This window comes from Kribbella sp. NPDC026596, from assembly GCF_040638415.1.
In the GTDB taxonomy this organism is placed as follows: domain Bacteria; phylum Actinomycetota; class Actinomycetes; order Propionibacteriales; family Kribbellaceae; genus Kribbella.
Window position 1 is genome coordinate 67,714 of the sequence record NZ_JBEZYF010000016.1, and the last position, 84,767, is coordinate 152,480.

General features: G+C 67.7%; 77 protein-coding genes, 1 tRNA gene and 1 pseudogene. 43 read left to right on the forward strand and 36 right to left on the reverse strand.

Annotated features, from left to right (window positions below; genetic code table 11):
• The first annotated feature begins 291 nt into the window (after window positions 1–291).
• The gene (locus AB0E63_RS15845) at window positions 292–1,761 is read left to right on the forward strand and encodes an MFS transporter (RefSeq protein WP_360365949.1); all 1,470 of its coding nucleotides are present in this window, start codon (window positions 292–294) and stop codon (window positions 1,759–1,761) included.
• A 57-nt stretch (window positions 1,762–1,818) separates the two neighbouring features.
• Here the strand turns inward: AB0E63_RS15845 and AB0E63_RS15850 are convergent, their stop codons facing one another.
• A complete protein-coding gene (locus AB0E63_RS15850) occupies window positions 1,819–3,129 on the reverse strand; it encodes an AarF/ABC1/UbiB kinase family protein (RefSeq protein ID WP_360365951.1) in 1,311 nt (436 codons plus the stop codon).
• Between the two features lie 149 nt (window positions 3,130–3,278).
• Complete coding sequence (locus tag AB0E63_RS15855; protein ID WP_012922897.1) at window positions 3,279–3,437, reverse strand: DUF5679 domain-containing protein; 159 nt, start codon at window positions 3,435–3,437, stop codon at window positions 3,279–3,281.
• Between the two features lie 524 nt (window positions 3,438–3,961).
• Here AB0E63_RS15855 and AB0E63_RS15860 point away from each other — a divergent pair.
• The 3 genes from AB0E63_RS15860 to AB0E63_RS15870 all read left to right on the forward strand — a co-directional run bounded on the left by AB0E63_RS15860 (window position 3,962) and on the right by AB0E63_RS15870 (window position 7,708).
• Window positions 3,962–4,510 (forward strand): M48 family metallopeptidase, encoded by a 549-nt coding sequence (locus AB0E63_RS15860; RefSeq protein WP_360365953.1) that lies wholly within the window; start codon window positions 3,962–3,964, stop codon window positions 4,508–4,510.
• A 222-nt stretch (window positions 4,511–4,732) separates the two neighbouring features.
• The gene (locus AB0E63_RS15865) at window positions 4,733–6,922 is read left to right on the forward strand and encodes an MMPL family transporter (RefSeq protein ID WP_360365955.1); all 2,190 of its coding nucleotides are present in this window, start codon (window positions 4,733–4,735) and stop codon (window positions 6,920–6,922) included.
• Window positions 6,923–7,015: 93 nt separating this feature from the next.
• Complete coding sequence (locus tag AB0E63_RS15870; RefSeq protein ID WP_360365957.1) at window positions 7,016–7,708, forward strand: uridine kinase; 693 nt, start codon at window positions 7,016–7,018, stop codon at window positions 7,706–7,708.
• Here the strand turns inward: AB0E63_RS15870 and AB0E63_RS15875 are convergent.
• Window positions 7,671–8,246, reverse strand: coding sequence for a CGNR zinc finger domain-containing protein (locus AB0E63_RS15875; RefSeq protein ID WP_360365959.1), 576 nt, complete (start codon window positions 8,244–8,246; stop codon window positions 7,671–7,673). The genes AB0E63_RS15870 and AB0E63_RS15875 overlap by 38 nt on opposite strands.
• Window positions 8,247–8,313: 67 nt before the next feature.
• Between AB0E63_RS15875 and AB0E63_RS15880 the strand changes: the two genes are divergently transcribed.
• Entirely contained in the window at window positions 8,314–9,489 is a 1,176-nt protein-coding gene (locus tag AB0E63_RS15880; RefSeq protein ID WP_360365961.1) for an MFS transporter, read from the forward strand.
• On the opposite strand, the gene AB0E63_RS15885 is transcribed toward AB0E63_RS15880, so the two are convergent.
• Complete coding sequence (locus AB0E63_RS15885; RefSeq protein ID WP_360365963.1) at window positions 9,464–11,725, reverse strand: FdhF/YdeP family oxidoreductase; 2,262 nt, start codon at window positions 11,723–11,725, stop codon at window positions 9,464–9,466. The two genes, AB0E63_RS15880 and AB0E63_RS15885, sit on opposite strands and share 26 nt — an antisense overlap.
• Window positions 11,726–11,871: 146 nt before the next feature.
• Here AB0E63_RS15885 and AB0E63_RS15890 point away from each other — a divergent pair, with 146 nt between their 5' ends.
• The 5 genes from AB0E63_RS15890 to AB0E63_RS15910 all read left to right on the forward strand — a co-directional run bounded on the left by AB0E63_RS15890 (window position 11,872) and on the right by AB0E63_RS15910 (window position 16,879).
• Window positions 11,872–12,600, forward strand: a complete 729-nt coding sequence (locus AB0E63_RS15890; RefSeq protein ID WP_360365965.1) for a 3-hydroxybutyrate dehydrogenase — start codon at window positions 11,872–11,874, stop codon at window positions 12,598–12,600.
• Between the two features lie 16 nt (window positions 12,601–12,616).
• The gene (locus AB0E63_RS15895; RefSeq protein ID WP_360365967.1) at window positions 12,617–13,918 is read left to right on the forward strand and encodes an MFS transporter; all 1,302 of its coding nucleotides are present in this window, start codon (window positions 12,617–12,619) and stop codon (window positions 13,916–13,918) included.
• 17 nt (window positions 13,919–13,935) lie between these two features.
• Entirely contained in the window at window positions 13,936–15,702 is a 1,767-nt protein-coding gene (locus AB0E63_RS15900; RefSeq protein WP_360365969.1) for a helix-turn-helix domain-containing protein, read from the forward strand.
• Between the two features lie 125 nt (window positions 15,703–15,827).
• Complete coding sequence (locus tag AB0E63_RS15905) at window positions 15,828–16,232, forward strand: helix-turn-helix domain-containing protein (protein WP_360365971.1); 405 nt, start codon at window positions 15,828–15,830, stop codon at window positions 16,230–16,232.
• Window positions 16,229–16,879, forward strand: coding sequence for a DUF2064 domain-containing protein (locus AB0E63_RS15910; RefSeq protein WP_360365973.1), 651 nt, complete (start codon window positions 16,229–16,231; stop codon window positions 16,877–16,879). Before AB0E63_RS15905 ends, AB0E63_RS15910 begins: the two co-directional genes overlap by 4 nt.
• A 916-nt stretch (window positions 16,880–17,795) precedes the next feature.
• On the opposite strand, the gene AB0E63_RS15915 is transcribed toward AB0E63_RS15910, so the two are convergent.
• Entirely contained in the window at window positions 17,796–18,356 is a 561-nt protein-coding gene (locus AB0E63_RS15915) for an NUDIX domain-containing protein (RefSeq protein ID WP_360365975.1), read from the reverse strand.
• A 74-nt stretch (window positions 18,357–18,430) separates the two neighbouring features.
• A complete protein-coding gene (locus tag AB0E63_RS15920) occupies window positions 18,431–19,708 on the reverse strand; it encodes a zinc-dependent metalloprotease (RefSeq protein ID WP_360365977.1) in 1,278 nt (425 codons plus the stop codon).
• Window positions 19,709–20,052: 344 nt separating this feature from the next.
• Here AB0E63_RS15920 and AB0E63_RS15925 point away from each other — a divergent pair, with 344 nt between their 5' ends.
• From AB0E63_RS15925 to AB0E63_RS15945, 5 genes are read left to right on the forward strand one after another with little or no spacing between them, the layout of a single operon-like run.
• Window positions 20,053–20,478, forward strand: coding sequence for a molybdenum cofactor biosynthesis protein MoaE (locus AB0E63_RS15925; protein ID WP_360365979.1), 426 nt, complete (start codon window positions 20,053–20,055; stop codon window positions 20,476–20,478).
• Window positions 20,479–20,508: 30 nt separating this feature from the next.
• Window positions 20,509–20,895, forward strand: a complete 387-nt coding sequence (locus tag AB0E63_RS15930; RefSeq protein WP_360365980.1) for a hypothetical protein — start codon at window positions 20,509–20,511, stop codon at window positions 20,893–20,895.
• Window positions 20,892–21,929, forward strand: a complete 1,038-nt coding sequence (locus tag AB0E63_RS15935; RefSeq protein WP_360365982.1) for a PDZ domain-containing protein — start codon at window positions 20,892–20,894, stop codon at window positions 21,927–21,929. Before AB0E63_RS15930 ends, AB0E63_RS15935 begins: the two co-directional genes overlap by 4 nt.
• 43 nt (window positions 21,930–21,972) lie before the next feature.
• The gene (locus tag AB0E63_RS15940) at window positions 21,973–22,593 is read left to right on the forward strand and encodes a PPA1309 family protein (protein ID WP_360365983.1); all 621 of its coding nucleotides are present in this window, start codon (window positions 21,973–21,975) and stop codon (window positions 22,591–22,593) included.
• Window positions 22,586–25,570: a UPF0182 family protein gene (locus tag AB0E63_RS15945; protein WP_360365985.1), complete on the forward strand. Its 2,985-nt coding sequence runs from the start codon at window positions 22,586–22,588 to the stop codon at window positions 25,568–25,570. The genes AB0E63_RS15940 and AB0E63_RS15945 overlap by 8 nt, the downstream gene beginning before the upstream one ends.
• Before the next feature lie 99 nt (window positions 25,571–25,669).
• On the opposite strand, the gene AB0E63_RS15950 is transcribed toward AB0E63_RS15945, so the two are convergent.
• Window positions 25,670–26,254 (reverse strand): hypothetical protein, encoded by a 585-nt coding sequence (locus AB0E63_RS15950; RefSeq protein WP_360365986.1) that lies wholly within the window; start codon window positions 26,252–26,254, stop codon window positions 25,670–25,672.
• Between the two features lie 118 nt (window positions 26,255–26,372).
• On the reverse strand, window positions 26,373–27,338 hold the full coding sequence (locus AB0E63_RS15955; protein ID WP_360365988.1) for a GNAT family N-acetyltransferase: 966 nt from the start codon (window positions 27,336–27,338) through the stop codon (window positions 26,373–26,375).
• A gap of 148 nt (window positions 27,339–27,486) precedes the next feature.
• Between AB0E63_RS15955 and AB0E63_RS15960 the strand changes: the two genes are divergently transcribed.
• A tRNA-Met gene (locus tag AB0E63_RS15960) sits at window positions 27,487–27,560 on the forward strand.
• 244 nt (window positions 27,561–27,804) lie between these two features.
• On the opposite strand, the gene AB0E63_RS15965 is transcribed toward AB0E63_RS15960, so the two are convergent.
• On the reverse strand, window positions 27,805–28,260 hold the full coding sequence (locus tag AB0E63_RS15965) for a hypothetical protein (protein WP_360365990.1): 456 nt from the start codon (window positions 28,258–28,260) through the stop codon (window positions 27,805–27,807).
• Window positions 28,261–28,583: 323 nt separating this feature from the next.
• Window positions 28,584–29,942: a tyrosine-type recombinase/integrase gene (locus AB0E63_RS15970; RefSeq protein WP_360365992.1), complete on the reverse strand. Its 1,359-nt coding sequence runs from the start codon at window positions 29,940–29,942 to the stop codon at window positions 28,584–28,586.
• A gap of 720 nt (window positions 29,943–30,662) precedes the next feature.
• On the opposite strand from AB0E63_RS15970, the gene AB0E63_RS15975 reads away from it, so the two are divergent.
• The 3 genes from AB0E63_RS15975 to AB0E63_RS15985 all read left to right on the forward strand — a co-directional run bounded on the left by AB0E63_RS15975 (window position 30,663) and on the right by AB0E63_RS15985 (window position 34,280).
• Window positions 30,663–30,821 (forward strand): hypothetical protein, encoded by a 159-nt coding sequence (locus AB0E63_RS15975; protein ID WP_360365994.1) that lies wholly within the window; start codon window positions 30,663–30,665, stop codon window positions 30,819–30,821.
• A 72-nt stretch (window positions 30,822–30,893) separates the two neighbouring features.
• Entirely contained in the window at window positions 30,894–32,477 is a 1,584-nt protein-coding gene (locus tag AB0E63_RS15980; RefSeq protein ID WP_360365996.1) for a hypothetical protein, read from the forward strand.
• Between the two features lie 600 nt (window positions 32,478–33,077).
• Window positions 33,078–34,280, forward strand: a complete 1,203-nt coding sequence (locus AB0E63_RS15985; protein WP_360365998.1) for an epoxide hydrolase family protein — start codon at window positions 33,078–33,080, stop codon at window positions 34,278–34,280.
• A gap of 108 nt (window positions 34,281–34,388) precedes the next feature.
• Here AB0E63_RS15985 and AB0E63_RS15990 read toward each other — a convergent pair whose 3' ends face one another.
• On the reverse strand, window positions 34,389–35,018 hold the full coding sequence (locus tag AB0E63_RS15990) for a hypothetical protein (RefSeq protein ID WP_360366000.1): 630 nt from the start codon (window positions 35,016–35,018) through the stop codon (window positions 34,389–34,391).
• Between the two features lie 311 nt (window positions 35,019–35,329).
• Here AB0E63_RS15990 and AB0E63_RS15995 point away from each other — a divergent pair, with 311 nt between their 5' ends.
• Together AB0E63_RS15995 and AB0E63_RS16000 are read left to right on the forward strand one after the other, a co-directional pair.
• The gene (locus AB0E63_RS15995; protein WP_360366002.1) at window positions 35,330–35,986 is read left to right on the forward strand and encodes a sensor histidine kinase; all 657 of its coding nucleotides are present in this window, start codon (window positions 35,330–35,332) and stop codon (window positions 35,984–35,986) included.
• On the forward strand, window positions 35,983–36,621 hold the full coding sequence (locus AB0E63_RS16000; protein ID WP_360366004.1) for a response regulator transcription factor: 639 nt from the start codon (window positions 35,983–35,985) through the stop codon (window positions 36,619–36,621). The genes AB0E63_RS15995 and AB0E63_RS16000 overlap by 4 nt, the downstream gene beginning before the upstream one ends.
• 3 nt (window positions 36,622–36,624) lie before the next feature.
• Here AB0E63_RS16000 and AB0E63_RS16005 read toward each other — a convergent pair whose 3' ends face one another.
• Window positions 36,625–37,281, reverse strand: a complete 657-nt coding sequence (locus AB0E63_RS16005; protein WP_360366006.1) for a hypothetical protein — start codon at window positions 37,279–37,281, stop codon at window positions 36,625–36,627.
• A gap of 134 nt (window positions 37,282–37,415) precedes the next feature.
• On the opposite strand from AB0E63_RS16005, the gene AB0E63_RS16010 reads away from it, so the two are divergent.
• The 4 genes from AB0E63_RS16010 to AB0E63_RS16025 all read left to right on the forward strand — a co-directional run bounded on the left by AB0E63_RS16010 (window position 37,416) and on the right by AB0E63_RS16025 (window position 41,235).
• Complete coding sequence (locus AB0E63_RS16010) at window positions 37,416–38,609, forward strand: HupE/UreJ family protein (RefSeq protein WP_360366008.1); 1,194 nt, start codon at window positions 37,416–37,418, stop codon at window positions 38,607–38,609.
• Window positions 38,610–38,711: 102 nt separating this feature from the next.
• Complete coding sequence (locus AB0E63_RS16015) at window positions 38,712–40,256, forward strand: metallophosphoesterase family protein (protein WP_360366009.1); 1,545 nt, start codon at window positions 38,712–38,714, stop codon at window positions 40,254–40,256.
• A gap of 50 nt (window positions 40,257–40,306) precedes the next feature.
• Entirely contained in the window at window positions 40,307–40,438 is a 132-nt protein-coding gene (locus AB0E63_RS16020; RefSeq protein ID WP_360366011.1) for a hypothetical protein, read from the forward strand.
• On the forward strand, window positions 40,435–41,235 hold the full coding sequence (locus AB0E63_RS16025; RefSeq protein WP_360366013.1) for a DUF916 domain-containing protein: 801 nt from the start codon (window positions 40,435–40,437) through the stop codon (window positions 41,233–41,235). The genes AB0E63_RS16020 and AB0E63_RS16025 overlap by 4 nt, the downstream gene beginning before the upstream one ends.
• Here AB0E63_RS16025 and AB0E63_RS16030 read toward each other — a convergent pair.
• Window positions 41,222–41,833, reverse strand: a complete 612-nt coding sequence (locus AB0E63_RS16030; RefSeq protein WP_360366014.1) for a M23 family metallopeptidase — start codon at window positions 41,831–41,833, stop codon at window positions 41,222–41,224. The two genes, AB0E63_RS16025 and AB0E63_RS16030, sit on opposite strands and share 14 nt — an antisense overlap.
• Window positions 41,834–41,960: 127 nt before the next feature.
• Here AB0E63_RS16030 and AB0E63_RS16035 point away from each other — a divergent pair, with 127 nt between their 5' ends.
• Window positions 41,961–43,520, forward strand: a complete 1,560-nt coding sequence (locus AB0E63_RS16035) for a LuxR C-terminal-related transcriptional regulator (protein ID WP_360366016.1) — start codon at window positions 41,961–41,963, stop codon at window positions 43,518–43,520.
• 94 nt (window positions 43,521–43,614) lie between these two features.
• On the forward strand, window positions 43,615–44,700 hold the full coding sequence (locus AB0E63_RS16040; RefSeq protein WP_360366018.1) for an NAD(P)-binding domain-containing protein: 1,086 nt from the start codon (window positions 43,615–43,617) through the stop codon (window positions 44,698–44,700).
• A gap of 1 nt (window position 44,701) precedes the next feature.
• On the opposite strand, the gene AB0E63_RS16045 is transcribed toward AB0E63_RS16040, so the two are convergent.
• From AB0E63_RS16045 to AB0E63_RS16055, 3 genes are all read right to left on the reverse strand, one after another.
• The gene (locus tag AB0E63_RS16045) at window positions 44,702–45,025 is read right to left on the reverse strand and encodes a putative quinol monooxygenase (protein ID WP_360366020.1); all 324 of its coding nucleotides are present in this window, start codon (window positions 45,023–45,025) and stop codon (window positions 44,702–44,704) included.
• 79 nt (window positions 45,026–45,104) lie between these two features.
• Window positions 45,105–46,091 carry a proline racemase family protein gene (locus tag AB0E63_RS16050; protein ID WP_360366022.1) on the reverse strand — a complete coding sequence of 329 codons (987 nt, stop codon included), beginning with the start codon at window positions 46,089–46,091 and terminating at the stop codon, window positions 45,105–45,107.
• Between the two features lie 2 nt (window positions 46,092–46,093).
• Entirely contained in the window at window positions 46,094–46,984 is an 891-nt protein-coding gene (locus AB0E63_RS16055) for a MurR/RpiR family transcriptional regulator (RefSeq protein ID WP_360366024.1), read from the reverse strand.
• A 124-nt stretch (window positions 46,985–47,108) separates the two neighbouring features.
• On the opposite strand from AB0E63_RS16055, the gene AB0E63_RS16060 reads away from it, so the two are divergent.
• Complete coding sequence (locus AB0E63_RS16060; protein WP_360366026.1) at window positions 47,109–47,921, forward strand: PHB depolymerase family esterase; 813 nt, start codon at window positions 47,109–47,111, stop codon at window positions 47,919–47,921.
• Between the two features lie 30 nt (window positions 47,922–47,951).
• Here AB0E63_RS16060 and AB0E63_RS16065 read toward each other — a convergent pair whose 3' ends face one another.
• The 3 genes from AB0E63_RS16065 to AB0E63_RS16075 form a co-directional block, all read right to left on the reverse strand.
• A complete protein-coding gene (locus AB0E63_RS16065; RefSeq protein WP_360366028.1) occupies window positions 47,952–48,602 on the reverse strand; it encodes a response regulator transcription factor in 651 nt (216 codons plus the stop codon).
• Complete coding sequence (locus AB0E63_RS16070) at window positions 48,587–49,819, reverse strand: histidine kinase (protein ID WP_360366030.1); 1,233 nt, start codon at window positions 49,817–49,819, stop codon at window positions 48,587–48,589. The genes AB0E63_RS16065 and AB0E63_RS16070 overlap by 16 nt, the downstream gene beginning before the upstream one ends.
• A 204-nt stretch (window positions 49,820–50,023) precedes the next feature.
• Window positions 50,024–50,227 carry a hypothetical protein gene (locus AB0E63_RS16075; protein ID WP_360366032.1) on the reverse strand — a complete coding sequence of 68 codons (204 nt, stop codon included), beginning with the start codon at window positions 50,225–50,227 and terminating at the stop codon, window positions 50,024–50,026.
• A 95-nt stretch (window positions 50,228–50,322) separates the two neighbouring features.
• Here AB0E63_RS16075 and AB0E63_RS16080 point away from each other — a divergent pair, with 95 nt between their 5' ends.
• Window positions 50,323–51,501, forward strand: a complete 1,179-nt coding sequence (locus AB0E63_RS16080; protein ID WP_360366034.1) for a cytochrome P450 — start codon at window positions 50,323–50,325, stop codon at window positions 51,499–51,501.
• Between the two features lie 125 nt (window positions 51,502–51,626).
• On the opposite strand, the gene AB0E63_RS16085 is transcribed toward AB0E63_RS16080, so the two are convergent.
• Together AB0E63_RS16085 and AB0E63_RS16090 are read right to left on the reverse strand one after the other, a co-directional pair.
• Window positions 51,627–52,388 (reverse strand): ABC transporter permease, encoded by a 762-nt coding sequence (locus AB0E63_RS16085; RefSeq protein ID WP_360366036.1) that lies wholly within the window; start codon window positions 52,386–52,388, stop codon window positions 51,627–51,629.
• An 8-nt stretch (window positions 52,389–52,396) separates the two neighbouring features.
• Entirely contained in the window at window positions 52,397–53,296 is a 900-nt protein-coding gene (locus tag AB0E63_RS16090) for an ATP-binding cassette domain-containing protein (RefSeq protein ID WP_360366038.1), read from the reverse strand.
• Between the two features lie 82 nt (window positions 53,297–53,378).
• On the opposite strand from AB0E63_RS16090, the gene AB0E63_RS16095 reads away from it, so the two are divergent.
• On the forward strand, window positions 53,379–54,146 hold the full coding sequence (locus tag AB0E63_RS16095) for a TetR/AcrR family transcriptional regulator (RefSeq protein WP_360366040.1): 768 nt from the start codon (window positions 53,379–53,381) through the stop codon (window positions 54,144–54,146).
• Here the strand turns inward: AB0E63_RS16095 and AB0E63_RS16100 are convergent.
• Both AB0E63_RS16100 and AB0E63_RS16105 read right to left on the reverse strand, forming a co-directional pair.
• Complete coding sequence (locus AB0E63_RS16100; RefSeq protein WP_360366042.1) at window positions 54,095–54,766, reverse strand: nucleoside/nucleotide kinase family protein; 672 nt, start codon at window positions 54,764–54,766, stop codon at window positions 54,095–54,097. The genes AB0E63_RS16095 and AB0E63_RS16100 overlap by 52 nt on opposite strands.
• Window positions 54,767–54,804: 38 nt before the next feature.
• Window positions 54,805–56,163, reverse strand: coding sequence for an FAD-dependent monooxygenase (locus tag AB0E63_RS16105; RefSeq protein ID WP_360366044.1), 1,359 nt, complete (start codon window positions 56,161–56,163; stop codon window positions 54,805–54,807).
• Window positions 56,164–56,247: 84 nt separating this feature from the next.
• On the opposite strand from AB0E63_RS16105, the gene AB0E63_RS16110 reads away from it, so the two are divergent.
• On the forward strand, window positions 56,248–56,859 hold the full coding sequence (locus AB0E63_RS16110; protein WP_360366046.1) for a TetR/AcrR family transcriptional regulator: 612 nt from the start codon (window positions 56,248–56,250) through the stop codon (window positions 56,857–56,859).
• A gap of 50 nt (window positions 56,860–56,909) precedes the next feature.
• Window positions 56,910–57,602, forward strand: coding sequence for a CHASE3 domain-containing protein (locus tag AB0E63_RS16115; RefSeq protein WP_360366048.1), 693 nt, complete (start codon window positions 56,910–56,912; stop codon window positions 57,600–57,602).
• A 6-nt stretch (window positions 57,603–57,608) separates the two neighbouring features.
• Here the strand turns inward: AB0E63_RS16115 and ligD are convergent, their stop codons facing one another.
• The 3 genes from ligD to AB0E63_RS16130 form a co-directional block, all read right to left on the reverse strand.
• Window positions 57,609–58,586 (reverse strand): non-homologous end-joining DNA ligase, encoded by a 978-nt coding sequence (gene ligD / locus AB0E63_RS16120; protein ID WP_360366050.1) that lies wholly within the window; start codon window positions 58,584–58,586, stop codon window positions 57,609–57,611.
• 102 nt (window positions 58,587–58,688) lie between these two features.
• Complete coding sequence (locus AB0E63_RS16125; RefSeq protein ID WP_360366051.1) at window positions 58,689–59,816, reverse strand: branched-chain amino acid aminotransferase; 1,128 nt, start codon at window positions 59,814–59,816, stop codon at window positions 58,689–58,691.
• Window positions 59,817–59,835: 19 nt separating this feature from the next.
• Window positions 59,836–61,062: a helix-turn-helix transcriptional regulator gene (locus AB0E63_RS16130; protein ID WP_360366053.1), complete on the reverse strand. Its 1,227-nt coding sequence runs from the start codon at window positions 61,060–61,062 to the stop codon at window positions 59,836–59,838.
• Window positions 61,063–61,223: 161 nt separating this feature from the next.
• Here AB0E63_RS16130 and AB0E63_RS16135 point away from each other — a divergent pair, with 161 nt between their 5' ends.
• Both AB0E63_RS16135 and AB0E63_RS16140 read left to right on the forward strand, forming a co-directional pair.
• The gene (locus AB0E63_RS16135) at window positions 61,224–61,586 is read left to right on the forward strand and encodes a hypothetical protein (RefSeq protein ID WP_360366055.1); all 363 of its coding nucleotides are present in this window, start codon (window positions 61,224–61,226) and stop codon (window positions 61,584–61,586) included.
• 97 nt (window positions 61,587–61,683) lie between these two features.
• Window positions 61,684–62,439, forward strand: a complete 756-nt coding sequence (locus tag AB0E63_RS16140) for a helix-turn-helix transcriptional regulator (protein ID WP_360366057.1) — start codon at window positions 61,684–61,686, stop codon at window positions 62,437–62,439.
• Here the strand turns inward: AB0E63_RS16140 and AB0E63_RS16145 are convergent.
• Complete coding sequence (locus AB0E63_RS16145) at window positions 62,436–65,432, reverse strand: S8 family serine peptidase (protein ID WP_360366059.1); 2,997 nt, start codon at window positions 65,430–65,432, stop codon at window positions 62,436–62,438. The two genes, AB0E63_RS16140 and AB0E63_RS16145, sit on opposite strands and share 4 nt — an antisense overlap.
• Before the next feature lie 193 nt (window positions 65,433–65,625).
• Here AB0E63_RS16145 and AB0E63_RS16150 point away from each other — a divergent pair, with 193 nt between their 5' ends.
• The 3 genes from AB0E63_RS16150 to AB0E63_RS16160 all read left to right on the forward strand — a co-directional run bounded on the left by AB0E63_RS16150 (window position 65,626) and on the right by AB0E63_RS16160 (window position 70,640).
• Window positions 65,626–67,374: a glycosyl hydrolase family 18 protein gene (locus AB0E63_RS16150; RefSeq protein ID WP_360366061.1), complete on the forward strand. Its 1,749-nt coding sequence runs from the start codon at window positions 65,626–65,628 to the stop codon at window positions 67,372–67,374.
• Window positions 67,375–67,512: 138 nt separating this feature from the next.
• The gene (locus AB0E63_RS16155) at window positions 67,513–69,174 is read left to right on the forward strand and encodes an FAD-dependent oxidoreductase (RefSeq protein WP_360366063.1); all 1,662 of its coding nucleotides are present in this window, start codon (window positions 67,513–67,515) and stop codon (window positions 69,172–69,174) included.
• Window positions 69,174–70,640, forward strand: coding sequence for an ATP-binding protein (locus tag AB0E63_RS16160; protein WP_360366065.1), 1,467 nt, complete (start codon window positions 69,174–69,176; stop codon window positions 70,638–70,640). Before AB0E63_RS16155 ends, AB0E63_RS16160 begins: the two co-directional genes overlap by 1 nt.
• Window positions 70,641–70,832: 192 nt before the next feature.
• Here AB0E63_RS16160 and AB0E63_RS16165 read toward each other — a convergent pair.
• A pseudogene (locus AB0E63_RS16165) lies at window positions 70,833–71,336 on the reverse strand (alpha/beta fold hydrolase); the annotation flags it as partial.
• Between AB0E63_RS16165 and AB0E63_RS16170 the strand changes: the two are divergent.
• Window positions 71,232–71,837, forward strand: a complete 606-nt coding sequence (locus AB0E63_RS16170) for a helix-turn-helix domain-containing protein (RefSeq protein WP_360366092.1) — start codon at window positions 71,232–71,234, stop codon at window positions 71,835–71,837. The pseudogene AB0E63_RS16165 and the gene AB0E63_RS16170 sit on opposite strands and share 105 nt — an antisense overlap.
• 59 nt (window positions 71,838–71,896) lie before the next feature.
• Complete coding sequence (locus AB0E63_RS16175) at window positions 71,897–72,190, forward strand: antibiotic biosynthesis monooxygenase (RefSeq protein WP_360366066.1); 294 nt, start codon at window positions 71,897–71,899, stop codon at window positions 72,188–72,190.
• Window positions 72,191–72,233: 43 nt separating this feature from the next.
• Here AB0E63_RS16175 and AB0E63_RS16180 read toward each other — a convergent pair whose 3' ends face one another.
• The 4 genes from AB0E63_RS16180 to AB0E63_RS16195 all read right to left on the reverse strand — a co-directional run bounded on the left by AB0E63_RS16180 (window position 72,234) and on the right by AB0E63_RS16195 (window position 76,221).
• On the reverse strand, window positions 72,234–72,974 hold the full coding sequence (locus tag AB0E63_RS16180) for a poly-gamma-glutamate hydrolase family protein (protein ID WP_360366068.1): 741 nt from the start codon (window positions 72,972–72,974) through the stop codon (window positions 72,234–72,236).
• A gap of 78 nt (window positions 72,975–73,052) precedes the next feature.
• Window positions 73,053–74,288, reverse strand: coding sequence for an IS110 family transposase (locus AB0E63_RS16185; protein ID WP_360366070.1), 1,236 nt, complete (start codon window positions 74,286–74,288; stop codon window positions 73,053–73,055).
• A 342-nt stretch (window positions 74,289–74,630) separates the two neighbouring features.
• Window positions 74,631–75,569: a sugar kinase gene (locus AB0E63_RS16190; RefSeq protein WP_360366072.1), complete on the reverse strand. Its 939-nt coding sequence runs from the start codon at window positions 75,567–75,569 to the stop codon at window positions 74,631–74,633.
• Window positions 75,570–75,600: 31 nt separating this feature from the next.
• Entirely contained in the window at window positions 75,601–76,221 is a 621-nt protein-coding gene (locus AB0E63_RS16195) for a bifunctional 4-hydroxy-2-oxoglutarate aldolase/2-dehydro-3-deoxy-phosphogluconate aldolase (RefSeq protein ID WP_360366074.1), read from the reverse strand.
• Window positions 76,222–76,304: 83 nt separating this feature from the next.
• On the opposite strand from AB0E63_RS16195, the gene AB0E63_RS16200 reads away from it, so the two are divergent.
• The gene (locus AB0E63_RS16200; protein ID WP_360366094.1) at window positions 76,305–77,753 is read left to right on the forward strand and encodes a sialidase family protein; all 1,449 of its coding nucleotides are present in this window, start codon (window positions 76,305–76,307) and stop codon (window positions 77,751–77,753) included.
• Window positions 77,754–77,755: 2 nt separating this feature from the next.
• On the opposite strand, the gene AB0E63_RS16205 is transcribed toward AB0E63_RS16200, so the two are convergent.
• From AB0E63_RS16205 to AB0E63_RS16220, 4 genes are all read right to left on the reverse strand, one after another.
• Window positions 77,756–78,451, reverse strand: a complete 696-nt coding sequence (locus AB0E63_RS16205; RefSeq protein WP_360366076.1) for a hypothetical protein — start codon at window positions 78,449–78,451, stop codon at window positions 77,756–77,758.
• Between the two features lie 107 nt (window positions 78,452–78,558).
• Complete coding sequence (gene dgoD, locus AB0E63_RS16210) at window positions 78,559–79,704, reverse strand: galactonate dehydratase (RefSeq protein ID WP_360366078.1); 1,146 nt, start codon at window positions 79,702–79,704, stop codon at window positions 78,559–78,561.
• Window positions 79,701–80,441, reverse strand: coding sequence for an FCD domain-containing protein (locus tag AB0E63_RS16215; RefSeq protein WP_360366080.1), 741 nt, complete (start codon window positions 80,439–80,441; stop codon window positions 79,701–79,703). The genes dgoD and AB0E63_RS16215 overlap by 4 nt, the downstream gene beginning before the upstream one ends.
• Entirely contained in the window at window positions 80,438–81,160 is a 723-nt protein-coding gene (locus tag AB0E63_RS16220) for an SDR family NAD(P)-dependent oxidoreductase (protein ID WP_360366082.1), read from the reverse strand. Before AB0E63_RS16220 ends, AB0E63_RS16215 begins: the two co-directional genes overlap by 4 nt.
• Before the next feature lie 220 nt (window positions 81,161–81,380).
• Between AB0E63_RS16220 and AB0E63_RS16225 the strand changes: the two genes are divergently transcribed.
• The 3 genes from AB0E63_RS16225 to AB0E63_RS16235 are packed head-to-tail and all read left to right on the forward strand — an operon-like array spanning window position 81,381 to window position 84,429.
• Complete coding sequence (locus AB0E63_RS16225; RefSeq protein WP_360366084.1) at window positions 81,381–82,664, forward strand: ABC transporter substrate-binding protein; 1,284 nt, start codon at window positions 81,381–81,383, stop codon at window positions 82,662–82,664.
• Window positions 82,661–83,611 (forward strand): sugar ABC transporter permease, encoded by a 951-nt coding sequence (locus tag AB0E63_RS16230; protein WP_360366086.1) that lies wholly within the window; start codon window positions 82,661–82,663, stop codon window positions 83,609–83,611. The genes AB0E63_RS16225 and AB0E63_RS16230 overlap by 4 nt, the downstream gene beginning before the upstream one ends.
• Window positions 83,608–84,429 carry a carbohydrate ABC transporter permease gene (locus AB0E63_RS16235; protein WP_360366088.1) on the forward strand — a complete coding sequence of 274 codons (822 nt, stop codon included), beginning with the start codon at window positions 83,608–83,610 and terminating at the stop codon, window positions 84,427–84,429. The genes AB0E63_RS16230 and AB0E63_RS16235 overlap by 4 nt, the downstream gene beginning before the upstream one ends.
• Window positions 84,430–84,767 lie beyond the last annotated feature (338 nt).

Genomic DNA, 84,767 nt, shown 5'->3' on the forward strand with positions numbered 1-84,767 from the left:
GGGCGGCGGGGTTCGCGGCTGGGGTGGTCTGTGGCGACGAGGGCCCGGCTGAGGTGGTCTGTGGGCGGGCGGACGTCGCGGCTGGGGTGGTCTGTGGGCGGCGGGGTTCGCGGCTGGGGTGGTCTGTGGCGACGAGGGCCCGGCTGGGGTGGTCTGTGGGCGGGCGGACGTCGCGGCTGGGGTGGTCTGTCGGCGGGCGGGGCGCGGCGGGTGGTTTGGGGGTGGGTGTCGAGATTGGGGGGATTCGGTCGACGTAGGGGTGATGGCACTCCTGCGGAAGGACACCGGATCATGACAGTCGGTACTGAGGGCGGGGCCGTGGGGACGGGGCGGCGGCAGTGGGTTGCGCTGGGGGTTTTGTGCCTTGCCACGTTGTTGGTGTCGTTGGATCTGTTCGTGATGTTGCTGGCCGTGCCGGCGGTGACCGAGGCGCTTGGTGCGACGAGCAGTCAGCAGTTGTGGATCTTGGATGTGTACGGGTTCATGGTCGCCGGGCTGATGATCACGATGGGGAACCTCGGTGACCGGATCGGCCGGCGTCGGCTGCTGTTGACCGCGGCTGCCGTCTTCGGTGTGGCTTCGATCGTCGCGGCGTACTCGGTTAGTCCCGGCATGCTGATCGGCGCGCGGGCAGTGCTGGGGATCGCCGGTGCTGCGATCGCGCCGTGCACGTTGTCGCTGATCTCGACGCTGTTCCCGGATGCGCGGCAGCGGGCGACCGCGCTGGGTGTCTGGGGCGGTTGCTTCACGGTCGGCGCCACCGTCGGGCCGATTGTCGGCGGCGTGCTGCTCAACCATTTCTGGTGGGGCTCGGCCTTCTTGATCGGCGTACCGGCGATGGTCGTGCTGCTCGTGGTCGGTCCGGTGCTGCTGCCGGAGTACCGCAACGAGCGGGCCGGGCGGATCGACGTACCGAGCGTCGTGCTGTCGCTGGCCGCGATCCTGCCCGCGATCCACGGGCTGAAGCACCTGGCCGCGCACGGCCCCGGCGCACAGTCCGTCGCTGCGCTGCTGATCGGCGGCGTGTTCGGCTGGATCTTCGTACGGCGTCAGCGTCGCCTGGCTGACCCGTTGGTCGACGTACGGCTGTTCACCCGGCGGACGTTCAGCGTGACGCTCGGCAGCATGATGTCGTACTCGATGCTCTCCGGCGGCGTCATGGTGTTCGTGGCGCAGTACTTCCAGCTGGTGCAGGGCATGACCCCGCTGGCCGCCGGGATCGCGCTGGTCCCGGGCATGATCACGTCGACCATCGCCTTCCAGTTGGCGCCGCGGCTGGCGCAGCGGATCCGGCCGGGCGTGCTGATCCCGGCCGGCATCGCGTTCACGATCGTCGGGATGGCCGTGATGACGCAGGCGACATCGACCACCGTCCTGGTGATCGCGTTCGCGGTCGAGTGCATCGGTGCCGCGCCACTGGTCACGCTCGGGACGAACCTGGTCATCGGCTCGGTCCCGCCCGAGAAGGCCGGGTCCGCCGGCGCGCTGACGCAGACCGGCAACGAGTTCGGCTACGCGCTGGGCATCGCGATCCTGGGCAGCGTGGTCACCGCGGTGTACCGCAGCCAGATGGGCGGCCGCGGCGGTAACTCCCTCGGCGAGGCGATCACCCAGGGCGTCCCCGACGACGTCCTCACCCAGGCCCGCGAAGCGTTCACCAGCGGCTTCCACCTCGCGGCCGGTATCACCGCCGTCGCCCTGACCGCCATCGCGATCCTGCTCGCGATCACCCTCCGCGCGACGCCGCCCCTCAGCCGGTGAAGCCGCTCAGTCGGTGAAGCGAGTCAGTCGGTAAGGCGAGTCAGTCGATGAAGCGAGTCAGTCGGTGAACCCGGGCAGGAACTCCTCCAGGACGGACCGGAACGGCGCTTCCGCCTCGAGTTGCGAGAGTACGGCGATGCCGCCGATCCACACGCGGTGGATCAGCAGGTACGACGGCGGCAGGTTGATCTTGAGCGCCATCGACGCGCTGGGGGAGCGGAAGTCGCCCGTCCGGTTCGCCTGGGCACGCATCCAGGCCCGGCTGAACTGGAACGTCTCGGCCCGGGCCGGCTCGGCGAACGGCGCCAGGTAATCCATCAGCTGGTCGGGGTCGATCTCCATCCGCGGCTTGATGAAGCCCTCGTCGCGCAGTCCGGCCAGGACGGCCGTAGCGTCGCCTTGCAGGGAGATCCGCAGCAGCCGCCCGATCGCTGGCGGTAGGCCGTCCGGCAGCCTGGCGCACAGGCCGAAGTCGACCACGCCGAGCCGGCCGTCGGCCATCACCCGGAAGTTCCCCGGATGGGGGTCCGAGTGCAGCAGACCGGCGTACTTCGGTCCGCTGAACATGAACCGGACGTACTTCAGCCCGATCTCGTCGCGCTCCTGCTTCGTGCCGTCGGTGATGAACGACGACAGCGGCCGGCCCTCGATCCACTCCGAGACGATGACCGTGGGGGAGTGCTTGATGACGCGGGGAACGACGAACTCCGGGTGGTCCTTGAAGGCGTCGGCGTACTGCTGCTGGGCCTGGGACTCGCGGTCGTAGTCGAGCTCCTCGCCGATCCGCTCCTGCAGTTCGGCGACGAGCGGCTTGATGTCCAGGCCGGGGATGAACGTCCCGAAGGTCCGGGCGAACCGGCCGAGCTGGCGCAGGTCCGCGCGGAGCGCGTCGGCGGCACCCGGGTACTGCAGCTTCACGGCTACCTCGCGGCCGTCCATGAGGACGCCGCGGTGCACCTGGCCGATCGACGCGGCCGCTGCCGGCAGGTCGTCGAACTCCGAGAACCGGTCCCGCCAGCGCTTGCCCAGCTCGCGCGACAAGATCGTGTGCACGGTCGAGGCCGGCATCGGCGGGGCGGAGTCCTGCAGCTTGGTCAGGGTGGCCCGGTACGGCGCCGCGAACTCCTCAGGCATCGCGGACTCCATCAGGCTGAGCATCTGCCCGAACTTCATCGCGCCGCCCTTGAGCTCGCCGAGGACGGCGAACAATTGGTCGGCGGTCCGGCGCTGGAACTCGGCGAGCACGGTCTCGGCCGGGGCGCCACCGATGCGCTTGCCCAGGCCGACCGTCGCCCGCCCGGCGGCACCGAGGGGCAGGCTGGCAAGTTTCGCGGTCCGGCTCAGCGCCTTACGAGGAAGGTCCGACACGTTCCCATTCTGTCCGGTCACCCAAGTGACCCTCCGGCCGGGTCACCGGCATGTCGCGTACGGCGTACGCCGCAGGCCGGCTGCGGACGACGGAGGGGCGGCGTCCGGCACGCGCAACGTGCCGGCCACCGCCCCTACGACTTGGTGCGTCAGGCCTTGCCGAGGATCCGGTTCAGGTTCGTACCGCACTCGGGGCACTTGGCCTTGGCCATGCGCGTGCCCTTGTCGTTGACCTTGACCTCGCCGTCGGCGGTGCGCTTGGCCTTGCACTTGACGCAGTAGAACTCGCCGCTCCAGGTCTCTGCCATGAGGGCCCTCTCCTTGCTCTGAATACCAGCCTCGGGGTTCCGACCCCGCGGCCGTCGTGGATGCTAACGGCAGACCGTCCTGCCGTAGGCCGTTCGGCCCAGTCGGGATTCACCCTACGGCAGGCTGGCGCACGCTCAAGCGCACCTCCCAGCCCGCGTGCCGCTGGAATCCCCCGAGGAAAGCCCTTTCCGGACCTCTCGGCAGCACGGGACAGGCTCCCGGGGATCCGCCTTCGGAACCGCTCGGCTTCCCCTCCGAGCGGCCCCGGAGGCGGTCCGGGAGCCTGTTGGACCTGACGCTAAGTGGCGGCGGTGGAGGTGGCAAGCCCGCGTTGTCCACGCCTGTGGATAACTCTGTGGGCAACCTGTGGGACGCGCCGCGCGGCGCTGTGGACACCCAGGGGAACACGGTGTGAACAACCGGGATCGGCCGGCCCAAGATCTGGCGTCTGACCTGCGAAAACGTTGATGCACAGGATGTGGACGGAAGAAAGTTGTCAGATTCTGGGGGTACGTTTTGACGCATGGCCGACTCTCCACCGCGTTCGACCCCGGGCCCGATCCCGCCGTTCGTGGACATCCGTCGCAGCAAGCGGCGCAAGCGGACCGTCAGCGCGTACCGGGACGGCGAGCGGGTCGTCGTGCTGATGCCCGACCGGTTGTCGGCCGTGGAGGAGGCGCGCTGGGTCGAGACCATGTTGGCGCGGCTGGACAAGCAGCGCAGCAGATCCCGCGTGTCGGACGAAAAATTGTTGGCCAGAGCACACGAACTCGCGTGTCGCCATCTCCCCGAAGTGCCCGAACCTGCGTCTGTGAGGTGGGTTTCGAACCAAAACAGACGGTGGGGATCCTGCACTCCGGCGGACAGATCGATCCGTTTGAGCACCCGTCTGCAGTCGATGCCGGGCTGGGTGGTCGACTATGTGCTCATCCACGAACTCGCCCATCTGGTCGAGCCGGCCCACAACGCGGCCTTCTGGGCGCTGGTCCACCGCTACCCCAAGGCCGAGCGTGCCGAGGGGTATCTGGAGGGGATTTCGGCCGCCTCCTCGCTGGATCTCGAGGACTTCTGAGCCCCGCTCACGGGCGCTGCCAGACGTCCGAAACCTCCGATCACCCCGGCGCCGTACGGCGTACGAGAAAGGGTGGGGTGGGGTTAGCCCCAGGGTGAACTGGGTGGCTTCCTGCATGGTCGTGGCCCGGCTCCGCAAGCCAGGGTTGAGCCGTAGCCAGCGCCACGCCAGGTGCGCTGGGTGGGGCGCCGCCAGGTGGCGGGGCAGAGGGGCAGGGAACGTATGGCCAGGGGACAGATCACCGTCCGGGCGGCACGCTGGAGTGCCACCCATCCGTGGCGGGCGATCGCGATGTGGGTGGTCGTCGTGATCGCGTGTTTCGCGATCGGCTCGGTGACCGGGACCAAGGAGTCGGAGAACGAGGGCGACATCGGTGAGGTGACCCGGGCGGACAACATCGTCAAGTCCGGCAACTTCGCCGACCCGGATGTGGAGAGCGTGCTGATCACGGCTCCGTCCGGGACGCTCGACCAGGCGGCGGCCAACCAGGCGGCCGGCGTGGTGATCCAGCGGATGCGCGCCCTCGGTGGGGTCGCGGAGGTCGCTCAGCCGATGCCGTCGCCGAACAAGGACGCGGTGATCGTCAGGGTCACCCTGAAGGACGGCGACGGTGACAACCGGGTCCAGCCGCTCCTCGACACCACAGCCAAGATCCAGCAGGAGTATCCGAAGCTCCGGATCGAAGAGGTCGGTGGTCTGTCGATCGACAAGGCGCTGAACGAGACGCTCGGCAAGGACTTCAAGCGCGCCGAGATGTTCAGCCTGCCGGTGACGCTTGCGATCCTCTTGATCGCGTTCGGCGCGCTGATCGCCGCCTCCGTGCCGCTGGTACTCGCGTTGTCCGCCGTCGCAGCCGCGATCGGCCTATCGGCAGCCGCGTCCCAGCTCATCCCCGCGGTCGACGCGGTGAACAGCGTGATCCTGCTGATCGGTATGGCAGTCGGCGTCGACTATTCACTGTTCTACCTACGCCGCGAACGCGAGGAACGTGCCAAGGGTCGCGGTCACGTCGACGCGGTCGAGATCGCCGCCGCCACATCCGGCCACGCGGTCGTCGTCTCCGGTACTGCGGTGATCATCTCGATGGCCGGGTTGTTCCTGGCCCGGGACGCGGTGTTCTCGTCGTTCGCGGTCGGCTCGATCCTGGTCGTCGCGGTGGCCGTCGTCGGCTCGCTGACCGTGCTCCCCGCCGTACTGGCGAAGCTCGGTCGCTGGGTGGACCGCCCACGGATCCCGCTGGTCTGGCGGCTGACCGCGAGCAAGGGCAAGCCGCGGTTCTGGCCGGCAGTGCTGAAGCCGGCCCTGAAGCACCCGGTCGCCACTCTGCTGGTTTCCGTCACCGCATTGCTCGCGGTCGCGTCGCCGGCGCTCGGGATGACGCTGAAGTTCCCGGGCACCGAGGACCTGCCGCGCACCACGTCGGTGATGAAGGCGTACGACCGGCTGACCGCGGCCTTCCCGAGCACGGGCACCAGCCACGAGGTCGCCGTACGGGCTCCGGCCAACCAGGCGCCTGCGGTCAAGGCAGCTCTGGCTGAACTCATGCAGCGCACGGAGAAGGACAAGCTGTTCGCTCAGGACGGTCTCGAGGAGCCGCGGGTCTCCAAGGACGGCACGGTCACGACGCTCGAGGTCGCCACGCCGTACGAGGGTGGCAGCCAGGAGGCGCGGGACTCGCTGACCAAGCTGCGTAAGGAACTGATGCCGGAGACGGTCGGCAAGGTGCCGGGAGTCGAGTACGCCGTCGGTGGGTTCGTGGCCGCGGATGTCGACTATGCGGCGCACACGCGGGAGAAGCTGCCGCTGGTGATCGGGTTCGTGCTGCTGCTGACGCTGATCGTGATGATGGTGACGTTCCGGTCGGTGGTCGTCGCGTTCACTGCGATCGTGCTGAACCTGCTGAGTGCCGGAGCGGCGTACGGCGTCGTCACGGCGGTGTTCCAGAACACCTGGGCCGAGGGGATCCTCGGCTTCCGGTCGAACGGTGCGGTGGTCAGTTGGTTGCCGCTGTTCCTCTTCGTGGTGCTGTTCGGTCTGTCGATGGACTACCACGTGTTCGTGGTCAGCCGGATCCGCGAGGCGGTGCTGCGCGGTGTGCCGACCAAGCAGGCTGTGGCCGACGGCATCACCGGCTCGGCCGGCGTGGTCACCAGCGCGGCGGCCGTGATGATCGGGGTGTTCGCGGTGTTCGCCACGCTGAGCACGCTGGACATGAAGCAGCTCGGTGTCGGCTTGGCGGTCGCCATCCTGATCGACGCGACCATCATCCGGGCGGTCGTCCTGCCCAGCGCGATGATCCTGCTCGGCGAGGCCAACTGGTGGGCTCCCAAGTGGCTCCGCGGTACGCCGTCGAAGCACGCGATCCAGCCGCCCGCCCCGGAGGAGGAGCGCGAGCTCACCCCGGTCGGCTGACGGTTGCGGTACGACGCGAGCGCCCCACCCGCCGGTGGGGCGCTCGCCCGTGGTCGGGCTGCTAGCGTCGCTCCTCCTGGGGAAGGAGAAGCTGTGGATCAGCGGGCCGAGACGTTGGTGCAGTTGGCGGAGTTGGTGCTCGCGGTGGAACGGCCGCACCCGGTGCGGGTAGCGATCGATGGGTGTTCGGCGGCCGGGAAGACCACGCTGGCGGATGAGCTCGTGCAGGTACTGCGTGATCGCACCGAGCGTGAGGTGATCCGGGCGGAGATCGACCACTTCAAGCGTGCGGTCGAGCTACGTACGACGTACCCGGTGGACTCGCCGGAGAGCTACTACCTAGAGACGTGGGACAACGAGGCCATTCGCGACCGACTGTTGGTGCCGCTCGGACCAGACGGCGATCGCCGGTACACCGCCGGGATCAGGGACTCGTCCGCCAAGACTGTCCTCGACACGCCCGTCGCGGTGGCAGCAGACGATGCCGTGCTGCTGGCTGACGGCGCATTCCTCCAACGGCCTGAGCTCGACGACTACTGGGATCTCCGCGTCTACGTGGACATCACCTTCGAGGAAGTACTCCGCCGCGGCACCATTCGCGACCAGCAGTGGATGGACTCCGCCGAGGCCGCCGAGCACCGCTACCGCACCAGGTACATCCCCGGCGAGCGCCTGTACGTCGATCAGGTTCATCCGAAGGACCGTGCACAGGTTGTCGTGGGCAACCAGGACCCGGCGAACCCGACACTCACGTGGTTTGCCGAGCGCGATGTGCCGCGGCTTTGACCCGGCTCTGACATTGGGGTGAGCAGAAGCGGCGCTGGCCGTTGCGGGAGACGTCGACGAAGACGCGGTCGCAGTGCGGCGCCGCGCAGACTCCCAGGCGGCCGGCCAGGCCCGTGCCCAGCGCGAGGGCGAGACCGGCCGCGCAGCCGGCGGCCCAGCCGTTGACGAGACCATCGTCCGGGCCGTGGAAGTGCAGACTCCAGCCGTCGTTGCGCCGGTCCAACTGCGGTCGCGCGTTGGTGTCCAGGAGCAGCGAGTTCACCTCGTCGGCGGCCCGATCGAGGTCGCCACTGTGCGCCGCCTCGAAAACGATCCGCATCCGTCCCGCGAGCATGGCCAGCCGCCGCGCGTCCTCCGACCGGACCGATGGCTGCGGATAGCCGATGGCGACCAAAGCGTCGGCCACGGCCTGCGCCTTGTCGTCCGGTACGGCGTACGCGGCGCCGCCGGACTCACCGGGCGTCAGCCGGTTCACGTACTCGACGGAGGCCGCCAGCACGTTCCGGGCATGACTATCAAAAGACACTTGACCAGTCACAAGATCTCTCCGTAGGCTCGAACTCGCGTGACCGATCATAACCACTTAGACAGTCATGGAGTCGGACATGAGTGCTGCCGCGACCCTGACCGCGCCCTGGCGTGGGTTGTCCCCGGCGGTGTGGATCCTGGTCGTGGCTCGCGCGGTCAACAAGATCGGCGCGTTCACGCTGCCGTTCCTCGGGGTGGTGCTCACCGTCGAGTTCGGCGCCTCGCTCGGCCAGACCGGCGTGATCCTGGCGCTCTTCGGCGCGGCCACGATCCCGTCCCGGCTGCTCGGCGGTCACCTGGCCGACCGCCTCGGCCGCCGCCGGACGATCGTCCTCGGCCTGACCGGCTGCGCGATCGCCCAGACCTGGATAGCGCTCAGCCACGTGCTCTGGTCCGCAGTCGTCGCCACCCTGCTGCTCGGCCTTGTCTTCGAGATCTATGAGCCGCCGAGCCAGGCGATGATCGCTGACGTCACGGAGCCTGCGCAGCGCCCGGCGGCGTACGGTCTCTACAGCGCGGCGCTGGCCGCGGCCGGGGTCCTGGCCGGTCTGCTCGCAGCGGCGATCAGCCATGTGGACCTGCGCTGGCTCTTCGTCGCCGATGCGATCACCTGCCTGGCCTGCGCCGTGCTGGTCGCGCTCGCACTGCCAGCCGACGTACGACGACAACGTGAGGTCGCGCCCGCGATCGCAACAGCCGTCTGGAGCGACCGCCGACTACTGCTGTTGCTTGCCGGCGGCACTGTCTTCGCCATCCTCTACATGCAGTTGATCATCGGCATGCCACTCACGCTGCTCGAGCAAGGCCTCCCGAAATCAGGCACCGGCATCATCCTCGCCGTCTCCGCAGTCACCCTCATCCTCGCCCAGCGCGTGCTGCGCATCCAGCACCTCGACGACTTCCGGGCGATGAGCATCGGCTACGTCCTGCTCGGCGCCGGCCTGGCCCTCAGCGCGTTTGCGCACAGCCTCCCGATCTTCCTGCTCGCCACGGTCCTGTGGAGCCTAGGCGACCTGTTCCTCCTGACCCGCTACCTGACGCAGGCATCCGGCCTCGCGCCGGATCACGCCCGCGGCCGCTACCTCGCTGTTTTCGGCCTCAGCTGGGGCATCGCGACGACGATCGCGCCACTGACCGTCACTCAACTCCTCGACGCAGCAGGTCCCAAGGGTCTGTGGCTCACCAGTGCCGCGGTGGCCGCGGCACTGGCGATCCTCCAGTCGTGGTTCAGGAAGCGACTGGCTCCAGCCTGACCGTCAGACCCTTCGCGACCGGTGTGTTGCTGCCCTTGGCAACGTCGTCGGCGGCCATCAGCACGTTGGTTTCCGGGTAGTACGCCGCCACACAGCCGCGCGCGGTCGGATAGGAGACCAACCGGAACCGGGAGGCACGCCGCTCGACGCCCGCGAACTCGCTCACGATGTCGACGTACCCACCGTCCTTCAATCCCAGCTCGGCCAGGTCGTCCGGGTGCACGAAGACGACCTCGCGCGTCCCGTGCACGCCGCGGTAGCGGTCCTCGAGCCCGTAGATCGTGGTGTTGAACTGGTCGTGGCTGCGCATGGTCTGCAGCAGCAGCCGACCGGGCGCCGTCGGCAACCAGGTCAGGTCGTTCGCCGTGAACTGCGCCCGCGCGTCGGACGTCCGGAACTCACGCTTGTCCCGGGCCGCGTGCGCCAGCAGGAACCCACCCTCGTTGGCTCGCAGGCGGTCCTCGAAGTTCTCGTACCCGTCCGCCACGCGCCCGATCCGCTGCCGGATCAGGCTGTAGTCATCGGCGAAGTCAGCCCACGGGATCTCCCCGACATCCGGTACGACGGCCTGCGCCAGCCCGCAGATGATGCCGATCTCCGACTTCATCTCCGGACCCGGTGGGATCAGGTTGCCGGTGGACAGATGGACCGCGCCTTGCGAGTCCTCGACTGTCACCGACTGCGGACCCGCGGCCGTGTGGTCGTGGTCGGTCCGCCCGAGCGTCGGCAGGATCAGCGCCTCGCGACCGGTGATGGTGTGCGAGCGGTTGAGCTTCGTCGACACGTGCACGGTCAGATCGCACTCGCGCAGACCGCGATGCACGACCTCGGTATCGGGTGTCGCGGACGCGAAGTTCCCACCCATCGCGATGAAGACCCGTACGGCGTTGTCCCGCAACCGCTGCACCGTCGCGGCCGCGTCGATGCCGTGCTCGCGGGGTGCGGTGAAGGCGAACTCGTGGTCCAGCTTGTCCAGGAAGGCGTCCGGCATCTTCTCCCAGATCCCCATGCTGCGGTCGCCCTGCACGTTCGAGTGGCCGCGCACCGGACACGGTCCGGCGCCACGCTTGCCGATATTGCCCTGCAGGAGCAGCACGTTGACGATCTCGCTGATCGTCGCGACGGCCTCGCGGTGCTGGGTCAGCCCCATCGCCCAGCAGATCACTGTTGCCTTGGACTTGATGAACCGCTGGGTGAACTCCTCGATCTCCCTGCGGTGCAGCCCGGTCGCGAGCTCGACCGCCGCCCAGTCGATCTCCCTGTTGTGCTTGGCGTAGAGGTCGTACCCGCTGGTGTGGTCGTCGATGAAGGACTTGTCCAGCACAGTCCCCGGGCTGGCCGCCTCGGCGTCGAGCAGAAGGTGGCCGACGGCAAGGAACAACGCCTGGTCGCCGCCGATCCGGATCTGCAGATGCTGGTCGGCGAGCGTCGTACCCTTGCCGATCCAGCCGGACGGGCGCTGGGGGTTCTTGAAGTTCATCAGGCCGGGCTCGGGCAGCGGATTCACCGAGACGATGTCGGCGCCGTTCTTCTTCGCGATCTCGAGGTGGCTGAGCATCCGGGGTGCGTTGGTGCCCGGATTCTGGCCGACGACGACGATCAGCTCGGCCTCTTCCAGCATCTCCAGCGTGACGGCGCCCTTCCCGCTGCCGATCACCCGGGACAGCGCCGTACCGGACGACTCGTGGCACATGTTCGAGCAGTCGGGCAGGTTGTTGGTGCCGTAGGCGCGGACGAACAGCTGGTAGAGGAACGCGGCCTCGTTGCTGGTCCGGCCGGAGGTGTAGAAGACGGCGTCGTTCGGGTCGACCAGCGCCTTCAGGTGTCGCGCGACGACCTGGAACGCCTCCTCCCAGCCGACCGGCTCGTAGTGCGTCGCCCCGGCCCGCAGCAGCATCGGCTCGGTGATCCGGCCGAGCTTGCCGAGCTCGAACTCGGAGATCTCGTTCATCGCCTCGACCGGGTGCTCGGCGAAGAAGGCGCGCGGCACCCGCTTGCGGGTCGCCTCCCAGGCCACCGCCTTGGCGCCGTTCTCGCAGAACTCGGCCGCGTGCTTGCGCTTGTGGTCGGGGTCCGGCCAGGCACAGGACGGGCAGTCGAACCCGCCGTCCTGGTTCATCTTCAAGAAGACCTTGCCGGTCCGCGCCAGGCCCATCTCCCGAAAACCGAACTTGAACGACGAGAGCACCGCGGGGACGCCGGCCGCCTTCTTCTTCGGCTGTTCGATATCGACCATGATTCAACAATAGGTCCACCTATCATCACGCGCTGCTTTGATAGGCGAAGTTGTGGACAAGTGGCGCACAACGCCACTGACCAGGGCCTGGATGTGTGCTCGCATCCCATAGTGCGCCGGGGCGGGGATTTCTACAGTCGTCGCCCATGGAGACCCGTCGAGCCCTCGTCACCGGAGCTGCGTCCGGCATCGGCGCCGCGTGTGCCCGGCGCCTCGCGGCGGACGGCGTACATGTCGTCGCAGTCGACTTCGACCCGGCCGGACTCGAGGCGCTCGAGGGTGTGGAGACGGTGGTGGCCGATCTGTCGGACCTGGACCGCCTGTCCGAGCTGCCGACAGACGTGGACATCCTGGTGAACAACGCCGGGGTCCAGCAGGTCGCACCGCTCGAACAGTTCCCGCCGGAGCGCTTCAGCTACATCCTGCGGCTCATGCTCGAGTCACCGTTCCGGCTCATCCGGCAGTCGCTGCCCCACATGTACGGCGCCGGCTGGGGCCGCGTGGTCAACATCAGCTCGGTGCACGGACTCCGGGCCAGCCCGTTCAAAGCGGCGTACGTCGCTGCCAAGCACGGACTCGAAGGACTCAGCAAGGTCGTCGCCCTGGAGGGCGCGGCGCACGGCGTGACCAGCAACTGTGTGAACCCGGCGTACGTCCGTACGCCGCTCGTCACCGCCCAGCTCGCGGACCAGGCGGCCACGCACGGCCTGTCCGAGGCAGAGGTGCTGGACAAGGTTCTGCTCGAACCGGTCGCGGTGAAGCGGCTGATCGAGCCGGCCGAAGTGGCGGAGCTGGTCGCGCTGCTGTGCGGCCCGGCGTCCGCTTCCATCACGGGGAGCTCGTTCGTACTCGACGGCGGCTGGACCGCCCACTAGCAACTGGAGCCCGCCCATGACAGCAACAGAACCGGTTCGCACCCGGACATCGATCGTCCGCGTGGTCGGCGCGAGTCTCGTCGGTACGACGGTCGAGTGGTACGACTTCTTCCTCTACGGCGTCGCCGCGTCGGTCGTGTTCGGTGATCTCTTCTTCCCGAAGGGCGAAGAGCTGACAGGGACGCTCCTGAGCTTCGCCACCTTCGCAGTGGGCTTCTTCGCCCGTCCGATCGGCGGAGTGGTGTTCGGCCACTTCGGAGACCGGTTGGGGCGCAAGCAACTGCTGGTGCTGTCGCTGCTGATGATGGGCGTGGCTACGTTCGCCATCGGCCTGCTGCCGACGTACGCACAGGTCGGTGCGCTCGCTCCGGTCCTGCTGACCGTGCTGCGACTCATCCAGGGCTTCGCCCTCGGTGGTGAGTGGGGTGGCGCCGTACTGATCGTGTCCGAGCACGGTGACCCCGCACGGCGTGGCTTCTGGGCATCCTGGCCACAGGCCGGCGCTCCGGCCGGCCAGCTGATCGCGAACGGCGTACTGGCCGGCCTGGCGGCATTCCAGTCGGACGAGGCGTTCAACTCCTGGGGCTGGCGCATTCCGTTCCTACTGTCGGCCGTACTCGTGCTGGTGGGGCTGTGGGTGCGGCTGCGGATCGAGGAGTCGCCGGTGTTCCAGGAAGCGCGGGCGAAGCAGCAGCCGGTGGACAAGCTGCCGATCCTCGAGGTGATCACACGCTATCCGCGGGAGATCCTGACCGCGATGGGCGCCCGGATGGCGGAGAACGTCAGCTACTACATCTTCACCATCGTCATCGCGACGTACGCGAAGGAACACCTTGGCATGGGCAAGTCCTTCGCGCTGAACGCCGTACTGATCGGTGCGGCCATCCACTTCTTCGCGATCCCGTTGTGGGGTGCGCTGTCGGACCGCATCGGCCGGAAGCCGGTGTATCTGATCGGTGCGGTCGGAGTCGGCGTGTGGGCCTTCGTCTTCATCGCCCTGGTGAACACGAAGAACTTCGCCCTCGCCACACTGGCCGTCACTGTCGGACTGGTGCTGCATGGCGCGATGTACGGGCCGCAGGCAGCGTTCTTCACCGAGCTCTTCGGCACGCGGGTCCGCTACTCCGGTGTGTCGGTGGGCTACCAGCTCGCGTCGATCATCGCGGGCGGTCTGGCCCCGTTCATCGCGGTAGCCCTGCTCAAGGCGTACGACTCCGGCTATGCGATCTCGGTGTACGTCGCAGCCTGCGCAGTGATCTCGGTGGTCGCAGTGACGTCGTACTCCGAAACCCGTCGCCGGGACCTCACCGCTCTGTAGGTGGCATCATCGCCAAGATGGAGGAGCTGCTCCGGCTGCTGGCCGAGGACGCGCCCGGGAGCGAGTTGGCCCGGGCGGCGGGCGAGGACGCGGTGGCACGCGACCTCGCCCTGCGGATCCGGGCCGGCATCGACGCCAGCAAGAAGCGTGAGGCCGAGCTGTCCACGCTGGTCGATGTGGCGCGCGAACTCGCCTCCGCCCGGGACCCAGGCGGCGTACTCGACACCATCGTCCATCGCGCCCGCACCCTGCTCGGCGCGGATGTCGCCTACCTGACCTTGTACGACGAGGCACGCGGCGACACGTACATGCGGGCTACCGATGGGTCCGTGTCGGCGGCCTTCCAGCAGGTCAGGCTTCCGCTGGGCGCGGGACTCGGCGGTCTGGTCGCGGAGACCTACAAGCCGTACTGGACTGCGGACTATCCGGCCGACCATCGCTTCCGGCACACCACATCGATCGACCACGCGGTTGGTGAGGAGGGTCTGGTAGCCATCTGCGGTACGCCGCTCATCGTCGACGGAGCCTTCGTCGGCGTGCTGTTCGCCTCCAACCGGACTCGCCGACCGTTCAGCCGCGAGGAGGTGTCGCTCCTCGGTTCATTGGCAGCTCTGGCGGCCGTGACGATCGTCCAGGTCCGTGCTGCGGCCGAGACAGCGGCCGCACTCGACCAGCTCTCCGCTGCGCACGCGGGTGTCGAGCACGCGGCTGCAGCCCATGACCGCTTCGCCGGGATCGTGTTGTCCGGTGGTGATGTGGACGCGATCGCAGCCGCACTGGCCGAGCTCCTCGACGTGTGGGTCGTCTTGGTCGACGCTGTCGGCAACGAGCTCGCGGTGGCCGGCGGCGTACCTGGAACGACGGTGCCCTGGCAGGACTCCGAGTCCGGTCGATTGACTCGCATCGGTGACTGCTGGGTGGTCGCAGCGACCGCGAAAGGCGAGCGACTCGGCGCACTGGTGATCGGTGGCGTCGACGACCTGTCCGGCGCGGACCAGCGCATCGTCGAACGCGCCGCCGTTGTCACCGCACTGGTGCTGCTGTTCCGCCGGCAAGCCGCACAGCAGACCCAACGGGCGCAGGCGGATCTGCTGGCAGATGTGTTGAGTGGCAGCGCAGATCCGAGGACACTGACCGACCGGCTCCGGCTGGTCGCACCGAACCGCCGTCATGATCGCCTGGTGGTAGCGGTCTGCCGCGGCGACCACACCGGCGTACTGGCCAGGCTCACCGCACCGCTGGAAGACAAGCTCACCCTCAGCGGCCCGTACGCCGGGGACCTCGTGCTCCTGTTCACGTCGTCCGACCCGGCGAAGGTGGCCCACGGACTGGCCGCAGTAGCCCGCCAGGCCGGTGTGACGATCGCAGTCACCGGCCCAGCGGCCTGGGGGAGCGACCTGATCGCAGTGCATCGCCAAGCGGCCCGACTGGTAACCACCATGCTGCGACTCGGCCGGACCGCCCAGGCCGCAACACCGGACGACCTGGGCCTCGCAGGGCTCGTCGGCGCGGCGCGCGCAGACATTGCCGCGCACGTCGGTCACGTGCTCGGTCCAGTGATCGAGTACGACGCTCAGCGCGGGACCGACCTGATCGGAACCCTGCGGGCGTACTTCGCGGCCGGACAGAGCCCAACCCGTGCAGCTGATGCCCTGCACGTCCATCCGAACACGGTCCAGCAGCGTTTGGACCGCATTACCGTGCTGCTCGGTCAAGGCTGGCTGCACCCCGACCACGCCCTCGACGTACAGGTCGCACTCCGCCTACAGCTGACCCTGGACTAGGCGGGGCCGCTGTGACAGCGGGCTATCTCCTTAGCTCGACGCCTGTTGGCGACACCAATTTCGGAGAGTTACTCTCTGGCGGGAAGTACGCACCCGGAAGTGCGTATCGCACGACGAGGAGAGCCATGGCCACCCGCACGGCCGCCCAACTCCGGGAAGACGCAGCCCGCGAGTACGACGCGTTCCTGGCGACCTGTCCGGCCAGGCAACTGCTGGACCGCATCAGCGACAAATGGGTGACCCTCATCCTCACCGCCCTAGCCGACGGCCCCCAGCGATACTCCGACCTGTCCCGCCGAATCGCAGGCGTCAGCCAGAAGATGCTCACCCAAACCCTGCGCTCCCTCGAACGCGACGGCCTCCTCATGCGCTCGGTAACGCCCTCAGTCCCAGTCCGCGTCGACTACGAACTAACGCCGCTAGGCCGGACCCTCATGCCCCTCATCGCCGCCATCAAGTCCTGGGCCGAAACCCACATGACCGAAGTAAACACAGCCCGAACCACCTACGACGTAAGCACACCAGCGTGAGCTCGTCGGACCAGGACGAGCGCGCGGCTGTGACGGCGTCGGATCGGCGGGTGGTGGTGCTCGTCGTACCTGCTCTGGGGACGTGGGCACCGCCGGGGCGTGACCCGGAGGCGTGGCGGCTGGCGTTGGCCGAGGACACGTATGAGGTGCTGGCGGCTCTGGACCGGGTCGACGTGGCGGTTGCCGTTGTCGGTGGCTCGGAGTCCACGGTGTCTGAGGTCGGTGACCTGACCTGGCCGGGTACTCCCGTCTACGCCGTCGACCCCAATCGACCAGTACTCGACGCAGTAGAACTCGCCGGCCCGGCCGCAGCAGTAGTCGCCGTCTCCCATGACGTACCCGATCTGCCAGGACTCCTCATCGGCAAACTCTTCCGCGCACTCAGCACCGCGGACATCGCCGTCACCCCCGCCGAGGACGGTTCGCTGGCGGCGATCGGCGTCAATCGCCCAACCGCCGATTGGGTGGCAGCGGTCGCCCCCACCTTCGACACCGCGCTGTCCGAGCTGGAGTCCCGCAAACCCCGCCGGCATGCGGTCGCGATCGGCCCAGGTTGGCACCGTCTGCGATCGGCGGGTGACATAGCGCGATTGGATCCCGGCCTTGAGGGTTGGGACGCAACAAGATCCATACTTCGTCGCTCCTGAGCCGTCACCTTCCCGCTCGCCGCTCGTTCACCAAGCAGCGGGAAACTCCTGGGGGGAGTTCGGACTGACCGTCGATGCCGTTCAGGGGCGGTACCCGGCCCAGCCCACCCCCGCCAGGGGTCGCCCCGCGGACAACACCCGGGGGACGGCCAGCCCAACCCCACCCTGACCGGGGTCACGGGCACCAGCAAGCGGCACCACACGGGGATACGTAGTTCCACGGGGAAACAGCAAGGAATGCAGGAGACAGCCGTACCGCACGGGGGATGAACAGTACGACGGGGATCAGCAGTAATGCCGGGTTACACGGGGTGGGCAACGCAGCGGGGTTCCACGGGGATAGCTAGTACGACGGGGCTTCACGGGGGATCGGTAGTGCAGCGGGGATTGCGCGGGGGATCGGTAGTGCAGCGGGGGGCTTCACGGGGATCGCGTGTACGACGGGGGTTCCACGGGGATCAGCAGTACGACGGGCGCCCACGGGGGATCGGCAGTGCAACGGGGATTGCACGGGGGATCGGTAATACAGCGTGGATTGCACGGGGTTCGGCAGCACAGCGGGGGCTTCACGGGGATCGCCCGTACGACGGGGTTCCACGGGGATGGGCAGTGCGAGGGGATCGGCTGTGCGGCTGGTCATGTGGGGATGGCAGTGCGGCGGGGGATTGTGGGTAGAGCGGGGGAGTACGGGGGTCTTAGAGGCACGTGGGCCGGCTGAATCAGTCGGCCCACAGCTCGGCCTCGACTGGCGACACCGGGTTGATGATCAGCCCTCGACCGCGGTTCCCGCGACCCCGGTCCACACGGCTGGCGCGCCGCATCCCGCCACGCGGCCTCGGTACTTCACGCACAACGTGGTCGCGTGCTCCGTTGGCTACCCGGCCGGGGAGTGGACATGACGTGGTGGGGTGCTCCGTCAGTTGCCTAGGCGAGGAGTGGTGGTGAGGTGATGGCGGGCTCTGTTCGCCAATTGCTGGACGGTGGTGTCTGTGTCGGGTGGTAGGGCGTCGATTGGATACCAAGCGAGGTCGTGGGATTCCTCGCTGACGGTGTACTCCGTGTCTGCCGTGGCGGTGACCAGGAACTGGACGTCCAGGTGGAAGGTGCCCGCGCAGCCGCCGGCGAGGATTTGGTGGCGGGAGAGTAGAAGCGGCGTTGGGTCGATCGTCAGGTGGTCGAGGCCCGACTCCTCGGTGGATTCGCGAAGGGCGGCGCCGGCGAGGGTGGTGTCGCCGGGCTCGCAGTGGCCGCCGAGTTGGAGCCAGGAGCCGACTGTTTTGTGCAGAGTGAGTAGTGCTCGGGTGCCCGTCGCGTCTACGAGCAGCGCGCTCGCGGTGATGTGCTCGGGCCGGCTGCTTCGCCACATACCGTCCGCGTGCTGTGCCAGATGCCGCAAGTAGTGCTCGCGCAGCTTCTCTTGCTCAGCATCGGGCGCAGCCCAGCCCTCCAATGTCGCTACCGCATCGCCATGAAGCATCCGCCAAGTCTCCACCATGCGACGCGTCCCACAGCCCGCCCCGCAGTTTGGCTGGGCGGGCGTGGGTGGCGGAGTTACTTGGTGGGGTTGTCGGGGCCTTCGTCGGGGAGGAAGTCGGTGATGTCGATGTCGGCAAGTTCGCCGGCGTGTTGGGCGAAGCCGATCGGGTCGTCCAGGTCGGAGGCGCTGGGGAGGAGGTCGGGGTGCGACCACAGCTCGTCGCGGCCCTCCACGCCTCGGGCGTCGCGGACTGCGGCCCACAGGTTCGCCGCGTCGCGGAGTCGGCGCGGTCGCAGTTGGAGTCCGACCAGCGTGGCGAACGTCTGCTCCGCCGGACCGCCGGCCGCACGGCGCCGTCGTACCGTCTCGGAAAGCTGGACGGCGGACGGCATCCGGTCCTTGGTGGCTTGCCGTACGACGTCGTCCACCCAGCCCTCGACCAGCGCAAGGGCGGTCTCGAGCCGGACCAGCGCTGCCTTCTGCTGCTCCGAGTCCTCGGGCTCGAACAGGCCGCCCGCGAGTGCCTCTTGCATCGCCTCCGGGTTCTGCGGATCGATGTCGGCCATCGCACGCTCGATCTTGCCGGTGTCCACCTCGATCCCCGCGGCGTAGTCGGCGATCGCGGCCAGCACGTGCTGCTTCAGCCACGGCACGCCCGCGTACAGGCGCTGGTGGGCCACCTCACGCAGGGCCAGGTAGAGCCGCACGTCCTCGTCGGTCACGCCAAGACCCTCGGCGAACTTGGCGACATTGTCCGGGAGCAGGATCGCCTGACCCGTCGGTCCGAGCGGCAGTCCGATGTCGGACGAGCTCACGACCTCACCAGCGAGCTCACCGAGCGCCTGACCGACCTGCGCACCGAAGACGGACCCGCCCAGCTGCCGCAGCATGCCGGCCATGGGACCGGCGAACTGCTGAGCCTCGGCTGGGAGGGCATTGCCCATCGCGCCGGCGACGTGCTCGGCGACCGGGTCGACGATCGTCTGCCACACGGGCAGCGTGTTCTCGACCCATTCGGCCCGGCTCCAGGCCGCGGAGGTGGCGGACACCTCGGGCAGCGTGGTCGACTCGTCGAGCCAGTGCTCGGCCAGCCGGACGGCGTCCGATACCCGATCGGTGTCGGCAGACGTGATGGAGCGGTCTCCGGCGGCGGAGACCGTCTTGCGGGCGATGTCCTTGGCCAGGTCCCAGTTCACCGGCTTGCCGTCGGTGGAACCGCTGAGCAGCTGCTGGACCTGGGCGAAGATCGCGTTCAGGTCCGGGGTGCCGCCCGCGCCGGCCGCACCGGAGAACTGCTGGAACATGGCCTCGAACGGAGTTCCCTTGAACGGGTTGTCCGGTTCGTCGCTCATCGGAGTGGGCCTTCCTGTGCGGTGGGGCGTACAACTCCAACGTACTGGTTCCACCCACCGGTTCCTCCCCGGGCGAACGCTTTACCGTTCCAGTTCGCCCCGGGCAGAGCCGCCGCCCGCTCACAGGCGGCGCAGATCGCGGGGTAGGTGAGCGAGGCAACAGTCTCGCGGGGTGCGCAACACGCCACGCAAAGCAGCTTCGGGCACGCCGCAATCCACGGTCGAATCGGACGGAAAGAGGAGGGGATGTGCGGTTTGAGGGGGATCGGAGGGAGAATCGAGTGGATGGGGGACGGTTCGAGGCAGGTGGACGAGAGTCGGCGCGTGCTGGGAATGAGGGACGGATGAGCGACACGATCAGGCTCCTGGAGATCCGGGAGGACGTGCTGTCCAGCGATGAGGTGCTGGCTGCTGTCGCCGACCCGACCGCCGGTGGGACCGCTCTCTTCATTGGCACGGTGCGCAACCACGACCAGGCCAAGCCGGTTGATCGGCTCAGTTACGAGGCGCACCCGGACGCGCTGGAGCACCTGCGGAAGGTGGCGCAGCGCATCTGCGACGATCCCGCGGTGACCGCGCTGGCCGCCGTCCACCGGACCGGAGACCTGAAGATCGGGGATGCCGCCGTGATCGTGGCGGTGGCCGCCTCGCACCGTGACGTCGCGTTCGCCGCCTGCCGCCGGCTGATCGACGATCTCAAGGCCGAGGTCCCGATTTGGAAACACCAGCACTTCACCGACGGTGCCAGCGAGTGGGTCGGCGCTCACTGACCCGTACGCTGGGCGCATGAAGGTGGCCGGATGAGGGTTTTGGCGTGGCTGGCGTTCCCGCTGGTCGCCACGCTGCTGGCGATGTGCTGGGCGGCGTGGCGCGGGCGGAGCCGTGGTCCGCGCCGATCCGGTGGTGCCTTCGCCTCGGTCGAGGACTTCCGTCGTTTCAATGAAGCGCTCGCCGCACCCGGCCCCAGCGCCACTCGGGAACGCCGCCGCGGCTTCGGTCGCCGCACCACCGCGATCGTTTCGAGTGCGGCTGGCATCCACAAGTCCGCCGACGAGGCCGCTCCGGCCGCCGACGGATCGGGGACGGATCCGGGTGCTGGGACGTTGGACCCGGCACAGGCACTCGCCAGGAAGCTCGGTCCGGCCGAGATGTTCGGTTCCACCAAGATCGCAGGGCAGGGTTCGTGACACGTCGTACCGCCACATTGGTCACTTCGATCGTCGTGCTGGTCATCTCGCTCGGCCTGCTCACCGCCTTCCCGGTGCCGTTCGTCTCGTTCAGCCCCGGGCCGGTCAAGGACACCCTGGGCACGACGAAGAACAAGCCGGTCATCGAGATCACCGGTCACGAGACCTTCCCGACGACCGGTCAGCTCGACCTGACCACCGTGTCGGTCACCTCGCCGGACCGTGAACTGACGCTCCCGCAGGCGATGCGGAACTGGCTCGACCCGCACCACGACCTGTTCCCGCGCGACATCATCTATCCGCCGGACCAGAGTGCCGACGAGGTCGAGCAGCAGAACACCGCCGAGATGACCGGTTCGCAGGACAGCGCGATCGCGGCCGCTCTGCAGGCGGCGAAGGTCCCGTTCCACGCGAAGGTCTCGACGGTGGCGAAGGACACTCCGGCGGACGGCAAGCTGAAGGCCGGCGACATCGTGCTGGCCGTCGACGGACAGGCGGTTACGCAGGTCCCACAGGTCGGCGACCTCGTTCGGGAGCACAAGGTCGGCGAGAACGTCACCTTCCTGATCCGGCGCGGCGGCACCGAGCAGACCGTGCAACTGAAGACCGCGGCGACACCCGGCGAGGCCACCCGCCCGATGGTCGGTATCAGCATCGGAGTCGACTCGCCGGTCAAGGTGACGGTCAACCTCGGCCAGGACATCGGCGGCCCGAGCGCTGGTACGGCGTTCGCGCTGGCCATCTACGACAAGCTGACACCGGGCCCGCTGCTCGACGGCAAGCACGTCGCCGGCACCGGAACGATCGACGCGCTCGGCCAGGTCGGAGCGATCGGCGGCATCCAGCAGAAGATCGCCGGCGCCAAGAACGACGGGGCCACGGTGTTCCTGGTCCCGGGCCCGAACTGCGCGGCGGCGTTGCACGCCGGCGTGAAGGACATCCGGTTGGTGAAGATCACCACCCTGAGCGAGGCGATCAGCGCCCTGACGGCGCTCGCCAGCGGAAAGGGAGATGTCCCGGCATGCACACCGTGAACCACCCATACGCATCGGCCAGCCAAAGGGGAGATCTGCCGGCATGGACTCCGTAGGCACTCTGCCTCCTGACGCGCTCAGTCGCGCGGTGATCGAGATCGAGAAGCACGTGAGCGGCGCGGGCTGGGACCAGCCCGCGCAGCTGTTCGCGCTGGTCCCCACCGACGAGCTGCTCCGCGCCGAGCCGCAGCTGGCTGCGCAACTCGGCGCCGACGACGCCTCCCAGCCGCTGACTCCGGTTGCCCAGGGCGAGCTGCCCGGCGGCCTCGAGGACGAACATCTGGCCGATGCGCTGGCGCAGATCGAATGGCCCGACGGCGTCACCGGATGTGCACTCGCGATCGAACGGATCGTGCTGCCCGCATCGACCGAGGCGGGTCTGTCGAGCGTAGAATCAGACGCCGAACTCGCCCGGATGGCCGGCAGCGACCCGCGCCGCCACGAGGTCCGGATGGTCGCCGCAGTGCTCCGCGAAGGCGATCGGTTCGGTGCCGTCCGGCTGCGTTCCCATGACGAGGACAGCGCCGTACTGACCGGCACCGACTTGGTCCCCACGCTGTGCGAAGTACTGTCTTTGACATTCGAACCTTCTCTCGGCAGCCGGCCGGGCGGCGGTCCTGGGGTCGACGGCATGAGCGACGACGAGGAGAACGACCATGAGTGACGGCGTCTACGACATGCCGGAGGAGCCGCGGCGCCCGCGGCGAACATCCGGCGGACGTCCCCGGGCCTTGCTGCCGACGATCGCCACCCTGATCGTCCTGCTGATCCTGTTCAGCGTCTTCACCGATGTCTGGACTCAGCGGCTCTGGTACCGCTCGGTGGACCTCGGTTCCGTGTTCAGGACCGTGCTCGGGACCCGGGTGCTGCTGTTCCTGGTGGTCGGCCTGCTGATGGCGGCCGCGGTCGTCGCGAACATCGTGATCGCCTTCCGCACCCGCCCGCGGGTCGCTCTCGCGCCGTCGCCCAGCCCGGGCTTCGAGCGGTACGGCGACCTGCTCCAGCAGCGCGGCAAGATCGCCATCGGCGTGGTCGCGACGCTGATGCTGGTGTTCGGCGGCTCGGCCGCGTCGGGGGAGTGGAAGGTCTTCCTGGCCTGGCGGAACCGGACACCGTTCGGTGTCACCGACAAGCACTTCAACAAGGACATCTCGTTCTTCGTCTTCGACTACCCGTGGCTGCGCGTGCTGCTCGGCTTCGGCTACTCGATCGTGCTGCTCTCGCTGGTCGCCGCGATCATCACCCACTATCTGTACGGCGGCTTCCGCCCGTCCGCGAAGGGGCAGAAGGCCTCCGGCGCGGCGCAGGTGCAGTTCTCGGTGCTGCTCGGTCTGCTCGTCCTGCTCAAGGCCTTCAGCTACTGGCTGGACCGCTTCGGCCTGACGACGTCGGACGGCAGGCTGTTCACCGGTATCTCTTATACCGGTGACAACGCCGTCCTGCCGAGCAAGGAGATCCTTGCTGTCATCGCGGTGCTGTGTGCCGCCCTCTTCTTCGCCAACGTGGTCCGCCGGACCTGGTTGCTGCCCGGTGTCGGCACGGTCGTGCTGATCCTGTCGGCGATCCTGCTCGGCGCGCTGTGGCCGGCCGCGCTGCAGCAGTTGCGCGTCCGTCCGAGCGAGCCGGTGCGCGAGGCGCCGTACATCACCAAGAACATCGAGGCGACGCGGCAGGCCTACGGCCTGGAGAAGACCCAGGTCATCAACTACGCGGCGACCACGACGGCCAAGCCGTCGGAGCTGCTCGCGGACACCGAGGTGCTGCCGGGTATCCGGCTGATCGACCCGACCGTGGTCGGCCCGACCTTCGAGCAGTTGCAGCAGGTCCGTGGTTTCTACTCCTTCCCGACCGATCTCGATGTCGACCGGTACAAGATCGGCGACAAGACCAACGACACCGTGATCGCGGTCCGCGAGGTGCAGATCGACCGGCTGCCGGCCGGTCAGCGCAACTGGAACAACGACCACACCGTCTACACCCACGGCTATGGCGTCGTCGCGGCCAACGGCAACCAGCGCGCCGCCGACGGTACGCCGGTGTGGTCGGAGAAGGATCTGCCTCCCACCGGCCAGCTGGGTGACTATGAACCGCGCATCTACTTCGGCGAGCAGTCTCCGGATTATTCGATCGTCGGCGGCCCGAAGGGTGGCCAGGCGGTCGAGCTCGACACCCCGGAAGGCAAGAGCGGCGGCGACCCGACGCTGAACACCTACCAGGGCACCGGCGGTGTCCCGGTCGGGAACTTCTTCAACCGGTTGCTCTACGGAACCAAGTTCCGGGACGCGAACATCCTGCTGTCCAGCCGGGTGAACACCGACTCGAAGATCCTTTACGACCGCAGCCCGCGCGAGCGGGTCGAGAAGGCCGCGCCGTGGCTGACGCCGGACGGCGACCCGTACCCGGCGATCGTCGACGGCCAGGTCGTCTGGATCGTCGACGGCTACACCACCTCGGCGAACTACCCGTACTCCGAGAAGGTCGCCCTGGACGACAGCACCCGGGACACCACCACCGGCCGCGGGACCATCGCGCAGCAGCCGAGTGAGCAGATCAACTACATCCGCAACTCGGTCAAGGCCGTCGTCAACGCGTACGACGGATCGGTCGAGCTGTACGCCTGGGACGAGAGCGACCCGGTGCTGAAGACCTGGATGAAGGCGTTCCCCAACACGGTGAAGCCGCGCGCGGACATCTCGCCGGCGCTGATGTCCCACCTGCGCTACCCGGAGGACATGTTCAAGGTCCAGCGCGACCTGCTGGCCAAGTACCACGTGACGGATGCCGGCACCTGGTACCAGAACAGCGACCTGTGGCGCGTTCCGGCCGACCCCACCGCGGTGTCGTCCGGCAGTGACTCGTCGACTCAAATCAAACAACCTCCCTTCTATCTCTCGTTGCGGATGCCCGGTCAGACCGATCCGAAGTTCTCCCTGACGTCGGTGTACGTGCCGAACGCCGAACGCGAGAACCTCACTGCGTTCATGGCCGTCGATTCCGAGGCCTCGTCGCCGGACTACGGCCAGTTCCGGATCCTCCGATTGCCGGGGAACCTGCAGATACCCGGTCCAGGCCAGGTCTTCAACAAGTTCCAGACCGACGACGGCATCAGAACGGCGCTGTTGCCGATCAACCAGCCGACCAGCGGCGCAAGAGCCCAGTTCGGCAACCTGCTGACGCTGCCACTCGGCGGTGGTCTGCTCTACGTCCAGCCGGTGTATTCGGTCCGGACCAGTGGGCCCGGTAGTTATCCGGTCCTCCGGTATGTGCTGGTCTCCTTCGGTGATCGGGTCGCCTTCGGCTCCACGCTGACCGAAGCGTTGAACAAGGTGTTCAACACCAGCGTCGACACCGGTGAGCAGCCGGGCGGTACGAAGCCGCCGACCACCCCGGTGAACCAGACGGTCAAGCAGGCGCTCGCCGAGGCACAAGCTGCATACACGGCGGCCCAGGCGGCCCTGAAGGCGGGCAACTTGGCCGAGTACCAGACCCAGGTCAACAACATGAAGGCGGCGATCGATAGGGCGGTGTCCGCCGGAGCCACGCCGACGCCGACCACGCCGACTCCGTCGGGGACACCGACAACGACGCCGTCCGGCACGCCGGCACCGCCGTCAACGCCGCCGACTTCACCGTCAGGCTGATCCGCAGGCCGGATCCCGGGGCGGCGACACCGACATCAGTCGGCGTCGCCGCCCCGTTCCGTTGCCCCCAGCACCGGGGACGACTGGTTGCCTACGGCATCAGGTGGTGGTCTCCGGGCGGAAGCCGGCGGCGGTGTCGAGGACGTCCTCGTCGGTGAAGCGGTCGTGGTCGATGGTCACCTCGGCCGCCACCCCTGGCGAGACGAAGTAGAACACCTCGTCCCCCGTGAACAGCCCGTCGTACCCGCCGACCTTGACCGGGGTCAGCTCCCAGCTGTCCGGGTCCTTCTCCTCGTACTCGATCAGGAACGTCTTCAGTGCCTCGAGGTCGGTCAGCTTCTCGCCGCGGAGCGTCTTGACGGTCAGATCGACCCTGTACGCCCCCTCCGGATCCGGGCCGGTCTCCCAGACCCGGCTGTGGAAGCTCACGTCCTCCCACTCGTATTCGAAGTCGCTCGGCACACCGATGCCCTCGGGGAGATGGTCGATCACGAAGCCGTCCAAGGTGCATGCCCTTTGCTCGGTCGATGGAGATGCCACGGACAACCCCGAGCCCGGCCCGGGCTCGCTGGCCGCGGCCGAGGTGGTCGTCAAGGCGCCGAGTGAGGCGAGGACGACCGTGCTCCCGATCACGATACGACGGGTCGACGGCACGACTCGGGAACGAAGGGACGAACGCGACATGGCTGCCTCCTGGGAACCGTGACGCCTCGCCTGCTGCGAGACGCCTTCTTGCCCAAGAAGATGCAGCGATCACCCCGTCCCCTGGCCCACGAATTCGAACCTGTGGACAACCGCTCGCTCAGTACCCGATCAGCCGGTGCAACCGATGGAAGGTCTGCTGGAACCCGAGCTTCGGCCACGCCCGCGACGACAGCAGGTTCGTCACCCGCCAGTCCGTCACCACGGACGTGTACCCGGTGTCCGCCGACCACTGCAGAACGGCCTCACCCAGCGCCCGTCCAGCCCCTCGCCCCCGAGCCGACGGCAGTACGGCGGCAAACCCGAGGAAGCCGGCGTTGTCCGGTCGGGCCAAGCCACTGTGCGAGCTCGACTTCTCCAGCGAGCACCCGATCGACGACCCGATCACCTGACCGTTGTACTCGGCAACGAACGTCGCATAGTCCTGGTCGTCGATCGACTCGTTCCAGTCGGCGAGTGCCTCCTCCAGACTGGGGATCTCCCCGGCAGAGAACACCGGTGACAGCCCTTGGTGCTGCGGCAGTGCCAGGTCCAGTTCCGCGAGTACGGCGATGTCGTCGCGGACCGCACGGCGTACGACGAGATCGGATGGCGGAGAGACCGGCGCACTCGGCGCAGGCCGGATCGCGTGAGCATGCTGCGAGCCGAACCCCAGCCGGAACCACGCGTCGATCAGCTCGGCGTCGTCTGGCACCAGCACGTAGTGTGCAATACGGCCGTCGTCGACCCATTTGGTGGCTGCGGCGGCGTAGAGGTCGCGGATGTGTTCAGGCTCACTTACGGCGTGGCCGGCGGACTCCACCCAGATGTTCGGACCCCACACGGGCGACGGCTTGGGTGCGGCCAGCAGATAGCCGGTCACCGCACCGCCCTCGGTCAGCACCGCACCGGAGGCGCTCTCGCTCTCCCACACGGCGGTCACCTCGACCAGGGCGAGCTGATCGTCCTCATAGTCGGCCGGAAGCAGAGGGTGGCGCTTGCGGTGCTCCTTGTGTCGCTGCGCAAGCAGACTGGCGGCCGCGGGCAGATCCGCCTCCTCGAACGGCCGGATGACGTGTCTGGACATACTCGGACGGTACGCCGCTCGCCCCGCCGGTGACACGGATTTTCACCGTCCCGGAGCCGTCGCGGAGTCCTCCCCGGGCCGTCCCGGAGCCACACCGGGAGCCGATTTGGTTGCACAGCCCAGATCCTCTAAACTAAAGACACAACGACGCGGGGTGGAGCAGCTCGGTAGCTCGCTGGGCTCATAACCCAGAGGTCGCAGGTTCAAATCCTGCCCCCGCTACGGAAGAAGGCCCGGACCATCAGGTCCGGGCCTTCGTTTTGCTGTCTGGCTTCTGACCTGGGGGTTTGTCCTCCCTGAGACCTCCGTTATGGAGCGCTCGGGAGCCACCCAGCATCTGCTCGCCGGGCGGGGCCTACCCGGATTGATGTGATTTGTACCCCGATTCGTACCCAGAGCCGCTGTGTCGAGGTGTCGCGGATCGACCTCGGGATCGATGGGAGCTCTGTGCGCCGGCTTCGTGCGCTCAGGCTTCGAGGGTGCCGGTGTAGGTGGAGCTGAGGTGGGCGCCCGCGAAGTGGCGGGTCAGGTCCCCTGTACCGGTCATCCCCGCGAACTGTCCGGTTGCGTCTTGCACTTCCCAGCTGCCGCTAGCGCGGCGTGGGGCTCCGTAGCCGTTCCCCTTGATGAATGTTTTGCCGGTGCCGCACCCCACGCCGGCCTCGATCAGGGTAAGCGTGCTGCCATCAGCGAGCGTGAACCTGGCTGTCGCCGTGTAGTCCTTGCACGGCTCCGTCGTGGGCAGGGGCAAATCAATGAAGAAGCGGTACTGCGCTGCACCGAAACCGTCGATGCTCGCGTCGCCGCACAACTGGGCACCATCTGGACACCCGACGGGCAACTGTGCGTGGCCCTTGATCTCGGCGCTGAAGTCGGTGGTCTGGGCTGCGGCCGGGCGAGCCACGAGCACGCTGACGGTCAACGAAACAAGTAGCGCAAGGTAGACCGCGCCGCGGTGGGAAGGTTGGGGAACGCGCCGCTGCATAATGCCCCCTCTAATGGTCGCCTTCTAGGAGCCTGCACCGTCAGGGCGAGCGACTCCACGCACAGCGTGCGTATCGTCGCGTTGTCACCGCGTTGTCACCGCATTGTCGTCAGGTCATGGCCGCTTCCGGCAGTGGCCAGACCCGACAGACCGCAGCGATCAGTTGCCGATTGCGACCAGTCTGTCACCGGCTCTCACGAACGCGAATCGAAACATGCGACGAAGAAGGCCCGGACCAGCGGGTCCGGACCTTCGTAAAGTTAATCGAGTTGCCCGCCCTTGGCTGCCAGCTCGATCAGCTCGCCCATCGCCTGTGCCATGTCGCGGTCCGTACCCCGCGACTTGTGGGTGTAGATCTTCGCCGTCACTGACACGTCCGCGTGGCCGATGCGCTCGCTGAGGGTCTTCACGTTGTGCCCTGCGTCCTGGGAGATCGTGGCGTAGGTGTGCCGCACGTCGTGCAGCCGAATCCGTGGCACCCCCGCTTTGTCGACCAGGCGGTTGAACCGAGCGGTGATGGTGTCCGGGTGGAGCGGCCGGCCTTCTGGTCCGGTCATCAGGTAGTCGTGGTTCGGGTAGCTCTTGCCGTGCGCCTCTCGCTCTTCGTCTATGCGGGTGATGTAGCTGCTGAGGTGGCGGACCGTGAAGGTGTCGAGCGAGATCTCCCGCCGTCCCGCTTCCGACTTGCCATCTGACGCCTGAGCCTTGCCAGCGACGACAACTCGGGTGTCTTCGATGGTGAGGGTTCCGTTGTCCAGGTCGATCATTGCTCGCTCGACACCGGCCAGCTCGGAGCGCCGCATCCCGGTGGTTGCCGCGAGTACCCACATTCCGCTGTAGCGGTCCTGGAATGCGACCCGGAGAAAGGCTCCGAGCTGTTCGGGTGTCCAGATCGCGCGCTTGCGTTGCGAGGCCCTCCTGCCACGCTCTCGTGGCAGGACCGCGTGCTTGGCTGGGTTGGTGTGGAGGTAGTCCCACAGGACGGCGTCCCGCAGTGCGAGCTGTACAACGACATGCACATTCCGGACCGACTTGACGCTGAGGCCCGGTGAGTAGTCCACGGGGACTCTGCCCCTCTTGTACCGGCGGACTGCCTCGCGTGCTGCGTCCAACTTGGTCCCGCACGCCGTGGCGATGTCTCGTGGGAGTGGGCCGGCGCCGTCCCTCTCGCTCCTGTGGGCGAGCCAGTACGCGTTCATCCGGTAGTTTGCGTCGCCCTTCTTGCGGCCGTTCTCGCGGAGGTGCTTGTAGAACGCGTTGAGGGTCGGAACGGTGATGTCTGCGAGCCATCGCGAGCCGAGCAGAGGATTGATGTAGGCGTCGATGTTGTCGCGGTAGTTCTGCGTCGTTGTGTCCTTGAAGTGGTCCTCGTTCGTCGTTAGCCACTGGCTGAAGAAGTCGCGGACTCGGATTCTCTTTGCCGTGGCTGAGCGACCGGTCTCCACCCGCTTTTTGGCTTCGATTGCTGCTCGCCAGGCCTCTTCTTCGGTGTCGAATCCGCCCTGGAAGGCGCGCTGCCGTTCACCGGTGACTGGGTGGCGTTCAAGCTCGATCCGGTACGCCCACTTGGTGCCGCGTTGGTCAACGGTGATGCCGGGGATCTTGCGACGCTTGCTCATGCCGCACGCTCCAAGGCGGCCACCTACAGCGGGCCGGCCAATTAGCCAAGGCATTTATGGACCTTCTCACGCTGGCAAGCGGTGAGGCACCCCGCCGCCACGGGGTCCAGATTCACCCGCCGTTGACAGAGCGGTCCGCTAGCGGGAGGCAACGACTACGCGCTGGGGTGGAGCAGAGTGGACGTCAGTGGATACAGATGACGGGCGAGTGACCTGACCTCGGTATCCGGCGAATCCATGGCATGGACGCAGTCGTACGTGCGCTCTGATCTGCCGATGTAGCCGCTGAATCGCCGAACTGAGCTTCCTGTGTCGATTGCCTGTCAATTGCGCCAACCGAACCCTGACCTTGCACGTCACGGCGGGTCTTGGCCCAGTCTGTAAATCTGTCGGCCTATGCCTACGCAGGTTCGTACCCCGCACATAGGCCAGAAGCCCGGCTTCCGTCTATCAGTCGACAGGAACGACGGCCTGACGTCGCGCGTCCAATGTGGTCGAAGGCTCTCGCTAAGGACCTTCTCGGCACGTACGTTCGTTCGGGATCAAGGAGGTCGGCTCAGCATGACGGCGGTAGGGGTGCGGTCGCGGACGGCGGTTGGCGCATTGACCAGGTCGAAGACGCGACGAAGTGTCAGTCAGGTAGCGGGTCGCCGGCGCCATGTAGCAGTCCATGCAGAACTCTCCGAGCAGAGTCAGAGCTCTGCCTATGAGGACTGGCGGTTGGTAGAGGGCATCGCCTTCGTCGCCGCGGGCCGCGTCCTGCAGAGCTATCCGCGCGACCTCTGGTTCATCGGTCGCGCCGAGCTCGAGGACGGGGCGCTGCGGTTCGAGCGCGACGGCGTCGGAATCGAGCGGACGCCGGCCGCTGCAGTTGCGTAGTCGCGGTCGTTGTATCTAGAGTTACCGGGCAGCGTGTGTCGTGCCTGTTCGACGGGCGCTGCGGGGGAATTGGTGAGCATTCGTCGCATACTCCTCGCGATCGCCGCGATGCTCGTCATCACGGGGCTGATCTACACCGGCGTCTGGCACTTGTTCTCGCTCTTCGTCTGGCAGCACCCGATGCTCTCCTGGCTGCCGCTGCTCGCTGTGCTGGTGGTCGGGACATTGATCGGCACCGTCCGCGCGCTGACGGGCGTCGGCGGCCCGGCGCTCGCCGCGTCGCCGCCCGGGGACGGGGAAGGCCAGCAGCCTCAGCGCCCCGCTCGGGACGCGGTCGTCGACGCTGAGACCAGATCCGGGTCCCGCGCCGGAGGTGCCAGACGACGTCGAGTACAGGATGCCGTCGCACCCGGAGTCGACGTCGCCGCCTCGGAGCCGGGCGAGACCGAGGCGCCTGCACCCACTCCTCCGGTCCGGCGCTCGGGCTTCGATTTCGCGTTCGGCTGGGGCCTCCTCGCCGGGCTCGTCGTGCTCGCGTGTGGCCTCTGGTTCACGCTTATCTCGCCGCCGACGATCGACCTCGACGACATCGATTACGTCGTCGTCGATCGACTTCCGCAGCAGACCCAGCCGCGGCTGCTGCCCCGATCGGGGATCGACGACAACCCCGCCTTTCGCGAGGCGAAGGAGGTCCACCTCGTCCGCGACCCCGAGACCGGTGAGCTGCTGTGGACCGGCGAGTGGCATTCGAGCTGGCTCGGGGGCCAGTCGGACGGAATCGCCGTCAAGAGCCTCGACGAAATGATCGCGCCGGCGGAGATCGTCCACGCCGGGTTCGACGAGGCGGTGGCTGGGATCCAACCGAGCACGCTCAAGGGGAAGGCGTACGCCAAGCACCCGTTCAGCCGGGTCCAGTATCCAGTCCTCCTGCCGACCGGCGACCGCGAGGCGATCGCCATCGCTCCCTACATCGGATACAAGGGCTTCCCCTTCAAGACCCCCTACATGAAGGGCGTCCTCGTGTACCACCAGGACGGAACGCTTGAGGACCTGACCCCCGAGGAGGCGGCGGCGCGTCCCGACCTGGTTCGAACCGGCAGGCTGTTTCCCGAGGCGGTTGCGCGCGCGCAGGCAGAGGCGCTAGCACGCTCGGACGAGTTCGAGGGCGACATCCACGACGGCAAGAACAATCGTCAGCCGTATCTGACGGCAATCGACCGTAACCTGACCGTCTGGGTGACGATCATCGACGACGAATCGCGTGCCGGTGGCGTCAAGGCGATCGTCCTGACCGACTCATCGACGGGCGAGACCCAGGCTTGGAGGCCGTCACCGGGTCATGAGCTGATCTCCAGCGAGGACGTGCTCAACACCGCCCGTGCGCTGCCGCTGAAGTGGAAGGAGGAGCGATGCTGCGACTCAGACGGCCACAGCTATACCGTCACGCTACGCGAGGTCGTCGAGGCCCGGCTCGCGTTCAAGTACGGCAAGCCGTACTACATGGTGAGCGTGGTCCCCACCGACGACCTCGCGCTCCCGCGGGAGATCGAGTACACGCTCATTCTCGACGCCGAAACGGGTAAGGAGCTCGCCAAGTTCGACCACGTCAACGGCGGCGTCGACGCGGACACCCGACTACAGCGGTTCTTCCGCTAGCCACGCCCCGCCAGCTGCTCGTGATGGCAGCGAGCCACCAGAACAAGGAAGCGCGCCAATTCGCAAACGCCCCCCGCCGTGGTTTCCGAAGTCCGTCGAGTAGCCCGAACCTCCGAGCTGGGTGCTGCCACTCGCGCGGCCGGGCTCTCTGGCTGTGGTGTCCGTACCCAGATACGTACCCAGGACAGTTCAATCGCGGTTGGACACACGGGGAGCCATGAGACGGGTTGGACGCTAGCCAGGGTCGTATCGGTCGGTCGATGAGATTACTGACGTGCCGTGAGACACCATCAGGGCTACTCATAACCCAGAGGTCGCAGGTTCAAATCCTGCCCCCGCAACACTGCCCCCGCTACGGAAGAAGGCCCGGACCATTAGGTCCGGGCCTTCGTTTTGGTTCAGGGGCCACGCACTTGCGGCCGGGGATGATCCGCGGCGGGGAGACCCGGGAGCAAACCAGGGGAATCGACGGGCGCGACCTGTGGGTGGGAAGAGAAGAGTCGGTGGTGTCACCCACCGCATCAGGTCTCGCGAACGAGATCCCCCAACACTTTGCGGCCTGGATCCGTGCTGTCCGGGTCGCCGCGCCAAGGAGGCGTCATGAGCACCACCATCGACACCACGACCCTGATTCCGTCGTTCCAGATCGAGATTCCGCAGGAGCAGCTCGACGACTTGCGCCGGCGGGTAACGGCGACGCGCTGGCCCACCAAAGAGCTCGCCCCGGACCGATCGCAGGGCGTGCAGCTGGCGACGCTGCAGGAGCTCGCCCGCTACTGGACCAGCGAGTACGACTGGCGCAAGTGCGAGGCGAGACTGAACGCGTTACCTCAGTTCACCACTGAGATCGACGGGGTCGACATCCACTTCATCCACGTCAGGTCGCGGCATGAGAACGCAATGCCGCTGATCATGACCCATGGCTGGCCCGGTTCTGTCGTCGAACTGCTCGACACTGTCGGCCCGCTGACCGACCCGACAGCTCACGGCGGCAACGAAGAGGACGCATTCCACCTGGTGCTGCCGTCGTTGCCCGGCTACGGCTTCTCCGGCCAGCCGACCGAGCTCGGCTGGGAGAACGGCCGGATCGCCCAAGCGTGGGCGGAGCTGATGAACCGCCTCGGCTACACGCGCTACGTCGCCCAGGGCGGCGACGTGGGTGCGGCCGTCACGGACGCGATGGGCCGTCAGGCGCCCGAAGGGCTGGTCGGGATCCACGTCAACCTGCTCGCGACGGCGTTGGGCATCGTCGATCTACTGCCCAAGGAATCCAAGGAGGAGCGCGCGGCGCACGAGGCGCTCGCGACGTTCACCCACGATGGCTTCGGCTACTTCCTGGAGCAGTCCACCCGACCGCAGACTATTGGGTACTCCCTGCTGGACTCACCCGTCGGGCTGGCGGCCTGGATGCTCGACCATGACACGGACAGCTACTACAAGATCTCCCGCGCGTTCGTCGACGGCGAACCCGTCGGCAATCTCACCCGGGATAGCATCGTCGACAACATCACGCTGTATTGGCTGACGGGCACCGGCGCCTCGGCCGCTCGGTGGTACTGGGAGTTCGGACGGTTCCTGGCCGCGGCCGGTGCGTCCGGCGAGGCTCCTCCGCCGGTCCGGGTCCCCGTCGGCTTCTCGACGTTCCCCGGCGAGATCTGGGCCGCCCCGCGCAGCTGGGCCGAGACGGTCTACCCCGGCCTCGCCTACTTCAACGAGGTCGACCGGGGCGGCCACTTCGCCGCCTGGGAGGAGCCAGAGATCTTCGCCGCCGAGGTGCGAGCCGCATTCAGGCCACTGCGCTAAACGACGCAACGTCGGAGCCGCACGACGGATCTCCCCGACACAAAGAAGGCCCGGACCATCAGTTCCGGGCCTTCGTCTCGTCTCTGGGATGCGATGTCTGTCGGTTGCTCAGGAGACTCTGCCCTCGACCGTCATGATGATCTCCTCGTTGGCCAGCCGCCGGGAGCATCCGACCTTGACGAGGATGGCACCTGGCACGCCCCACCCGAGGAACGTCTTGATGATGGTGGAGGTCAGAGCGTCTCCCTGTGCATCGGTTGTCACTGCCCAGATGCCGACCGCGAGGTGGATCGACTCGCTCATCGCAATGCCGATCAGCACGTAGCCGGCGATGATGAGGACCCGTCCAGCCCGATCGCGGAGGCCACTCCGTCTCCCTGCGCGCCACAGATACGCGCCCACTGTGAGAATGACCGCACCCCAGCTAACGGTGCTGGCAGCGTCGGCAGTGGCCTCCGGGCCAGTTCCCTCGAATTGATTCGGCAACTCCATGGAGTCGAGGACGCGGCCGACGCCCCGCACGATGGTGAAGACGCCAACGGCGATTGTCCCCGATCCCATGCCCCAGAACAGGGTGTGGGGCTCAGCTGCCGGGCGCGAGTGATTCACCGTCATCTCGGTCTGCTTGCTCTCCACGATGCCTCCGACCCCTTCACTTGGAGGAGTGGCAAACGCGCCGCCGTGATACAAGGCGGGTCGGTCGGCGGGGACTGTGATGATTCGCGTGCTGACAGTCATATGGCGCAACGTGTTCAGGCGAAATGATGCCCTGTGTGGTTCGTGAACACGCTTGCTACGCCCCGCGCGGGTGAGATACGGGAGCTCGCGTGATTGACGGGTCCGAGAGGAGCAGGACGTCGATGTGTTGGGACGCCTTGCCGAGCTCGAGGTATGCAATGTGGAAGGTCGGGCAGTCCTTGCCGAAAGCGTCGTACAGATCGGGCGTTGCGGATGAGTCGCGAGCGCGTGGTGATCTTTGGTCGCGATCCGATCGCCGATTGCTCGAGGCTTTCGCCCGCCAAGCCGGCGTCGCGGCGCACGGAGTCCGGGTGACGAGGGAGTTACGCCGGTCCCGCGAGCGCATCGTGTCGTCGCGGGAGGAGGAGCGACGCCGGATCCGGCGGGATCTGCACGACGGTGTCGGACCGGCACTGGCCGGCATCACCCTCGGTCTCGAGACGGCCGGCCGGGTGGCCCGTCGCGACCCGGGCGGGGCGTCGTCCCTGCTGCAGGAACTGCGCAGCGATGCCGCGGACTGCATCGACGAGGTACGCCGGATCGTCGCGGACCTCCGTCCGCCCGCACTGGACGCCGGACTGACCGGCGCCCTCCGTCACCGGGCCGATCTGCTCACCGAACGGTCCGGTGGCCGCCTCGTAGTCACTGTCGCCGACGATGACGGAGCAGCCGAGCTCCCGTCGGCACTCGAGGTCGCGGCGTACCGGATCGCGACCGAGGCGATGACCAACACGCTCAGGCATGCGCACGCGACCACCTGCGAGGTCGACGTACGGTACGACGGCCAACTGCTGGTGCTCCGGATCACCGACGACGGCAGCGGCGAACCACCGCGCTCAGTCGGGACCGGCCTGATCTCGATGCGGGAACGCGCCGAGGAGCTTGGCGGTGTCTGCACGGTGACCTTCCGCCCCGGCGCCGGCACGGAGGTAGGAGTATCTCTGCCGTACCACGCGAGTACGTCGTGATCCGCGTACTGGTCGCCGACGACCACCCGGTGTTCCGTCGCGGTCTGGTCGGCGTACTGACCGAGGAGCCGGGCATCGATGTCGTTGCCGAAGCTCCCGATGGGGACACCACGATCGCACTGGCCGCGGAACTGCGACCCGACGTCGTCCTGATGGACCTGCACATGGCTGGCACTGGCGGCATCGCTGCGACCCGGCGTCTCACCGCCGAGGTACCGGACGTCGCCGTACTCGTGCTCACCATGCTCGACGACGAGGAGTCGGTGCAGTCGGCCCTGCACGCGGGTGCTCGCGGCTACCTGGTGAAAGGTGCGTCCGGCGATCGCATCCTGGACGCCGTACGCGCGGTGGCCGACGGCGAAATCGTCTTCGGTGCGGACGTGGCCGGGCTGGTGCTCGGCCGGCTCACCGCGGATCGCAAGACCACGCGGACCGGGCCGTTCCCGATGCTCACCGACCGGGAGGTCGAAGTGCTGACGCTGATCGGGCTCGGCCGCTCCAACACCGAGATCGCGCGCCGCCTGGTGGTGTCGGACAAGACCGTCCGCAACCACATCACGAACATCTTCGCCAAGCTCGGCGTGGCAGATCGAGCCCAAGCCATCGTCCGCGCCCGCGACGCCGGCCTGTGCTGACGGCTAGTGCAACCAGACCACGATCCCGGTGTGTCCACTCAGCACGCTCGCGGCTCCGGCGCGCAGCGCGGCTGCAGCTCGAGCCAGGGTAAAGGAGTTGGGGTCGTAGGCGGTGGAGGTGCCTAGGCCTTCGCCGCGGTAGGAGGCGCCGGGCCAGGTGGCCGCGGTGACGTTGGTGGTGGGCTCGGCCAGTTCGGCGCCGATGACAAGGAAGTGCTGGTCCAAGTGGCTGGCGGTCACCAGGGACAACGGGTCGACCAGGGCATTGCCGGCGCTGATGATCAGATCGGGCTTGAGATTGATGGCCTCGGCGATCTTGGCGAGGTAATCGCTTGGTGCCTCAACGGTCTTGAGGCTCACCTTCTCCGTGGACGCCCAGTCCCGCACCGCGGTCACCAAGGTCTTCGTCTGCGGGTCGTCTCCGGCAGTCAGCAAGACAACCCGGTAGCCCTTGGCTGGGTGGACTCCGTCCCAGGAGCCGGGGCTCGGCGTGATGGTCGCCTCGGGGGTGGGTGGCGCGGCGGGGTCGACGAAACCCGGCCCGAGGGTGCCGACGGGGGTTGGCTCCGCGCGGGGGCGGGACCAGTCGTCGGTCGAGTCGCAGCCGGCGAGCGCGAGGACGATCGCGAGAACGCAGGCCGACCGAAGTCGCACGAGCAAGGGAGGTGATCCTTCGGCGAAGGTGGGCAGGTCGTCCCCTTCATACCTGATGCGTCACGGTCCACAGCGCCGGTACGCCCAGCGTTCGCCCGCGATCCCACAGGTGTTCACCGACTGGGTGAAGCGTGCGCAGCATGCAAGACCTCGTGCGCCGTTGCGCATACCTTTTCGCAGCGGCGACAGCACTCCTCCTGAGCGCCGTACCTGCGCAAGCTCACGGATTCAGCTCCACTGTGTACGTCGACCTGACCGCGCCGGCGAAGGGACACGTGCGAGCCGACCTCGGACTGGAGTACGACCTGCTGGTCGTATCCGCGGCGGATTACGAGAAGGACGACGCACTGTTCAAAGTGGGCACGGCCGCGTTCGACTCCGGAGACTCGGCAAAGCAGTCCGCTGCTCTGGCGGCCCACTCCGACTCGGTCATGAAGTACGTGACCCAACGGTTCGTGATCGCCGCCGGCAGCAATGCCTGTACGGCGACGCAGCAAGGCGACATCACCATCCAGCAGCGTGAAGGTGTCCCATACGCGTTCCTCGTGCTCGACTACCAATGCCCGGCAGCGGATGTCCATGAGGTCCGCAGTGGTCTGTTCCCGGACAGCGAGACCTACGTGCGTGGGACGAAGACGATCGTCACCTACGACCTCGACCTGCAGAAGGGCAGTAGTGCCCTCGACTCCGAGCACCCGTCGTTCTCCACGCACCAGTCGTTCGCCGAGCGGTTCTGGGAGTTCTTCCGGCTCGGAGCCGAGCATCTGCTCACCGGTCTCGACCACATCCTGTTCCTGCTCGCGCTCATCGCGGGGTCGCGCCGGCTGCGCGAGATAGTGCTGGCGGCAACGACCTTCACCCTCGCCCACTCGGTCACCTTCATCCTTGCGGCGCTTGGCGTCGTGCACGTGTCACCGTCGTTCATCGAGCCGGTCATCGCGCTCTCGATCGCGGTCGTCGCCTGCTGGCACCTGTGGCGGATCTGGCGGCGCGGACGGCTCGCAACGGACCTCGCGACGAGCAGTCGAAGTCATGTGAGCCTGGACCGGGCCGGCTGGACCCGACTGGGGGTCGTGTTCTGTTTCGGCCTCGTGCACGGTGTCGGCTTCGCCGGTGCGCTCGGGATCCAGCAGGCCTGGTCGTGGACCCTGCTGTGGTCTCTGCTCGTGTTCAACGTGGGCATCGAGACCGTGCAGCTCACTCTCATCGCGATCACCTTCCCACTGCTCATGCTGCTCAGGCGGAAAGCACCGTCCGTAGCGCTGTGGGTCACCGGGGTGATCGCCGCCGGAGTGACGGTCGCCGGACTGGTGTGGTTCGTACAGCGGCTCTAGCGCGATCGGTAAACCGGCGTTCACTTCTACTCCACCACGCGGGTGGAGATTCTCCGATGGGCCTGCAGGCCCAACTCGTCACCATTAACGGACGGACACTTGATGAAGCTCATCAACTGGGCACGGACCAGTCTGGCCGCGTGCGTCACCGTGGCGGTTGTCGGTACCGCCACCGCGTTCGGAGGCGTGGGCGTCGCCCAGGCCGCCGCCAGCGCAACCCCTACCGGCATCGTTCTCGGAGTCGGCGCGAAGGAGTCGCAGCGCGTCGTCAGCTGGTACGCCCCGGCCGGCTCTGCACAGGTGGTGCAGGTCGCTCCCACCAACCGGCTGAGCCACGGCAACTTCCCGTGGAACGCGACCACCTTCCCGGCCACGGTCGCGGCGAACAGCGTGAACGGCGGTTTCAACGGCCACGCGACGATCGACGGTCTGCGTGAGCACACGTCGTACTCTTACCGCGTCGGTACGGCGGGCAGTTGGTCGCCGACGTACTCGTTCAAGACGCAGGACTTCGACGGCAACTTCAACTTCCTGTTCTTCGGCGACCCGCAGATCGGTTCGTCCGGCGACGTCGCGAAGGACGGTGCCGGCTGGCTGGACACCCTGAACGTCGCGCTCGCCGCGAACCCGAAGGCCGAACTGCTGGTCTCGGGTGGTGACCAGGTCGAGTCCGCGAACACCGAGGCGCAGTGGGACGCGTTCCTGGCGCCCGACAAGCTCCGGCAGTACCCGTGGGCCGCGACCATCGGTAACCACGACGTCGGCGGCAAGGCCTACGAACAGCACTTCTGGACCCCGAACACCGACCGCTCGGCCGGCTTCTACCGCGGCAACCCGAGCACGGAGTCCGGCGGCGACTACTGGTACCTCTACAAGGACGTGCTGTTCATCGACCTGAACAGCAACGCCTACGCCAACAACGCGGACGCGGCGCACATCGACTACGTGTCCAAGGTGATCAAGGCGCACGGTGCCAAGGCGAAGTACACCGTGCTCGTGTACCACCACTCGATCTACTCGCCGGCCGACCACGCCAACGACGCCGACAACCAGCAGCGCCGGCAGGACTTCCCGACCGCGTTCTCGAAGCTCGGTGTCGACCTGGTGCTGCAGGGTCACGACCACAGCTACTCGCGCAGCTACGTGATCAAGAACGGCAAGAAGGCGAACCCGGCCGAGGAGCCGGGTGCGGCTCAGGTGGTGCAGGGGCCGGGCGGCGTCATCTACGTGACGGCCGACTCCGCGTCCGGTTCGAAGTACTACGACCTGACCGCTCCGGACACCACCAAGGACCCGAACTACGGTCCGGACCCGCTGAACCCGAAGAACCACTGGGCCAACTCGGTCGAGAACCAGGAGCACGTCCGTACCTACGTCAAGGTCGAGGTACGCAACGACAAGCTTGTGGTCGAGAACGTCCGCAGTGGCACGTGTGCCGCTCCGAACGCGGCGGTCGAGCGCGGCAACGTGTCCTGGTGCGGCCCGAACAGCGGCGCCAGCCCGGCCAAGCCGGTCGGCTCGCTGGTCGACAAGGTCACCATCCGTCCGTACAACGCCCACGGTCACGGGGACTCGAACCCGGGTCACCACGACTGGTCGGTCAGCAAGAACGAGAAGGGTGTCACGACGCTCACCGATGTGAGCTGATCACCTGATCAAGGGGGTGGGCGTCAGGAGGCGCCCGCCCCCTGCCTTGCATGAGAGAACTTGCACGAGAGAAGGGAACGTACGACGACATGCGCGGAGTACTCGCGGCATTGTTGGTAGCGCTCACCGTGGTCGCCAGTGGCGGCACCCCAGAGCTGACGACGACGTTCCCTGGACGGTGAGCACCGCGGCCAACAGCTTCGGCGCGGACCGGCCGAACTACAGCTACACCGTGAACCCTGGCGGCCAGGTCGAGGACGGTCTCGTCGTCGCCAACAGTGGCAAGACGCCGCTCACCTTGGCCGTGTACGCCGCGGATGGGTTCACCACCGATGCCGGCAAGCTCGACCTCCTCACCAACGACGACAAGTCGACAAGTGTGGGGACCTGGGTTCGCACTGCGCAGGGTCAAGTGACTGTCCCACCGGGGAAGTCCATCCAAGTGCCGTTCACTCTCACCGTTCCAGCGGATGCGACGCCGGGCGACCACATGGGCGGCATCATCACCTCGCTGACGAACCACAGGCTCGCCATTCGCATCCGTATCCAAGTGAGTGGTGAGCTCAAGCCGAGCATGTCGGTCGACGACGCGCACCTGCGCTACTCCGGCAAGGGTGACGCCACCCTGACCTACACAGTCCGCAACACCGGCAACACCATCCTCGCGGCCAGGCCGACGACCGCCGTGTCAGCCCTCTTCAAGGCTGCCGACGCGAACACGGCCGCTGACACACCTCAGCTGCTGCCGGGGGAGACCTGGAAAGTCAGTACGACGGTCCACGGCGTCACCCCGATACTCCGGCTGACCGGCAAGGTCACTCTTCTCCCACTGCTCATGGACGCGGCCGGCTCGACCGGAACGCTGGACACCATCACGACCACCACACACACCTGGACATTTCCCTGGATGCTGCTAGTGCTCCTGGTCGTTCTTGCTGTGCTCGTCTTTGGTGCGTATCGATTGGTCAAGCGGACCTGAAGTGGTCTCCTCTGCGGAGAGCGGTCTGCGGGTGGAACTGGTTGTTGACGCTGGTGTTCCGGAGGAGGACCGCGGACGTGGTCAGGCCCGGGTCGAACTCGCTGGCGTCGAGCTGGGGCCGGTTCTGGATCTGCAGGTGCAGGTGTGGTTCGTCGGTGTTGCCTGAGTTGCCGACCTGAGCGATGGGCTGACCAGCGCGCACCCGGTCGCCGACCGAGACCTGCAAGCTGTTCTGCCGCAGATGGGCGAGTACGACGTACCTGCCGTCGCCGATGTCGACGACCAGCTGGTTGCCCTCCGGGTGGTCGAGGTCAACGGTTCCGACGGGCTCGTCCCGGAGCGTGCCGGTGGCTGCCGTGATCACGCCGTCGCCAGGGGCCAGCACCGTCAGGATCGCAGCTGCCGGTAGCACGATCATGCCGGCGACGAAGATCGGATAGGCGTTGCCGAAGTCCGCACGCAGTACGTCGTACGTACCCGGCAGGACGGTCAGTGCGACGAGAGTCCAGAACACCAGGTGGATGACGGACAGCCGACGGCCGGAGCCGGTCCGTCGCTGCCGCAAGGCGTCGGCGATCGCTGTGTACCTCTCGCCCACAGTCGTGACCCGACCAGCGGGATGCCCCGTGTGTTGAGCGAGGCAAGGGTTAGTCGCTGAGTCATGCCCAAAGTCTTACCGGACCCAGATCGAGCATGGCGGTCGAAACGGGGCTGATACTGGTCGGATGGGGGTTGTTGAAGCTAGAGAGGCTTATGAGGCGCGGGCCTGGGGGCGGGCATATGAGTTGTTCAGCGCTGCCGATGGTCTGACTGCCGACGACCTCGACCGGTACGCCGTCGTCGCCATGTTGTTGGGGCGGATGGAGGACTATCACGCCATCCGGGAGCGGGCGTACGACGAGCTGCTCCAGCGAGGTGATCTGCTCGGTGCGGCCGCGGCGGCGCAGTGGACCGGGATGCAGCGGATGTTCGTCGGCGAGGTGGCGATTGCCGGTGGCTGGCTGGCCCGGGCGGCCCGGCTGGTCGAGGAGGACGGGACGGACTCGGTGCCGGCCGCCTTCTTGCGGATGGGTCAGGCCTTCGCCGCGGCCAGCCCGGAGCAGTCGGTAGCGATCAGTGCTGAGGCGGTGGCAGCCGGACATCGGCTCGGCAGCAAGGATCTGGTCGGGCTGGCGCTGCACCAGCAGGGGCTGTTCCTTCTCGAGGCCGGACTGGTGCCCGAGGGCTTGGCGAAGCTCGACGAGGCCATGGTCGAGCTGTCGTCGGGTTCGCTCTCGCCGATGGTGACCGGGATCGTGTACTGCGGCGCGATCCTCGGCTGCTGGACGGCGTACGAGATGCGGCGCGCCGAGGAGTGGACCGCCGCGATGGCGCGTTGGTGCGACTCCCAGCCGGACCTGGGCAACTTCACCGGCGAGTGCAAGGTACGGCGGGCAGAGCTCAAGCAACTGCGTGGCGCCTGGACCGACGCCCGGGCCGACCTGGCCGCGGTCAGCCCAGCGGATGTCGACGCGTGGGCATCGGGATGTGCGGCGTACGTGCGCGGGGAGCTCGACCGGCTGCAGGGACGGTTCGACTCGGCCGAAGAGAGCTTCGCCGAGGCGAGCGAACTCGGGTACGACCCGCAGCCCGGGCTGGCCATGTTGCGGCTTGCGCAAGGCAGCACTCAGGCAGCTGCGGCGATGATCAAGCGTCGGCTGGCCGAAGCACAGGACGACGCGAAACGCGTGGAGCTGCACCTGGCCGCGACGGAGATCCTGCTGGCGGTGGGTGACACCGAGTCGGCCGACGACGCAGCCTCGGGGCTGCGCGCCCTCGCGGACAAGTGCCGGACCACGCTGGTACAGGCGTCGAGTGCGCAGGCGCAGGCCATGGTCCTGCTCGCCGATCACCGGCCGGATGCCGCGTTGACACCCGCGCGGTCGGCGCTCCGGAAGTGGGTTGAGCTGCGAGCGCCGTACCAGGAGGGGCGCACCCGGCTGCTGATCGCGGACGCGTGCCGTGCGCTCGGCGACGACGAATCCGCGGACCGGGAAACCACCACCGCGCGGGTGATCTTCGAGAAGCTGGGTGCGTACACCGAGCCCACGGACCGGCTGCTCTCACCCCGCGAGATCGAAGTACTACGGCTCGTCGCCACCGGGGCCACGAACCGAGCGATCGCGGCCCAGTTGGTGCTGAGTGAACGGACGGTCGACCGGCACGTGAGCAACATCTTCACCAAGCTGGGCGTCTCGTCCCGGTCCGCGGCGACGGCGTACGGCTTCGAGCACAAGCTGGTCTGACGTACCCATTCACCCAGCGCCCGCGGTTGGGTGATTTCCCCGACGCGGCACCAGGGCCGGAATTCCTACCTTCGAAACAACCGAAGGAGGAACCATGCAGTACGAAACAGTAGTCATCGGGGCCGGCCAGGCCGGTCTGTCGGCCGGGTACCACCTCGCGCAGCGGGGTCAGCCGTTCGTGATCCTGGATGCCGCCGATCGCGTCGGCGGGTCGTGGCTCGAGCGCTGGGACTCGCTCGCGCTGTTCACGCCGGCCGGTCACGACGGGCTACCAGGAGTCAAGTTCGGGAGCGACTATCGGTTCCCGTCGCGGGACGAGATGGTGGCCTATCTGGAGCGGTACGCCGAGCAGTTCAAGCTCCCGATCCGCCTGGGGACCCACGTGGACGGGTTGTTCCGCGAAGGCGACGGCTTCCGGGTCACCGCCGGGCCGGAGTCGTTCCTCACCCGGAACGTGATCCTGGCGACCGGGTACCACCGGGTGCCGAAGACCCCTGCCTTCGCGAGTGAGTTGTCGGCCGACATCGTGCAAATGCACTCCGCCGACTACCGCAACCCAGGGCAGTTGCAGCCGGGCACTGTGCTGATCGTCGGCGCCGGGAACTCGGGAGCCGAGATCGGGATCGACGTCGCCACCGACCACAAGGTGCTGCTGTCCGGCCGCAACGTCGGCTATATCCCGATCGACACCCGCACCTGGCAGGGCAAGGTCTTCTTCCCGGTGATCTGGTGGGTGTGGGAGCACATCCTGACCGAGGAGAAGAAGCCCGGCCGCAAGATCCAGGCGGAGTCACTCGCCGGCCACAGCGAGTTCCTGATCCGGCAGAAGGAGAAGGATCTGCTTGCCGTCGGCATCGAACGGGTCGCCCGCATCGAGGCTGTGGTGGACGGACGTCCGCAGACCGAGGACGGCGTACGGCTCGATGTCGCCAGCATCATCTGGTGCACCGGGTTCACCCCCGGCTTCAGCTGGATCGATCTGCCGGGTCTGGACTCGACCGGACGCCTCGCCAGCGAGCGCGGCGCCGTGACCGGGCAACCCGGTCTCTACGTCCTCGGCCAGCAGTTCGAGTACATGTTCAACTCGCACACCGTCGGCGGAGTCGGCAAGGACGCGGCGTACGTCGTCCGCCACCTCGCCCAGCGGACGACGCGAACCGAGGCGCCCAGCGGGCTCTGAGCTACTTCACTTCGAGCTCGCCCAGTTCGGACCAGTCGTTCTGGGGGAGCTTGAAGTTGACGATGCGCGGGGTCTCGACCAGGTGCGGGGGGAGGTGCGCCTGGGCGGCCTTGAAGTGGGCCGAGGTGACGTGGGCGCTGGCGGCGTCGTCGTCGGCGAAGGCCTCGACGAGCACGTACTCGTTCGCATCGTCCAGGGAGCGGGACCAGTCGAACCAGAGGCAGCCGGACTCGCCGCGGGTGGCCGCGGTGAAGTCGGCGGTGATCGAGGCCCAGTTGTCGGCGTGTTCGGGCTTCACGCGGAACTTGGCGGTAATGAAGATCATGAGGCTAACCTCCGCTGAATCGATCGGACCGGATCGATGCTATCGGTCACCGCCCCGGTGCCGTCGTCGCAATCTGAGATCAGCGCAGGGTGAAGCCGGTCCCCACCGGGTCCCGGGGGTCGAGGGTGAAGGTGGCGGTGCCGGTGCGGTAGGCGGCGCCTTCCACCTCGGTGATGACCCCCGCGGCGGTCTCCTCGACCACGCGGCCCAGGAATGTGGTGCCGACGATGGAGTCGTGGTGCAACACCTGCCCGGGACCCAGCAGGCCCTCATCGTGGAGCAGCGCGAGCCGGGCCGACGTACCGGAGCCGCAGGGGGAGCGGTCGGCCTCGCCGTCGGCGAAGATGGTGAGGTTGCGCTGGTGCGGATTGCCGTCCACGGAGCCTAGGTCGTCGTACAGGATCGTTCCGTAGAGGCCGCTCAGCCGGGGATCCGTGGGGTGGACGGCCACCGAGTTGAGCGCCCATTTGATCTCGCGCCCGATCGCGACGAGCTCGGAGTACGACGAGGGCTGCACCGCGAGCCCGACCGACGACGCCGGGACCGAGGCGTAGAAGGCTCCGCCGAAGCTGATGTCCGCCACCACCTCACCCCGTGAGGTGGACACCGGCACCGCACGATCCACGACGTACGACGGAACGTTGCGAAAGGCAACGCCCGTGACGGCGCCGCCGGAACAGGTGACCCGGGCAACGACCCTGCCGGACGGCACGTCGATCACCACGTCGGTGGCGCCGTCGGCCGCGGCCGGAACGAGCCCGGTCTCCACGGCCCAGGTCCCGAGCGCGATCGTCCCGTGCCCGCACGCGGTCGAGTAGCCGTCCTTGTGCCAGAACAGTACGCCGAAGTCCGCGCCGTCATCGTTGCCCGGGACAACGAAGCAGCCGTACATGTCCGCATGGCCACGCGGTTCGTTCACCAGCAGACGACGAACCGCGTCGATCGAGCCGGACGACTGGGCCGCGACCCGGCGGTCGGGCACCGACGCACCAGGGACGTCCACGGAGGTCACGATCCGGAAGGGTTCACCGGCCGTGTGGTAGTCGACGACGCTCACCGCGTCCATGGTCAGAACCCCAGTTGCTGTCGGAGCGACTCGAGCGTGTGCGCGGACTCCAGCGTCCGCTCGGTGTCCGCCGCCGCGACCGCCTGGGCCAAGGCGTCGGTGGTCACGATGGTGGTCAGCACCTCGGCGGTGATCCCGGTGACCGTGTTCGGGACGTGGATCGCCACCGTCACGTCGTCCGCCAGCCGCTCGGCGATGAGTTGCTCGCTGAGCAGGATGATGCCGGCGCCGACCGCGCGGGCCCGGTCGATCACGATCTCCGCGTCGATCACGAGCCGCCCGGGGGCGATCACGATCACCACGTCGTCGGAGCCGACGGCGAGCAGGTCGTCGGCCAGGCGGAACCCGGCCGTCTGGATGCAGCGGCTGCGGAGTCCGAACCGGCGCAGCTTCAGCGTCAGGTGCTCCGCGGCGACGTAGTTGGCGCCGAACCCGTACGTCGCCACCTCCCGCGCGTCGAGCACCAGCCGGACCGCTTCCCGGAACCCGTCCATCGACATGTGCTGATTGAGGTACTCGATCCGCTCGATCGCCTCGGTGATCACCTGGTCCCACACGTGCTTGGGGTCTCCGCCGGTGGCTTCCATCCGGCTTCGCAGGCGTTCCTCCCGACGGCTCTGGTGCTGGAACGGCGTTGCGACCAGATCCTTCAGCTCGGCCAGGCCGGCGTACCCGAGGGACTGCAGCGTCCGGATCACGGTCGCGTTGCTGGTCTTGCTCGCCTGACCGAGTTCCTGGGCGGACAGGTAGAGCAGTCGCTCCGGCGAGATCTCCGACAGCGACCGGCAGACCGCGCGGGACGCGGGCGTGAACTCGTCCCAGTGCTCCCGGATCCGGCGGCGGAGCTCAGCGAGCGCAGGATTCTTCGTAACCCCTGTTACCTCATCGGCCATATGTGTATCATCCGTTCCCATCGCCCTGTAACAAATCATCCAGCGCAACCCTGATCTGTAACACATCGTAAGGGAAGCGGATCTGCGCTGAGAGCCGCCGTTCACCATCACCCGAAGGACGTTCATGACGGATACCTCGACCTTCTACCAGCGTGGCGCGACGCCGATCTTCGCGTCCCAGGCGGATCAGCGGCTGCACTACTGCCTGTACGTACCGCAGCGGCTGACCGACGACGACCAGGCGCCGCTGGTGGTGGTGCAGCACGGCACGGCCCGGTCGGCGACGAACTACCGCAACCAGCTGAAGGACTTCGCCGAGGACCAGGGCGTGGTGATCCTGACGCCGATCTTCCCCGCGGGGCTGGTGGATCCGACGGACCTGCACAACTTCAAGTTCATCGAGTACCAGGGGATCAGGTTCGACCGGATGCTGCTGGCGATCGTGGACGAGGTCGCTTCCCGGTACCCGGTGGCGGCCGAGCAGTTCTACCTGCACGGGTTCTCCGGCGGCGGGCAGTTCACGCACCGCTTCCTCTACCTGCATCCGGAGCGCCTGGCCGCTGTATCGATCGGCGCGCCCGGGCGGATCACCCAGCTGGACGACACGTTGCCGTGGTGGCTGGGGACGAAGGGGTTCGAGGAGAAGTTCGGGCAATCGATCGACTTCGACGCGCTCCGCAAGGTGCCGATCCAGCTCGTCGTCGGCACTGAGGACGTGGAGAGTTGGGAGATCATGAACCCCGGTGAGTCCAACTGGATGGATGGCGCCGAGCTCACCGGCAGCACGCGGATCGAGCGGCTTCGCACTTTGGAGAAGAACTACCGGTCGCACGGGCTGGACATCACGTTCGACCTGGTCGAGGGTGCCGCTCACTCGGGCCGCAAGATCCTGCCGACGGTGGAACGCTTCCTCACGGACCAGCTCAAGAACCGGTAAAGAAAGAAATGAAAGGGCGGGGTTGAGGAGTCAGCCGGTAAGGCCCAAGTAGGTGAGTACGGCGAGGACTCGGCGGTTGCTCGTGTCGTCGTCGGTGAGGCCGAGCTTGGTGAACAGCGAGGTGGTGTGCTTGCCGATGGCGCTCTCGCTGAGGAACAGCCGTTGCCGGATGGCCTGGTTGGACAGGCCTTCGGCCATCAGGCCGAGGACGTCGTGCTCGCGCTCGGTGAGGCGGTCGAGCCGCTTGTTCGCCGTACCGTTGGAGAGCAGTTTGGAGATGACGGCCGGATCCATCGCGGTACCGCCGGCGGCGACCCGTTCCAGCGCGTCGATGAACTGATCGGCCTCGAAGACGCTCTCCTTGAGCAGGTAGCCGACGCCACTGGCGCCGTCGGTCAGGAGCTCGCGGGCGTACAGCTGCTCGACGTGCTGGGACAGGATCAGAACCGGCAGGCCGGGCACCTCGCGGCGTGCGGCGAGGGCGGCCCGCAGCCCCTCGTCCGACTGCGTCGGTGGCATCCGGACGTCGATGATCGACACGTCCGGCCGCCACTTCAGCAGCGCGTCAAGGGTCTCGGGCCCGGTGGTCGCCGTCGCCACGACCTCGTGTCCGTAGGCCTCGATCAGGCGAACCATCCCGTCCCGCAGCAGGTAGAGGTCTTCGGCTACAAGGATTCGCATGGCATCGTCATCCTCGCACGCGTCGGCCCACCGAGCGGGCTGGTGATCTCCAGCGACCCGTCGAAGGCCGCGAGCCGCCGGCGCAGCCCGCCGAGCCCGCCCGCCGGATTCACCTCGGCCCCACCCCGGCCGTTGTCCTCGACCGTGGCCACGATGCCGGTGCTGTCGGCAACGATCGTGATCTGCGCCTGGGACGCCTCGGCGTGCTTGACCGCGTTGGTGAGCAGCTCGGCGATCCCGAAGTACAGCGCGGACTCGATCGGCGGATCCAGGCGCGGCTCGCCCTCGGCGCTGACCGCCGTCTCGAGCGGACTGTCCAGGGCGAACGCTCGTACGGCGTCCACGAGCCCGCGCTCGTTCAGCACCGGTGGGTTGATCCCGCGGACCAGTTCGCGCAGCTCGGACAGCGAGGTGGCCGCGCCGACCCGGGCTTCCTTCAACAGGGCTTTGGCTTGGGCCGGGTTGGTCTCCATCAGTTTCTCCGCCGTCGCCAGCGACAGACCGAGAGCGACCAGCCGGGCCTGGGCTCCGTCATGCAGATCTCGCTCGATCCGGCGGATCTCGGCAGCCTGCGCGATCGTCGCGTCCGCACGCTGCGCGGTGAGCTCCTCGACCCGGTCCGACAGGGCCATCGCCGGCGTCGGGCGCAGGAACCGTACGGCGATCGGCCCCAAGGCTCGCCACGCGTACGGCGCACTCGCAACCGCCACCACCAAGCCGACGACTCCGAGCAATGGCATCGACTGTGCGAACCCAAGGACCGCCGCGACAACGCCGGCCGGTGGAATCGCGGCGGCCAGTCCGGCCGTGACCAGCAGGATCGCGGCGAACCGCAGGTCCCGCCAGTTCGCCGGATCCGTCCAGCGCACCCGCATCGCCAGATCCTTCTCGGAATCCCGGCGACTGCGCTCGTACGAGTGACCGTTCCACCAGTAACCCGTCGACAGTTGCACCACTGTCCCGAGCTCCCGGTAGTCGGCCGGGATCACCGTGCCGGTCCATCGAGCGACGAGAGTACGGACCATCCGGCAGACCGGCCGGAGGAGCAGGAGAGTGCCGATGCCGGCCCACACAACCGGCGCGATCCAGGTCCACGGGTTCCGCCACCAGATCGCCACCACCACGGCGGAAGCCCACACGGCCGGCACCAGCACGCTGATCGCCAAGACGATGCACGCCCGGACGAACCCCACACCGGCCTTCGCTACCCACGCCATCGGAACCTCTTCCTCGCTACGGTTGGTGATTTCACTGTGCACCATTCGCGCAGCCATTTCGGCCAGATCAGCACTGAAGTAGGGCTACCCCCACCCCACTGTGTATCCAGCCGCAACCCGGCCTCCAAAACAGACGTCAGCCGCTGTGCCCGGTGGGGGCAGCAGCGGCTGGCGTTTGCTGTAGAGCGACCTGGACAAGGGGTGTCAGGCAGCTTGCGGCACGCGGTTGCGGTTCTTCGCGGCCCAGACGGCCCGGCGCAGCTTCGCCTTGTCGGGGTAGCCGGCCGCTCGGCCGATCTCGTAAACGTCGTGGCTGCGCATGTTGACCATGCCGGCGACGAACCAGACCGGGCTGCCCTCGGCCAGCATCGTGATGATCAGGTTCTCGGTGGTAGCGGTGGTGTTCATTCTGACCCTCTCCTTTTGGTCGCTCTTACTGATACGTCGGATCAGGCCGGCCGGAATCGACACCACCTCGACAAGTTTTTGGCTAGTTTGGCGCGGTGACGATCACTCCGAGCGATCCGTACGCCGCCTACTCCGCCCTCCGCCTCTCCGGACCGGTCCACCGCATCGCCGGACCCGACGGAAGTCCCTCCTGGCTCGTCACCCGGTACGGCGATGTCCGCCGAGCCCTCGCCGACCCACGGCTGTCCGTCGACAAGCGGAACGCACTGCCCGGGAACTACCGCGGCCTGAGCCTCCCGCCCGCCCTCGACGCCAACCTGCTCAACCTGGATCCGCCCGACCACACCCGCATCCGGACCCTGGTCACCCGAGCCTTCACACCGGCTCGCGTCGTCGCGCTGGCCGATCCGATCCGTCGTACGGCGCGCGCTCTGCTGGAACCCGTCGTACGAGAGGGCCGGGCCGACCTGGTCGCGGAGTATGCGGCACCACTGCCGATCACCGTGATCTGCGATCTGCTCGGCGTACCGGAGGAGATTCGGACCGACTTTCGGGCCTGGACCGACACCATCCTCGCGCCGCCCGGTCCGGACGAGGCGCGGGCCGCGATCGGCGCGATGCTGCAGTTCTTCGGCGACTTGATCAAGAGCAAGCGGTCGACGCCCGGCGACGATCTGGTCAGTGATCTGATCGCCGCGCGGGACGACGCCGACCGGCTGACCAACGACGAGCTGACGTCACTCGTCTTCCTGATCCTCTTCGCCGGCTACGAGAACGTCGTACACCTCATCGGCAACGCGACACTCGCACTGCTCGACGACCCGGCACTGTGGGAGCAGTTGCTGCGGGACCGGTCGCTGCTGCCGGGCGCCGTCGAGGAGCTGATGCGGTACGACGGACCCGCGCCGCTCGCGATCAGGCGGTTTCCGGTCGAGGACGTGGAGATCGGTGGTGTGGTGATCCCGGCGGGGGAGACCGTGCTGCTCGGGCTGTCGTCGGCGAACCGTGACGCGGAGCGGTTCGCCGATCCGGACCGAGTGGACTTCGATCGCGTGGCCGGCGGCCATCTCGCGCTCGGTCACGGCATCCACTATTGCGTCGGTGCGCCGCTGGCCCGCCTCGAGGTCGCCATCGCGCTGGAGGCGCTGCTCGACCACACTCCCTCGTTGTCGCTCGCCGTACCGCGGTCCGAGCTGCGCTGGCGCGACACGATCCGTACGCGCGGTCTGCTCGAGCTCCCGGTGATGACGAAAACAGAGCGCCCCGATCAATGATCGGGGCGCTTGTCCGTGTGGGTCCCGGGGGGAGTGGGACCACCACACGTTGGGGGGGACTTTGACGTTAACAAGGCCAGGGGGTCATCGGCGAACTCATCCGTCGAACGGTGCCAACTCTGCGCTCAGCGGCTGGTTCGCTTCCGGTACAACGAAGTAGCGAGAGTGACCGAGAACAGGAGTAGACCACAACACCACGCGAGCGCGATCCAGCCGTTGTTTCCCAGCGGCGTTCCGATCAGCAGGCTGCGCACGGTCTCGATCACCGGCGTGATCGGCTGGTGCTCACTGATCGGCCGCAACCACGACGGCATCGTCTCGGGCCGGACGAACGCGCTGCTCAGGTACGGCAGGAACAGCATGAAGAAACTCAGTGTGCTGGCCGACTCGACCGACTTCGCGATGACGCCGAGACCCGCCGCGAGCCAGGAGAGCGCGAGGACGTAGAGCAGTAGCAGCCCGATCGTGGCGAGCCAGTCGACGACGGACCCGGCCGGCCGGAATCCCATCGCCAGCGAGGCGAGGATGACGATCGCCGTCGACGCCGCGTTCCGCGCGACGCTCCCGGTGACATGCCCGGTCAGTACGGCGAAGCTGCGGATCGGCAGCGAGCGCAGCCGGTCGATCATCCCGCTGGTCATGTCGTCCGCGACCACCATCGCCGTCGACGCGGCGCCGTATCCGGTGGTGAGCAGCAGGATCCCGGGGACGACGTAGTTGATGTACTCAGTGCCGGTGTTGATCGCGCCACCGAACACGTACACGAACAGCGCCATCATCAGCAGTGGCATCAGGATCGACGCGAACAACGTGTCGACGTTCCGCCGCGCGAGCCGGACGCTGCGATCCATCATCGTCACCGCGTCCAAGATTCCTTGAAGTGACATGTCTGCTCCTAAGCGGTCAGCGCGAGGAAGACGTCGTCGAGCGTCGGCCGGTGTGACGACACGCGCTCCGGCTGCAGCCCGTTGTCCCGGAGGACATCGAGTACGTGATGCAGGTGTGCCGCCGTACCGTCCGACGGAAGGCTCAGCACGTCCTGGCCGGCGATCCCGTCCAGTACGCCGGTTGCCTTGAGCAACTCGGGTTCGGTGCGGAAGCGGAGCTCGATCCGTTCGCCGCCGATCTGTGCTTTCAACGCGTCAGCGGTGCCGGTGGCAACGACCCGGCCGTGGTCGAGCAGCACGATCCGGTCGGCCAACCGGTCCGCCTCCTCCAGGTACTGCGTGGTCAGCAGGATCGTGGTGCCGTCGCGGACCAGGTCGCCGATCGCGTCCCACATCGTCGACCGGCTGGCCGGGTCCAGCCCGGTGGTCGGTTCGTCCAGGAAGATCACCCGCGGTCGCGCGATCAGGCTCATCGCCAGATCGAGTCGTCTCCGCATCCCGCCGGAGTACGTCTTCACTCGCCGGTTCATCGCGTCGGTCAGTCCGAACTGCTCCAGCAGTTCACCGGTCCGGCGCCGGGCCGCGGGTTTGCCCAGATGCATCAGGCGTCCGACCATCACGAGGTTCTCCCGGCCGGTCTGGTTCTCGTCGACCGCGGCGTACTGCCCGGTCAGGCTGATCACTCCGCGGACCTTGGCCGGCTCGCGGAGTACGTCGTACCCGGCGATGGTGGCGTCGCCGGCATCCGGCCTGGTCAGGGTGGTCAGGATCCGCACGGTGGTGGTCTTGCCGGCGCCGTTCGGACCGAGCAGGGCGAGCACGGAACCCGCACGGACCTGCAGGTCGACGCCGGCCAGCACCTCGGTCGCGCCGAACGACTTCCGCAGTCCGGCTGCCTCGACGATCATTGTGCCCTCCTTACTGCGTATTAGATACGCTAAATAGCGTAGCAGGTACGCAATACAGCTTGACAACCCCTAAACTGATCTGGTGGACCCGGGAGAGAAGGCCGAGTTGCCGGAGTTGCCGGCCGACGTGGCGTTGATGTGGCGCCTGCGGGAGACGCCCCGGCGCGGGCCGAAGCCGTCACTGACCCTCGACGACATCGTCCGGGCCGCGATCGAGATCGCCGACGAGGAGAACGACCTGGCCGCGGTCTCGATGGCCCGGGTCGCCGAGCGGCTGGGCAACTCGACGATGGCGCTCTACCGGCATGTGAAGAGCAAGGACGACCTGCTCGTGCTGATGTCGGACGCCGCGATCGAGCGCCCCGACCCGACGCCGGCCGGGATCGACTGGCGGACCGGTCTGACGTTCTGGGCGGACAACGTGCTGACCGCGATCCGCAGACACCCGTGGTATGCGCGGATCCCGATCTCCGGCCCGCCGGCCGGCCCGAACAACCTCGCCTGGTTCGACTCCGCCCTCGCCGCGCTGCAGGACACCGGTCTGCCGGAGGAGGCGAAAGTCGGCATCGTGATGGGCCTGATCACCTACGTCCAGGGCGAGGTCCGGATGGCCTTCGATCTGGCCCGCGGGTACGCCGACAACCCGGCGGCCTTCCAGCAGTTCGGCGCCACCCTGGCGCGGGTCGCGGACCCCCGGGTCTACCCGGCGGTCGCCCGCACCGTCGAAGCCGGCGTCTTCGACGAGGTCGGCAGCTTCGAGGAAGACAACGAGGCCGACTTCGACTTCGGCCTCCAGCTCTACCTGGACGGCGTCGCCGCCTTCATCGACCGGGTGTGCCAGTCCAGCTGAATGATCGCGTCCGCTGCCGGCGCGGTGGCGGCGATCAGGCGGGCGTTGCGCTCGTCGGAACCGAAGGCTCGTTCATGGGCTTCCTCGGGTGATCGACCGTACCGGCGGTGGCGGGCCTCCAGTCGTTCGTGCCGCAGTTGTTCGGGCACTTCGACGTACCAGCACTGGTCGAGCAGCGTGCGGATGGTTGCCCAGGGCATCTCGTCGAGCAGCAGGTAGTTGCCCTCGGTCACGACCAGCGTGACCTCCGGTGCGATCCCGATACTCGCGGCGATCGAATCCTCCAGCCCACGATCGAATCGCGGCGCCCAGATCAGCTCGTCCGGGGCCTCCTTCAACCTTCTGAGCAAGGCGACGAACCCATACCCGTCGAACGTGTGCGGCGCCCCCTTCACCGCCGCCAGCCCCAACTCCTCCAACACCGACTGCGCCAGGTGATACCCATCCATCGGCACGAGCGCCACCGTGTGCCCGTCCGCAGTCAGCTTCGCCGCGAGCTGCTCGGCGTACGTCGACTTTCCCGCCGCCGGCGCCCCGGTAATCCCCAGGAGCGATCGCGAGCTGCGGGTGGCGAGGCCGACGGCACGGTCGTAGGCGGCGGCCGGATCCAGTGTGAGCACCCACCGATCCTAGGGCCGCGCGCCGCACCGGCCGCTTGTCAGGCGAGGTAGCCGTCGGGGCGGATCAGGATCTCGTCGCCGGCGGTTGCGTGGTAGTGGGCGAACGCTTCCGGGGAGCTGTACGTCGTTCCGATGTCCACGGTGTGGGGGTGGGTGGCCGGGGTGGTGGGGGAGAAGCGCAGGAGCGTCTCGTGGGGGCCGTGGAGGAGGTCGAACAAGCGGAGGTTGTTGCCTGCGGCATCGACTAGCGGAGCGTCGGGGGCGCGGTCGCCGGATGCGATCGGGCGGGTGTCCGACAGGTCGCGGTAGGAGACGTCGAGCTGGCGAGTGTTCTCGCCGCGCTCCATCGCGGACTCGTCGCCGTCGACATGCTTCTGCAGCAGGTCCTCGCTGATCCCGAGCACGCGCTTGGCGTTCGTCCGGCGCTCGGTCTCGTACGTCGCGAGTACCTCTTCACGACCGTCCGCGAGCTTCCAGCCGAGGTTGTACGCATCCTGGACGCCGGTGTTCAGGCCCTGACCTCCGGTCGGCGGGTGCACGTGCGCCGCGTCGCCGGCGATGAAGACGCGGCCGACCCGGAACCGCTCGGCCAGGCGTACGTTCGGGCGCCACACCGTCGACCAGGTCAGGTCGCGGAGCTTCGCCGTACCGGGACCGGCGTACCGATCGACCAGCTCCTGCAGGGCTTCGATCGAGGTGTCGGCGTCGTCGGTGTCGAGGGGAGCGCCGAACTGGAACTGGTCCCCACCGGAGAGCGGAGTCATCGCGATTCCGGCCATCGGGTTCTCCTTGGTCGCGAACCAGTAGCCGACCTCGTGGTCGAGCCCATCGGCCGTGACATCGCCGAGCAGCGTCCGGATCGACTCATCCGTCGTCCCCTCGAACGCGATCCCGAGGTGCTTGCGAACGAAGCTCCGGCCGCCGTCCGCGCCGACCAGGTAGTCCGCCGCGACGGTCTCGCCGGTGGAGAGCTCGGCGGTCACCGAGTCGTCGTCCTGGGCGAACCCGACGACCGCGGTGTCCAGCTCGACGGCAACGCCGTACTCGGACAGCTTGTCGCGGAGGATCTTCTCGGTGCGCGACTGGCCGAGCATCCGGGCGTTCGGGTACGGGATGTCCGGGGTGGGCTCGACAGGCTCGGCCATCCGGCGCTGGTCGACCATCGTGCTGTCGAGGTAGATCTTCATCAGCGGGATCGCGATGCTCTGCTGCAAGACCTTCTCGAGTACGCCGAGGTCCTCGAACACCTCCAGCGTCCGCGGCTGCAGTCCGTCGCCCCGCGATCCGTTGAAGAACTCGGTCGCCTTGTCGATCACGCGAACGGCGATGCCCCGCCGCGCGAGGTCGATCGCCAGCGTCAGGCCGGTCGGCCCGGCACCTGCAATCAGGACGTTCATACTGGTCTCCTTTACTGAATCATGATTCACTGAATTCGGATTCAGTGTGAACCTGGCTAGGGTTCGCTGTCAAGGAGGTTCCTGGTGACGGACGCGGTGAGCCGCCGGCAGCGGGCGGCCGGGACCGAGGTGGCGCTGAAGCAGGCCGCCCGGGAGGTGTTCGCCGAGCGCGGATACCTGAACACGAAGATCACCGACATCACCGCGGCCGCGGGCCGGGCGACGGGGTCGTTCTACAACCACTTCGCGAGCAAGGAGGAGCTGCTCGAGGCGCTCCTGAACGACATGCTCGCGGAGGCGGACGAGGCGGTGCACGACGATGCCGGCCACGACGCGGACTTCAGCAAGTTGTCAGCGGTTCGCTGGCACGTGGCGGCGTTCTGGCGGTTCTACCAGGCGCATCTGCCGGAGATGATCGCGGTGAAACAGGCCGCGATGGCCGACCCTGAGCTCGGTCGTCGGCTGCAGCAGATCATGGCCGACGACGACCAGCACATGATCGAGCACTTCTCCCACCTGCCGAACCCGCCGGCCGATCCGCTGGTCCAGATCTCCGCGATGAACGCCCTGATGGAGGGCTTCGCCTACACCTGGCTCGTGGTCAACCCACCCAACGGCCAAACAATCACCGACGAAGCCGCGATCGAAACCCTCACCAACCTCCTCCACCACGGGCTGACCGGCGGTGCACGCTAGCTCGTCATGTGCACAATGGGAGGATCTGTGGGCCCTGTTGGGGAGGCATCGTGGCCGACATCGAATCCGTGCAGCCTAAGATCCCGCTCGGTCACAAGGTGCGGGCCGCACTCGGCGCTCTGCTCGCGCTCCTGGTGATCCTGACCGGAGTCGCGATCGTCCTCGTCGTCAGTCTGAGCCGGGACGAGTCCCGGGTGAAGGACGACGTTCCGTTCGCGACGGCGATCGCCTCGGCGTCCCTGGACGCGAAGAGCGTCGCCAACGACCAGCGCGGCTTCCTGCTGACCGGCGACTCGATGTACCTGCGCGAGGCCGACCAGAGCGCGACCGCCGTACGCCGGGAGCTCGCGACCGCGGTGCGAGTAGCGACCACGGACGAGCAGCGCCGGGCGGCGAGTGCATCCAGTGCTGGATTCGAGCGCTGGTGGACCGCCACCCGCGCCGAGTTCGCGCGCTATCAGGCCGGTGACAAGCAAGCAGCCATCGCGGCGTCGGTCGGACCGGATCGAGCGTTGCGTAAGCAGTACGAGGAATCGCTGCAGCAGACCCGGAGTCTTGGCCAGACCACACTGCAGTCCGCTACCAGTTGGCTGCCCAGCTCGGCGACGAGAGCAGTCGTCATCCTGGTTGGCTGCCTGGTGGTGGCGTTGCTGGCCGGCTCTGTCATCGCGTACTGGCTGGTGCGGCAGATCTCGATGCCGCTCTTCAAGCTCGCGGCGATCCTGACGGCCGACCCACTCTGATCCGGGCTACTCGTCGGGTGGCGGGGGCTCTTCGGCGCCTTCGCGTTCGTCGCGGGCGGCCCACTCCATCAGGGTGTCGAGGGAGTAGATGTTGTCGTCGATGGTCTCGTGCAGGTCGCCCAGCTCGGCGAAGCGGGCCGGGACTGTTTCGATCGTGAAGTCCTTCGGATTGACGTCATCGATCTCGTCCCAGCGGATCGGTGTCGAGACGGTGCCTTCCGGATTCCCGCGGACCGAGTACGCGGCGGCGATCGTGTGGTCCCGTGCGTTCTGATTGAAATCGACGAACAGCTTCTTCGGATCCCGGTCCTTGCGCCACCAGGTCGTGGTCACGTCATCCGGTGCGCGCCGCTCGACTTCCCGCGCGAAGGCGAGTGCGGCCCGGCGTACGTCGGAGAATCCGTACGCCGGCTCGACGCGGACGTAGATGTGGATCCCTGAACCGCCCGACGTCTTCGGATACCCGACCGCACCCAGCTCCTCCAGAACTTCCTGCGCGGCGTGGGCGACCCGGCGGACCCGATCGAACGGGCAGTCCGGCATTGGGTCGAGGTCGATCCGCCACTCGTCCGGCTTCTCGGTGTCGGCGCGGCGCGAGTTCCACGGGTGGAACTCGACCGTCGACATCTGCACCGCCCAGGCGACGTGCGCGATCTCGGTGACGCACAGCTCGTCGGCGGTCCGGTTGTACCGCGGGAACTTCACCCGCACGGTTTCCATCCACGGTGGTGCCCCATGCGGCAGCCGCTTCTGATGCACCTTCTCGCCGGACACGCCCTCGGGGAACCGGTGCAACATGCACGGCCGCTCCCGCAACGCCCGCACGATCCCGTCGCCGACGGACAGGTAGTACTTCACCAGGTCCAGCTTCGTCTCACCCCGAGCAGGGAAGTAGACCCGATCCGGATTCGAGATCCGCACCGTGCGTTCCCCAACCTCCAGCTCGATCGCCGGAGACTTCGCCTTCCCCTTGGACTCAGCCATGACCTCAACCTAACCGCGCCCAGGGACAAACCGCACTAAGGCACGTCTCCCGATCCCACGCCGCCGAGTGCCGCGCAGTAGGCGTGGGATCGGGAGACGTGCCTACGCCAGTCTGGTGAGCCAGGCTCGGGTGTCGGGGGTGCGGCCGTACTGGAGGTCGAGCAGGCTGCTGCGGATCGACCGGGTGACCGGGCCGACGCCGTAGTCGATGGAGTGATCGCCGATGGTGAGGTCGCCCTCGGGCCAGGCGACCCGGCCGATCGGGGTGATGACCGCGGCCGTGCCGGACGCGAACACCTCGGTGATCTCACCGGTACGAACGCCGTCCTTCCACTCGTCCGCGGAGATCAGGCGCTCCTCAACGGTGTGCCCGAGGTCCTTCGCGAGCTCGACGACCGAGGCCCGGGTGACGCCTTCCAGGATCGAACCGTTCAACGCAGGCGTCGCGATGCGGCCGTCGGCGTACACGAAGAACATGTTCATGCTGCCGATCTCCTCGAGCCACTTGTGCTCGACCGCGTCGACGAAGGCGACCTGCTCGCAGCCGTTGGCGACCGCCTCGGCCAGTCCGGCGAGGCTGGCCGCGTAGTTTCCGCCGCACTTCGCCGCACCGGTCCCGCCGGGGGTTGCGCGGATGGTCGAGGTCGTCAGCCAGATGGAGACCGGCTTGGGGCCGGTGTCGAAGTACGGACCCGCGGGCGATGCGATGACCCCGAAGAGCACCTCCCGAGCCGGCCGCACGCTCAGCGCGGCCTCGGTGGCGATCATGTACGGGCGCAAGTACAGACTGGTCTCGCCGTCCTCGGCCGATGGCACCCATGGCTCGTCCACGGTCACCAATGCACGGAGCGCCGCGATGAACGCGTCCTCCGGAACGTGTGGCAGCGCAAGCCGCTGAGCACTCGCAGTGAATCGGGCAGCGTTGCGATCCGGCCGGAACGCCCACACGGATCCATCCGCATGCCGGTACGCCTTGAGGCCTTCGAAGATCTCCTGCGAGTAGTGCAGTACGGCGGCGGCCGGGCTGACCGTGAGTGGTGCGTACGCCGTCACCCGCGCGTCTTGCCATCCGCCCTCGGTCGTCCAGTTGGCCACGACCATGTGGTCCGTGAACGCCTGCCCGAACCTCGGCTTGGCCAGCACCTGCGCCCGAGCCTCCGCACTGGCCGGATCACTCCGCAACTCAACCGCGAAATCCCAAGCGCCTGTCACCGTCGTCTCAGCTGTCACCCTCCGCACGCTACTCCCGTCACTGTCCCGGCCACGACCCGCTGCCCACACTCCGGCCGCTCAGGTACGCCCGTCGCTCCAGAAGCACCTGCAGATCCCGTACGCCGAGCAGCCCGGGCTCACGCTGTCGTGCAGCGGACAGCACCCGGTCGGCGTCGTCGTACAAGTAATAGGTGTGCCACTCGTCCGGAAGCTCGACCAGCACCCGCATGGCCAGTGCCAGCGCGGCAGCGACCTCTCCTTCCAGCGCTAGGCACTCTGCCTGCGCCACCTGCAGCCTGGCCCGCTCGCCCAGGTTGTCGTCGGGACACAGCTCCAGCGCGCGTCCCAGCAGCAGACATCCGGCCGTCCCGTAGCCCAGGCTCGTGCACACTCGGCCTTCCAGACCATGCACCTGGTACGGCGGTAGGTCGTGCGTGCTTGCCGAGGGCAACGCATCGGAACAGCTGAGCACCTCCTGCAGAGCTCGGTGCGCCTCGACTGCCTCGCCCAGCGCGGCGAGCACCCGTGCACGCACCGCATGAGCCTGGAGAACGGCGCTCGGCCGAACCAGTCCGTGCTGCGCAAGCGCCAACGCGTCGTCGGCCAGCTCCAGCAGTTGCGGCAGGGGCCTCCGCTCCGCCAACCCGCTGACCGCTTCGGCGGCCCGCAGCTCACTCCGGAGCCAGCCCTCGCCCGAGTCGTCCGCGATCGCTCGGCCGGCCCACCACCAACGCCGCGCACCGCGCGACTCCCCGAGCCCGGTCAGTGTCTCGGCGATCAGCACACACAGTCGCGTGGCCCGGACCGCTTGGGAGGCCACGTGCTCCGGCCCACGAGCCTGCAGCAGCTGCAGCTCACTCACGAGCTCCGGCAACAGCCGACCCGGCGGAACACTGTGGGGGTCTCCGCATTCGTCGACCGCGTCCTCTCCGCCGTACCCACTGGTCAGCTGATGCCACGCCGCGCCCAACGGATCCAGGGGGAGCGGCTCGACTGGGGTGGCTCTGCGGTGTTTCTCCGCGTAGGTGTCGGTCAGCTGGTGGCCGGTGCCGAGCTCGCGGTCGCAGAGGCGCGCCAGGTCGGCGGATCCCGGGCGTTGGCCGCGCTCCACCTGCGACAGGTAGCTGTAGTCGTACCCGACGCGACCTGCCAGTTGCCGCAGGCTCAAGCCGACCGCCTGCCTGCACTGCCTCAACTGCGTGCCGAACCTTGCTCCGATAGCTGTCCCAGAACTCGTTTCAGCCACAGGATCACCCCCGCTCACTGGTCCGCCTGGTGGTTGCGGTGCGTGTCGATGACGTTACGAGCCCCCACCGACAAAACCAGCCCAAGCGGGGCAGTCAGGGGTGTGGGCTGTTCTCACAGCCCACAGACCACACCTGTTGTGCACAGCGCGCGCTGGGCGATTGTTCAGAGGTGAACACGATGCAGCGACAGGCTCGCCTCTTCCGTCTGGTCCGCCACACCGACCCCTCCGGCGTCCACGGGATCGGCACGCTCGCAGAGGGCGTGGAGTGGTCGGACGGCACCGTTGCGCTGAGGTGGCGCGGTCCGTGGCCGAGCACGTCGACCTGGGACGGCGGGGTCGACTCTGTGCTGTCAGTCCACGGCGCCGGCGGCCGCACCCAGATCCACTGGCTCCCCACTGCACCCGAGCTCGTGAGCAGGACGTCCGCACCGCCGAGACCAGCAGAACGCGTGCACACCGTCTGGCTGCCGGGGCCCGGCCTGGACGGCCTGTGCTCCCGCTGCGGTCAGCCCTGGCCGTGTCTCAGCTGCGGACCGTAGCCACCCGGGCCGAGTGAGGTGAGACACCGCTGCCAGGCGCGTGCTGATCCGGTTTAGTCTGAGGAGATTTGGTCGGGTGCGGAAGGGGTGGTGCCGAGTGGCGGACGGTACGGTTGTGGATCCGCTGGACGAGCTGGATGCGCAGTTGGCACGGCTGCGGAATGTCGCCGACGAGCTGCGCGGGGCGCGGGGGCGGCCGGTGCTCGAGGGCAACCAGATCGAGCTGATCGAGGACGGGCCGACCCTGCTGCGCGCGTACGAGGAGTTGCAGAAGAACTCCCGGTACGAGGTGCGCGTGCTGGATCGGCCGCCGTACGTGACGCCGCCCTCGACCCAGCAGAAGCTGGAGCTGGACCGGCTCGGGGACGGCGTCGAGTACCGGGCGATCTATGGGACGGAGATCTTCGAGTCCGAGGACATCATGGGGGTGCTGCCGGAGCTGCAGGCGGCCGGCGAGGTGGGCCGGGTGCTGGCGCAGGTGCCGATGAAGATGGCGGTGGGGGATGACCACACCGCGCTGATCGGATTGACGAAGCGGGCGCCGGCCGAGTCCAACCTCCTGATCAGATCGTCCGGATTGCTCGACGGGTTGATCGCGACGTTCGAGATGTTGTGGGCGTTGGCCATCCCGATGCCCGCACTGCTGGCCAACGGAGAGGTCCCGGCGCTGCGGGCGCCGGACCGGGACATCCTGCTCTTGCTCGCCGGTGGCGCGACGGACGACATGATCAGCCGGCGGTTGCGGATCAGCCCTCGGACGACCCAACGCCGGGTCCGCGCGCTGATGGAATCGCTCGGCGCGCAGACCCGGTTCCAGGCGGGTGTTCAGGCCGCCCGGCGTCGCTGGATCTAGTTCAGCGTCACCACCGTCCCGGCCCGGTTCGGGAACTCGACGAAGCCGGTGGAGCGCTTGTCAGTCGGCAGACCCGACCAGGACGCGGTGACCTGGAAGGGCTTGAACGCCGCTGGTGCGACCGGCGGGCTGACCTGCAGCGCACGACCCGACGTGGACGCCACCACGTTGGTCTGCATCGTGTACTGCGTGGTGTCGGCGCCCGGCGGGTTGGTCAGCGTGATCGCGAGGACACCCCACACGCCAAGGGTCGGTGCCGGGACAGTCGCCGACGCCTGGTTGGAGCCGTCGCCCACGAAGGACAGCAGCTGCATCTGACCGTTCACGACCTTGTAGAGCACCAGCCAGATGCTGCCGGCCGGGTCCACGGTCTTGATGTTCCACTGCACGGCCTTGGTCTGCGCGGTCACCGTGACCGGGTAGTTCGGCAGATCCGCATCCGCAGCACCAGCGGCTACGGCGCCTGGCACGAGCGGAGCCGAGACCACGCCGTACGAACGGATCGGAGCGCCTGCAGCACCCGAGGTCGCCTCGAAGGAGACACTGCCGGAGGCGCCGGAGCCGGTGACGTTGGCCGGTGCCAGCACCGACGTCGGGACCACGGCGATGGGACTACGGACAGTCTTGCCCGCGCCCTGCCAGTTCAGCCAGCCGCTGGTCGTGTCACCGGAGGCTCCGGTGTCCAGCGTGAGCTTCACCTTGAACGTCTTGGTCTGACCCGCTGCAGTGAAGTTCAGGATGGACGGTGTCACCTCGGCCTTCATGCCCGGCACCGAGACGGTCGCTCGGTACAGCCCCGGCGTCACAGCAGTCACGCGGCGGGTGATTGTCTGCGTGCCCAGCAGTTGGCCGACCGCGATGGACGGAGCGTTGTAGTCACTCGGGTCGATCGCCGGTGCGCCGGTGCCGGTGTCGACACCGCTGCCTTCCAAGTAGCCCAGCCAGTCCGCATCACCCGAGTCGTAGATCAGTCCGGGATCCAGCATCTTCGACGGCTGCACCTCGCCGGCACCTCGGTCGAAGGGGTTGCTGTTGACGGCGCCAGTAGAGGTCAGTACGTCGCCGGCAGTCGTCATCAGCGCGGACTTGACCGCCATCGGCGACCAGTCCGGGTGCGCTGACAAGTACAGCGCGGCCAGGCCGGCCACATGCGGCGCGGCCATCGACGTACCCGAGTAGAACGCGTAGCTCTGGCCGGCGTTCGTCGGCGGTGCGACCGCGGCGAGCACGTTGACACCCGGTGCCGCGAGGTCCGGCTTCAACAGATCGCCATGGCTCGAGGTCGACGGTCCACGCGACGAGAAGTCGGCCATCTGCGGGTAAGGGTCGCCGGTGCCGCTGGTGTTCCCCGGCACAAGCTCAGCGGTCGCGTTACCGCCGGCCGCGTACGCCTTGACGGTCAGCGCGGCCGGCACGTTGAGGTGCACAGTCGGTACGACGTGGGAGTCGCCGAGCGCGTCCTGGTCGAACAGGTTGAGCAGCACCATCCCCACACCGCCGGCCCGCTTCACCTCGGCGGACTTGTCCACGCGGGCGCCCACGCCGCGCTCACACACGACGATCTTGCCCGCGGTCTTGGCCGGGTCGAGCGTGCCGGGCAGACACCCCAGTGCGTCGGAGTCGCTGGCCGTTGCGGTCTTCACAGCCGGACCGCCGACCAGGGGGTGTACACGGGTGTTGGCAGCGATGCTCGTGCTGATTCCGGCGTACTTCTGCCCGTTGCCCAGCACAACAGTCCCCGCGTACGGCGCTACCGTGCTCGCGCCGACCGTGGTCACCCACGGCGAGGTGTTGTCGAGCGTGGACGCGTCAGGACCGGAGTTGCCACCGGCCGCGGACACGAAGATGCCGGCCGAGGCCGCGGACAGGAAGGCGAGCTGGACCGGGTCGGTGTGCGCGGACTCGAAGATCGAGCCGACCGAGTAGTTGATGACGTCGACTCCGTCGGCCACCGCCTGGTCGATCGCGGCCAGGATGTCCGACGTGAAGCCACCGGAGTTCTGGCCGTCCTTGCCTTCCCAGAGCGCCTTGTACACGGCGATCTTGGCGGCCGGGGCGACGCCGGAGACGGTGCCATAGTTGATACCGCCCACTGCGACGTCGACGCCCGGGTTGCCTGCGGCGGTCGAGGCAGTGTGGGTGCCATGGCCCTGTCCATCACGCGGTGAGACGTAGTCCGCCCGTGCTTCCGGTGGGACGAAGCTGAGCCAGCCGTCACCGAAGTACTTGGCGCTGATCAGCTTGGTGTTGCACAGATCGGCGGTGAACTCCTCACCAGCCTCGCAACTGCCGGTGAACGTATCGCCGTCGGCCTTCTGCATGACGGTGGTGTCGCCAGAGCGGTACGGCTGGTAGGGGTTCGCTGCGGTCGGGGGTGTCGTGCCGAGCGCGGGTCCGGCGAAGGACGCGCTCTCCGGCCAGACGCCGGTGTCGACTACGCCGACTACGACTCCCTTGCCGGCTGACGACGTACCGCCGAGTGCGTTCCAGACTCCGGTCTTGCCGGACAGTTTGAGGAAGTCAGTCGACTTGCGGTCGTCCAGGGCGACGCGTAGCTGGTCGGGGACGACCGAAACCACGCCTGCTGTCTTGCTGAGCTCGTTGACCTGCTTGGAGGTCAGCGAGGCGGTAAAGGCGTTCAGTGCGGTCGAGTAGTCGCGAGAGACCTTGGCGCCGACGTGCGCCGCGACCTCTGCGTGCTTGGAGCCCAGGAAAGCGCGGTAGCGCTTGGCGTCGGTGCTGTTGACCTCCACCTTGCGACCGGCCGCAGGCTTGGTCGCCTTGAGACCGCTCACGCCACCTTGGTACGTCGCCACCGGCTTGTCGGTCAGTGTGACGACGTACCGGCCCGGTGCGAACGTCGGCAGCCCCAGTGAGGTGGCTGCCGATTCGGCCGGTGGTTGTGCGGAGCCTGGTGGAGCCACCAGGGCGGTGGTGATCAGCACGGCGCCGGCCAGCAGAGCAGCGCGGCGGCGCAGGTTCGGATGGTTCACGTGATGCCTCCACGAAAGGCGCGGGCGGGACGCCGAAGAGCCTGCCAATCTGCCGCTGCCCGCACACTGTTTTGGCTTCAAGTAGCCGCTGGCGAAAACCTGCCATTCCCGTCGTCGGGATCCGGACAGGGTCGGGTATCCGACGGCTGCGACGCATTGACCTGTAGTTATGGAGCGTCTCTACTTAATCGCTATGCGATGGCTTGCGGTTGTCTTCGGGGTCCTCCTGGCCGGCATCACGGTGCCCGCGCAGGCCGCCAACATCCTGACCAATCCCGGGTTCGAGTCGGGGTCACTGAGCGGCTGGAGCTGCTCCGGCGGCTCGGTCGTCACCACTCCGGTCCGAACCGGTGGCTATGCACTCAACGGTGGGGTTACGAGTTCCGACTTCGCGCAGTGCAGTCAGACGGTGTCCGTGCAGCCCAGTACGTCGTACACGCTGTCGGCCTGGGTGCGTGGCACCTATGTCTATCTGGGTGTCACCGGCGGCACGTCCACCTGGACGCCATCCGCTGCGAACTTCTCCCAGCTGAGCCTCTCCTTTACTACCGGGGCAAGTCAGACGTCCGCACAGATCTATGTGCACGGCTGGTACGGCCAACCGGCGTACCAGGCCGATGACTTCAGCCTTGACGGCCCTGGCGGCACTCCGGGTGCTCCGAGCGCTCCTGGTACGCCGACAGTCACCGGTACGACGAACTCCGCCATCTCCCTGAGTTGGCCGGCAGCAACAGGCACAGTCACCGGCTACCGCGTGTATGAGGGCGCGAGCGTCGTACAGACCGTCACTGGTACGACGGCAACCGTCAGCGGACTCGTGGCGTGCAGCAGTCACACCTACTCGGTAGCGGCGTACAACAGCGTGGGTGAGTCGGCCAAGTCGGCGGCAACAACAGGTACGACGGGAGGCTGCACCAGCACGGGATTGCCGAAGCACGCGCTGATCGGCTACCTGCATGCGAGCTTCGCGAACGGATCCGGGTACGTGCGGATGGCCGACGTACCGGCCGAGTGGAACATCATCAATCTGGCCTTCGGAGAGCCCACGTCGGTCACCTCCGGCGACATCCGCTTCAACCGGTGCCCGGCGACAGAGTGCCCGAACGTGGAGAGCGATGCGGACTTCAGTGCCGCGATCCGGGCCAAGCAGGCGGCCGGGAAGAAGGTGCTGATCTCGATCGGCGGTGCGAACGGGCAGGTGCAGCTCACCACCACGGCGGCCCGGGACGCGTTCGTCAGCTCGGTCAGCGCGATCATCGACCGGTACGGGCTGGACGGGCTGGACATCGACTTCGAGGGACACTCGCTGTACCTGAACGCCGGTGACACCGACTTCCGCAACCCGACCACACCGGTGATCGTCAACCTGATCTCGGCGCTGAAGACGCTCAAGGCGAAGTACGGCGCGAAGTTCGTGCTGACGATGGCGCCGGAGACGTTCTTCGTACAGGTCGGGTACCAGTTCTACGGCGGTGCGGGCGGTGGCGACAACCGGACCGGGTCGTACCTGCCGGTGATTCACGCGATGCGGGACGCCCTGAGCGTGCTGCACGTCCAGGACTACAACTCGGGGCCTGTGATGGGGCTGGACAACCAGTACCACACCATGGGCGGCGCGGATTTCCACATCGCGATGACCGACATGGTCAAGGCCGGATTCCCGGTAGCGAACACCGGTCAGACGTTCCCTGGTCTACGGGACGACCAGATCGGGTTCGGCCTACCGGCTGCGGTCAGCGCCGGCAACGGCTACACCGCCCCGGCAGCCGTACATCAGGCGCTCGACTGCTTGGTGGAGGGGCAGAACTGCGGTGGCTACACGCTTCGCGGCGGCACGTCGTCGGCGTTCCGCGGGCTGATGACGTGGTCGATCAACTGGGACCGCTACTACAACTGGGAGTTCCAGAACAGCCACGCGCCGTACCTCGCGGCCCTGCCCTGAGACCGTCGATCCGCGGTGCCACAGCCCCGCGGATCACGGGCCTCGGCGGCCCGGTCCGTGCCCCAGCCCCCGCGGACCGGGCCGAAGCCTGTGGATTACCGATCCCGCTTTATGGGTTTGCGCTGGTATGAAGGAGGCATGACAGCGTCAACGACCCGCCCGGTGATCCTCACCGTGGACGACGACCCCGGCGTTTCCCGGTCGATCGCCCGTGACCTCCGCCGCCGATACGGCGAGGAGCACCGCATCGTCCGGGCGGAGAACCCGGCCCAGGCGCTGGACGCCCTGAAGGAGCTGAAGCTCCGCGGCGAACCGGTCGCCCTGCTGCTGGCCGACTACCGGATGCCCCAGATGTCCGGCATCGAGTTCCTCGAGGCCGCGATGGACCTGTTCCCGCTCGCCCGCCGCGTGCTGCTGACGGCGTACGCCGACACCGACGCGGCGATCCAGGCGATCAACGTGGTCGACCTCGACCACTACCTGCTCAAGCCGTGGAACCCGCCGGAGGAGAAGCTCTACCCGGTGGTCGACGCGATGCTCGACCTGTGGAAGGAGACCCCGGAGCCGTCCACGGACGAGACGAAGGTGATCGGCCACCGCTGGTCCGCGCCGTCGTTCGCGGCCCGTGACTTCCTGGCGCGGAACGCGGTGCCGTACCGCTGGTTCAGCGTCGACGACGACGAGAGCCAGCGGCTGCTCGCCGCGGCCGGCATCGACGGGTCCACCCTGCCGGTGGTGATCACCGCGGACGGGACGGTGATGGTCGCGCCGAGCGAGGCGGAGCTGGCCGACAAGGTCGGGCTGTTGACCGCTCCCACCCAGGATTTCTACGACCTCGTCGTGGTCGGCGGAGGCCCGGCCGGGCTCGGCGCTGCGGTGTACGGCGCCAGCGAGGGACTGCGGACCGTCCTGGTCGAGCAGTTGGCGACCGGCGGCCAGGCCGGTCAGTCGAGCCGGATCGAGAACTACCTGGGCTTCCCGGACGGGGTGTCCGGGGCGCAGCTGACGGACCGGGCCCGGCGGCAGGCGGTGCGGTTCGGGGCCGAGCTGCTGACCGCTCGTCAGGTGGTGGGGCTGGAGACGCTCGGCAACGCGCGGCGGCTGATGTTCTCCGACGGCAGCGAGATCTCGTCGCACTCGGTGATCCTGGCGACCGGGGTGTCCTACCGGACCCTCGAGGCTCCGGGCGTCGACGACCTGTGCGGTCGCGGGATCTACTACGGCTCGGCGACGACCGAGGGTCCGGCCTGCGCCGGCCAGGAGGTCTACATCATCGGCGGGGCGAACTCCGCCGGCCAGGCCGCGGTCTATTTCTCCAGGCATGCCAAACGCGTGCATATGCTGGTCAGAGGACCATCGCTCACGGCGACGATGTCGTCGTACCTGATCGACCAGATCGACGGCATCGACAACATCGAGGTGCACACCTGCACGCAGGTCGTTTCCTGTAAGGGCTCGGAGCACCTCGAGGTGTTGACCCTGCTGGACAGCCAGACCGGCGAGAGCCGCGAGGTGAGCACGGAGTGGATGTTCGTGTTCATCGGAGCGGCGCCCCGCACGGACTGGCTGCCGACGGATCTGCACCGCGACGAGCGCGGCTTCGTGCTCACCGGACCGGACCTGCACGGCAAACCGCCGGGCTGGCCCCTGGACCGGGAGCCGTACCACCTGGAGACGAGCATGCCGGGCGTGTTCGCCGCCGGCGACGTCCGGGCCGAGTCGGTGAAGCGGGTCGCCTCCGCGGTCGGCGACGGAGCGATGGCCGTGACACTGGTGCACCGATACCTGGAGATGCTCTGATGACTGACCAAACCGTGGAGCCGCGGCGGCTGACTCCGGACGAGCTGCGCACGCTGTTTCTCTTCGAGAGCCTGACGGACGAGCAGTTGCAGTGGCTCGCCGGGGTCGGGTACGTCGAGTCCTGGCATGACGGGATCGTGTTCAACGAGGGAGACGAGGCGACCTGCTGCTACGTCCTGCTGTCCGGGGAGATCCGGCTCTGCAAGCTGTCGCACGGTGAGCTGGTCGAGATCAACCGGACCGGCCAGCGCGGGGTCTACTCCGGTGCGTTCAACGCCTTCTTCGGTGCCGCCGACCACAAGTCGTACACGGCGACGATGCAGGTGATCCAGCCGTCGGAGTTCTTCGTCATCGGCGCCGAGACCATGGCGACGATGATGAACACCTGGTTCCCGATGGCGGTGCACCTGATCGAGGGCTTCGTGATGGGCATGCGGCGGACCAACGAGACGCTCGGCGAGCGCGAGCGGTTGCTTGCCCTCGGCTCCTTGTCGGCCGGTCTCACGCACGAGCTGAACAACCCGGCCGCGGCGGCGGTTCGGGCGGCGGCGACCTTGCGGCAGCGGGTCTCCGGGATGCGGTCCAAGCTGGCGATGCTCGCCGACGGCACGCTGGACGCGACGAAGCTGCACCAGATCGTCGCGCTGCAGGACGACGCGGTCGAGCGGCTGGAGAAGAACAAGGACAAAGACGTCTCGCCGATGGAGTTGTCCGACGCCGAGGACACGTTGACCGATTGGCTCGACGACCACGACGTCCAGGCCAGCTGGGACGTCGCGCCGGTGCTGGCCGCGGCCGGCCTGGACGTGCCGTGGATGGAGGCGGTGCTGACCGCGGTCGGCCCGAAGTACCTCGAAGGTGCCGTGCGGTGGCTGATGTACACGATCGACACCGAGTCACTGATGAACGAGATCGACGACTCGGTCACGCGGATCTCGACGCTTGTCGGTGCCGCGAAGCAGTACTCCCAGATCGACAGAGCGCCGTACCAGACCGTCGATCTGCGCGAGCTGCTGAAGTCCACGCTGGTGATGATGTCGGGCAAACTGCAGGGCCTCGAAGTCGTGAAGGACTTCGATCCCGAGCTGCCGCCGATCCCGGCGTACGCCGCCGAGCTCAACCAGGTGTGGACGAACATCATCGACAACGCGGTCAGCGCGATGGGCGGCTCCGGCACGCTCACGATCCGGACCCAGAAGGACGGCGCGTACGCGGTCGTCGAGATCGGCGACACCGGTCCGGGCATCCCGGCGGAAATCCGGCGCCGCATCTTCGAGCCGTTCTTCACCACCAAGCCGATCGGCGAAGGCACGGGCCTGGGTCTCGACATCTCCTGGCGCATCGTGGTCAAGAAGCACCACGGCGACCTCCGCGTCGAATCCGAACCCGGCAACACCCGCTTCAAGGTCGTCCTCCCCCTGGACCCGGAGAAGGAACTGGAGTCCGACCCGGCGCTCCTTTCGTAGCTCAGCGCAACCAGTTGAGGATGGCGGTGAGAGCCTCGGGGTCGACGTGCTGCGCGGTTTGGTAGTCGGCCAGCGTCGAGGGCTCGGTGCCGGGGAAGAACAGGTGGTTGTCGGCCGCAGGATCTTGATGGTTGCGGTCGGGAGGGCTTCCCGCCAGGCGGGGAGGTCGTCGGCGACCGTCACCTGGTAGTCGCGGCCGCCCTGGAGGACGAGGATCGGTACGTCGAGCTTCGCGGCTGTGGCGACGGCGTCGTACTCGCGGAGGTCGAGCCAGTACGACCCCGGCATGCCGAATGGGAGGTCCGCGGGTGGGGTGTCCGGTGAGAGGTCCGGGCTGTCGACGACGGCGGCCTGGCGTTCGAACAGCTCGATCGTCCCCGGTGGAACGGCTTCCGGGTTCGTGGTGCTGAGGTAGGTCATCACGCGGACGGCGGCGTGGTGCATGGGCTGGGTGTCGCCGGCCATGATGACGAGTCCTGCTACCAGCGGTTCCTCGGCCGCGATCTTCGGTGCGACCTTGCCGCCCATGCTGTGGCCGATCAGGAAGACCTGATCGACGTACTGCTTCAGCGTGTGTACGGCGGCGATCGCATGCGGGACGTACTCCGCCGTCATGGTGAAGCCCGGTTCGGCCATCGCCTCGGGCCGGTTGGCGGTGAGCTTGTCGAAGCGCAGCCGTTGGAGCTGCTCGGGCATCCGGTCCGGTTGCGCGTCGTGCATGCGCTGCGCGGCGGGCGTGAGCTGACGACGAGCGAGCTGGGTGAGCGGATCCAGGATGTCTCGAAGGCGACGCTGTACCGGCATGTCGAACTGCTGGCCGAGGGCGGGATCCTCGAGGTCGCCGAGGAGCGGCGGGTGCGCGGTGCGGTCGAGCGGCGGTTCCGGCTGCGGCAGGAGCGGGCGTCGATCAGTGCTGAGCAGGTGGAGCAGCTCACCGTGGATGATCACCGGCGTGGGTTCGCTGCCGCGATGGCTGCGCTGGTGGCCGAGTTCAACGCGTATCTGGATCACGAGGATGCTGACCCGGTCGGCGATCTCGTCGGGTATCGGCAGCACGGAGTTTGGTTGAGCCGGGACGAGCTGGAGCAGCTGATCGAGGGGATGCGAGCGGCGATCCTCCCGGTCCTCACCAACGAGGCCACGCCTGAGCGGAAGCGTTATCTGCTCAGTCCGATCCTGTTCCCCGTCGAGGACTAGTCACATTTCCTCGCGTGGATCCGTCAACTGGACGTACCCGAAACGACGAGGAGACGATCATGCAGTCGAGTGTCGTGCGGTTTCACACCTACGTCGTGGAGCCCAAGAATCTCGAAGAGTTTCTCACCCGCCGTGCCGCGGTGATCGACCTGATCCGCGCCGCTCACCCGGGCCTGATCGCGACCAGGCTGGTTCGGCTCGAGGATGACAGCTACACGGACACGTGGCAGTGGGAGTCGATGGCGGCGATGGCCGCGGCGTTCCCGATGGCGAAGAGCCCCGAGGCGGCCGCAGCCTGGTCCCTGACCTCCGACTCCTCAGCCGTGAACGGCGAGGTCGTCGCCGACCGCTGACACCAGGGCGCAGGTCGCGGGTGGAAGTGGCGGGCGATGGAGATCAGGGGATTGGCTGGGTGGCTTCCAGGTCGGCGATGGCTGCTCGGGCTGCGGTGGTGAAAGACCAGAAGAGTCGCAGGGTGGTGTTCTTGCGGTCCGCCCGGGTGTTGATGCGGAACATCGCCCGACGCAGCGGGGTCGTGAGCTCGAGTTGGGCGCCGACGCCGAGGAGTGTGCGGTTGGCGATGTTGAGGGGCTCGTCGCCGTTGAGGTCAGGGACGGAGTCGGCGTCGATGGCGCGGATGCGGGCTGCGGTGAGTCTGGTCAGGAGATGGGACTTGAAGGTGGTGTTGAGGCCGCCGACGAGGACCGCTTGGGTGCCGTTCGGTAGTTCGGCCTCGGACGTCGTGCAGCCGTGGAGGCCGACAGCGTTGAGGGAACCCGCGGCGAGGGCTCGTGCGACATGGTCGTCGCAGCCGGTGGACGTGACGTGGAGTTCGCTGTTGCCGGAGTCACGCAGGCCCTCGAACATCCAGTAGTCGTGGAGCGGCCCGTCAGCCGGGGTCGGGATGAGGTCGGCCGGGTGGTAGCCGGCGATCGCCAGGCACAGCTCCGACGTACCGGCCTCGATGCCACCGCCATGCGGGGCCAGGATCGTGGTGCGCTGGACGGCAGACTGCTCGGTCAGGTCATCGTCGAACCACTCGTGCCGCCGAAACCTCCGCGCGTAGTCGACGCCCTCGGTCAGCCCGGGGTCGGCGTACAAGTCGGTGTTGGACGCAAACTTTCGCGATGTCCCCACGCCGATCTCCCTCCCGCCCACTCTGAACTTAGCGCGGCGATGCGTACCTAAGAACAGACATCCCTGGTGTTAGGTGTGTCAAGCGGCGGTGGTTGTGGTGCGGTGGGCCCAGGCGGTGTCGGGGTTGTAGAGGGTTCGGGTTTTGAGGCAGCCGTGGAGGATGCCGACGAGTCGGTTGGCGATTTGGCGTAGGGCGGCGTGGTGGCCGAGGCCGCGGCTGCGGAGTTGGTCGTAGTAGGCGCGGACGTGGGGGTCGTGCAGGGTGGCGGCGGAGGCTTGTAGGTCGAGGGCGTTGACGAGCCGGTTGTTGTGGATGAACCGGGCGTGGACTGTTTTGGTTTTGCCGGATTGGCGGGTGATGGGTGCGGTGCCGGCGTAGTTCTTGCGGGCTTTGGAGTCGTGGTAGCGGCCGGGGGCGTCGCCGAATTCTGCGAGTGCCCGGGCGCCGAGGATCTTCCCGAGGCCGGGCTGGCTGCGGTAGATCTCAACGTCCGGGTGCCGGCCAAAATAGGCCTCCACTCCGTCCTGCAGGGCTGGTATCTGGGTGTTCAGGGTCTGCAGGATGGCGATCGTGGAGCGCACCGTGGCGGCGTAGGCGTCGGTGACCAGATCGGGCAGCCCCAACTGTTCGGTGCGCAACGCGGCCTGGATCGCGGCCGCCCGGGCCGGAACATCACCGCGCCGGGCGGCGGTCTTCAACGCCGCCGTGATCTGGGCGATGGTGAGCCTCCTGGCGGCCGCCGGGGTGGGCGCCTTGGCCAGCAGCGCCAGCACGTCGGGGCTGGTCAACGTCAACGTGCCCAGCTGGTATGCGGCCAGCGCGGCCGGGAAGTAGTCCCGCAGCGCCGACCGCAACCGCAGCATGTGCCGGGTCCGTTCCTGGACCAGTCCCTGATGCGCCCGGGTCAGCACCTTGACGCCGTCCGCGACCTGCGAGTCGGGCTCGATCACGCGGAGCTGGTGGCGCCGGGTGCGGACCATGTCGGCGAGGGTGTGCGCGTCGGTCTTGTCGTCCTTGGCGCCCGAGATCGAGATGACCTCCCGATGCCGCGCGGCCTGCTTCGGGTTCACCCCGAACACCTGATACCCGGCCGCGATCAACGCACCAACCCAGGGCCCCCGATCGGTCTCAATCCCGACCACGACCTGCTCCGGACCCTCAGCATCTCCCAGGAATTCCGCCACCAACTCGTGGAGTTTCACCATCCCGGCGATCCCGTCACCAACCCGTGCACGCGCCAGGACCCGGCCCTGGTCGTCCTCGACCTCGAGGTCATGATGGCCTTCGGCCCAGTCATCACCAACGAACAACACGATCCACTTGTCCCCTCACGCACTCGATGAGTGTCAGCAGCAGCCGGCAGGAGACCCCGGCGCCCTAATGGATCAGTGCTCACACCAACCAGCAGTGGGCACGACATCCCATCAGCCATTCACGTCTCCCGACCACCGGCAAGGGCACGCTCTGTCCACAGGGCTCCAAGCCCAGGAGGTAGGAGTGCTCACTTGCCAGCGGCTACCAGACACCGAGTCTGCCAGCGACCGACCCGATAACACCCATTAGGAGGTGGTCCGGTTTCTGGACGCAGGGCTGGGGGACTCACGCTCAGCCGGGGGCATACGTAGACGACTACGTCCTGTTCTTAGGTACGGCGATCAGCGGAGAGCGGTGCCGTGGGTGTGGGACAGGAGGTGGAGGTCGTCGCGGGTGGGGAGGGATTCCCAGTCGCCGAGGGCGGTGACGCAGAAGGCGCCGGAGGTGGTGGCGCGGTCGAGGCGGGCTTCGGGGGCGAGGTTGTCGAGGGTGGCGGAGAGGTAGCCGGAGACGAAGGCGTCGCCGGCGCCGATGCTGTCGACGACGGTGACCGGGAGGGCGGGGCGGTGGATGGTGCCGTCGGACGAGTGGGCCCAGGCGCCCTTGCCGCCGGCGGTGACGACGACCTGGTCGACGGTGCTGTGGGCCAGGAGGTCGGCAACCGGGTCGGCGGCATCGGTCAGGAGGTCGAGCTCGTCGTCGGAGGCGAAGACGGTCTGGACATGGAGGAGGAGCTCGCGGAGAGCGGCCGCGGCGTCGGGGCGGGACCACAGTCGAGCGCGGTAGTTGACGTCGAGGGAGACCTGCACGCCTGCGGCGAAAGCTGTGCGTACGGCGGACAGCGTCGCGGCGCGGGCGGTGTCCGAGAGAGCCGGGGTGATGCCGGTGACGTGGAGCAGGCGTGGTTGCGTTGCGTCGATCGCGGCGACGCACTCGTCCACGGTGAGGGTCGATCCGGCCGAACCGCGGCGGTGGTAGCTGACCCGGGTGATGTCGTGTGACGGTTGGTCGAACGCGATGAACCCGGTGAACGACTCGTCCGAGAACCGCAGCCGGCTGGTGTCGACGCCCTCGGCGCGCAACGTTCGCTGGATCAGGCGGCCGGGCTCATCGTTGCCCACGGCACCTACCCAGGTGGCCTGGTGTCCGAGCCTGGACAGGCCGATGGCGACGTTGGTCTCCGAGCCGGCGATCGACAGGTGTGCGTCACCGCCGAGCCGCATCGGGCGGGCGGTGCGCAACGAGACCATGGTCTCGCCGAGGGTGAGCAGGTCGGTCATCGAGGAGCTCCGGGAGGTGATGATTCGGGAGTTAGACGCCAAGCGTGGTGCGGAAGGTGGCGGCTCGGGCGGCCAGGTCGGACTGCGATCCGCCGGTGCCCGCATCGCCCTGAAGCGGAGAGCCGACGCCGACAGCGAGAGCCCCCGCGGCCAGGTACTCCGGGGCGGTCGCCGCATCGACACCGCCGACGGCGATGAGGGGTGCGTCGGGAAGCGGAGCGCGCAGCTCGCGGAAGTAGCCCGGGCCATAGACCTTCGCCGGGAAGATCTTCACCGCGGTCGCGCCCAGGTCGAGGGCAGCGACGACCTCGGTTGGGGTGAGGGCACCGCACAGCAGCGGGAGCCCGAGCTCGACGCTGCGCCGGGCGCCCCGGGTGATGGCAGGGGTGACGACGAAGCCGGCGCGGGCGGCGGCGACCTCGTCGGCCTGGGCGGCGGTGATGACGGTGCCGGCGCCGATCAGGATGCTCGGGTCGTACTCCGAGCGGGCCTTGGCGATCGCGTCCACCGCGCCGGGCGTGGTGAGGGACACCTCGAGAGCGGTGATCCCGGCCTCGACCAGGGTGTGGATGCACTCCAGAGCGCGATCGGCTCCGTCGGCGCGGATGATGGCGAGCATCTTGCGGTCGCGGAGTTCGGCAAGCAGATCCATGGTTCCCAACCTATTTGATCGACTAGACATAGGACGTCCGATGAGCTCTGGCTCAAGACGCCGGATTGTGGCTAAATTACTAACTGAACAACCGCCCCGTTGTTTACTTTCAGGAGGCATCCGCCCATGCCCAAACGACTCGCCCGCGGACGCCGTACGTGCAGTTCAGTGAGGACGACGGGAAGACCTGGAGCAAAGCCAACAACATCGGTGACCAGATCGACGATCCGGCCTGGGGCTGGTACGCGACCGGGCCGGTGCACGGCATCCAGCTGACCCGCGGTACGCACGCCGGCCGGTTGGTGGCGGGGACCAACTACGACAACGGAGCCGGTCTGAACGCGGGCCAGCTCGTCTACAGCGACGACCACGGCGAGACCTGGCACAAGGGTGCGACCGATCTGCGCTCGGACGCAACGCCTCAGGAGATCAGCGTGGTCGAGAAGGTTGACGGCGGCATCTATGCCGGTGCCCGCAACAACGCCGGCAGCGCTGGAGACAGCCGGATGTTTGCGGTCAGCAACGACGGCGGTCAGACGTACGTGGCGCCCTACGCAACGATCGCCGGTCTGACCACACCGACGGTGCAGGGATCGTTCCAACGGCTGCGGGCGGTCGATCAAGGCGACAAGTACAACCGGATCCTGTTCGCTGCCCCCGCCGATCCGGAACGGCGCCGGTACATGACGATCCGGTCCAGCTTCGACGAAGGCAAGACCTGGCAGTCCGTTGCCGATGGCACCCGGATCACCAGCGACTGGTCCGGCTACTCCGACATGGCCATCCTCGACACCGGCGAGATCGGGCTGCTGTACGAAGGTGGCTCGGTCGACGCCCGGGATCAGATCCGCTTCGCTCGCTTCACCGAGACCGACATCGGCCACCCCGACGCACCTCTCGGTACGACGACGCCCGACGTCTCCGGCTACGGCAACAACAGCTACCTCCGCGGCGGGACGACGTCGGTCGCCGGGAAGTTCGGCCAGGCGCGCGACCTCGACGGAACCGATGACGCGATCCAGTTGCCGTTCGCCGAGTCGCTCGCGGTCGGCGCGGGTGACTTCACCGCGATGGCGTGGATCAAGTACGGCGCGAGTACGGCGAACCAGGCGATCTTCTGGGGTTACGGGATCAACGAGTTCTCGCAGTTCTGGCTGCGCGCCGAGCCGGGTGACAGCCGGATCCGCGGTCTGATCACGACCGGCGGAAGCACTGCCGCCGTCGCGACGACCAAGGCCTACAACGACAACGCCTGGCACCACGTCGCCCTGCAGCGTAAGGCCGGCACGCTGTCGATCTGGGTCGACGGAATCCAGGCGGCCGGCGTCACCGCGCCGGCCGGATCGGTGAGCCCGGGCCGTCCGTTCAAGATGTACGTCGGCCAACGGTTGGACGGCGCGCATCACTTCGACGGGTCGATGGACGAGGTCCGCCTCTACAAGCGGGCGCTCACGTCGACCGAGCTCAACAGCATCCGCACCACGAACAGCACGACGGTGCCGAACGTCGTACTCGACCTGCCGCTCGGGTGACATCACACTGACCTGGCGGAGAAGGTCAGCCGCCAGGTCAGTTCACCGTTGGCGGGAACCACCGCGGCATCGTCCGGACCCGCCTCGGCAAGGTCGAACACCCGGCCGAGCATCGGCTCCACCCCGAGACTCCGGTACGGCGCTTCGTCCGGGAAGCCACCCAGATTGCGCCAGAACGCCGTGGATACTGGTTGCCCAGGGCAACTCAACGTCAAGGTGAGCTCGGCCCCACGGTCCCGGACCGAAACGGTCGGGCAGTCGACCAAGACCCCGCCGACCGCGGTCCCGTCGGACGGCCCGTAGGTGGTCAGGTCGAGTGGGGTCGGCCACGGGGTGGCGACCCAAGGTGCGTCGTCAGGCCAGGTCCAGGGCAACAACGGAGCGGCCTCCGGGTAGAGCCGGCAGACGGTCCCACCAGGCACCGAGAGGGTGGTGCCGACAGCGCAGTCGAGAAGAGCGTGCGCGGCCCAGATGAAACGGAAACCGGCCGGAGCCTGCAGCCGATAGTCGACGGTGACGGTGTCCGTGCCGGGGGTGAAGGCCCGAGTCAGGATCGCGTCGTCGTAGGTGACCGTGGTATCCCAGGGCTGGTTCCACAGGCCGCCGTGGTCAGGTGTGCCACGCACTGTGGGGAAGCACTCGTCGAGACCGCCGGCGTCGATGAAGGTCGCGAGGCCGGCACGTGGTCCGGCGAGCAAGCCAGGTCCGGCCCATAGCCATTCACGGCCGGCCAGCCACAGGGACGTCCATCGACCCCCGTCAATCGGGTCGATGGTCACTACACGGCCGGCTGCGGCTTGCTCGGTCACCATTCGGCGAAGGAGCCGTCTTCGTGGGTCCAGACCGGGTTGCGCCAGGCATGACCAGTCTTGTCGGCGGCGCGGACGGCGGCCTCGTCGACCGTGATTCCCAAGCCAGGCAGGGGATTCCACTCGGCATGGCCGTCGACCCAGGCGAACGGCGCCGGGTCTGCGACGTACGACGTGAGGTCGCTGGTCAGGTTGTAATGGATGCCCCGGCTCTGCTCCTGGATCAGGAAGTTCGGCGTCGCGAACGACACCTGCAGACTCGCCGCCAGCGAGATCGGCCCGAGCGGACAGTGCGGCGCCAGCATCGCGCCGTGCGTGTCAGCCAGTACGGCGATCCGCCGCAGCTCGGAGATCCCGCCCGCATGGGACACGTCGGGCTGGACGACCGCGACGCCGGCGTCGAGCGGCGCCACGAATTCGGTGCGGTGGTAGAGCCGCTCGCCGAGCGCGACCGGAACCGTCGAGGTGCTGACGACTTCCGCCAGGTGGGTCATGTGCTCGGGCAGCACCGGCTCTTCGACGAAGAACGGCTGCAGGTCCTCGACGGCGTGCAGGATCCGGCGTGCGCCGGCTACTCCGACCCGGCCATGCAGGTCGATGGCCACGTCGCGGTCGTTGCCGAGGGCCTCCCGGGCGGCGGCCAGCCGGGCGACGATGTCGTTGATCTCGGCAAGAGACGGCGACGGCTGGATCCGGCCGCTGCCGTTCATCTTCACCGCGGTCATCCCGGCGGCGACCTGTTCCGCGACGGCGTCCCCGACCTCGGACGGCTCGTCGCCACCCACCCACGAGTACACGCGCACCCGGTCGCGGACCCGTCCACCGAGCAGTGCCGCGACGGGAGCGCCGTACACCTTGCCGGCGATGTCCCACAGCGCGTGGTCCAGCCCGGCGACGGCACTACTCAGCACCGGACCGCCGCGGTAGAAGCCGCCCTTGGTCAGGACCTGCCAGTGCCGCTCGATCTGCAACGGATCCTGGCCGATCAGGTACTCCGACAGGACGTCGATCGCGGTCCGGACGAGCTCGGCCCGTCCTTCGACCACGGGCTCGCCCCAGCCGACGACGCCGTCGCTCGTCTCGATCCGGCAGAACAGCCAGCGCGGTGGGACCAGGAATGTCTCGATCCGCTCGATCTTCACCGGCGCCGTCCACGGGAGGAACCGCGCACCTCGGTGAGGTCCTCCGCGGCCTTGGCCAGCAGCTCCCGCATCGCCTGCTCGGCAGCGACGGAGTCGTGCGCCCGGATGGCGTCGAGCACGCGGCGGTGGCTCGGTATCGGGTCGTCCGACGGCTTCACCTTGTGCACCAGCCGGTCGCGATCGGCGAGCCCGGTCTCCATGATCACTTCCATCTTCGTCAGCAGTTCGTTGCCCGTTGCCGCCAGCAACGCCCGGTGGAACGCGAGGTCCGCGGCCGCCGCGGCGAGGTTGTCACCGGCGGACTCCATCGCTGCGAGCGCCTCGTCGAGTGCCGCGAGGTCTGCGTCGTCGGATCGCAGCGCGGCCAGCCGGGCGGCGGCCGGTTCGACGATCCCGCGCACCTCGTGCAGCTCCTCGAGCAACTCGGGCCGGGCGTCGGCGTCCTTGAAGTGCCAGCGGATCATGTCCGCGTCGAGCAGGTTCCAGTCCGAGCGCGGGCGGACGAACGTGCCGCGCTTCTGTCGCGCGTCGACCAGGCCTTTCGCGGTCAGGACCTTCAACGCCTCCCGGACCGCGGTCAGGCTGACCCCGAGGTCGGACTGCAGCTCGGTCACGTTGATGGTCGCGCCTTCTGGGATCTGCCCGGACAAGATGCGCTCGGCCATCACCTCCACGATCTGCCCGTGCAGCCCTCGCGACACCCCGCGCTGAATCCCCGTCACACCGTTCTCCCTCATGCAGAGTCCTTCGCCGCGGACCATCCGCCGTCGACCACCAGGCTGGCGGCGGTCACGTACGACGCCTCCGCCGACAACAAGAACGCGACCACCTGAGCCACCTCGTCCGGCTGCCCGAGTCGCCCGATCGCCGTCGCCCGTGCACTCTGCTCCCGGCCCTCGGCGTCGACGCGGTCCCACATCGCGGTCTCGATCGGACCCGGAAGCACGGTGTTCACCCGGATCGAGCCGCCGTACTCGACGGCCAGCTGGCGGCCGAGGGCGACCAGCGCGCCCTTCGTCGCCGCGTACGCCGGATGCCCGGGCAGGCCCGCGAGAGCGTGCACCGACGACATCAGTACGACGGATCCCGCGGCGGCCGCCAGGTCGTCGTACAGCGCCTGGAACCCGAGGAACGCGGCGGTCAGGTTGACGTCGAGCTGTCGTTGCCAGGACAGCGGCGACAGCTCGTGGGCGGGCTTCACGTCGGCGAAGCCCGCGTTGCTGACGAGTCCGTCGATCGGGCCGAGCTCGTCGCGACCGCGGGACCGCACCTCGGCCCAGGTGTCCGGTGCCGAGACATCACCCAGTACGGCGATCGCCCGGCCGGGGACCTCCTTGGACGGCTGGACGTCGACCTGCACCACCGAGGCGCCCTCGGTCAGGAACCGCTCCACACAGGCAGCACCGATTCCCGACGCCGCGCCGGTCACCACGATCACCCGCCCACCCAGCCGCACCCGCCACTCCTCCCACGCCGACTCCCACCCAAGCACGTGCGGCGGAGCGTTCCAACGATGAACGAGGCACCAGTTGACCGTGACGTCGCTGTCGCGTCAAGCTATTTGCTCGTAATTTACGAATTAATATTGACACCTGGGGCCGCTCGCCGCAAGATCGTCGGCAACAAGGACCACTCACTCGACTGGCATGACCGTCGAGGCGATCTCAGGAGTTGGCATGACGGGTCTGGCAGCAGATCGGCGGACTTTCCTCAAGGGACTCGGCGCGCTCGGGGCGGTTGCCCTGGTGCCCGGGTGCGCGACCTCGACGAAGAGTCCCGGCAGCGGTAGCGCGGCGACTGGTGAGCTCGCGCTGCAGTCGAACCTCTCCAGCGAGCAGGCCAAGGCCGCGATGGAGAAGCTCGTTGCTGCGTACAACAAAACCGGCGGGTCCCAGGTCAAGCTGAACACGGTCGCGTCGGAGATCTTCCGGACCCAGCTGCCGACGTACCTGACCTCGGCGAACCCGCCGGACGTCTACACCTGGTACGCCGGCTCCGTCGCGGACTCGTACGCGAAGAAGGACCTACTGCTCGACGTGACGAGCGTGTGGGACGGCATGACGAACTACCCGAAGTCGATGCAGACGCTGTCCACCAGCAGCGCCGGGCAGAAGATCTTCGTGCCGACCAGCTACTACTGGTGGGGCATGTTCTATCGCAAGTCGAACTTCGCCAAGTGGGGCGTGACGCCGCCGAAGACCTGGGACGAGTTCCTGGCCGTCTGCAAGACCATCCAGAGCAAGGGCATCCCGCCGATCGGGATCGGTCTCGGCGACACCCCGTGGGTCGCGTCGGCGTGGTTCGACTACCTGAACATCCGGATCAACGGTGCGCCGTTCCACCGCCAGCTGCTCGCCGGCGAGGGCCGCTTCGACGACCCGAAGGTGAAGGCGGTCTTCACGAAGTGGCGCGAGGCGCTGCCGTACTTCGACCCGAAGGGCAAGTCGTTCCCGTTCCAGGAGGCGACGTCGGCGCTGCTGGCCGGTAAGACCGGGATGTTCCTGATCGGCACGTTCTTCGCCGACTCGGCACCGAAGGACGCGCTGGACGACATCGACTTCTTCCAGTTCCCGATCATCGACCCCGCCGTGCCGGTTGCTGAGGAAGCGCCGACGGACGGGTACTTCGCGTCGAAGAAGGCGAAGGATCCCGACGGCGTGAAGAAGTTCATGACCTGGCTGGCGACGCCCGAGGCGCAGGAGATCTACGTACAGAGCTCGTCCGGTACGGCGATCCCCGCGAACCCGGACGGGAAGTCGGCCGACACCCCGCTGGTGAACAAGGGCAAGGCGATGATCGAGAGCGCGGCCGAACTGACCCAGTTCTTCAACCGCGACTCCAGCGACGCCCTCCAGCCGACGGCCGACGCCGCCCTCACCAAGTTCCTCGACAAGCCGGACCAGATCGACCAGATCCTCAAGGACTGGCAAGCCGCCGCAGAAAAGGTCTTCAACGCGTGACTTCCACCTTGACAGAGACGGCTCCCGGCCGGTCCGCACCACGGGCCGGCGGGGGTGCGTCCCGCCGTACCAAGAACTCCGGGCCGCGCCGGGTGTCGCCGCTGATCCTGGCGTTTGTGCTCGTGCCGTTCCTGATCGAGGCCGTGTGGGTGTTCTGGCCGGCGATGCAGGGGTTCTGGTTGTCGCTGACGAGTTGGGACGGGTTGTCGGCGCCTCGGTTCGTTGGATTCGGCAACTTTGGCGACATGGTGTCGGATCCGATCTTCCGGACCGCGCTGAAGAACACGGCGATCTGGCTGGTGTTGTTCGGTGGGCTGAGTGTGGTCGGCGGGTTCGGGATGGCGCTGCTGTTGCAGAAGGAGCGCCGTGGCGTCGGTATCTACCGGGCCGCGCTGTTCACCCCGGTGGTGTTCTCGCTGGTCGTCACCGCGCTGATCTGGCGGGTGTTCTACCAGCCGGATGGACTTGTCGACACGGTGTTCCGATCCGTTGGCCTGGGCAACTTCATCCGGCCGTGGCTCGCCGATCCCGACACCGCCCTGTACGCCGTCATCGTGCCGGCGCTGTGGCGCCAGATCGGGTACGTGATGGTGCTGTACCTGGCCGGTCTGAAGGCCGTCGACCCGGCGCTGTACGAAGCCGCGAAGGTGGACGGCGCCTCGGCCTGGCAGCGGACCAGATACGTCACGATCCCGCAGCTCAAGGGCGTGAACTCCGTCGTGTTGTCGGTGATCGTGATCGACTCGCTGCGGTCCTTCGACATCGTCTGGTCGATGACGAGGGGCGGTCCGTACCACTCGTCGGAGCTGCTCAGCACCTACATGTACTCGACCGCGTTCCAATCCACCCAGCTGGGCTACGCGTCCGCGCTGGCCGTGGTGATCTTCCTGCTCGCTCTCGCCGTGATCCTCGGCTACCTGATCCGCGCCTTCCGGGAGGAATCGTGAACCGGCTCAAGACGTCGGGCTACCACCTGACGATGGGGCTCGTCTCGTTCCTGTGGATCGCGCCGATCCTGTGGGTGATCGTGATCTCGTTCCGCAGCTTCGACGACGTCGCCGCGAACGGGCTCGGGTCGTTGCCGCACTCGTTCACGTTCTCGACGTACAAGTCGGCGTGGGAGGACGCGGACGAGTTCCGGGCACTGATCAACAGCCTGCTGGTGACGATTCCGGCGGTGCTCCTGAGTCTCGGGCTGGCGTCGATCGCGGCGTACGGGCTGGCGCGGTACAACATCCCGTTCCGGCGGACGGTGTTGCTGCTCATGCTGATGGGGAACCTGCTGCCGCCACAGATCCTGCTGATCCCGATCTCGCGGTTCGTGGAACTGATCGGGTACTACGACACGCTCATCGCACTCATCGCCGTGCATGTCGGGTTCGGGCTCGGGTTCTACACGTTCGTACTGCACGGGTTCATGCGGGATCTGCCGCGGGAGATCCAGGAGGCGGCGACGATCGACGGTGCCGGTCCGGGGAAGATCTACTCGGCCGTGATCCTGCCGCTGACCCGGCCGGCACTGGCCGCGCTCGGTGCGTTGTCGTTCACCTGGATCTTCAACGATCTGCTCTGGTCGATCACGGTGATCCGCTCCGGCGAGAAGATGCCGGTCACCCCGGCGTTGCTGGGTCTTCAGGGTCTCTTCGTCTCTTCGTGGAACGTGATCGCGGCCGGTACGGTCATTGCCGCTGTCCCCACGGTCGCCGTGTTCCTCCGCTTCCAGAAGCACTTCGTCGGCGGGCTGGCGATCGGAGCCGTCAAGTGAAGACGTGGACTCTCCGCGGCACCACCACGTCGTACGTCGTCGGTGTCCCGGACCACAACCAGTGGGCCCAGTTGGTTGCCTGGGGCCCGCACGCCGTCGCCGACGGCCCGTCCACCGTCGCGCCGGCCGGCACCGAACACTTCCTCCCACGAGCCGACGTAGAACCCCTCGAGTACGCCGTCCGCGGCGTCCGCTACGCGGCACCCGTGGACCTGGTCGTGAGCGGCCCCGACGGCGTGGGGGGGACGGGCCCGCCGGGAGGGCCCCCCCCCCCACGGGGAACCCGGGGGGGGGAGGGGGTGGGGCGGGGGGGGGGACAAAGCCAACGACAGCACAAA

Coding starts and splice junctions, on each gene's coding strand:
- AB0E63_RS15845 (WP_360365949.1), top strand. CDS start 292: ATGACAGTCGGTACTGAGGGCGGGGCCGTGGGGACGGGGCGGCGGCAG.
- AB0E63_RS15855 (WP_012922897.1), bottom strand. CDS start 3,437: ATGGCAGAGACCTGGAGCGGCGAGTTCTACTGCGTCAAGTGCAAGGCC.
- AB0E63_RS15860 (WP_360365953.1), top strand. CDS start 3,962: ATGGCCGACTCTCCACCGCGTTCGACCCCGGGCCCGATCCCGCCGTTC.
- AB0E63_RS15865 (WP_360365955.1), top strand. CDS start 4,733: ATGGCCAGGGGACAGATCACCGTCCGGGCGGCACGCTGGAGTGCCACC.
- AB0E63_RS15880 (WP_360365961.1), top strand. CDS start 8,314: ATGAGTGCTGCCGCGACCCTGACCGCGCCCTGGCGTGGGTTGTCCCCG.
- AB0E63_RS15885 (WP_360365963.1), bottom strand. CDS start 11,725: ATGGTCGATATCGAACAGCCGAAGAAGAAGGCGGCCGGCGTCCCCGCG.
- AB0E63_RS15890 (WP_360365965.1), top strand. CDS start 11,872: ATGGAGACCCGTCGAGCCCTCGTCACCGGAGCTGCGTCCGGCATCGGC.
- AB0E63_RS15895 (WP_360365967.1), top strand. CDS start 12,617: ATGACAGCAACAGAACCGGTTCGCACCCGGACATCGATCGTCCGCGTG.
- AB0E63_RS15900 (WP_360365969.1), top strand. CDS start 13,936: ATGGAGGAGCTGCTCCGGCTGCTGGCCGAGGACGCGCCCGGGAGCGAG.
- AB0E63_RS15905 (WP_360365971.1), top strand. CDS start 15,828: ATGGCCACCCGCACGGCCGCCCAACTCCGGGAAGACGCAGCCCGCGAG.
- AB0E63_RS15915 (WP_360365975.1), bottom strand. CDS start 18,356: ATGCTTCATGGCGATGCGGTAGCGACATTGGAGGGCTGGGCTGCGCCC.
- AB0E63_RS15920 (WP_360365977.1), bottom strand. CDS start 19,708: ATGAGCGACGAACCGGACAACCCGTTCAAGGGAACTCCGTTCGAGGCC.
- AB0E63_RS15925 (WP_360365979.1), top strand. CDS start 20,053: ATGAGCGACACGATCAGGCTCCTGGAGATCCGGGAGGACGTGCTGTCC.
- AB0E63_RS15930 (WP_360365980.1), top strand. CDS start 20,509: ATGAGGGTTTTGGCGTGGCTGGCGTTCCCGCTGGTCGCCACGCTGCTG.
- AB0E63_RS15940 (WP_360365983.1), top strand. CDS start 21,973: ATGGACTCCGTAGGCACTCTGCCTCCTGACGCGCTCAGTCGCGCGGTG.
- AB0E63_RS15945 (WP_360365985.1), top strand. CDS start 22,586: ATGAGTGACGGCGTCTACGACATGCCGGAGGAGCCGCGGCGCCCGCGG.
- AB0E63_RS15950 (WP_360365986.1), bottom strand. CDS start 26,254: ATGTCGCGTTCGTCCCTTCGTTCCCGAGTCGTGCCGTCGACCCGTCGT.
- AB0E63_RS15955 (WP_360365988.1), bottom strand. CDS start 27,338: ATGTCCAGACACGTCATCCGGCCGTTCGAGGAGGCGGATCTGCCCGCG.
- AB0E63_RS15970 (WP_360365992.1), bottom strand. CDS start 29,942: ATGAGCAAGCGTCGCAAGATCCCCGGCATCACCGTTGACCAACGCGGC.
- AB0E63_RS15985 (WP_360365998.1), top strand. CDS start 33,078: ATGAGCACCACCATCGACACCACGACCCTGATTCCGTCGTTCCAGATC.
- AB0E63_RS15990 (WP_360366000.1), bottom strand. CDS start 35,018: ATGACTGTCAGCACGCGAATCATCACAGTCCCCGCCGACCGACCCGCC.
- AB0E63_RS16010 (WP_360366008.1), top strand. CDS start 37,416: ATGCAAGACCTCGTGCGCCGTTGCGCATACCTTTTCGCAGCGGCGACA.
- AB0E63_RS16015 (WP_360366009.1), top strand. CDS start 38,712: ATGAAGCTCATCAACTGGGCACGGACCAGTCTGGCCGCGTGCGTCACC.
- AB0E63_RS16020 (WP_360366011.1), top strand. CDS start 40,307: ATGAGAGAACTTGCACGAGAGAAGGGAACGTACGACGACATGCGCGGA.
- AB0E63_RS16035 (WP_360366016.1), top strand. CDS start 41,961: ATGGGGGTTGTTGAAGCTAGAGAGGCTTATGAGGCGCGGGCCTGGGGG.
- AB0E63_RS16040 (WP_360366018.1), top strand. CDS start 43,615: ATGCAGTACGAAACAGTAGTCATCGGGGCCGGCCAGGCCGGTCTGTCG.
- AB0E63_RS16045 (WP_360366020.1), bottom strand. CDS start 45,025: ATGATCTTCATTACCGCCAAGTTCCGCGTGAAGCCCGAACACGCCGAC.
- AB0E63_RS16050 (WP_360366022.1), bottom strand. CDS start 46,091: ATGGACGCGGTGAGCGTCGTCGACTACCACACGGCCGGTGAACCCTTC.
- AB0E63_RS16055 (WP_360366024.1), bottom strand. CDS start 46,984: ATGGCCGATGAGGTAACAGGGGTTACGAAGAATCCTGCGCTCGCTGAG.
- AB0E63_RS16060 (WP_360366026.1), top strand. CDS start 47,109: ATGACGGATACCTCGACCTTCTACCAGCGTGGCGCGACGCCGATCTTC.
- AB0E63_RS16065 (WP_360366028.1), bottom strand. CDS start 48,602: ATGCGAATCCTTGTAGCCGAAGACCTCTACCTGCTGCGGGACGGGATG.
- AB0E63_RS16070 (WP_360366030.1), bottom strand. CDS start 49,819: ATGGCGTGGGTAGCGAAGGCCGGTGTGGGGTTCGTCCGGGCGTGCATC.
- AB0E63_RS16075 (WP_360366032.1), bottom strand. CDS start 50,227: ATGAACACCACCGCTACCACCGAGAACCTGATCATCACGATGCTGGCC.
- AB0E63_RS16085 (WP_360366036.1), bottom strand. CDS start 52,388: ATGTCACTTCAAGGAATCTTGGACGCGGTGACGATGATGGATCGCAGC.
- AB0E63_RS16090 (WP_360366038.1), bottom strand. CDS start 53,296: ATGATCGTCGAGGCAGCCGGACTGCGGAAGTCGTTCGGCGCGACCGAG.
- AB0E63_RS16105 (WP_360366044.1), bottom strand. CDS start 56,163: ATGAACGTCCTGATTGCAGGTGCCGGGCCGACCGGCCTGACGCTGGCG.
- ligD (WP_360366050.1), bottom strand. CDS start 58,586: ATGGCTGAGTCCAAGGGGAAGGCGAAGTCTCCGGCGATCGAGCTGGAG.
- AB0E63_RS16135 (WP_360366055.1), top strand. CDS start 61,224: ATGCAGCGACAGGCTCGCCTCTTCCGTCTGGTCCGCCACACCGACCCC.
- AB0E63_RS16150 (WP_360366061.1), top strand. CDS start 65,626: ATGCGATGGCTTGCGGTTGTCTTCGGGGTCCTCCTGGCCGGCATCACG.
- AB0E63_RS16155 (WP_360366063.1), top strand. CDS start 67,513: ATGACAGCGTCAACGACCCGCCCGGTGATCCTCACCGTGGACGACGAC.
- AB0E63_RS16160 (WP_360366065.1), top strand. CDS start 69,174: ATGACTGACCAAACCGTGGAGCCGCGGCGGCTGACTCCGGACGAGCTG.
- AB0E63_RS16170 (WP_360366092.1), top strand. CDS start 71,232: ATGCGGGACGTACTCCGCCGTCATGGTGAAGCCCGGTTCGGCCATCGC.
- AB0E63_RS16175 (WP_360366066.1), top strand. CDS start 71,897: ATGCAGTCGAGTGTCGTGCGGTTTCACACCTACGTCGTGGAGCCCAAG.
- AB0E63_RS16190 (WP_360366072.1), bottom strand. CDS start 75,569: ATGACCGACCTGCTCACCCTCGGCGAGACCATGGTCTCGTTGCGCACC.
- AB0E63_RS16195 (WP_360366074.1), bottom strand. CDS start 76,221: ATGGATCTGCTTGCCGAACTCCGCGACCGCAAGATGCTCGCCATCATC.
- AB0E63_RS16215 (WP_360366080.1), bottom strand. CDS start 80,441: ATGAGGGAGAACGGTGTGACGGGGATTCAGCGCGGGGTGTCGCGAGGG.
- AB0E63_RS16225 (WP_360366084.1), top strand. CDS start 81,381: ATGACGGGTCTGGCAGCAGATCGGCGGACTTTCCTCAAGGGACTCGGC.